This is a genomic window from Streptomyces cyaneochromogenes, from assembly GCF_003963535.1.
Classification (GTDB): Bacteria; Actinomycetota; Actinomycetes; order Streptomycetales; family Streptomycetaceae; genus Streptomyces; species Streptomyces shaanxiensis.
Map to the genome: position 1 here is coordinate 6,890,585 of NZ_CP034539.1, position 115,020 is coordinate 7,005,604.

Below are 115,020 nucleotides of genomic sequence, written 5' to 3' on the forward strand. Positions count from 1 at the left end.
TACGAGGCGCCGCATCCCGCGCTCACGGCGCTCACACAGGTGGCCGCGAGGAAGTGACAACACCGGGCGCACCCGGGCTCCCCGGCCTACATTGGACGTACGTCACCGTCGACGCCCCGGAGCCCACCATGACGGTCACCCATGCCATCGAGGCCGACATCCTGCGCCGCCAGGACCCGCAGGTCGCCGACATCCTGCTCGGGGAGCTCGACCGGCAGTCGACGACGCTCCAGCTCATCGCCGCCGAGAACTTCACGTCGCCGGCCGTGCTGGCGGCTCTCGGGTCGCCGCTCGCCAACAAGTACGCGGAGGGGTATCCGGGCGCCCGGTACCACGGCGGGTGCGAGATGGTCGACGTCGCCGAGCGGCTCGCCGTGGAGCGGGCCAAGGCGCTGTTCGGGGCCGAGCACGCCAACGTGCAGTCGCACTCGGGTTCGTCGGCCGTCCTCGCCGCGTACGCCGCCCTGCTGCGGCCCGGCGACACCGTCCTCGCCCTCGGGCTGCCGTACGGCGGCCACCTCACGCACGGCTCGCCCGCGAACTTCTCCGGCCGCTGGTTCGACTTCGTCCCCTACGGCGTCGACGCCGAGACCGGCCTCATCGACCACGACCAGGTACGCACCCTGGCCCTGAGCCACCGGCCCAAGGCGATCGTGTGCGGCTCCATCGCCTACCCCCGGCACATCGACTACGCCTTCTTCCGCGAGGTCGCCGACGAGGTGGGGGCGTATCTCATCGCCGACGCCGCCCACCCGATCGGGCTCGTCGCCGGGGGAGCCGCGCCGAATCCGGTGCCGTACGCCGATGTCGTGTGCGCGACCACCCACAAGGTGCTGCGCGGCCCGCGCGGCGGCATGGTCCTGTGCGGCTCGGACCTCGCCGAGCGCGTCGATCGCGCTGTCTTCCCGTTCACCCAGGGCGGCGCCCAGATGCACGCCGTCGCCGCGAAGGCCGTGGCGTTCGGCGAGGCGGCGACACCGGCCTTCACCGCGTACGCCCATCAGGTGGTCGCCAACGCGAGGCGGCTGGCGGCCGCGCTGGCCGAGGAGGGGCTCGTCGTCACGACGGGTGGCACCGACACCCACCTCATCACCGCCGACCCCGCCCCGCTCGGCGTCGACGGCCGCAGCGCGCGCGGACGGCTCGCGGCGGCCGGGATCGTGCTGGACTGCTGCGCGCTGCCGCACGGCGACGCCCGCGGCCTGCGCCTCGGCACGGCGGCGCTGACCACGCAGGGCATGGGGGAGAGCGAGATGACGCGCATCGCGGCGCTGCTCGTGGCGGCACTTCGCCAGGAACCCGGAATTCGTGAAGAGGTCCGGGAACTCACCCGCACATTCCCGCCGTATTCCTGAAGCCAGAAATCCCGGTCGGCAGCACACCTGCATCCTCGCGATGTAGGCACCCTTACCGCTCTCCACGGTCCGCGGGTTGCCGTCGTCGTCCGACTTCCAGTTGTCCCGGTCTTCCGGGTCGTTGCCGGTGCCGCCCGGCGTGGAGTCCAGGAGGCCCTGCCCGACGGAGCCCTGTCGATGGGGCTGATCGCGAGGAGAACCGGCGGTCGCGTGGACCTCCTCGGCTCGTGCGCGGCCCTGAGGGAGACCGGGCTGAGCGGCGACCGGGCGCCCGGTGCGAAGCACACCCGGCGGGCCGGTGCGGCCGTGGCCGACCCGGGGCTTCGTGCGCTTCTCGGCGCGATCGTCCCGCGAGTCCGGTGACAGGGCCCAGCTGCTGCTGGTGGGCGCGTGGAACAGGCGTCTTCCGGTGCCGGAGCTCAACGAGCACCGGGAACTGGCGATGAGGGGCGCGGCGGGCGTCGCCGTGACGGCTCTGGCCGTGGTGGTCGCATGGTGGGTCGCCGTACCCGTGAACAGCGTGGCTGTGGCGAGTCCCACTGAGATGGCGATCGTTCTCGGACCGGCGGCCCTGTTGCTCCTGAGTACACCTGTGTTCGGTCCCCGTAAGGCCCTTCCAGGGCTGCGCAGGCCTGAACCGCGAACCGGGGACGACCGCGCTACGGTCTAAGCTACTGGCTTGGTCGAGACCGAAACGCCAGGGAGCAGCCCGTGCGCGAATACCTGCTGACGCTCTGCATCACGGCCGCGGTGACGTATCTGCTGACAGGGCCGGTACGGAAGTTCGCGATCGTGGCCGGAGCGATGCCGGAGATCCGGGCACGCGACGTGCACCGGGAGCCCACTCCGCGGCTCGGCGGGATCGCGATGTTCTTCGGCCTGTGCGCGGGCCTGCTGGTCGCCGACCACCTGACAAACCTCAGTACGGTCTTCGAGAAGTCCAACGAGCCGCGGGCGCTGCTCTCCGGAGCGGCGCTCATCTGGTTGATCGGCGTGCTGGACGACAAGTTCGAGATCGACGCCCTGATCAAGTTGGGCGGCCAGATGATCGCCGCCGGCGTCATGGTCATGCAGGGTCTGACGATCCTGTGGCTGCCGATCCCGGGTGTCGGCACGGTCGCCATCACTCCATGGCAGGGCACCCTGCTGACGGTGGCGCTCGTCGTCATCACCATCAACGCGGTCAACTTCGTCGACGGACTCGACGGCCTCGCTGCGGGCATGGTGTGCATCGCGTCCCTGGCCTTCTTCATGTACGCGTACCGGGTCTGGTACGGCTACGGCATCGAGGAAGCCGCCCCCGCGACGCTCTTCGCGACGATTCTGATCGGCATGTGCGTGGGCTTCCTGCCCCACAACATGCACCCCGCGCGGATCTTCATGGGGGACTCCGGCTCGATGCTCATCGGCCTGGTGCTGGCCGCCTCGGCCATCTCCATCACCGGGCAGATCGACCCGGACAGGCTGAACCTGTTCTCCGGTTCGGAGCGCAACACCGTGCACCAGATGGTGCCCGCCTATATCCCGCTGCTGATGCCGCTGACGATCATCGCGGTGCCGGCCGCCGACCTGGTCCTGGCGATCGTGCGCCGCACCTGGCGCGGCCAGTCGCCGTTCGCCGCCGACCGGGGGCACCTGCACCACCGTCTGCTGGAGATCGGCCACTCCCACAGCCGCGCGGTGCTGATCATGTACTTCTGGTCGGCGCTGATCGCCTTCGGCGCGCTCGCCTACTCCGTGAACTCGGCGTCCATGTGGATCGTGCTGGGCGTGGTGTTCCTGAGCGCCATCGGGCTCGTGCTGCTTCTGCTGCCCCGCTTCACGCCGCGCACCCCGCGCTGGGCCGAGGCCTTCGTGCCGCCGCGCTACCGCCGCCGCAGGGCCGTCGCGGAGCCGGCGGCCACGACGCCGCAGTCGGCCTCCGCCGAAGCGCAGACCGACCTCACGGCGGACTCCTCGGCCGAGGAGGAGCCGCGCACCCCTGTGGCCGCCGGTGTGGCCGGCGTGAACGGCGCGACCGCCATCGGCGCCCGTTCGCGTTTCCTGGACCGGCGGAAGGCCGGATCGTCGCGCTGACGCGTCAAGGTAAGAGCGCGCCCAAGGTAAGAATCTGACTAGAGCATTGCCAAGTCATGGGGTAGCGAAGCATCCCAATACCAGACAAGTGGGCTGCGTTTCTGCACAGACGCGCACTGTCACTCTCATGTGTGACGGCCAGCACAGCTCCAGGTAAAGACCTCATCAAATAGTTTGTGATACGGTTCACGAGAACCCCCGGATAGAGCCGAAGGGCCGTAGTGCGACGGTCCATTGGCGTGAGGTTCTCTCTCAGCCCGGGACTACGCTCGTCCATGACGACACCCTGCCCCCACCGTGAAAGCGGAGTTGCCGCCATGCCGTCCAATGACGTCCGGACCTTGCTCCAGGCTGCTGTTCCCACAGCCGCCGTCGGCGCTGTTGCCGCCGTCGTCAGCGGTGTGGTTGCCGGTGGCGACGGGGCGGTCGGGGCGGTCGTCGCGACGCTGGTCGTGATCCTGTTCATGGGGATCGGTCTCTACGTTCTGCAGCGCACTGCCAAATCGCTTCCGCACCTGTTTCAGGCGATGGGCCTGATGCTCTACGCGGCCCAGATCCTGCTGCTGTTCGTCTTCCTCTCCATCTTCAAGAACACGACGCTGTTCAACCCCCGGGCCTTCGCGATCACGCTTGTGGTCGGCACCCTCGTGTGGATCGCCGCGCAGACGCGCGCCCACATGAAGGCCAAGATCCTCTACGTCGAACCCGATTCGGGCAGCTCGTCGAACGGCGACAAGCCCGAAAAGACGGGGCCCTCGTCGTGAGGGGTAGGGCCGGGATAAAGCCGCTCGAGAAGTCCTGCTATCGTCCGGTGCCAACTGCGGCATCGCGGGCGCGGGCATCTGAGCTGACGCCTGCTCAATCGCGAGGCGAGATGCCCCACAGCCGCCCCCAAATCCGAAACACCAGTCCCGTGCCGAACCGCGGCTGTCCGCCGCGCCGACACAACGAGGTTGCCGTACCTATGCGCCACGATGAAGGAGCCCGCGGTGAGTGCTGACCCGACGCAGGTGCTCGCCTTCGACACGAACTGCCACCTCTTCGACGGATGTGGCTTCGACACTGTCGCTCCGGGCCTGCACTCGTTCCTGTTCGAGCCGCTCATGGGCGACGCGGACGGCAACGCCTTCTACTTCAACAAGCCGATGCTGCTGGCTCTGCTCGGTTCGATCATCGTGGTGGGCGTCTTCTGGGCGGCGTTCCGCAAGCCGAGCGTCGTCCCGGGCAAGCTCCAGATGGTCGTCGAGTCCGGCTACGACTTCGTCCGCCGCGGCATCGTCTACGAGACGATCGGCAAGAAGGAGGGCGAGAAGTACGTCCCGCTCGCCGTCTCGCTGTTCTTCTTCATCTGGATGATGAACCTCTGGTCGATCGTCCCCGTCGCCGCCTTCCCGGTGACGTCGATCATCGCCTACCCGCTGGTCCTGGCCCTGATCGTCTACATCCTGTGGGTCTCGCTGACCTTCAAGCGGCACGGATTCGTCGGTGCCTTCAAGAACTTCAGCGGCTACGACAAGTCGCTGGGCGCGGTGCTCCCGCTGTCCATGACGATCGAGCTCGCCTCGAACCTGCTGGTCCGCCCGTTCACGCACGCGGTGCGACTCTTCGCGAACATGTTCGCCGGTCACACCCTGCTGCTGCTGTTCACGATCGCCAGCTGGTACATGCTGAACGGCGTCGGCATCGCCTACTCGGCCGTGTCGTTCACGATGGTCATCGTCATGACTGCCTTCGAGCTCTTCATCCAGGCCGTTCAGGCGTACGTCTTCGTCCTGCTGACCTGCACCTTCATCCAGGGCGCGCTCGCCGAGCACCACTGAGCACCCCCGCTTTCGAATCCCACAGCCGTCCGGTGGCCAACCCCCACCGGTCCGTAAAGAGAAGGAAGAACTCTCATGGCCTCCACCCTCGCTGCTGTCACCGGTGACCTCGGTTCCGTCGGTTACGGTCTCGCGGCCATCGGCCCCGGCGTCGGCGTCGGCATCATCTTCGGTAACGGCACCCAGGCCCTTGCCCGTCAGCCCGAGGCTGCCGGCCTGATCCGTGCCAACCAGATCCTCGGCTTCGCCTTCTGTGAGGCGCTCGCCCTCATCGGTCTGGTCATGCCGTTCGTCTACTAAGACGAGCCCTGACGACCGACCCTTTCGACGAAAGGCACTGACGTGAACGACGTCGCCATGATCCTGGCGCAGGAGGGGCACAAGGAGAACCCCCTCATTCCGCCGTGGCCGGAAGTTGTCATCGGCCTGATCGCCTTCGTCATCGTCTTCGGCTTCCTCGCCAAGAAGCTCCTCCCGAACATCAACAAGGTTCTGGAAGAGCGTCGCGAGGCCATCGAGGGCGGTATCGAGAAGGCCGAGGCCGCTCAGACCGAGGCCCAGAGCGTCCTTGAGCAGTACAAGGCCCAGCTCGCCGAGGCCCGGCACGAGGCCGCGCGTCTGCGCCAGGAGGCGCAGGAGCAGGGCGCCACGCTCATCGCCGAGATGCGCGCGGAAGGCCAGCGGCAGCGCGAGGAGATCGTCGCCGCCGGTCACGCCCAGATCGAGGCCGACCGCAAGGCCGCCGCGTCCGCGCTGCGCCAGGACGTCGGCAAGCTCGCCACCGACCTGGCGGGCAAGCTCGTCGGCGAGTCCCTCGAGGACCACGCCCGGCAGAGCCGTGTCATCGACCGCTTCCTCGACGAGCTCGAGGAGAAGGCCGAGGCCGGACGATGAACGGAGCGAGCCGCGAGGCCCTGGCAGCCGCACGCGAGCGACTCGACGCGCTGACGGACAACACGTCCGTGGACGCCGGACGGCTCGCCGACGAGCTGGCCGCCGTCACCGCGCTGCTCGACCGCGAGGTGTCGCTGCGTCGGGTCCTGACCGACCCGGCGCAGGCCGGTGAGGCCAAGGCCGAGCTGGCCCAGCGCCTGCTCGGCGGCCAGGTCGGCGGCGAGACCGCTGACCTGCTGGCCGGCATGGTGCGCTCCCGCTGGTCGCAGTCCCGCGACCTGGTGGACGCGCTGGAGGAGCTGGCGGACACCGCCGACCTCACCGCCGCCCAGAAGTCGGGCACGCTCGACGACGTCGAGGACGAGCTGTTCCGGTTCGGCCGGATCGTCGCCTCGAGCACCGGGCTGCGCGCCGCGCTGACCGACCGTGCCGCCACCACCTCGGCCAAGAGCGAGCTGCTGCGCAGCCTGCTCGGCGGTCGGGCCAAGGCGACCACCGAGCGTCTGGTGACGCGTCTTGTGACCGTGCCGCGTGGACGTAGCCTGGAGTCGGGACTGGAGTCCCTGTCCAAGCTCGCCGCCGAGCGCCGGGAGCGCCTGGTGGCCGTCGTGACCACGGCGGTGCCGCTGAGCGACAGGCAGAAGCAGCGCCTCGGCGCCGCTCTCGGGAAGCTCTACGGCCACACGATGCACCTCAACATCGACGTGGACCCCGAGGTCGTCGGCGGTATCCGGGTGCAGGTCGGCGACGAGGTCATCAACGGCTCCCTCGCGGACCGCATCGAGGACGCCGGCCGCCGACTGGCGAGCTAGCAGCAACTCAATACGCAGTACGTACTTACGACGGCCCAGTTGGGTCGTGCAGAGGATTCACCTCTTTCAGGGGGGAGTCCCCATCCCCCCCAAGTGAAACTTCGGGCCCAACAAGGAGAGCAGGGAACCCAGATGGCGGAGCTCACGATCCGGCCGGAGGAGATCCGGGACGCGCTGGAGAACTTTGTCCAGTCGTACAAGCCGGACGCGGCCTCGCGCGAGGAGGTCGGTACGGTCACCCTTGCCGGCGACGGCATCGCGAAGGTCGAGGGTCTTCCCTCGGCCATGGCCAACGAACTGCTGAAGTTCGAGGACGGCACCCTCGGCCTCGCCCTCAACCTCGAGGAGCGCGAGATCGGTGCCATCGTCCTCGGTGAGTTCAGCGGCATCGAGGAGGGGCAGCCGGTGCAGCGCACCGGTGAGGTTCTCTCCGTCGCGGTGGGCGAGGGCTACCTCGGCCGTGTCGTCGACCCGCTCGGCAACCCGATCGACGGCCTCGGCGAGATCGAGACCAGCGGTCGTCGTGCCCTTGAGCTGCAGGCCCCCACGGTCATGCAGCGCAAGTCGGTGCACGAGCCGATGGAGACCGGCTACAAGGCCGTCGACGCGATGACCCCGATCGGCCGTGGCCAGCGTCAGCTGATCATCGGTGACCGTCAGACCGGCAAGACCGCCCTGGCCGTCGACACGATCATCAACCAGCGCGACAACTGGCGCACCGGCGACCCGAAGAAGCAGGTCCGCTGCATCTACGTCGCCATCGGCCAGAAGGGCTCCACCATCGCGTCGGTTCGCCGCGCGCTGGAGGAGAACGGCGCGCTGGAGTACACGACCATCGTCGCCGCCCCGGCGTCCGACCCGGCCGGCTTCAAGTACCTGGCGCCGTACACCGGTTCGGCCATCGGTCAGCAGTGGATGTACGAGGGCAAGCACGTCCTCATCATCTTCGACGACCTCTCGAAGCAGGCCGACGCCTACCGCGCCGTGTCCCTGCTGCTGCGCCGCCCGCCGGGCCGTGAGGCCTACCCGGGTGACGTCTTCTACCTGCACTCCCGTCTGCTGGAGCGCTGCGCCAAGCTCTCCGACGACATGGGCGCCGGCTCGATGACCGGTCTGCCGATCGTCGAGACCAAGGCCAACGACGTCTCGGCGTTCATCCCGACCAACGTCATCTCCATCACCGACGGCCAGTGCTTCCTGGAGTCGGACCTGTTCAACGCCGGTCAGCGCCCCGCGCTGAACGTCGGTATCTCCGTCTCCCGAGTCGGTGGTTCCGCGCAGCACAAGGCGATGCGTCAGGTCTCCGGCCGTCTGCGCGTGGACCTCGCCCAGTTCCGTGAGCTGGAGGCGTTCGCCGCCTTCGGTTCCGACCTGGACGCCGCGTCCAAGGCGCAGCTGGAGCGCGGTCAGCGCATGGTCGAGCTGCTGAAGCAGGCCCAGTACGAGCCGATGGCCACCGAGGACCAGGTCGTCTCCGTGTGGGCCGGCACCACCGGCAAGATGGACGACGTTCCGGTCGCCGACATCCGCCGCTTCGAGAAGGAGCTCCTGGAGTACCTGCACCGCAAGGAGCAGGGCCTCATGACCTCCATCAAGGAGGGCGCCAAGATGTCGGACGACACCATCCAGGCTGTTGCCGACGCCGTCGCCGAGTTCAAGAAGCAGTTCGAGACCTCGGACGGCAAGCTTCTCGGCGAAGAGGCTCCGGCCGCCCCGAAGGCGACCAGCGCCTCCAAGTGACGTAAGGAAGGGACCTGACTCATGGGAGCCCAGCTCCGGGTCTACAAGCGTCGCATCCGATCCGTCACCGCGACCAAGAAGATCACGAAGGCGATGGAGATGATCGCCGCCTCGCGCGTCGTCAAGGCGCAGCGCAAGGTGGCGGCCTCCACGCCGTACGCGACCGAGCTCACCCGCGCGGTCACGGCGGTCGGCACCGGCTCGAACACCAAGCACCCGCTGACCACGCAGGCCGAGACGGTCACGCGGTCCGCGGTGCTGCTCCTGACGAGCGACCGCGGCCTGGCCGGCGCCTTCAACTCCAACGCCATCAAGGCGGCGGAGCAGCTGACCGAGCGCCTGGAGCGCGAGGGCAAGGAGGTCGACATCTACATCGTCGGCCGCCGTGGTGTGGCGCACTACAACTTCCGTGAGCGCAAGATCGCGGAGTCGTGGAGCGGTTTCACCGACGAGCCCACGTACGCGGACGCCAAGAAGGTCGCGGCTCCGCTGATCGAGGCCATCGAGACGGCGACGGCGGAGGGCGGCGTGGACGAGCTCCACATCGTCTACACCGAGTTCGTGTCGATGATGACGCAGCAGGCGCTGGATGCCCAGCTGCTGCCGCTCAGCCTCGAAGAGGTCGCGCAGGAGGCCCCGTCCAAGGGCGAGATCCTCCCGCTGTACGACTTCGAGCCCTCGGCGGAGGACGTCCTCGACGCCCTTCTGCCGCGCTATGTGGAGAGCCGTATCTACAACGCGCTGCTCCAGTCGGCCGCCTCCAAGCACGCCGCCACGCGGCGCGCGATGAAGTCGGCCACCGACAACGCCGGAGAGCTCATCGAGACGCTGTCCCGGCTTGCCAACGCGGCCCGCCAGGCCGAAATCACCCAGGAAATCAGCGAGATCGTCGGTGGCACCGCAGCCCTGGCCGACGCGACCGCGGGGAGTGACCGCTAATGACCACCACTGTTGAGACCGCGACGGCCACGGGCCGCGTCGCCCGGGTCATCGGCCCGGTCGTCGACGTGGAGTTCCCCGTCGACGCGATGCCGGAGATCTACAACGCCCTCCACGTCGAGGTCGCCGACCCGGCGAACGCGGGCGAGAAGAAGATCCTGACCCTGGAGGTCGCCCAGCACCTGGGTGACGGCCTGGTCCGCACCATCTCCATGCAGCCCACCGACGGTCTGGTCCGCCAGGCCCCGGTCACCGACACCGGCACGGGCATCACCGTCCCGGTCGGCGACTTCACCAAGGGCAAGGTGTTCAACACCCTCGGTGAGGTGCTGAACGTCGACGAGCAGTACGAGGGCGAGCGCTGGTCCATCCACCGCAAGGCCCCGAACTTCGACGAGCTCGAGTCGAAGACCGAGATGTTCGAGACCGGCGTCAAGTGCATCGACCTGCTGACCCCGTACGTCAAGGGCGGCAAGATCGGTCTGTTCGGCGGTGCCGGCGTCGGCAAGACGGTGCTCATCCAGGAGATGATCTACCGTGTCGCCAACAACCACGACGGTGTGTCGGTGTTCGCCGGTGTCGGTGAGCGCACCCGTGAGGGCAACGACCTCATCGACGAGATGAGCGAGTCCGGCGTCATCGACAAGACCGCGCTGGTCTTCGGTCAGATGGACGAGCCCCCGGGCACCCGTCTGCGCGTGGCCCTGGCCGGTCTGACCATGGCGGAGTACTTCCGCGATGTGCAGAAGCAGGACGTGCTGTTCTTCATCGACAACATCTTCCGCTTCACGCAGGCCGGTTCCGAGGTGTCGACCCTGCTCGGCCGTATGCCCTCCGCGGTGGGTTACCAGCCGAACCTGGCCGATGAGATGGGTCTCCTCCAGGAGCGCATCACCTCGACCCGTGGTCACTCGATCACCTCGATGCAGGCGATCTACGTCCCCGCGGACGACCTGACCGACCCGGCGCCGGCCACCACCTTCGCCCACCTCGACGCGACGACGGTTCTGTCCCGTCCGATCTCCGAGAAGGGCATCTACCCGGCGATCGACCCGCTGGACTCCACGTCCCGCATCCTGGACCCCCGCTACATCGCGGCGGACCACTACAACACCGCCATGCGTGTCAAGGGGATCCTGCAGAAGTACAAGGACCTCCAGGACATCATCGCGATCCTCGGTATCGACGAGCTCAGCGAGGAGGACAAGCTGGTCGTCCAGCGTGCCCGCCGCGTCGAGCGCTTCCTGTCGCAGAACACGCACGTCGCCAAGCAGTTCACCGGTGTGGACGGCTCCGACGTGCCCCTGGACGAGTCGATCACCGCGTTCAACGCGATCTGCGACGGTGAGTTCGACCACTTCCCGGAGCAGGCGTTCTTCATGTGCGGTGGTCTCGAGGACCTCAAGAAGAACGCGAAGGAACTGGGCGTCTCCTGACGCACCGGTCTTCGTGAGCCATTGAGCTCTTGGTGAGGGGGCGGGGCACGTCCCGCCCCCTCTTCCATGCCTATTAGACTTGTAACCAACACCCGGCCAAACAGCCGGGTGGTGACCCGAGGAGCCACCTTGGCTGCTGAGCTGCACGTCGCGCTGGTCGCCGCCGACCGTGAGGTCTGGTCGGGCCAGGCCACCCTGGTCGTCGCGCGCACCACGTCCGGCGACATCGGCGTCATGCCCGGTCACCAGCCGCTGCTCGGTGTGCTGGAGTCGGGCCCGGTGACCATCCGTACGAGTGAGGGTGGGACTGTCATCGCCGCGGTGCACGGCGGTTTCATCTCGTTCGCGGACAACAAGCTGTCGCTGCTGGCCGAGATCGCCGAGCTTTCGGACGAGATCGATGTCCAGCGCGCGGAGCGGGCACTGGAGCGCGCGAAGTCGGACGACGACGCGTCCGCAGGCCGCCGCGCGGAGGTCCGCCTGCAGGCGGCGACGGCGCGCTGACCCACGGGGTCACCTCCCGGGCCGTCTAGGCTCTGGGGGAGCGCACGCGATGACGTCACTCAGCCGCGGCTGGGACCGGAGCAATCCGGTGCCGGTCGCGGCTGAGGCAGATATGGAAGTTTTTTCCGTTCCGTTACCTAGGAGACGAGGAGGTCGGTGTCGATGGTCCTCGCTCTGACTGTGTGCGGAATCGTTGTCGCCCTGGTGGTGCTGGGGCTGTTCGTCTTCGGTCTGCGCCGCAGACTGATCCAGCGCTCCGGCGGCACCTTCGACTGTTCCCTGCGCTGGGACGTACCCGAGAAACCCGACACCAGCGGCAAGGGCTGGAGCTACGGCGTCGCCCGCTACAACGGCGACCGCATCGAGTGGTACCGGGTCTTCTCCTACGCCTACCGCCCGCGCCGCATCCTGGAGCGCTCCGCGATCGAGGTGGCCGGCCGCCGCGTCCCCGACGGTGAGGAGGAGCTGGCGCTGCTGTCCGACGCCGTGATCCTCGCCTGTCTGCACCGGGGCACGCGCCTGGAACTCGCCATGAGCGAAGACGCGCTGACCGGTTTCCTCGCGTGGCTCGAAGCAGCCCCGCCCGGACAGCGAGTGAATGTGGCGTAGCCACATTCACTCGCTGGGTGGGGGTCCCCCCGGACGAAGTCTGGGGGAGCGTCAATGTCGCCTAGGGGTCTTCAACCCCTGGAACTGGCCTTTGAATTTCCTTACGACAGCCCGCTGTTGATGGCGCTCACCAGCTCGCCGTTGCTGCTGTCACCGCTGAACTCCCAGAAGAACGCGCCGCCGAGACCCTGGTTCTTGGCCCAGCTCAACTTGCCGGCGATCGTCGACGGGGTGTCGTACGACCACCAGTTGCTGCCGCAGTGCGCGTACGCGGTGCCCGCGATCGTGCCGGTGGCCGGGCAGGAGTTCTTGAGGACCTTGTAGTCCTCGATGCCCGCCTCGTAGGTGCCGGTCGCCGGGCCGGTGGCGGTGCCGCCGGGAGCGGACTGGGTGACGCCGGTCCAGCCGCGGCCGTAGAAGCCGATGCCGAGCAGCAGCTTGGCGCCCGGGACGCCCTTCGCCTTGAGCTTGGCTATGGCGGCGGCGGAGTTGAAGCCCTCCTTCGGGATGCCGGAGTACGACGTGAGCGGCGAGTGCGGGGCGGTGGGGCCGGTCTTGTCCCAGGCGCCGAAGTAGTCGTACGTCATCACGTTGTACCAGTCGAGGTACTGGGCGGCGCCGCCGTAGTCGGCCGCGTCGATCTTGCCGCCGGCCGAGGCGTCGGCGGTGATGGCGGCGGTGACCAGGTAGTTCGAGCCGAACTCGGCACGCAGTGCCTGGGAGAGGTTCTTGAACGCCGCCGCGCCGGAGGTGTCGCAGGTCAGGCCGCAGGCGTTCGGGTACTCCCAGTCGATGTCGATGCCGTCGAAGACGTCGGCCCAGCGCGGGTCCTCGACCACAGCCTTGCAGGACTTGGCGAAGGCTGCGGCGTTGGCCGCGGCCTGGCCGAAGCCGCCGGAGTAGGTCCAGCCGCCGAAGGAGTACAGCACCTTGATGTGCGGGTACTTCGCCTTCAGCTGGCGGAGCTGGTTGAAGTTGCCGCGCAGCGGCTGGTCCCAGGTGTCGGCGGCGCCGCTGACGGACTGGTCGGCGGTGTAGGCCTTGTCATAGGCGGCGTAGGTGTCGTCGACGACGCACTTGCCGTCCTTGACGTTGCCGAACGCGTAGTTGATGTGCGTGATCTTCGAGGCGGAGCCGGACGTCACCAGGTTCTTGACGTGGTAGTTGCGGCCGTAGACGCCCCACTCGGTGAAGTAGCCGAGCTTGACCTTGTCACCGGTCGGGGGCGGCTCGGTGGTGCCGCCGGTGGTGCGGACCGCGCGGGCGCCGCTGACCGGGCCGGTCTGGTCGGCGGTGTCGCGGGCTTGGACGCTGTAGGAGTAGTCGGTGCCCGCGGTCAGGCCGGAGTCCGTGTACGAGGTGGTCGTCACGGTCGCGACCTTGGCGCCGTCGCGCAGGACGTCGTAGTTCTTGACGCCGTTGTCGTCGGTGGCGGCCGACCAGCTCAGCTTCACCGAGGTGTTGGTGATGTCGGAGGCGGTGGGGGTGCCGGGGGCGGAGGGCGCGTTGTCGCCGGGGACGGTGCCGCCGTCGCAGCTGCCGCCGTTCAGCTTGCAGTTGGCGGGGGAGCCGGAGCCGGTGCCGTTGAAGCCGAAGGTGACGGAGGCGCCGGGGGCGAGGCTGCCGTTCCAGGACTTGTTCTTGGCGGTCCAGTGGTTGCCGGAGGAGGTGACGTCGGCGTCCCAGGCGGAGGTGACGGAGGTGCCGGAGGGGAAGTCCCACTCGACGGTCCAGGAACTCAGGGCCGTGGTGCCGGTGTTCTTCACCGTCCACTTGCCCTCGAAGCCGGTGCCCCAGTCCTGGGGCTTGGAGTAGGTGGCGGTGGCGGACGTGGCGGCCTCGGCCGGGCTCGCGAGGCCGACAAGACCGGCCAGCGGGAGCAACAGGGTCGCGAACCCTGCGACGGCTCTGTGTCTGAAGCGCATGCTGCGCCTCCTCGTGGGGAGTCAGGGGGCATGACTGAGCCTCATGCCGCACTCATGGTGCGGTGAGAATAGAAAGGTCTGGACCACAGGTCAATAGGTCTGGACCAGTAGCCTTCTGCTCCCCGTTCCCCCCTGCTACATCCCCAACTCCTGTGCCAGTACGGCCGCTTGAACCCGGCTGCGCAGCTCCAGCTTCCCCAGCAACCGGCTGACGTGCGTCTTGACCGTGGCCTCGGCCATGCTGAGCCGGGTCGCGATGTCGGCGTTGGACAGGCCCTCCCCGAGGCAGGCCAGCACCTCGCGTTCGCGGCGGGTGAGGCAGTCCAGGACGGACGGGTCGGCCGCCGGCTGCCGGGCCGGTTTCGCGCCGAACTCGGCGATCAGGCGCCGGGTCACGGCCGGGGCGATCAGACCCTCCCCGCGCGCCACCGTCCGGACCGCCTCGATCAGGTCCTTCGCCTCCGTGTTCTTCAGCAGGAACCCCGCGGCCCCGGCCCGCAGCGCCCCGAACACGTACTCGTCGAGGTCGAAGGTGGTCAGCACGAGGACGTCGGCGAGCTGCTCGGCGACCACCTGACGCGTCGCCGACACCCCGTCGAGCCTCGGCATCTGAACGTCCATCAGTACCAGGTCGGGACGCAGTTCCCGGGCCATGGCCACGGCCTGCTCGCCGTCAGTCGCCTCACCGACCACGTCGATGTCGGGCGCGCTGCGCAGGATGAGGACGAGCCCGGCGCGCACGGCGGACTGGTCCTCGGCGACGAGGACGCGGATCATGCGGTCGCTCCTTCTTCCTGGGGCTCGGCGAGAGGCAGGGACGCGCGTACGGTCCAGTGATTCCCGTCCGGCCCCGCCTCGAACGTGCCGCCCAGCAGCGCCGCCCGCTCCCGCATCCCGACCAGCCCGGATCCCGAGCCGGGAGCGCGGGGACCGTCCCGGTCGCCGTAGGGACTGCTCACCGCGACGGTCAGCGAGCCGTCCCGCCGGGCCAGCCGCACCGTGACGCGACCGGGGCAGGCGTGCTTGAGGGCGTTGGTCAGCGACTCCTGCACGATCCGGTAGGCGGCGAGCTCGACCGGGGCGGGGGCGTCACCCTCGGCCCCGGTGTCCAGGCTGACATCGAGTCCGTTGGCGCGGGCGCCCTCGACGAGGGCGGTGAGGCCGTCGAGGGTGGGGACGGCGGAGGGTTCGCGGTCGCCGCCGCCGTCGCGCAGGATACCGATCAGTCGGCGCATCTCGGCGAGCCCCTCGACGCTGTTCTCCCGGATGACGGAGAGGGCCTCGCGGGAGGTCGCCGGCGTGTCGATCGACAGCGCGGCCGTGGAGTGGATGGCAATTGCCGAGAGATGGTTGGCGACCATGTCGTGCAGTTCCCGTGCCATGCGGGCCCGTTCGGCGATGACGGCCTGGGTGCGGTCCATCTCGGCGAGCAGGGCGGTCTGTTCGGCGCGCAAGCGCGCGGCCTCTGCGGCGTCACGGTGGTTGCGCACGATCCAGCCGGTGGCGGCGGGTGCGTACGCCACGATGCCGAAGGCCACGCCGATCAGCAGCGCCTCCGGGACGCGCCACAACGCGAACGGCACCAGTGTCCCGGCCACCGTGAGCAGACCGGTGATCCACTGGGTACGGCGGGCCGAGGCGAGCGGGCCGTACAGCACGGCCGCGTAGACGATGTCGGTGAACATCAGGATCGTGGCGAGGCTGCCCTGGGTCACGACGTCCGCGCAGATCGCGGGCGTGCCGATCAGCAGGGCCGCGCGGGGGGCCGTCCGGCGCAGCAGCTCGCAGCCGGCCATCACGGTGAGCGGCACCAGGATCGGCCAGGGGCCGTCGAAGAGCGTGATCGGGTCCTTCGCGGGCCGCGTGGCCAGGCCGATGCCCACCAGCAGCAGGCCGCCGAGCAGCCCGCCGACGGCGATGTACACATCGAAGCGGTGGGGGCGGGGGAGGGCCATGGCTCCATCCAACACGGTGTGCGCGACCGCCGCCTGATTCCGGGGAAGGGTCCTGGACTGCATCTTTCGATGTACGGCGAGTTCGTCACCGCCGACGACGAAAGGGGCCGTTGCCGACGGGAGCCTGAGAAGGTGACCGAAGGGAGCAAGTTGTGATCGTCGCCCTCATCATCGCCTGCGAGGTCGGCTTCTGGGTGCTGCTGGCCCTGGGCCTGGCCGTCCGCTACCTGCTGAAGTGGCGCCGGACGAGTGTCGTGCTGCTGCTCTGCGAGCCGGTGCTGGAGCTGGTCCTGTTCATCGCGACGGCGATCGACCTGAAGAACGGCGCCGAACCGGGCTGGGAGCACGGCGTGGCGGCGCTCTACATCGGCTACACCGTCGCCTACGGCCACTACACGATCCGCTGGCTGGACGGCCACGCCGCGCACCGCCTGGCCGGAGCGCCCAAGCCGGTCGGGCCACCCCGCTACGGCATGCCGCGCGCCCGTCACGAGGGCAGGCTGTGGCTCCGTACCCTCCTGGCGGCGGCCATCGCGTGCATGCTGCTCCAGGGGGCCGTCTGGTACGTCGGCGACGAAGGGGACATCTCTTCGCTGCGGTCCTTCCAGTGGGCGGCGCTCAGGGCCGCGGGCATCCACGGCCTGGTCGCCCTCGCCTACCTGATCTGGCCGAAGAAGGAGCCGGCCGCGCCCGCGCAGGAGCACCGGGTCACGGTGTCGAAGAACGGTTAGCGCTCCCCGCCCGGCACCCACAGCACGTCTCCGACCTCCTTGTTGGCCGTACGCGCCAGGATGAACAGGAGGTCGGACAGACGGTTCAGGTAGGTCGCCGTCAGTGGGTTCATCGCCTCACCGTGGGCTTCCAGGGCCGCCCAGGTGGAGCGCTCGGCCCGCCGTACGACCGTGCAGGCCTGGTGCAGCAGCGCCGCCCCCGGTGTACCGCCCGGGAGGATGAAGGACCGCAGCTTCTCCAGTTGCTCGTTGAAGCGGTCGCAGTCCGCCTCCAGCTTGTCGATGTAGAACTGCTCGACCCGCAGCGGCGGGAACTCCGGGTTCTCCACGACCGGCGTCGACAGGTCCGCGCCCACGTCGAACAGGTCGTTCTGCACACGGGTGAGCACCTTGACGATCTCCTCGTCCAGGTTCCCCAGCGCGATCGCCGTCCCGAGCACCGCGTTCGCCTCGTTGGCGTCCGCGTACGCCGAGATCCGCAGATCGGTCTTGGCGACCCGGCTCATGTCGCCGAGGGCGGTGGTGCCCTTGTCGCCGGTCCTGGTGTAGATGCGCGTCAGATTGACCATACGGCCAATCTAGACGCTGCCCTGAGGACCGCCGATCCGACCGCTTTCGTACGTTCATTCTTATGTCGCACCCGTGTCCTGGATGTCCGGGTCTCGTTGATGGGGAGAGGCGTCAATGGGCGTGGACGCGCAAGGCCTTGGCCATCGGACGGCGGGTCGTGACCGGCATCTCACGCCGCGAGACCGTGACTCGCGTTACTAACCGGTCACACAGTGCCTCACGGACGCTAAGGTCCGCCGAAGAGGCAATCGTAAACAGCGTGTAAGCGCACGCGCAGTCATGCTGCCGTGATTCAAAGGGGAGTCGTCAGTGGCACGGAAGCTTGCCGTCATCGGGGCCGGACTCATGGGTTCCGGCATCGCCCAGGTCTCCGCTCAGGCGGGCTGGGACGTGGTCCTGCGTGACGTCACCGATGAGGCGCTCAAGCGTGGCACCGACGGCATCAAGGCCTCGTACGACAAGTTCGTCAGCAAGGGCAAGCTCGAGGCGCACGACGCCGACGCCGCGCTCGCCCGTATCACCGCGACCACCGACCTGGACGCCGCCGCGGACGCGGACGTCGTCATCGAGGCCGTCTTCGAGAAGCTGGAGGTCAAGCACGAGATCTTCCGCGCGCTCGACAAGATCGTGCGCGAGGACACCGTGCTCGCCTCCAACACCTCCGCCATCCCGATCACCAAGATCGCGGCGGCCACCGAGCGCCCGGAGCGGGTCGTCGGCGTGCACTTCTTCTCGCCGGTGCCGATGATGCAGCTCGTCGAGCTCGTCCGCGGGTACAAGACGAGCGACGAAACCCTCGCCACCGCGCGGGAGTTCGCCGAGTCCGTCGGAAAGACCTGCATCGTCGTCAACCGGGACGTCGCCGGCTTCGTCACCACCCGGCTCATCTCGGCGCTCGTCGTCGAGGCCACCAAGCTCTACGAGTCGGGCGTCGCCACCGCCGAGGACATCGACCTTGCCTGCAAGCTGGGCTTCGGTCACGCCATGGGCCCGCTCGCCACGGCCGACCTCACCGGCGTCGACATCCTGCTCCACGCCACCAGCAACATCTACACCGAGTCCCAGGACGAGAAGTTCGCCCCGCCGGAGCTGATGCGCCGGATGGTGGACGCGGGTGACATCGGCCGCAAGAGCGGGCAAGGCTTCTACAGCTACTGAGCTTTCGTAAAGCACCGCACAGCCCCGTGACGCATCACGCGATGGGGTGAATTCGGTATCGGTTCGCTTACAGACGGCAACCTCTGACCGCTCAACGCAGTCAGAGGTTGCATCACCGGCCACAGCGAAGACTCATAGCAAACACAGCCACAGGCAGCCACGGGCACACAGACAACGCATCACGGAGTACGAACGCACGCTTGGGGAGCGCATATGTACATCAGGGGCGACCACGCCGAGCTGGTCGTCGGGGGCCGCCTCGACGTCCGCAGCGCGGCGGACGCCCGTACGGTCCTGCACTCGGCCGTCGACGACGGAGTCGGCGATCTGGTGCTCGACCTGTCCGAGCTGGAGTTCTGGGACGCCACCGGACTCGGGGTGATCATGGGAGCCCACCGGCGGGCCGGCCGCTGCGGCCGGCGCCTGGTGCTGCGCGGCGTACCGCCGCAGATGCAGCGCCTGCTGGTGGCCACCCGGCTGCACCGGATCCTGGCGATCGAGGGCGGCATCGGGGTGGAGTCACTGCCCCGGGTGTGACGCCCGGCACGGGTGGGACGGGACAGTAGGGCGTTCCGGCTGCGAAGCGCACGTCGCGCACAATCCTCACGAGACTGTGACGTCTCGGACGGCGCGGTACCCCGATCTGTCGTAGATACTGTGCGAAGGTTTAGGGTTCGGCTGCCCGCCGACTAGACAAACCCCTTCGAGCGGGTCCGGACCAGAAGCGACAGCGCGGTGTGCAAAGGCCGGGAGGGGCCCGGATCTGTCGCCGGAGACAGTTCGCCGGAGACAGAAAGCCACAGCACACGACGCTTTTGGGGGGCATGGACCTATGGACCCGAACAACCGGGGACCCGAGGAGTACGGCCATGACGCTGACGCCCAGTCGTCGCGCCAGCGCCCGCCCAGGGATCCCCTCACCACCGACTTCGGACAGCACTCGCCCGCACTCGCCCGCACCGTCCAACTGGTCTCGGGCGACTTCCTGCTCACCGTCAACCCCGTCGACGGCAGCGAGATCGAGGCCTGCCCGCCGGCGGAGCGGCCCGCGCGACCCGGGAAGCTGAGCCCGGCCGACCGCGCCGAGGCCGACCGCGCCGCCAGACCGCCCGTCCCGCCCGGCCCGACCCGTCCCGTACAGCCGCTGCTGGCCCGCCAGGACGAGCGCGAGCAGTTGGTACGGATGCTCGCCCGCGGCCGCTCCGTACGCCTCGTCGGCTCCCCGGGCGCCGGTCGCACCAGCCTCCTCGACCTCGTCGCCGAGGACTGCGCGGACCTCGCCCCCGACGGCGTGGTCCGCCTCACCGGCTTCCACCGCGCACCCGCCGACCTGCTGTACGACCTCTTCTACGCCGTCTACGGCGCGCCCCTGCACCGCCCGGACCGGGACGAACTGCTCACCTTCGTCCGTGAGATCGGAGCCGTCGTCGTCCTGGACGACATCGAGTTCGGCGGTGCCGCGCTCGACGAGTTGCTGGACGCCACCCCCGAGTGCGCCTTCCTGCTCGGTGCCACGCCCACCGTGCCCGCGCCGTCCGCCGACGCCGGTATCGAGGACGTCGTCCTCGGCGGTCTCGACCGTGCCGACAGCGTGGAGCTCCTGGAGCGCGGGGTCGGCCGGGTCCTCACCGAGGACGAGCTGAACTGGGCGGGCGACCTGTGGTTCGAGTCGGAGGGCCTGCCGCTGAGGTTCGTCCAGGCCGGGGCGCTGCTGCGGCAGCGGGACCGGCTGCGGGCCGGCGCGGACGCCGTCGACGAGTTCGGGGTCTTCGAGGACACACCGCCGGTCGACGCGCCCTTCGACGCGCCGTTCGGCGGTGAGCGGGACGAGGAGGTGCCGCTGCCGTCGCTCGGCGAGGCGGCCGGTCCCGCTCCGCTGCTCGCCTCGCGGCTCAGCGCCTCGGCCCGCGCCACCCTGAGGTTCGCCGTCGCGCTCGGCGGCGAAGTGCCGCACCAGGCCCATCTCCCCGCCCTCGTCGGTGACACCCACGCGGACGCCGCGCTGGGCGAGCTGGCCGACTGCGGGCTGGTCTCGCCGGTCGGCTCCCGCTACCGGCTCGCCGCCGGGGTACAGGCGCAGCTGGAGGCCGCCGGATACGGCGAGGACGTCGAGCCGAAGGCACTGGCCGCCGGCCGGCACTACGCCTGGTGGGCCGGGCACCCCTCGGTCACGCCGGAGCGCGTGTGCGCCGAGGCCGACGCCGTGCTCGCCGCGCTGGGCGTGCTCGTGCCGGGTACGACACCGCCCGCCGAGGGCGAGGAGAGCACGACCGTGCAGCTGGCCCGCACGGCCGCGCCCGCGTTCGCCGCGGGGCTGCACTGGAGCGCCTGGGAGCGGGCGCTGCGGGCCGGAGCCGAGGCCGCGCGCCTGGCCGGTGACGTCTCCGAGCAGGCGTACTTCCACCACGAGTTGGGCGTCTTCGCGCTCTGCGGCGGCCAGCTGGACCGGGCCCGCGCCGAGCTGGAGACCTCCATCGGGCTGCGCGGTGCCCTCGCCGACAAGCGCGGCACGGTCGCGGGCCGACGGGCCCTCGCGCTGGTCTCCGACCGCTCCGGTACGACACCGGGGGTGGCCGCCTTTGCCGCCACGGCGGGGGAGGAGGTGCCGGACGCGCGGTACGAGGAGTCGCAGTCGCCGCCGGGAGGGGTGCCCACCGCGTTCCCGCCGGGCGGGGACGCCACGACGCTGGTCACCCACCGGGCGTCCGCGCCGTCGTCCCCGGCGTCCTCGCACAAGGGCCGCGGCGGCGTCCGGAACTTCGCCCGGCGCAATCTCGTCGCGGCCGGCGCGGGCGCGCTGCTCGTGGCCGTGCTCGGCACGGTGGTGACGCTCGGGGCGACCTCCGACAACGACCCCAACGTCCCGGCCGACCAGGTCGGCGTCAACCCGTCCGCCAGCCAGGGCATCGGCGACGACAGCCTCGGCGCCGACAAGGCGGAGGGCGACGACGAGAAGCCCGGCGACACCGGCACGGCGACCAGCCGGCCTACGGATCCGGGCCCCGACGGCACGTACGGGACGTCCGACGACCCGACGCCGACCGATGGTCCTACGGAGCCGTCGGACGACCCGAGTGGTACGCAGGGGTCGGGCGGCGGTTCCACGAACTCGCCGTCGAAGCCGCCGTCGTCGCCCACGAAGCCGCCGTCCTCGTCGTCGAGGCCGCCGACGACTCCGACGACGCCTGGGTCCCCGACGCCGACGCAGACGCCGACGTCCCCGACGCCGACCACGTCCCAGTCGCCCGAGCCGTCGACCACACCGTCCACCTCCGACTCTGCCAGCGGCCCGGCGACCTCCAGCGCCCCCGCAAGCAGTTCGGCGAGCGCCCCGGACACGAGCGAGGCGGGCACGCCCAGCGGTTCGGACTCGGTGATCTGACGCACCGATCAAGACAAGAGGGCCGGGTCCGTCCAACGGACCCGGCCCTCACTGTCGTAGAAAGTCGAGAACGGCCAGGAAAAGCTGAGAACGGCCAAGAACCGTCGGTCAGAACAACCGCAGCTTGTCGTCCTCGATCCCCCGCATCGCGTCGTAGTCCAGCACCTGGCACCCGATACCCCGGTCCGTCGCCAGAACCCGGGCCTGCGGCTTGATCTCCTGGGCCGCGAAGATGCCGCGCACCGGCGCGAGATGGGGATCCCGGTTCAACAGGTCCAGGTAGCGCGTGAGTTGCTCCACGCCGTCGATCTCGCCCCGGCGCTTGATCTCGACCGCGACCGTCCCGCCCTCGGCGTCCCGGCACAGGATGTCGACCGGGCCGATGGCCGTCATGTACTCGCGGCGGATGAGCGTGTAGCCCTCGCCCAGCGTCTCGATGCGGTCGGCGAGGAGTTCCTGGAGGTGGGCTTCCACGCCGTCCTTGATCAGGCCAGGATCCACGCCGAGTTCGTGCGAGGAGTCGTGGAGGATCTCCTCCATCGTGATGATGAGCTTCTCGCCCCCCTTGTTGGTGACCGTCCAGACGTCCTGCTGCTCGCCGTCACCCTCCTTCAGGGTGCAGGGCGGCGACATCCAGTTCAGGGGCTTGTAGGCCCGGTCGTCCGCGTGGATCGAGACGCTGCCGTCCGCCTTGACCAGGATCAGACGGGGCGCCGAGGGCAGATGGGCGGTGAGCCGGCCCGCGTAGTCGACGGAGCATCGGGCAATGACGAGACGCATGGTCGGCAACGCTACTCGACGGGCCGTGGTGGACGCGATTCGCCCTGCGAGAGTCCGTATGACCCCGGACTGCCCCTGTTCATTTCTGGCCGATTGTGTGCCTAACGGGGACCGCCCATGTACGCATTCTCCTGGTGCCGTCACCGTCTGTTGCCTAACGTATTAAACGGGAGGTCGCGAGGCGTGTACACAGAGTGTCCGGTGTCGCGCACTCCCTTATCTGTCCGGCAACCCCTGCTGCTGTGGGGGTGCGAGAGGAGAACCCATGTCGCTCGACGTCTCACCGGCCCTACTCGAACAGGCCGAGCGAGGCGAGGTCGACGAAGCCGCATTCGTCGACTGCGTCCGGACCTCCCTGCCCTATGCATGGGAGATGATCAGCTCCCTGGTGGCTCAGCTGAAGGTCGACGGCGGCTCGTTCGCCGACAACCAGACGCCCCCGCCGGACGAGCAGGCACGTGGCCAGCTGCTGCGTGCGCTTGCGAGTGACGCGATACGCGGTGCGCTGCAGCGGCACTTCGGGGTGCGACTGGCCTTCCAGAACTGCCACCGGGTGGCGGTGTTCCCGCTTGACGCCTCGGTCGACGAGACGCTCGCGCGCTTCACCTCGGTCCGCAATCAGCTGCTGAACCAGTCTCCGGAGCTCAGGGACTGCTGACGCAGTGAGCCACTAGCTTGCCGCTCCTTACGCGGGAGGTGCTTGAGTACTGGGGCGGCAAGCCTCCCGGCGGAACGCGGTTCAGCCGAGGTGCGGCAGCACTTCGGAGCCCAGCCGTCGTACGTTCTCCTCGGTCGCCACCAGGTCGCCCGAGCCCTCGACGAGCAGGGCGAAGCGGGAGATGCCGGTCCGTTCGCTGGTCGCCGCCAGGCGGTCGGCGCACAGGCGAGGGGTGCCCACCGGGTGCAGCCCGCAGAGCAGTTCGGTGTAGGCCAGCGGGTCCCGCATCGCGCGATGACGGCCGTCCACGGTGACATGGGCCTCCAGGCCCTGCCGGAGCCAGCCAGGCATCGCCTTCGTGAGGGTCTCGACCGCGTCCGTGCGGCGGTCCGCGATCTGGCAGACGCCGGCCGACACATGGGCCACGCCGTGGATCTCGTCCGCCGGCCTCCCGGCCGCGCGGGCGTGCTCCCGCCACAGGGCGACCATCTCGGCCTTCTCCTCGTCGCCCACGTGCATCCCGAGCAGCATCGGCAGCCCGCGCTCGGCCGCGAGACGCACGCTCCGGGGTGACGTACAGGCGACGACGACCTCGGGCCCCTCCGCCTCCGTGAGGCACTCCGACGGCCGTGGTACGACGGCGACTTCACGGAAGCCGAACCGCTCGCCGGCGGCCGAGACCGACGGTTCGCGCAGCCAGCGCAGCAGCAGATCGAGTGATTCCGGGAACCCCTCCTCATACGCCTTGAGGCCCTGGCCGAACACCTCCAGGTCGACCCACGGCCCGCCGCGGCCCACGCCCAGCGAGAACCGCCCGCCGGAGGCGATGTGCAGCAGCGCGGCCTGTTCGCCGACGGCCACCGGGTGTGCCGTGGGCAGCACGCTGACCGCCGTGCCGACCCGCAGCCGCGTGGTGCGGCCCAGCAGTAACGCGGCCAGGGTGATCGCGGACGGGCAGGTGCCGTACGGCACGAAGTGGTGCTCGGCCAGCCAGACCGTGTCGAGCCCCGCTTCCTCGGCGACCTCCGCGGAGCGGACCGCGCGATGCAGCGCCTCCCCGTCGCCCTGCCCGGGGAACCGGGCCGCCAACACGAAACTTCCTACACGCATTGCCTTTTCCTGCTTCCTTGGCTCCGACGCGGAGCTCCCCCACCCGGCATAACCGTCTGACACGTGCCGAGGACACGGCCTGGCGAAGAGATTTGCGGATTGTCGGGAGAATCCATCGTCGAAGTGAGGGACTTGTGGGGGTTGGTGCCGTACGGCTACCCCTGTCCGTGCCGCGTAGGCTGGACATGACCCGTGCATCCTGTATAGCCCCGTGAGGTGTTCCGTGTCCCCGCGTCGCAACCGACCCAACGGCCCCAAGGGCGCCGCCTCGTCCGGACCTGGCTCCGAGGACGACCGCCCCGGCCGTTACGGCGGCTGGCAGTCCTCGGAGAGCTGGCAGGGCGAGGACTGGAACGTGCGGCATGTGGCGGGCGCGAGCGCACAGGGCAAGTCGTACCGCTGCCCGGGCTGCGACCAGATGATCCCGGACGGCGTCCCGCACATCGTCGCCTGGCCGGACCACTCGGGCGTCGACGAGCGCCGCCACTGGCACAAGGCGTGCTGGAACGCGAAGGACCGCCGCACCTCGAGGGTGCAGCGGTCCCGTAACGCGCCGAAGTTCTGAGCCGGTTCCCGAGGACTCGGTTCCCGAGGACTCGGTCCCTGAGGACCTACACGTCCCGCTTCTCAAGCAGCGCGTAGGCGCCGGCGAACGCGGCGGCCGTCACGCCGAGCATGATCCACAGCGGGTCCCAGCCGGACGGGCCGGACTCGGTGAGGGACTGGGAGTAGAAGACGCTGAGCTGGTTCGGGATCGAGTACTCGATCAGGGCCTGCTGGAGGTCCTCCAGCGACTGCGAGAACATGAACATCGCGATGACCAGCGGGGCCAGCACGACGCCGATCATGATGGTGATCGCGCCCGCCGAGTGCCGGATGATCGATCCGACGACGAGCGAGAGCAGGCCGAGCAGCGCGATGAAGAGCGAGATGCCGACCGTGCCCTTCAGCCACTCCTCGCCGGACGGATCCCGCGCGCCCTCCAGCAGGGCCACGTCCGCGAGGGCGACCAGGACCGCCGACGACAGCGTCACCACGAACGCGACCGCGAAGAACACGATCGCCTTCGCCGTCAGCACCCGGCCGCGGGTCGGGCACGCGGTCATGGTGGTGCGGATCATGCCGGTGCCGTACTCCGAGGCCGTGGTCAGCACGCCCAGCGTGATGATGCACATGGTGCCGAGCAGCAGCCCGAAGGAACCGAACGCCAGCGGGTTCTCGCTGCGCAGGCTGGCCTCATCGGAGTTGGCGGCGACCAGCGAGGCGGCCCCGAGGCCGATGCCGACGACGAGCAGCACGAACACGCCGAGCGTCCACATCGTGGAGCGCACCGACCGGATCTTCGTCCACTCGGAGGAGAGCGCGTGCCCGAGGTGCGTGCGCACGACGGGGATCGGCGAGGTGTAGGTGGGGAACGACGAGCCGGGTGCCGCCTGCCAGTTCGGTGCGGCGGTCTGCGGCATCGGGGGCTGGGGCGTGCTCATCGGGCGTCCTCGGGCTTGGTCGGGGCGGCAGGGGCGGAGGGAGCGGCGGCCGGCGCGGGCGGCTGTGCGGGCGCCTGCTGGGGCGCGGGCGCGGCGGCGGCCTGTGGCGCGGCGGGGTGTCCCGGAGCCTGGCTGGGCGGCGTCTGGGGCACCTGCTGGGCGTACGGGTTGGCCGGGCCGGCGTCCGGAGAGGAACCGGGCGCCGCGGGAGCGCCGTAGGCACCGGCGGGCGGCCGGCCCGGCGCGCCCTGCGGCGGGGCGAACGGCTGCCCGCCCTGCTGGGGCGGCGGCGGGGCGTACCAGCCGGGCTGGCCCTGGCCCGCGACCGGCATCGGCGGCTGCGCGCCCGGCGGCAGCGGCTGCTGGAGCCCTTCCTTCTGGTCGACCGTGGAGCGGTAGTCGACCGCGCCCTGCGTCATCCGCATGTACGCCTCCTCCAGCGAGGCCTGGTGCGGCGACAGCTCCCACAGCCGTACGTCGGTGTCGTGCGCGACGTCGCTGATGCGGGGGAGCGGCAGCCCGGTCACCCGGAGCGCGCCGTCCTGCTCGGGCAGCACATGGCCGCCCGCCTCGGTGAGCGCGCCGGCCAGCTTCTCGCGCAGCTGCGGCTCGGTGTCGGGCGTGCGCACCCGGGCGAAGCCGGCGGAGTTCGCCGCGATGAAGTCCTTGACGCTCATGTCGGCGAGCAGCTGCCCGCGTCCGATCACGATCAGGTGGTCGGCGGTCAGCGCCATCTCGCTCATGAGGTGCGAGGAGACGAAGACGGTACGGCCCTCGGCCGCCAGCGACTTCATCAGGTTGCGCACCCAGAGGATGCCCTCGGGGTCGAGGCCGTTGACCGGCTCGTCGAACAGCAGCACCTGCGGGTCGCCGAGCAGCGCGGCGGCGATGCCGAGCCGCTGGCCCATGCCGAGCGAGAAGCCCTTGGAGCGCTTCCTGGCCACGTCCTGGAGGCCGACCACGCCCAGCACCTCGTCCACGCGGCGGGCCGGGATGCCGGACAGCTGGGCCAGGGACAGCAGGTGGTTGCGGGCCGCCCGGCCGCCGTGCACCGCCTTGGCGTCGAGCAGGGCGCCGACCTGGCGGGGGGCGTTGGGCAGCTTGCGGTAGGGATAGCCGCCGATGGAGACATGGCCCGCGGTCGGGTTGTCCAGGCCGAGGATCATCCGCATCGTCGTCGACTTGCCCGAGCCGTTGGGGCCCAGGAAGCCGGTGACGGCACCGGGCCGCACCTGGAAGGACAAGTTGTACACAGCGGTCTTGTCGCCGTAGCGCTTGGTCAGGCCGACTGCTTCGATCATGCTCCGCACCCATCGAAAGGATCAGGACAGCGGGGCACACGCCCCCCGTAAGGGTTAGGAGCATATCGGGGCGCTGACGGTTCCCTCCGGGGACGGAGTGGTTGGCGTCGGTCTGGAGGGGCCGCGCCTGGACTCGGCCCCGCGCTCCTAAAAGCCTGGGGCGGGCACCGGCAGCGAGTCCCCCAGCGGTGGCAGGTCGTCGTACAGCCGCAGCACGGGCGAGTCGTCCACATACGGCAGGAACTCGGTCTGCGGCAGCACCCAGCCCTCCTCGCCGAAGAGGAGCGTGCCGCGCTCACGCAGTTCCTGGTCGGCGCCCGCGCGCTCCACCCAGGTCGCCGGATCGGGGCCGAGCAGCTCGCGCAGCCGAGGTGAGGCATCGAGCAGGGAAGCGAGCAGTGCGGCCTGGTCGCCGCCGCCGTGGCGCGGCCGCGCGGTGTCCGGGTCCGCGAGGACGCCGTGCGAGCTGAAATAGATGTACGCCCCGCCGAGGCGCTCCCCGGACGGCATGGTCATCGGGAACGCGTCACCCGGCAGTATCGCCCGCCGGTAGTCCGGGAACTCGGTGTCGTCGACCGCCTTGAGCTGCGTCGAGTCCAGCCAGGTCACCACCAGCGTGGTCTCGGCGCCCCTGTCGACGTACGGCGTCCCCGCCACGTACCCCGCGGGGCTGATGTGCCCGGAGCAGCCCACCGCGATGCCGCGCACCCGCACCGGCACCATGGGCACGGTCGCGGGGATGCCGAGCCGGGTCAGCTTGTGGGCGACCTGGCCGGGGGAGGCGTTGGAGCCGACCGAGACGACAGGGTGGCGGCGGCCGGTGACGGCCTGGCCGAGCTCCCTGAGTGTCTCGTCCAACTGCCGCTGCTCGTCCACGTACCACTCGCCGAGCCTGAGCCGCCGCACGCCGAGCTCCAGCAACTCGTCGCCGGTGAGCAGTGAGGGCTCCGGAGTCGGCCGTCCCGGATAGGTCAGCGGCTGCTTGGCGGGCACGTCGTCCAGGCCCAGCGCCGCGAGGCTTCGATCCGTCGTCATGGTGACGCCCTTCCGGGGTGATCGCGCGATACGGTCACAGCCTGCCACGCGAGGTGTACCCGGGGTGGAGACTGCCATACCCACTCTCGCGGGGTTGGCCGACACGGACACCGGGAATGATGCCGTCCTATTGTACGGGCAGGCATGAACTCGGTTACGGGGCAGATGAGTTGAGCCGACGGTTACGAACGGGACCTCTTGGGCGACGCGGTGAACACCCTCGCTTTCGAACTTCTGTTCGCTGGTGGGTCGCCGGACGCACCGTTCATGCGCTGTTGTTGATGACTCTGGGCGCGCTGGCGGGGCTCGCCGTCGTCGTCGCGGCCGTGTGGACGCTGACCGAGGACTCACCGCGCTCGCTTCGGGAGCGGTTCACGGACGGGGAGCGGCTCGTCGGGCTCAGCCTCACGGTGCTGCGCGCCTGCGTCGGCACCGGCAGCCTGGAGCCTGAACGGGACAGCTCCTGGCACCAGTTCCTCGCCACCCTCGTCTCCGTCACGGGCGCGCTGGTGCCCGCCGTACTGCTCGGCGTCGTCCTCGTCAAACTGTTCGCGCTTCGCCCGTTCGTCTGGCGGCAGCGGGCCAGCATCTCGCAGGCCTGGACCGCGGACTTCCCCGGCTATGCGCGGCTGCACGCCGACAGCGACGACGCGATCATCGCCGTCCGTTTCTACAGCCGTTTCGACAACCTCTCGGTGGTCGATCTGACGGCTCGGGCCCATCTGCGCTATCTGGAGCGCTCCCCGCACGACGGCAGTCTGGTCATCTACAAGCAGTGGCTCAAAGTGCTGGACGCCAAGGGGGACCTCGCCGACGAGCGGGCCTGGCTCGCGGTGGAGCGCGGGGCACCCTTCACCGTGTGGATACCGCTTGAGGCGCCCGTGCCCGAACTGCCGTTCCGGCGGATACAGGGCAAGGACCTGTCCCAGTCGCACGGCGTGAAGCTGCTCGTCCGAGTGTCGGCACGGACCGTGGGGCTGGGGACCGAGGTCACGGACGAGCGCTGGTTCGACTTGGAGGCGGGTGACTTCGAACTCGGCCGCTTCGTACCGTTGGAGCCGGACCTCGGCGTGGATGTCTGGCAATGGCAGGGCTGGCGGGACTTCGACGGACTGATGGACCCGAGGCCGAACGGCGAGGACCCGACGCGTCCCGCTGCGTGAGTCCGTGCGTTCCGCTCCGCCGGGGCCATGCGTCCCGCGCATCAGCTAGGCATCCCGTTTCCTCAGCGTCACATAGCCGCCCACGATCGCCGCGATCACCCAGAGCACCATGATCCCGAGCCCGCCCCAGGGGCCGTACGGCTTGTCGTCGTCGATCGGGGTGACCACCTGCATGATCCGGCTGCCGGCCTGGTCCGGCAGATACCGGCCGATCTTCTCGGTGGCCGAGACGTTGCCGAGGATGTTGGAGACCAGGAAGAAGAACGGCATCAGGATGCCCAGCGACAGCATCGGCGAGCGCAGCATCGCGGCGACGCCCATCGAGAACATCGCGATCAGGGTCATGTAGAGGCCGCCGCCGATCACCGCCCGCAGCACGCCCGGGTCGCCGATCTGCGCCCTGTGCTCGCCGAGCATCGCCTGCCCGAGGAAGAAGGCGACGAAGCTGGTGGCGAGGCCGACGACGAGGGAGAGACCGGTCGCCACCGCGATCTTGCTGAACAGGAAGGTGCCGCGCTGCGGCACGGCGGCCAGCGAGCTGCGGATCATGCCGGTGCTGTACTCGTTAGAGACGACGAGCACGCCGAACACGATCATCGCGAGCTGACCGAGGCTCATCCCGGCGAAGCTGATGAAGGTCGGGTCGAAGGACAGCTGGTCCCGCCGGTCCATGTTGTCGAACTCGTTCTTCGACAGGGCCGAGATCAGCATGCCGAGCGCGATGGTGACCACCACGGCGAGCGAGAGCGTCCACACGGTGGAGGCGACGGACCTGATCTTGGTCCACTCGGAGCGAATGACCTGGGTGGCTGCCATGTTCAGCTCCTCCTCCAGCCTTCGCCCCACGGCTGTTGCTCGTCGCGTGGCTGCGGCGCCGCCGTGGAGTGCGCGTGATACTCCACCGACTCCGCGGTCAGCTGCATGAACGCCTCCTCCAGCGAAGCCTGTTGCGGGCTCAGCTCATGCAGCACCACCCCGTGCCGCGCCGCCAGCTCCCCGATCTGCTCGGCCTTGCCGCCGTCGACCTCCAGCGAGCCGTTGCCCGTCTCCACGGCCGTGATCCCGGCGGCGTGCAGAACGTCGAGCAGCAGCTCCCGCTGCGGGGTACGTATCCGGACGTACGACTTCGAGTTCCGCTGGATGAAGTCCGCCATGGTCGTGTCGGCGAGCAGCCGCCCCTGCCCGATGACGACGAGGTGCTCGGCGGTCAGCGCCATCTCGCTCATCAGATGCGAGGAGACGAAGACCGTACGGCCCTGCGCGGCAAGGGATTTCATCAGGTTGCGGATCCAGTGGATGCCCTCGGGGTCGAGCCCGTTGACCGGCTCGTCGAACATCAGGATCCGCGGGTCGCCGAGCAGCGCGGCGGCGATGCCGAGCCGCTGGCCCATGCCCATCGAGAAGCCCTTGGTCTTCTTCCGCGCGACCGCCGTGAGCCCCACCGTCTCCAGCACCTCGCGCACCCGCTGCCGCGGAATGCCGTTGCTCTGCGCCAGGCACAGCAGATGGTTGTGGGCGCTGCGCCCGCCGTGCCAGGCCTTGGCCTCCAGCAGGGCGCCGATGTACGTCAGCGGGTCCTTGAGCCGGTCGTAGTGCTTGCCGTCGATACGGACGTAGCCGGCGGTGGGGTGATCGAGGCCGAGGATCATCCGCATCGTCGTGGACTTCCCGGCGCCGTTCGGGCCGAGGAAGCCCGTGACCATGCCCGGTCTGACGGTGAAGGTCAGGTTGTTGACCGCCACCTTCTCGCCGTACCGCTTGGTCAGCCCCTCTAGCTCGATCATGCCGCCCACGCTAAAACGGGACAAAGCCCTCTGCCACCCCAGTGGCAGAGGGCTTTGCCAAAGTTCAGCAGACGTGTGCCGGTTCGTTACCGGGTCTGCTGGGCGGGAACCCCGCGGGAGATGGGCTCGTCCTCGGCCGGGGTGCCGGCGGCGGCCACCGCGGCGCCCGTGAGGGTCGCCAGCATCTCGCGGACGTTCGTCAGCTGAGCGTTGATGCTGTCGCGGCGGTTGGTGAGAGCCGCGAGCTCGCGCTCGGATTCCGAACGGATCCGGTCGGCCTTGGCGTTGGCGTCGGCCACGATGTCCTCGGCCTGGCGCTGGGCCGTCTCCACCGTCTGGCGGGCACGGCGCTCGGCGTCGGTGCGCAGCTTCTCGGCCTCCAGGCGCAGCTGCTCGGCGCGGTGCTCGATCTCGGCGAGGCGCTTCTCGGCCTTGGCCTGACGGGAGGCCAGGTCGCGCTCGGACTGCTCGCGGCGCTTGGCGAGGTTCGTCTCGAAGTCGGCGGCGGCCTGCGCGGCCTTGGCGCGGGTCTCCTCGAAGAGGGCGTCGGCCTCCTCGCGCTTGGACTGCGCGTCCTTCTGCGCCTCGGCACGCAGCTGGGAGGCGTCGCTCTTGGCCTTCTCGACGATCCGGACGCCTTCGTCCTCGGCCTTGGCCTTGCGCTCCGCAGCGAACGATTCTGCGTCGTTGCGGACCTGCTGGGCCGCCGACTCGGCGAGCTCGCGGTGCTGCTCGGCGGCGCGGCGGGCCTCCTCGCGCAGATCCTTGGCCTCTTCCTCGGCGAGGCGGAGGATCTTCTCGACACGCGCGCCGAGGCCGGCGTACGACGGCTCAGCGTCGGTTACCTGTGCCTGGGCGTTCTGCGTCTCGAGGTGGAGCTCCTCGATGCGCTTTTCCAGAGCGGTGATGCGGGCGAGAGCGCTGTCACGGTCGGAGACGAGCTTGGAGATCCGTTCGTCCACCTGAGCGCGGTCGTACCCACGCCGCACTAGCTCGAAGCCGTAGGGGGAAGTGTCGCTCATGGGGTTCCTGTCGAAAGAGACCGGTGAGGTGATAGGTGGAATCCTAGGGGCCGAAGCGGTGTGTCATCGAGCGGATGCGTGTTTGATCTGGAGAATGACACCCCTTTTGGGTGGCTAACCGCAGGACTGCTTGCCAAAGATCTGGTCAAAGGCCCCAGAAAACACCGGACTCCCGTCTCTTGGCTAGCTCTCCGGCGACTTGCCACCCGATCGGGGGGCGCCCACTGTCGCACCGGCCTTGACCCCGCCATCCTTGCCCCCGGACGGTGCCTCGAAGGACTCCAGCGCCTCCAGGACGTCCTGGACCCGGGAGATCTCGGCGTTGATGTCCTCGCGCCGCCGGACCAGGACCTCCAGCTCGCGCTTGCCCTCCTCGACCGTGCGCTTGGCCTCGCGGATCGCCTCGGCCTTGAGCTCCTCGGCCTCCCTGATCAGCGAGGACCGCTTCTGCTCGGCCTCCTTCAGCAGGCCCTCGGCCTTCTTGACGGCGGCGATACGGACCTTGCCGGCCTCGGAGTTGGCCTCCGACACCAGCTCCTTGGCCTTCGCCTGCGCCTTGGCCATCTGCTCCTCGGCGGCCTTGATGAGCGCGTCGCAGCGGTCGCCGGTCGACTTCATCGTCTCGGCGATCTCCCGGCGGGCCCGGTCGTGCAGCGCCTCGACCTCGCTGGTGACACGGTCGCGGTGCTCCTCCGCGCGCTCCCTGATCGAGGTGGAGTCCCGGCGGGCGCCGACGAGCAGCTCGTCCGCGTCCGTGCGGGCCTTCTCCACCAGCGAGTTGCCCTCGACCGTGGCTTCCGCGACGAGGCGGTCGGCCTCCGTGCGGGCGGCTCCCACCATGGTGTCGGCCTGCGCCTCGGCGTCCGCGGTCGTCTTGTGGGCCTGCGCTTGCGCCTCGGTGAGCAGCTTGTCGGCCTCGGCCGTGGTCTCGGTGATGAGCTTGTCGACCTGCTCGGCCACGTCCTGTCGGCGCTTGGCCGCGTCCTTGCGGGCCTCGTCGAGGGTGCGCTCGGCCTCCTCGCGCGCCGCCGTCACGAGCCGCTCGGCCTCCGCTGCCGCCTCGGCCTTGACGCGCTCGGACTCGCTGCGGGTCCGCTCCGCGTGCTGCTGCGCCGACCCCACCGTCTCCGCGGCCTCGGCGCGCAGCCGCTCCGCGTCCGACGTGGCGTCCCCGACCAGCTTGTCGGCCTTGGTATGTGCCTCGGCACGGACCCGGTCCGCCTCCGCGATCGTCTCCGACTGCAGCCGCTCCGCCTCGGAACGCGCCTCGGTGATGAGGGTGTCGGCCTGCGTCGCCGCGTCCGAACGGATCCGGTTGGCGTCCTCGCGGGCGTCCGCCCGGGTGCGGGACGCGGCCTGCTCGGCCTCGGCGATGGCGTTCGACGCCTCCGTACGCACCCGCTGGGCGTGCTCGGACGCCTCCGAGCGCAGCCGCTCCGCCTCGGCGATCGCCTCCGCGACGGTGCGCTCGGCGAGCGATTTGGCGGCCTGGGACTCCTCGCTCGCCTCGCGCCGGATACGGCCCGCGTCCTCGCTGGCCCGCTCCCGCTCGGCATAGGCGTCGGAGCGGACCCGGTCCGCCTCCTCCTGGGCCTCCCGGCGGGTACGGTCCGCCGCGTGCTCGGCGGCGTTGCGCAGCCCGGAGATCTCCTCCTGGGCCTGCTCGTGCAGCCCGGAGACGGAGTCACGGACCTGCTGGGCGTGCTGCTCGGCCGCCGACACCATCTCGGTGGCGCGACGGTCGGCCTCCTCGACCAGCCGCACCGCCTCGGCCTGCGCCTCCTCCACCCGGGTACGGGCGGAGGCCAGCAGCTCCTCGCTCTGCTCGCGGGCCCGCTCGCGCTCCTGGTCGGCCTCCTGGCGGGCGGAGCCGAGGGTCTCCTCGGCCTCGCGGCGGCGCCGGGTGGCCTCCTCCTGGGCGGCGGCCAGCGTCTCGGACGCCTCGGTGGCGAGCCGCTCGGCGGCGGCCTGCGCCTCCGCCCGGACCCGGTCGGCGGTGTCCTGCGCCTCCGACTTCAGCCGCTCGGCCTCGGCCGCGGCCTCGGACCTGAGGCGTACGGCGACGGCCTCGCCCTCGGCACGGGACGCCGACGCGTCCGACGCGGCCTCGTCGCGCAGCCGGTCGGCCTCCTCCTCGGCCTGCTGCTGGAGCGTGCGGATCCGCTCGGCGGCCTCCGCGCGCAGCCGGTCGGTCTCCTCGGCGGCCTCGCGCCGGATGCGGGCGGCCTCCTCGCGGGCGTCGGACAGCGCCTGCTCGGCCGCCGCGAGCCGCTGCTCGGCCTCGCTCTGCAGCCGGGCCAGCTCCTCGGCGGCCTCCGCACGGCGGGCCTCGATGCCGCGCTCGGTCTCCTCGCGCAGTTCCTGGGCGGCCCGCTCGGCGTCGGCCTTGATGCCCTCGGCCTGCTCGACGACCTCGTCGCGGTGCCGCTCGGCCTCCTGGCGGGTGCGCTGGAGGGTCTCCTCGGCCTGGCGGCGCAGCGTCGTCGCCCGCTCGATGGCCTCGGTGCGGACCTTCTCGCTGTCCGTCGAGGCCTTCTGGCGCAGCTCGTCCGCGTCCTGCCGGGTCTTCGCCAGCAGCTCCTCGGCGGTCTTGGCCGCCTCCTCGATCTGCTGGACGGCCTCCTTGCGGGCCTCCGCGCGGATCTTCTCGCCCTCGGCGACCGCGTCGGAGCGCAGCTGCTCGGCCTCGCCGCGCAGCCTGCGGGCCTCCTCCTGCAGCTCGACCGTCTTGGCGCGGTACTCCTTGGTGTCGTCCTTCGCCGAGCCCTTGAGCTGCTCGGCGATGTCGTGCGCCTCGGCACGCAGCCGGTCCGCCTCGGCCTCGGCCTCCTTGCGGATCCGCTCGGCCTCCTCGGCCGCGGCCTTGGTGGTGTTCTGGGCGTCCTCCTGCGCCTTGTTGAGGACGTCCTCGGCCGTCTTGGCCGCCTTGGACAGCTGGGTCGCGCTCTCCTCGGCGGTGATCGTGCGGGCCTTCTCGGCGGCCTCGGCGACGATCTTCTCGGCCTCGGCGCGGGCGTCGGCGACGACCTGCTCGGCGTCCGCCTTGGTGGTCTCGGCCTCCTTGGTGGCCTCGCTGACCAGCCGGGCGACCTGCTCCTTCGCCGTACGCATGCGCTGTTCGTTGGCCGACTCGGCACTGCTGAGCGCCTTCTCGGCGGCCGTCGTGGCCTCGGCGACCAGCTTCTCGGCCTCGGACTGCGCCTTGCGCAGCGCCTCCTCGGCCTCCGCCATGCGCTGCTCGGCGGCCCGGCTGAGCTCGGTGGCCTGCCGGCGGGCGCTGTCGGACTCCGTGGCGGTGGAGCTGCGCAGCTGCTCGGCGTGGTCGGTGGCCTCCTGGGCCTGCGTGGAGGCGGCGTTCAGCAGCCGCTCGGCGTCCGTACGGGCCCGGAGCAGGATCTGCTCGGCCTCCGCACGGGCCTCCTCGGCCGCGCCCGTGAGGCGCTGGCGGGCCTCGCCGGTGAGCCGCTCGGCCTCGGCGCGCGCGGCCGCCATGGCCTGGTCGGCCTCGGCGCGCGACTCGTCGAGGAGCCGGCGGGCCTGCTGCTCGGTGCGGGCGCGCAGCTGCTCCGCCCACGCCACGTTCTCGTTGACGTGCGACTCGACGGTCTGCCGCCGCTCGGCCAGCTCCTGGTCCAGTTGCTGGCGGCGGGTCACCGCCTCCTGGTGCAGCTCGGCCTGCAGCCGGGCCGCGTTCTCCGCGTGCTCCTGCAGGATGCGCTGGGTCTGCGCGCGGGCCTGGCTCAGCTCCCGCTCCGCGTCCTGGCGGAGCTGGTCCGCCTGGATCTGGGCGTTGCGCAGCAACTGTTCGGCCTGATAGCCGATGTCACCGCCGTCGAAGGCCGGCCGGGACATGATGGTGCGCCGCGCCTCGTGCAACTTGGCGCGCAGCACCTCGACCTGGTAGCCGAGGTCCTCGGCGTGCTGGATCGCCTTTTCCCGCTCGGTCTTCAGCCGATCCATCTCGGCCTCGAACCGAGAGAGGTGGTCGACGTCAGCCGCCGGCTCTCGCTCCTGGCGTTCGTAGCCCCGCACTGCGCGGTCCCATCCGTCCCCTGGTCGCAAGTCTCTCCATACGGGCACCGTCCATCCGCCGAACGGGGCCCCCGGGGAATGGTGTCAGATCAACGGCGGAGCACGGGCTGTTGCCCCACCCTCGTCCCCCGAAACCCGGACCCCGGAAATGGCGGCCACCCTGGACTGAGCGGCGACCGCCCCCAACCCTACCGGCCCATATGTACGAGGGTCAGTGCTCAGGTGACTCAACAGGCGCCGAAGTGACCAGTTCTGTCAGTACGCCGTGGCAATCCTTGGGGTGCAGGAAGGTGATTCGTGACCCCATGGAGCCGCGCCGGGGCTCTTCGTACAGAACGCGTACGCCTTTGTCGCGGATGTCCCCGGCATCTCCATCGACATCTGCCGTACCGAAAGCGATGTGGTGGACACCCTCGCCGTTCTTGTCGAGCCACTTCGCGACGGTCGAGTCCGGCCGCGTCGGCTCAAGAAGCTGCAGGTAGGAGGCACCGCCGTCGGAGGTTTCGTTGATCTTGAGCATGGCCTCGCGGACGCCCTGCTCCTCGTTGACCTCGGAGTGGAACACCTCGAAGCCATACGTGGCCCGGTAGAACTCGACGGTCTTGTCGAGATCGAAACAGGCGATTCCGATGTGGTCGATTCGCGTCAGCATGTTGTTCAGTGGAGCGCTCCCCGGGTGGTTACGCAACGTGCGCGCGATCACACTGACGGCCCGGTGACGGCACGGAGTGCCACTCAGTACATTCGAAGTAAACCCTCGTTCACTCCTCGGCTGTCCAAGCTGGAAGGGGATCGCACCTCATGTCTTCTGGAAACGGCACGACGTCCGTGATCGTCGCGGGTGCCCGCACCCCGATGGGGCGGCTGCTCGGCTCACTGAAGTCCTTCTCCGGAGCCGACCTCGGCGGCTTCGCGATCAAGGCCGCCCTCGACCGTGCGGGGATCGGTGGCGACCAGGTGCAGTACGTGATCATGGGCCAGGTGCTGCAGGCCGGGGCGGGGCAGATCCCGGCGCGCCAGGCCGCGGTCAAGGCCGGCATCCCGATGAACGTCCCGGCGCTCACCATCAACAAGGTCTGTCTGTCCGGCCTCGACGCCATCGCCCTCGCGGACCAGCTGATCCGCGCCGGCGAGTTCGACGTGATCGTCGCGGGCGGCCAGGAGTCCATGACCAACGCCCCGCACCTGCTGCCGAAGTCCCGTGAGGGCTACAAGTACGGCGCGGTGCAGATGGTCGACGCGATGGCGTACGACGGTCTGACCGACGCCTTCGAGAACATCGCCATGGGCGAGTCCACGGAGAAGCACAACACCCGCCTCGGCATCCTGCGCCCCGAGCAGGACGAGATCGCGGCCCTGTCCCACCAGCGGGCCGCCGCCGCGCAGAAGAACGCCATCTTCGAGGCCGAGATCACCCCGGTGGAGATCCCGCAGCGCAAGGGCGACCCGATCCTCTTCAGCAAGGACGAGGGCATCCGCGGCGACACCACCGCCGAGTCGCTGGGCAAGCTGCGCCCGGCGTTCTCGAAGGAGGGCACCATCACGGCGGGCTCGTCCTCCCAGATCTCGGACGGTGCCGCCGCGGTCGTCGTCATGAGCAAGGCCAAGGCCCAGGAGCTCGGCCTGGACTGGATCGCCGAGATCGGCGCCCACGGCAACGTGGCGGGTCCGGACAACAGCCTCCAGTCCCAGCCCTCCAACGCCATCCTGCACGCCCTGAAGAAGGAGGGCCTGGAGGTCTCGGACCTCGACCTGATCGAGATCAACGAGGCCTTCGCCGCCGTCGCGGTGCAGTCAATGAAGGACCTCGGGGTGTCCTCCGAAAAGGTGAACGTCAACGGTGGAGCCATCGCCCTGGGGCACCCGATCGGTATGTCGGGTGCGCGCCTCGTCCTGCACCTGGCCCTGGAGCTGAAGCGTCGGGGCGGCGGGGTCGGCGCGGCCGCGCTGTGCGGTGGCGGCGGGCAGGGTGACGCGCTGATCGTGCGGGTACCCAAGGCCTGAGTTCTCCTTTGTAGGACCTCTTTCGTGAACGGAGCTGTGATGCAGGACGTCTCCACACTGGTGACCCAGGCCAGGGAAGGTCGGCCCAGGGCGGTGGCCCGGCTGATCTCGCTGGTGGAGGGGGCGTCCCCGCAGCTGCGGGAGGTCATGGCGGCGCTTGCCCCGCTGACGGGCAACGCGTACGTCGTGGGCCTGACGGGATCGCCGGGCGTGGGCAAGTCGACGTCCACGTCCGCGCTCGTGACGGCCTACCGAAAGCAGGGCAAGCGGGTCGGTGTCCTGGCCGTCGACCCGTCCTCGCCCTTCTCGGGCGGCGCCCTGCTCGGCGACCGCGTCCGGATGTCGGACCACGCCTCCGACCCCGGCGTCTACATCCGCTCGATGGCGACGCGCGGCCACCTCGGCGGCCTCGCGTGGGCCGCCCCGCAGGCCATCCGCGTCCTGGACGCGGCGGGCTGCGACGTGATCCTGGTCGAGACGGTCGGCGTCGGCCAGTCGGAGGTGGAGATCGCCTCCCAGGCCGACACGTCGGTGGTGTTGCTGGCCCCGGGAATGGGTGACGGCATCCAGGCGGCGAAGGCCGGAATCCTGGAGATCGGCGACGTGTACGTCGTCAACAAGGCCGACCGCGACGGCGCCGACGCCACCGCCCGCGAGCTCAACCACATGCTCGGCCTCGGCGAGTCCCGCGGCCCCGGCGACTGGCGCCCGCCCATCGTCAAGACGGTGGCCGCACGCGCCGAGGGCGTCGACGAAGTGCTGGAAGCCCTGGAGAAGCACCGCGCCTGGATGGAGGAGCGCGGAGTCCTGGCCGAACGCCGCCGCGCCCGCGCCGCCCGCGAGGTGGAGACCATCGCCGTCACGGCCCTGCGCGAACGCATCGCCGACCTCCACGGCGACCGCCGGCTCGGCGCGCTGGCGGAGAAGATCGTCGCCGGGGAGCTGGATCCCTACCGGGCGGCGGACGAGCTGGTGGCGGGGCTGACGAAGAGCTGACGCGACCGGGGGAGTCGGGGGACTCGGGGCCGCGCCTCGCGCTGCCGGCTCCGGGCCGACAGCTCGCGGGCAGGCCGCGTCCGCTCGCGTGGCTGGGTGTGGGCCGTTGGCCTGCATGGTCCGCCGCATGGGCAACTCCCCGTCCACGCTGGTAAGTTGATCCGCATGTACCTCCTCTTGGCATAGGGCACGCCCTGCCCGCGCACGGTGAACGGCCGGTCGGCCGTGATCGTCGCGGTGCTGACGCGTCCCCTTTTCCGCCTCGAGTCGAGGAACTCCCGTGTCTTCCACATCTGTGGTGCGGCCGTCGTATGCCGCCGTTCTCCGGATCCCGTATGCCCGCCGCACCTTCGCCGCCGCCCTGCTCGGCAGGCTGTCGTACGGCGTCGTCCCGCTGTCCGTGATGCTTGCCGTGACCCGCGCGTCCGGGTCGTACGCGGTGGCGGGCGTCGTGATGGCGCTGTTCTCCGGGACCAGTGTCTTTCTGTCGCCCGCGCGGGCGGCTCTCATCGACCGGTACGGGCCGTGCCGGGCGCTCGTTCCGATGGTCGCGGCCTACGTCACGCTGCTCGGGGTGCTGACGGTGGCCGTCTGGCGGCCGGGCGGTGCCTCGTCGGTCGTCCTGGGCGCTGTCACCGCCGTGGCGGGGGCCTGTACTCCGCCGCTGGGGCCGACCATGCGCGCCGTGTGGGGGCGGATCGCCCCGGAGCGGGCGCTGTTGCAGCGGGCCTACAGCCTCGACGGTGTCGCCGAGGAACTGCTGTTCGTCTCGGGCCCGTTGCTGGTCGGCGTGCTGGTGGGGCTGGCTCCGCCGGCGGCCGGCATCGTCGTCGGGGCGGTGCTGATGGCGGCCGGGGCGGCCGCGTTCGTGTCGTCGCCGGTGGTGCGGGAGGTGCCGCCCGGCGGGCGGAAACGGGGGAGTGGGCCCGCCGGGCGGCTGTTGGTGCGCGAGCTCGGACGGCCCGTGGGGGCCGCCCTGGGGGTGGGGCTCGCGCTGGGAGTGGTCGATCTGCTGGTCGTGGCGTTCGCCGAGGGGCGGGGCCAGAGCCACGGCGGCGCGGGCGTGGCCTGGGTGCTGGCCGCCATGTCGGCCGGAAGCGCCGTCGGCGGGCTGCTCAACGGGGCCGTCGCGTGGCGGAGTCCGGCCGGGGCGCGGCTGCCTGTGATGGTCGTCGGCCTGGGGCTGGCGCTCGTCGGTGCGGGTCTGGCCCCGGGCCTGGGCACTCTCGCCGCGGCTGCCGCGGTCGCCGGGTTCTTCGTGGCGCCGGCGCTCACCACCGCGTATCTCATCGCCGACGACACCGCCGCGCCCGAGGCCCGGGTGCAGGCCGGGGCCTGGGTCAACACGGCCGTCAACGCGGGGAGCACGGCGGGTACGGCGGCCGCCGGGGCGCTGGTCGGGTGGCTGCCGGTGGGGGTGTGCTTCGCGGTGACCGGTGGGGTGACGCTGCTGACGGCGGCGGCTGTGGCGCGGGGCGCGCGTCGCGCGAGGGGCACGGCGGTTTCCGTGCCCCTCGCGTAGCGGTGTTCGTCAGTCGTCGTCGCCGGACGTGTCGTCCTGGTCGTCGTCCTGGACCTGGGTGACCTTGCCGGTCTTGAGGTCGACCTCGTACTCGCCCTTCGCGGTGTCCACGCTCCAGGCGGCGGGGCCGTCGTCGTCCAGGTCGACGTCGGTGACCGTGCCCTTCGCCGCGGCCGCCTGCGCGGCCTCGCGGGCGTCCACGCTCGCGCCCTTCAGGGCGGCGAGGTCCTCGCGGCCGTCGTTGTCGTCGTCGTTGTCGCGCTGGGCGCCGAGGACCTTGCCGTCGGCCGCGGAGACCCGGACGTCGTAGTCGGTGCCGTCGCCCTTCACGACGTTCACCTCCCAGACGTTCGCGCGGTCGTCGTCGATGTCGGCGGCGACGGCCGTGCCCGGCGTGTGCTTCAACGCGGCCGCGATCGCGTCGGCGGCGGTGACCTGCGCGGCGGTGCGGGCCTTCGCGCGGGCCTCGGCGGCGTCGCCCCGGTCGTCGGCGGTGTCGTCCGCGGTGATCTCCGCCGAGTCCTCGGCCGAGTCCTGCGCCGCCGTGTCGTCCCGGTCGTCGGTGAGCCGTACGCTCGACTGCCGCTGCGTGGGCGCGCTCTCGTCGCCACCGACCGCATAGGCCGCGACGGTGCCGCCTCCGATCAGGGCCGCGGCGGCGACGGTGGCGATGACGATGTTGCGCTTCATTACGGTTCCTCCCGAGTCATTCGGATTCGCGTCGTTTCGCTGTGTTCGCTTCGACGGGAATCAATCTGCCGAACCGACGCTGAGAGGAACCTGAAGCCCCCTGAAGAGATCTTCAGCTTCGCTTTGCGAACCTTTACGCATGCGCCCGCCCGTCACCCACCACCACCCTGCTCGAGACGCTTCGCGTCGCCCCTTTCGATTCTTGATCGTGGAGGACGAGAAGCGGCTGGCCCTGTCGCTCGCCAAGGGCCTGACCGCCGAGGGATACGCCGTGGACGTCGTCCACGACGGCCGGGAGGGGCTGTACCGGGCCTCGGAGGGGTCGTACGACCTCGTGATCCTCGACATCATGCTGCCCGGCCTGAACGGCTACCGCGTCTGCGCCGCCCTGCGTGCCGCCGGCCACGAGGTGCCGATCCTGATGCTCACCGCCAAGGACGGCGAGTACGACGAGGCCGAGGGGCTGGACACCGGCGCCGACGACTACCTCACCAAGCCGTTCTCGTACGTCGTCCTCGTCGCCCGCGTCAAGGCGCTGCTGCGGCGCGGCGGCCAGGGCGCCGGGGCCTCTCCCGTGCACGTCCAGGGCGACCTGAAGGTCGACACCGCGGCCCGCCGGGTCTTCCTCGGCGAGGACGAAGTGACCCTCACCGCCAAGGAGTTCGCGGTCCTGGAGCAACTCGTGGTGCGGGCCGGCGAGGTGGTGTCCAAGTCCGAGATCCTGGAGCACGTCTGGGACTTCGCGTACGAGGGCGATCCGAACATCGTCGAGGTGTACGTCAGCACTCTGCGGCGCAAGCTGCGCGCCGGGCTCATCCGGACGGTGCGGGGTGCCGGGTACCGGCTGGAGAAGGAAAGATGAGAAGGCTCTTCGGCTCGGTCCGCTCGCGGGCCACGCTCGGCGCCGCCCTCGTCGTCGCCGTGGCGCTGGTCGCGGCGGGGGCGGCGGTCCTGCTGTCGCTGCGGTCCACCCTGATCGACCAGGCGGGCAACGACGCCGAACGCGCGGCGCAGAGCGTCGTCGCCCAGCTCGCCGGGGGAAGGGCCTACGACCAGCTGGACATGGACGACGACAGTCCGGTCCAGGTCGTCGACGCGGACAACACCCTGGTCGCGGCGAGCGAGGACCTGGAGCGGATCAGCGGCACGGCCACCGACGCGGTGAAGCCGCAGCCGCAGCCGGGCGGTACGGGTAAGGGCGAGAAGGGTACGGGCGGCGAGGACGCCGACGACGACGCGGACGACCACCCGGCCGAGGACGCCGGCGAGATCGGCGAGGGGACGAAGTTCACCGACGGTTCCGCGACGATCGACGGTGAGAGCGCCGACTACCGCTTCGCCGCCGTCGAGGGGAAGGCCGGCGACAGGCCGGTCACCGTCTACGCCGGCGGCTCGCTGGACGCCGAACAGAGCGCCGTGAACACCGCGCTGACCGTCATGCTGATCGGCTTCCCGCTGCTGCTCGGTGTCGTCGCGGCCGTGACCTGGCTGGTCACCCGGCGTGCCCTGCGCCCCGTCGAGGGCATCCGGCGCGAGATGGCCGCGATCACCGCGTCGCAGGACCTCGCCCGGCGCGTGCCGGAGCCGGACACCCATGACGAGGTGGCCAGGCTCGCCCGCACCACCAACGAGACGCTGGCCGCGCTGGAGACCTCCGTGGAACAGCAGCGCCGGTTCGTCGCCGATGCCTCGCACGAGCTGCGCAGCCCCATCGCCAGCCTGCGCACCCAGCTGGAGGTGGGCGCCGCCCACCCGGAGCTGCTGGACGTGCCGGGCGCGGTGGAGGACACCGTACGACTGCAGCGCCTCGCCGCGGACCTGCTGCTGCTCGCCCGCCTGGACGCGGGGGAGGCGACGGGCGCCAAACGGTTCGACCTCGGCGAGGTCGCGCGGCGGGAGGCCCGGGGGCGCAAGAACGTGACGGTCCGGGCGGAGGTCGTGGACGTGGCCGGGTCCCGGAGCCAGGTGGAGCGGGTGATCGGCAATCTGCTCGACAACGCGCAGCGGCACGCCCGTTCGGCGGTCACCGTGACCGTCCGCACGGACGGGGCGTGGGCCGTCGCGGCCGTCGCCGACGACGGGGACGGGGTTGCCGAGGCAGACCGGGAGCGGATCTTCGAGCGGTTCGTCCGGCTCGACGAGGCCCGCAGCCGCGACGACGGCGGCGCCGGGCTGGGCCTGGCCATCGCCCGCGATGTCGCCGTACGGCACGGGGGGACGCTCACCGTGGGCCGGGCACCGGCGGGCGGAGCTCTGTTCGAACTCCGCCTGCCGCAGGATCGGACCTAGGCGCCGAGTCTGCCGCGGGGGCCCGGGTTACGGGCGTCCGCGCTGGCCGCGCAGGTGCTCCGCGATGGGCTTGAGGCCCTTGTCGAGTTCTGTCAGGGCCTCGGGGGACAGCAGGTCGATGAAGTGCCTCCGCACGGACGCCACGTGATGCGGCGCGACCTTCTTCATCGTCTCCATACCGTGTTCGGTGAGGACGGCGTAGAGCCCGCGGCGGTCGGACTCGCAGTTCTCACGGCGGACCAGGTTCGCGTTCTCCATCCGGGTGATCTGGTGGGAGAGGCGGCTTTTGGACTGCAGGGTGGCGGACGCGAGGTCGCTCATCCGCATCCGTACGTCCTCCGACTCGGAGAGATTCACCAGGATCTCGTAGTCGTTCATTGTCAGGCCGAACGGCTGCAGGTCCCTTTCGAGCTGGTACGTCAACAGCCTGTTGACCTCCAGGTGGGTGCGCCAGGCGCACTGCTCCGCATCGGTCAGCCAGCGCGTGGCCGTCTCGGTCTCCATGAATGAAGTCTACCTAAGAAGTTGAAAGGCGAACTAGTGAGGGTTTCTGTGACACGCTGCGTGAACCCTGTGTGCTCACACGTTCGATGTCACACTCCGCAGACTACCGCTCACAGCCCGAAGCGACGCTGGAGGTCTCCCAGCTGTCCGGGAAGGCGCGGTGCTCCAGCCACTTGTGAAGGGCCTGTGTGCGGCGCACCGGAACCGGGCACTCCGGCGTCCGGCGGAACCGCCCCCGTGGCGTGCTCGGCCATGAGGGTCTCGGTCGACTGGAGCAGTACCGTGCCGGCTCCGACGAACTCGAACTGATGCTCCTCTCCGGAGGCCCCGCCGAGCCCTGTCAGTGCACGTAGACCGCCCATTACGCCGGTCATGTAGCCATGGTCGTAGTGGTGGCACGGCGACGGGCAGTCGGCCCAGCCGACGAGCGCCTGCGGGTCCACCCGGATCGGGGGTTCCATGAACACCACCGGACCGTTAGATGCGGCCACGAACTTTCCGGTTCCGATGAGGGTCAGAAAACCCGGCACGATCGATTGCTTGAGCGCGAGACTTGGCTGAAAAGCGAGCAGGTTGCCCGAGCGAATGGTCAGATTGCCGTCCTCGAGGTCGTACGAGTTCACGTCGAATGCCCGGTCGGCCAGCAGCATCTTGCCCGAGCCCTGCGCCACGACCCAGTCGCTCGCGTGCAGAGGCGAATGAAAGGACGTACGGACAAGGCGGTCGAGTCCGCCGTGCCCGACGCCGTTGAACTCCATCGAGCCGTAGTAGGCGATCATCTTCCCCTTCTGCAGGAACCACTGGCTTCCCTTGAGTTCCACGCAGAAGGTGTAGGCGTTGACGTTGTCGTCGGAGGGCAGGGTCATGGGGTCGTACACGGTGGGGCCCGCGCCCGGGTAGTGGCTCACAGCTTCTCCTCCGACGCCTGGACGTACACCGCACCGCTGCCGCTGAGCTCCAGCTGGAAGGCCTCGCCGGAGCCGCGGCCCACCATGTCGCGCCAGCCGAGCGCGGTGGACAGCTTGTTGCGCACGTCGCCGTGGTGGGCGACGTAGGCCTGGGGGTCGACGTGGACGGGGCGCTGCGGGGTGATGGGGATCTCGAAGACGCCGCCGTGCGCCATGACCGCCACGGCCCCGTGGCCCTTGAGGGTGGTCGTGAACAGCCCCTGCCCGCTGATCTGCCCCCGGACCATGCCCATGACCCCGCCCTGCGAGCCGAGGAACATCGTGCCCTGCTGGAGGGTGCCCTCGAAGGCGAGCAGGCGGTCCGCCTCGACGCACAGGGTGTCGCCGGAGAGGTTGATCACCTGGATGTGGTGGCCGCCGTGCCCGAAGAGCACCGTGCCGCTGCCCTCGACGGTCATCAGCGGGGTGTCCTCGTTGGCCACCCGGCGCCCGATCATGGACATGATCCCGCCCTGGCCGCCGGCCGTGTTGGGGGTGAAGGACACCTCGCCCTTGTAGGCGAGCATCGCGCCGCGCTGGCTGAACAGCCGCTGGCCGGGCACGACCGTCGCCTCGACCATCTTGGAGTTGATCTCGCGGAAGCCCATGTCACACGTCCCCCGCGATCGTGTTCCGCTCGCTCGGCTGGACGTACACCAGACCGTCCCCCTCGAAGCGGATCTGGAAGGCCTCGCCGCCGCCCTCGCCCATGAGTGTGCGGAACGTCACACCGGACTGGAAGGACTGCCGCAGGTTCCCCTGATGGGCCACATATGCCCCCGGGTCGACGGTCAGCGGGTACTGCGCGCTGACCCGCAGCACCACGGCCGGCCCGTCCGACATGATCGCCGCCTGTCCGTGCCCCTCGACGGTGGTCGTGAACAGCCCGTTGCCCTGCGAGGCGCCGCGCATGCCGGTGAAGGACGTGCCGGTGCGCAGGCCCCCGTCGGTGGCGAGCAGGTTGCTCGACTCGACGTAGAGCTTGTCGCCCTGGAGGCTGACGAGGTTGATCTCGGAGGCGCGGTCCGCGAACCAGCACGTCCCGTGCCCCTTCACCTCCATCAACGTCATCTGCTCGCCGGTGAGGCGCCGGGTCACCATGCCCCTGAGGCCCTCACCGCCGCCGCTCATCTTCTTGAAGGCCATCTGCCCGTCGTACGCGACCATCGAGCCGTTCTTCGCCTTCACGGCGTCCCCGGTCATGTCGACGGCGAGCACCTTGCTGCCCTGAAGTCGGAACATCGCCACGCAGCGAAGGTAGCCGCCGACGCCTGCCGCCAACAGATCCCAAAGGTGGACTTCACCCCTGACGGGACCCCGAGCCCCACCCCCGGCCCGGTGTTTGCCACAATGGGCGAGCGTTTGTGCTTGCGTTCACAAGCTTGATCCGAACCGACCGACGTCACTCCCCCCCCGAACCCCACCGAAGGTGACCCGTGGACATCAAGACCGCCACCGCCCTCCGCCGCCTCCGTCTCGTCTCGGCCCCCGAGGCGGTGTCGTTCCTGCTCCTGCTCACCTGCTCCGTGCTGAAGCGGACCGTGGGCTTCGACGCGGTGTTCCCGATGGGCCTGACCCACGGCGTTCTCTTCATCCTGTACGTGATCTTCTGGGCGGACGCCTGGAACCGCACCAAGTGGTCCAAGAAGACGGCGGCGATCTACTTCGTCCTCTCCGTCCTGCCGACCGGCGGCTTCTTCGCCGACCGCAAGCTCAAGCGCGAGGCCGAGAACGCGGTGATCGCCTCCCGCGCCCGCAAGGAAGGCATCGTCAACGCATGATCGTCGCCTTCTCCGTGACGCCGCTCGGTGTCGGCGAGGACGTGGGGGAGTACGTCGCCGACGCCGTCCGGGTCGTCCGCGAGTCGGGTCTGCCCAACCGCACCGACGCGATGTTCACCTCGATCGAGGGCGACTGGGACGAGGTCATGGACGTCGTCAAGCGTGCCGTCGCCGTCGTCGAGGAGCGGGCGCCGCGGGTGTCGCTGGTGCTCAAGGCGGACATCAGGCCCGGCGTGAGTGACGGTCTCACCTCCAAGGTGGAAACCGTGGAGCGGCATCTGGCCGAATAGGCAGTGGCGCGCCGGGGCGGACGTACGGGATCCGTACGTCCGCCCCGGCGCTTTGTCGTTTCCAACTCCGGTCGGCGAACGGGCACTTCGGCCGACACCGCGGCCGGGCCCCGGCGTCCGGCCCCGCCGCGAGGGCGCGTCAAGTCGCCGCCCGTGTACGCGCATTCCGGCGCGCCCAATCGGCGGTTCCCTCAATTGGCCCCCGTGGCTCGCGGACCCCCTGGCCCTGACCCACGATGAAGGCTCAGGGCCGCAACCCGCGTTCGCGCTGGTGAAACGGCCGCCGCTTGCTCCCGCGAAGGAAGGGTCTGCCGGATGACCACTTCGCCCTACACATCCCAGTCGGCGTTCGACGGCTCCAGGATGCGCGTCACCCTGCTCGTCGATCTCCACGAAGGCGCCCAGCAAGAGTTCCTCGACGCCTACGAGCAGATGCGCGACCGAGTCGCGTCGGTCCCCGGTCACCTCGGTGACCAGCTGTGCCAGTCCCTGGAGAACCCGTCCCAGTGGCTCATCACGAGCGAATGGGCGACCGCCCCGCCGTACCTCGCCTGGGTGAACAGTGACGAGCACTTCGAGACGGTCAGGCCCCTGACGAACTGCGTCCGTGAACTGCGCTCGATGCGCTACGGCATCGTCCGCGAGACCGGCGGCGGCGCCCGCCCGGGCATCGGCGGACTCCAGGCGGCCGCACGGGTCGGCGACGGGGTCACGCGCCACGCCCTGACCTTCACCGTCAAGCCCGGCTCCGAGTCCAAGGTCGCGGAGATCCTCGCCGGCTACGCGCCGCCCCAGGCCCGCGTCGACGACACCACGCGGCTGCGCCGCACCACCCTGTTCATGCACGGCAACCGGGTCGTACGCACCGTCGAGGTGGAGGGCGACCTGATGGCGGCCCTGCGCCACGTCTCGCGCCAGCCCGAGGTGCGGGCCGTCGAGGAGGCCCTCAACCCGCATCTGGAGCAGCACCGGGATCTGTCCGACCCCGAGTCCGCGAAGGCCTTCTTCGCCCGCGCCGCGATGCCGGCCGTCCATCACGTGGCACGCGGTGGACCGGAACCGGACGACATCACCCGCCACGCCCTGTACTACCCGGCCCGTCCGGGCTGCGGCATGGCCCTGGCCAAGCTGCTCTCCCGGCAGGACGAGACCGCGGCGGCCGACCCGGCCGGCCCCGTGCACCGCAGCACCGTCTTCCAGCGCGAGGACATCGTCGTCCGTCTCATCGACGTACGGGGTGACCCCGAGACCGATCCGGTCCTGGCGCTCGGCATCCATGGCCCGAGAAAGCCCGCCGTGCTGGCCCGTCTGCTCGACGGCGCCGCGCTCGGCATGGCCGGACCGCTCACCGGCGAGCGGGAGGCGACCCGCCTCCTGGCGCATGCCGACATGAGCCTGATCACCGACCGCAGGGCTGCGCAGTCCTGACCGCCGGGGCCTGTCCGGCGGATCAGGCCCCGAGGGACCCACACCCCATCGACCGACCTGGAGACAGACCATGGAGAAGATGCGCCCGCGCGTCGTGGACATCAAAGACATCGAGCCCAACCGCAAGCGCGGCGGCGACCTGCGCACGCTGCTCACCCCTGTCACGGTGGGCGCCACGAGCGGGTTCATGGGCCTGGCCATCATCCGGCCCGGCGAACGCATCAGCGAGCACTACCACCCGTACTCCGAGGAGTTCGTGTACGTCGTCGAGGGCAGGCTGGAGGTCGACCTGGATGGCGAAACGTTTTCCCTCCGCTCCGACCAGGGCCTGATGATCCCCATCGACATGCGCCACCGCTTCCGCAACGTCGGTGACGAGGAAGCCCGGATGGTCTTCCACCTGGGCCCCCTCGCACCGAACCCGAAGCTCGGCCACGTCGACACCGAGGCCCCGGAGATCAGCGACGACCGCGTGGCGTACCCCCTCATCCAGGAGGAGGGCGGGCAGCCCGAGCGGCCGGGAGTCCTCTCGTGACCCGGCGGGTGGCGGTCACCGGCATAGGCGTCGTCGCCCCCGGCGGGATCGGGGTGCCGGCGTTCTGGGACCTGCTGTCGAACGGCCGTACCGCGACGCGCGGCATCACCCTGTTCGACCCCGAGGGACTGCGCTCCCGCATAGCCGCCGAGTGCGACTTCGACCCGCTCGCCCACGGACTCGACCCCGAGCAGGTCGAACGCGCCGACCGGTACATACAGTTCGCCCTGGTCGCCGCGCAGGAGGCCGTGACCGACAGCGGTGTCGACTTCGCCGCGGAAAACCCCTGGCGCGTGGCCGTGTCCCTGGGCAGCGCGGTGGGCGGCACGACCCGGCTGGAGCACGACTACGTCCTGGTCAGCGAACGAGGACAGCGCTGGGACGTCGACCACCGTGCCGCCGAGCCGCAGTTGCACCGGGCGTTCTCGCCCAGCACGCTCGCGGCGGACGTCGCCGAGCGGTTCGGCGCGCAGGGGCCGGTGCAGACCGTGTCCACCGGCTGCACCTCCGGGCTCGACGCGGTGGGCTACGCCTTCCACACCGTGGAGGAGGGCCGCGCCGACATCTGCATAGCCGGGGCGTCGGACTCGCCGATCTCCCCGATCACCATGGCCTGCTTCGACGCCATCAAGGCCACGTCGCCCAACAACGACGACCCCGCGCACGCCTCCCGCCCCTTCGACGCCAACCGCGACGGGTTCGTCATGGGCGAGGGCGCCGCCGTCCTCGTACTCGAGGAACTGGAACACGCGCGGGCGCGCGGCGCGCACGTCTACTGCGAGATCGGCGGCTACGCCACCTTCGGCAACGCGTACCACATGACCGGTCTGACCAGCGAGGGACTGGAGATGGCCCGGGCCATCGACGTGACGCTCGACCACGCGCGCGTGAACCCCACGGACATCGACTACGTCAACGCGCACGGCTCGGGCACCCGGCAGAACGACCGGCACGAGACCGCCGCGGTCAAGAAGTCCCTGGGCGCCCACGCCTACGACACGCCCATGAGCTCGATCAAGTCCATGGTGGGCCACTCGCTCGGCGCGATCGGCGCGATCGAGGTCGTCGCCTGCGTCCTCGCCCTGGCCCGCCAGGTGGTCCCGCCGACGGCGAACTACGAGACCCCCGACCCCGAGTGCGACCTGGACTACGTACCGCGCACCGCACGCTCCCGCCGGCTCGACAACGTGCTCTCCGTGGGCAGCGGCTTCGGCGGGTTCCAGTCCGCGGTGCTTCTGACGGGGCCGGCTGGGAGGAAACGATGAGTGGTAGTGGCATAGGCAGTGACATAGGAACCCGGCGCACCGCCGTCACGGGGATCGGTGTGATCGCGCCCAACGGCCTTCATACGGACACCTACTGGAAGTCCGTCAAGGAAGGCGCGAGCGTCCTGGACCGAGTGACCAGGGAAGGCTGCGAGCACCTCCCGCTCCGCGTCGCCGGCGAGGTCCGCGGATTCGACCCGTCGGCGCTCATCGAGGAGACCTTCCTCGTCCAGACCGACAAGTTCACCCACTTCGCGCTGGCCGCCGCAGACGCCGCCCTCCAGGACGCGGGGCTGAGCAGCAGCGCCGCCGACTCGCCGTACTCCGTCGGCGTGGTCACGGCGGCCGGGTCCGGCGGCGGCGAGTTCGGCCAGCGGGAACTGCAGAAGCTGTGGGGGCAGGGTTCCCGGTTCGTCGGGCCCTACCAGTCCATCGCCTGGTTCTACGCGGCCAGCACCGGCCAGATATCCATCCGCAAGGGCTTCAAGGGCCCCTGTGGGGTGGTGGCCAGCGACGAGGCCGGCGGCCTGGATGCCATCGCGCACGCCGCCCAGGCCGTGCAGCGGGGCACGGAGGTGGTCGTCGTCGGGGCGGCCGAGGCGCCGCTCGCCCCCTACTCGGGGGTCTGCCAGCTCGGGTACCGCGAACTCAGCACCGTCGAGGACCCGGCCCGCGCCTACCGCCCCTTCACCTCGGCCGCCTGCGGCTTCGTGCCCGCGGAGGGCGGTGCCGTCCTCGTCGTGGAGGACCTGGACCGGGCCCGGCGCCGGGGGGCGACCGTCCGGGCCACCGTGGCGGGACACGCCGCCACCTTCACCGGCGCCTCGCGCTGGGACCGCTCGCGGGACGGGCTCGCGCACGCCATCAGGGGCGCGCTCGACGAGGCCGGCTGTGCGCCGGAGGAGATAGACGTCGTCTTCGCCGACGCGATGGGGGTACCGGAGGCGGACCGCGCCGAGGCACTCGCCCTCGCCGACGCCCTGGGCCCGTACGGCACCAAGGTCCCCGTCACGGCCCCCAAGACCGGCATCGGACGGTCCTATTGCGGGGCACCGCTGCTGGACGTCGCGGCCGCCGTGCTCGCCATGGAACACGGGCAGATCCCCCCGACGCCGGGCGTCTTCGACATCTGCCACGACATCGACCTGGTGACCTCCACGGCCCGCCCGGCCGAACTCCGCACGGCCCTGGTCCTCAGCCGGGGGCTGATGGGCTCCAACTCGGCGCTCGTGCTGCGCGGCGCTGCGCCGGAAGGGCGGTGATGAGCCCCGCGGGCCGGTGAGGGGTGGTCGCGCCCACGCGGCGGAGCCGCACTTCGACAGGGCCCCGCGCCGCTGACCGGGCGCGGTACCGCCCCGGATTTCACCGGAGCCGCTCAGATCCTCCGCAACCAGTACGACAAGGAGAACCCGTATGACCACCCAAGTGACCCAAGTGACCGTCGAGGAACTGGCCACGCTGATGAAGAAGGGCGCCGGTGTGACCGTCGACCCGCGCGACCTCGCGAGCCGGGCCGACGCCCCCTTCGCCGAGTTCGGGCTGGACTCGCTCGGCCTCCTCGGAATCGTGGGCGAGCTGGAGAACCGGCACGGCCAGGCGCTGCCCACCGACGCGGAGCGCTGCAAGAGCCCCCGCGCCTTCCTCGACCTCGTCAACGGCGCACTCACGACAGGAGCCTGACGTGGCAGGACACACCGAGAACGAGATCACCATCGCCGCACCCCTCGACCTCGTCTGGGACATGACGAACGACCTGGACAGATGGCCCAAGCTGTTCAGCGAGTACGCCTCCTGCGAGGTGCTCTCCCGCGAGGGCGACACGGTGACCTTCCGACTGACCATGCACCCCGACGAGAACGGCAAGGTGTGGAGCTGGGTCTCGGAACGGGTCGCCGACCGCGAGAACCTCGTCGTCCGTGCCCGCAGGATCGAGACCGGGCCCTTCGAGTACATGAACATCGTCTGGGAGTACGAGGAGACTCCCGCCGGCACCCGGATGCACTGGACCCAGGACTTCGCCATGAAGCCCGACGCCCCGGTCGACGACGCCTGGATGACGGACAACATCAACCGCAACTCGCCCATCCAGCTCGCCCTCATCCGTGACCGCATCGAGGAGGTCTCGTGCACCACGCCCTGATCGTCGCCAGGATGGCCCCGCAGTCGGCCAAGGACATCGCCGACGTCTTCGCGGACTCCGACCGCGGCGAACTCCCGCACCTCGTCGGGGTGACCAAGCGCTCCCTGTTCCAGTTCGGCGATGTGTACATGCACTTCATCGAGGCCGAGCAGGACCCTGGCCCCGCCATCGCGAAGGTGGCCGGACACCCCGAGTTCGTCGACATCAGCAGGCGGCTCGAAGCGTTCGTGAGCCCGTACGACCCGCAGACCTGGCGGAGTCCGAAGGACGCGATGGCGCGCTGCTTCTACCAGTGGGAGCGCTGACGCGGGAACGAAGAAGGCCGCCGCCCGCGCTGACCGAGCGCGGGCGGCGGCCTTTCTCGTGCGACGACGGCCCTTTCTGTACGGCCTTTCTGTACGACCTTTCTGTACGGCCGGCCTGTACGGCCTGTCACGAACGTGCGAGCGCCGGCAGCAGCCGCAGCGCGTTCTCCCGGTTGATGCCCTGGAGTTGCTGCTCCGAGAGGAAGGGATCGCTGTCCAGCGCCGGCGTCACGCTGTCGGCGATGACATGGGCGGGGGTGGGCGGCCAGTCCGTGCCGAACAGGATGCGGGCCGGGTCCACCGTCGCCAGCAGCGTGGGCGTGGCAGAGGGGGACATGGGGCCCGCCGTGTCGAAGTAGAACCGGTGCAGGTAGTCGCGGACCCGGCCCGGCTCGATCCCTGGGGTGATCCGTCCGCCGAAGAGTTCGAGCCGGGTGGCCATGTAGGGGAGGAAGCCGCCGCCGTGCGGGAGGATGAAGCTGAGGTTCGGGTAGCGGTCCAGGGTGCCGTTCCTGATGAGGTTGATGGCCGCCCGGGTGGTGTCCATCAGGAAGTCGCACACGAAGGGCGGCATGCCCGGCAGCCCCGCGCCGTCCTTCGCGGCCGGCACCTCCATGGGGTGCGTGCTGATGACCGCGGACCGCTCGTCCAGCTCCCGCAGGAGGTGGTCGTGCGACTCGTCGCCGAGGACCGCGCCGTCCACGCTCGTTCTGGTGCTCACGCCGACGGCACCGAGCTCGTCGAGGCCGTACCGGACGCTCCAGGAGGACAGTTCCAGATCGTCCAGGAACACGGGCGTGAAGAAGGCGAAGCGCTGGGGGTGGCTCTTGACGACGTCGGCCGCCGCCCGCAGCGCGATACCTGCGCTCTCCTGGCGCTGGGCTCGCTCACGGAACCGGCCGAGCATCGCGACGGTCATGACGGAGGTGCCGATGCCCGTCTTGTCCATGACCTCCAGTGCCGAGTCCAGGTCCCAGCGGGTCCACCAGGGCAGCTTCTCGCGGTTGACCACGCCTTCTTGCTCGGCCCAGTCCAGCCAGGAGGGCGCGGTGAAGTGGTGGTGGACGTCGACGCGTCCGGCAAGGCTCATAACAACGTCCTAAGGGTGGGTCGGTCAGCGGGATCCGGCGAAGGGCTCTCGCCGAGGGTCAGCGAGAGGAGGGCTCGTCGGGGTTCGGCGAGGGGCTCGGCGGCGTTCGGTGCGAGCCCCGCCGGGTTCAGTCGCGGCAGAGCAGCGTCTGCAGCACGTTCGTCAGGACACGGTCGGCGTCCGGCATCGCGGCGTCCGCGCGCCAGGCGACGAAACCGTCCGGGCGCACCAGGACGGCACCGTCCTCGGCCGTGCCGTGCAGCTCCGCCCAGTCGGCGTCCAGGTCGGGGACGAGGTCGTGATCGGCACCCGTGCCCACGAGATACGCCTCGATGGGGAAGCCCAGGTTCCGGGAGGCCTTCTCCACGGCGCTCCGCCACTTCTGCCCGCCGGACCCGGCGAGCAGCACGAAGGAACGCTCGTACAGATCCAGCGTGGAGATCCGGTCGGCCCCCCGCATGACCCACATGTGGGGCGCACGGCTCCCCGGCTCGCCGCCCAGCTGGAAGGCGTCCGGGACGATCGGCTGCTCCGGCGCCGCACCCACCACGGCGTTCGACGCGTACCGGTAGCACAGGGCGACGGTCATCAGGTCGGCCGGGTCGTTGTTGCGCCCCGCGGCGGGACTGAATCCCGGGTGCTGCTCGTCGGCGGCCTGGACGCACGCGCGCGTGCCGGTCGCGAGGGCGACGGGCCGGCGCTCGCTCTCGTAGGAGTCGAGCAGTGACAGGCCGGCCCGGCCGTGGAGCACCGAGGCCAGCTTCCAGGCGAGGTTGTGGGCGTCCTGGATGCCGGTGTTGGAGCCGAACGCCCCGGTGGGCGGCATCTCGTGGGCCGAGTCGCCGGCCAGGAAGACCCGGCCCACGCCGTAGCTGTCCGCGACCCGCTTCGAGGCGTGCCAGGGAGCCTTGCCGGTGATCTCGACGTCGATGTCCGCGACACCGACGGCGGCGCGGATGTGGGCCGTGAGCCGCTCGTCGGTGAAGTCCTCCAGGGCCTCACCCCGGTCGGGATACCAGGGAACGTGGATCACCCAGCGTTCCTTGTTGTCCACCGGCAGCAGGGCGCCCTCGCCCCCGGGGTGGGTGGCGTAACAGACGACGAATCGTTTCTCTCCCACGTGCTTCTGGAGCGCCCTGCTCCGGAACGTGACGCTGACGTTGTGGAACAGCTCGCCCGGCCCCGACTGTCCGATCCCGAGCTGGGTGCGGATGGGGCTGCGGGGGCCGTCGGCGGCCACCAGGAAGTCGGCGTTCACGGTGTAGGTCTCACCGGTGTCGCGGCGCATGACCTGGGCCTGTACGCCGTCCGCGGTCTGCGTGAAGGAGAGCAGCTCCGAGCCGAAGCGGATGTCGGCGCCCTGCTCGCGGGCGTAGCGCAGCAGGACGGGTTCGAGGTCGTTCTGGCTGCACAGACACCAGTCGGAGGAGCTGACCCGGGAGACGTCCATGCCGCCGGAGATGTCCCCGATGATCCAGCGGCGCTCCTTCCCGGTGAGGGTGTCCACCTGGAGAATGCCGTCGTTTCCGGCGAGAACGCGGGCCGCCGCCCGAATACGGGATTCCAGGCCGGCGGTCCGGAAAATCTCCATGGTGCGTAGATTGTTGCCGCGGCCGCGCGGGTGCGTCGACGTCCCGGCATGCCGCTCCACCAGCATGTGCTCAATTCCGAGGCGCCCCAGGAAAACCGAAGTGGAAAGACCCACCAGGGATCCGCCGACGATGAGAACTGGTACAGATTCCGCTTCGTGTCCACTCACGTCGACGATGTTTACCAGTTCGGACTCCCGTCCACACGTCCTGCGGCGACCCGACCCATATGGCGCAGTGCCGTTTGCGGCACGGCATGGCCCGGGAAACTGTGGCACTGACCGACGGAATCCGACCGCCGGAATCCACGCCTACCCGGGGACAGCCATGACGCAAGCGTTCGCATCCGAGGAATCCGAGGCACTGTCGCCCGAAGAAGCCGCGGCCGCGGCCTCGTCGTGCAGCCGGGAGTTCCGCGCCAACCCGCATCCCGTGTACGCCGCGCTCCGGGAGAACGCGCCGGTGTGCCCGCTGTCGCCGCCGCACGGCGTCGAGACGTACCTGATCACGCGGTACGACGACGGCCGCGCCGCGCTGGCCGACCCCCGGCTGAGCAAGGACATGTACGGCGCCATCGACGCCTACCACCGCATTTTCGGTGACTCGTCGATCGCGCTGGACGACAACATGCTGTTCTCGGACCCGCCGAAGCACACGAGGCTGCGCAGGATCGTCGGCAGCACGTTCACTCCGAAAAGGGTGGAATCGCTGCGCACGCGGGTTCAGGAGATCACCGACGAGCTGCTGGACCAATGCCCGACGTCGGGTCCGGTCAATCTCCTCCCGGAGTTCTGTTTCCCGCTTCCGCTCCATGTGATCTGTGAACTCCTGGGTGTCCCGGAAAACGAGCGCAAACAGGCCCAGGAATGGTCCGCAACCGTCGCACAGACCGGTTTCGGACCGGAGGCGAGAAAGGCGCTGGAAATCGCCGAGGGCAATCTGCGCGAGTATCTCGTGGAACTGTGCGCGCGGAAGCGGAGGGAGCCGGACTCGGGCCTGCTCAGTGCGCTGGTCACGGCCAAGGACCAGGAGGGCGCGCTCACCGACCACGAACTCGTGTCGACGGCGTGGGTGCTTCTCTTCGCGGGCCACAAGTCGACGGCGTACCAGATCGGCAACGCCGTCTACCACCTGCTCAGCCGCCCGGAGCAGAAGCGGCTGGCCCTCCGGGACGACGCCGCCATGGCCGCGGCCATCGAGGAGATCTTCCGGTTCGAGACCTCCGTCGAGAACTCCACCTTCCGCTGGGCGAAGGAGGACATCGTGATCCGCGACCAGCTCATCCCCAAGGGTGCGCTCGTCCAGATCTCGATCACCGGGGCCAACCGTGACCCGGAGATGTTCACCGACCCGGACGAGCTGGACGTCCAGCGCCCGAACGTCCAGGCCGCGCATCTCGCCTTCGGCTACGGACCGCACTACTGCGTCGGCGCGCCGCTGGCCCGGCTGGAGATGCAGATCGCGCTCGGCACGCTGTTCGGGCGGCACCCGGACATGGCCCTGGCCGGGGCCCCGGAGGACGCGCGCTGGATGACCGTACCGTTCCCCGCCTTCCGCGGGCTGGCGGAACTGCCGGTCGTCCTCGACCCCTCCTGACGGGATCGGGATCGGGATCGGGATCGGGAACGAGAACGGGAGCGCCATGGAACGCGTGCGCGTCATCCGACTGCTGAACGTCCGAGAGGGGCGGGAGGCGGACTTCGTGGAGTCCTACCAGGGCGTGCGCGATCGCGCCCTGCGGTTCCCCGGCCACCTCGGCGAACAGCTGTGCCGCTCGATCGACAATCCCGCCCAATGGCTGCTCACCAGCGAGTGGGAGAGCCTGGAGTCGGTCAAGCGGTGGCGGTCCGACCCCGACCACGAGGTCCTGGTCGAACCGATGAACGCCTGTCTGCACGACGACCGGTGGACGGCGGTCTTCCAGGTCAGGGAAACAGCGGACAAGTAGGGGAGAGGAAGGGGAGCGGCCCGGGCGAGGCAGAGGGGAGACCGAAAGGCGAGACAGGGCTGACCGGCATGTGACCGGCCGGTAAGGTCGGTCCCGTGCCGAAGCCGCTCAGTCTTCCCTTCGACCCCATCGCCCGCGCCGACGAACTCTGGAAGCAGCGCTGGGGCAACGTGCCGTCCATGGCCGCCATCACCTCGATCATGCGCGCACAGCAGATCCTGCTCGCCGAGGTCGACTCGGTGGTCAAGCCGTACGGGCTGACGTTCGCGCGGTACGAGGCCCTGGTGCTGCTCAACTTCTCCAAGGCCGGCGAGCTGCCGATGTCCAAGATCGGCGAGCGGCTCATGGTCCATCCGACGTCGGTGACCAACACCGTCGACCGGCTGGTGAAGTCCGGCCTGGTGGACAAGCGGCCCAACCCCAACGACGGTCGCGGCACGCTCGCCTCCATCACCGACAAGGGCCGCGAGGTCGTCGACGCGGCGACTCGCGACCTGATGGCGATGGACTTCGGGCTCGGGGTCTACGACGCCGAGGAGTGCGCGGAGATCTTCGCGATGCTGCGGCCCCTGCGGGTGGCGGCGCACGACTTCGAGGAGAGCTGACCCAGGGGGCGGCCGACCCGGTCCGGGGACGGCCGCCCCGGGGCAAGATCTGCCGGAACGGATGGTTACGCTCTTACGCATGAAGAAGAGCGTCCTGACCCGCTACCGGGTGATGGCCTACGTCACCGCCGTCATGCTGCTCGTGCTGTGCACCTGCATGGTGTTCAAGTACGGCTTCGACAAGGGCGAGGACGTCACCTTCGCCGTCTCCCAGGTCCACGGCTTCCTCTACATCATCTACCTGGTCTTCGCCTTCGACCTCGGCTCCAAGGCCAAGTGGTCGTTCGGCAAGCTGCTGTGGGTGCTGCTCTCCGGGACGATTCCCTTCGCCGCCTTCTTCGTCGAGCGCAAGGTCACCGCCCAGGTGGAACCCCTGGTCAGCGGGCCGGAACCGGCTGTCGCCAAGGCCTGACGCAACCGCCGTACCGAGTGTGCGGCGGTTCTCCCATCGACATTTACTAGGACGTCCTAGTAAATTCGAGGGTATGGACGCTGACGCCATCGAGGAGGGCCGCCGCCGCTGGCAGGCCCGGTACGACACCGCACGCAAGCGCACCGCGGACTTCACCACGCTCTCCGGCGATCCCGTGGAGCCGGTGTACGGGCCCCGACCAGGGGACAGGTACGAGGGCTTCGAGCGGATCGGCTGGCCGGGGGAGTACCCCTACACGCGCGGGCTGTATCCGACGGGCTACCGAGGGCGGACGTGGACCATCCGGCAGTTCGCCGGGTTCGGGAACGCCGAGCAGACCAACGAGCGCTACAAGATGATCCTCGGCAACGGCGGAGGCGGTCTCTCGGTCGCCTTCGACATGCCGACGCTCATGGGGCGCGACTCCGACGACCCGCGCTCGCTCGGCGAGGTCGGGCACTGCGGTGTCGCCATCGACTCGGCCGCCGACATGGAGGTCCTGTTCAAGGACATCCCGCTGGGCGACGTGACGACGTCCATGACGATCAGCGGTCCGGCCGTGCCGGTCTTCTGCATGTACCTGGTCGCCGCGGAGCGCCAGGGCGTGGACCCGTCCGTGCTCAACGGCACGCTGCAGACCGACATCTTCAAGGAGTACATCGCCCAGAAGGAGTGGCTCTTCCAGCCCGAGCCGCACCTTCGCCTCATCGGCGACCTCATGGAGTACTGCGCGGCCGGCATCCCCGCCTACAAGCCGCTGTCCGTCTCCGGCTACCACATCCGCGAGGCCGGCTCGACGGCCGCGCAGGAGCTGGCGTACACGCTGGCGGACGGGTTCGGCTACGTCGAGCTGGGCCTCTCGCGCGGACTGGACGTCGACGTCTTCGCCCCCGGCCTGTCCTTCTTCTTCGACGCGCACGTCGATTTCTTCGAGGAGATCGCCAAGTTCCGCGCCGCCCGCCGCATCTGGGCGCGCTGGATGCGGGACGTCTACGGCGCGCAGACCGACAAGGCCCAGTGGCTGCGCTTCCACACGCAGACCGCCGGTGTCTCGCTGACCGCGCAGCAGCCGTACAACAACGTCGTCCGTACGGCGGTGGAGGCACTCGCGGCCGTGCTCGGCGGCACCAACTCGCTGCACACCAACGCCCTGGACGAGACCCTCGCGCTGCCCTCCGAGCAGGCCGCCGAGATCGCCCTGCGTACGCAGCAGGTCCTCATGGAGGAGACCGGCGTCGCCAACGTGGCCGACCCGCTGGGCGGTTCCTGGTACGTCGAGCAGCTGACCGACCGGATCGAGGCCGACGCCGAGAAGATCTTCGAGCAGATAAAGGAGCGGGGCCTGAGGGCGCACCCCGACGGGCAGCACCCGATCGGGCCGATCACCTCCGGCATCCTGCGCGGGATCGAGGACGGCTGGTTCACCGGGGAGATCGCGGAGTCGGCGTTCCGGTACCAGCGGTCGCTGGAGAAGGGCGACAAGAGGGTCGTGGGCGTCAACGCCCACACCGGTTCCGTCACCGGTGACCTGGAGATCCTGCGGGTGAGTCACGAGGTGGAGCGCGAGCAGGTGCGGGTGCTGGGTGCCCGTAAGGGCGCGCGGGACGACGGCGCCGTGCGGGCGGCGCTCGACGCGATGCTCGTGGCCGCGCGGGAGGGCTCCAACATGATCGAGCCGATGCTGGACGCGGTGCGGGCGGAGGCGACGCTGGGGGAGATCTGCGGGGTGCTGCGGGACGAGTGGGGGGTGTACACGGAGCCCGCCGGGTTCTGAGGAGTTCGAGGTGAGGCGGGGCGGGGAGCCTTCGAGGGTTCCCCGCCCCGCCGCCGTCTTCACGCTTTCCCCATAAGTGCACGCCGAATTTCCTTGCCGCGGACCCGCCATGTGTATATATGGTGATCGCCGCGCTTGACGGAGCCGACCACTTCGTCGTCGCGCGTGACCACAGGCGACCGGGGGGACACCGTCGCCACGGGGAGGGACACATCGTTGTGCCGGGTGACCGGCCCTTCACGCATGCCCTGCCGTATGGGTGCCCCGTTTGCCCACCATGCGATGAAGGGATGCTTTCGTGCGCCCCATACGAGGGTTCATCAGACCCCGCCGACGTAGACCCGGACGACGCGGATCACGACTTCTCACACCCGTCCTGACGTCCGCTGTCGCGGTCGCCCTGCTCGGTGGCCTGGCGGTTCAGCCGGAACTGCTGCAGCGCTACGACCTCGACGACGCCGTCCCGGTGGCCGACAGTTACGACGGTTTCGACGCCAAGGCCGCCGAACAGCTCCGCAAGGACCAGTGCCTGCTGGGCGAGGTGCTGCGGATGGGCGGCCCCGCGATGTACGCCGTCGCGCAGAACGGGCTCAACCAGCCGCCGGACAAACTGCACGAGGCGGCCAACCCGGAGTACTGGGAGAAGACGCCGCTGGCCACCGCGTTCGAGCAGGACAAGGACGCCGCGAACAAGGAAGGCACGGCGCTCCACGAGCACCTCAGGGACTTCCAGATCAGCGGCCTGCCCCAGCCCGGTGGCTTCCAGTCGAAGGTCGACTTCGAGTGGCCGCCGGGGACCAGCACGGACCCCCGCCCGACCTTCTTCGAGCAGACCGGACTGTCCAAGTGGATCTGGGAGCAGTTCTGGAAGTCCGAGGGCGACCTGTACCGCGACCTGACCCCGCAGGCCGACGCGGCCACGCTCAAGGCGGTCAAGGACCTCGGCACCCCGCTGTACGGCGCTGACCCCGACCCGAAGGCGCCCAACTGGTCGCAGGCGTACGAGGAGCACCAGGCGTGGGAGCACCTGGTGAACTGGAGCCTGGAGCCGACCGGCGCGGACAACGCCCGACTCTTCCTCTCCTCCGGCGGCTTCCCGCGCACCGCGCCCGAGCCGGGCAGCGTCGAGTACCGCATCGCGGTGGAGGATCTGAAGACCCGGTTCGCCTCCTGCGCCTGGCGCACCCCCGTCGACCCGAACAAGGTCCTCGGCAAGGAGGTCGCCACCGCGTCCGCCGAGTGGCAGCAGGAGATCGCGGCCCAGGGCGCTCAGCGCGACCGGATCCTGACCGCGAACCGCTCCGCCATCAAGGCCCTCACCACCGGCTCCAAGGCGCTGAGCGAGATGCTGGGCCATTCCTGGCGGGCCGACCACCTGGTCCGCTGGCAGGACTACTGGTCGGCCGGCGGCCCCGGCTGGATCGGGGACAGCCCGTTCGTCGTGCACGCCAACGGGGCCTCCGACAAGTGCCTCGACGTGGCGGGCGGCAAGAAGGACAACGGCACGCCCGTGCAGATCTACACCTGCAACGGCGGCGCCGCGCAGAAGTGGCAGATCAGCGGTGACACCCTGGTCAACACCAACTCGGGCAAGTGCCTGACCGTCAAGGGCGGCGCGAACGCCAACGGGACGACCGTGGTGATCATGCCCTGCACCAGTGGCGCCTCCCAGAAGTGGGAGTACGGCACCCACGGCACCACCCGCCTGTACAACCCGGCGACCAAGAACTGCCTCGACCTGGCGACGTACACCAACAGCCAGGACGGCCGGATGTGGGACTGCACCGGCAAGGCCCCGCAGAAGTTCGACATCGTCCCGTCCGGTCACAACGGCACCGACGACCTCGACTACCCGACCAAGGCCCAGTTCGACCGCGTGAAGGCGGACATCGCCAAGGCCCAGACCGAGTCGAAGAAGCAGCTCGACCTGCTCAAGGCGCAGGTCACGACGGCGAAGGCGGCCGCCGCCACGACGGACACCGCCATGCAGGCCGCGTACGCCGTCGCCGACAAGGCGGGCGCCCCACGGGGCCGCGGTCTGCTGGTCGGTCAGCAGAAGGCGCAGGTCACCAAGGCGTCCACGGCCGCCCTCGAGGCGCTGTCGAAGGCCGGTGACACCGCGTACGCCGCGACCCGCGCCGCCGCCGGCGACAGCGAGACCATCGCAGCCCGGGCCCTGACCCAGGCCGCCCAGTCGAAGGCCGCCTTCCGCACCGCCGCCGCGAACGAGGCCCGCGCCCAGGCGAAGGCCGCTGCCGAGGCCGCCGCCGTACAGGCACAGAACGCCAAGGCGGCCCGTGACGTCGCCAAGGCCAAGCTGGCCGAGACGCAGAAGGCGGAGGCCGACGCGAAGGCGGCGGCCGCCGACGCGAAGGCCAAGCGGCTCGCGGCGGAGGCGGAGGAGGCCAGGGCGAAGGCGGAGAAGGAGACCGCCGCCGCCAAGCAGGCCGAGGCCGCCCAGCACAAGGAGAACGCCCAGGGGTACGCCGGCCAGGCCAAGGACGCCAAGGAAAAGGCCGAGGCCTCCGAGTCCACCGCCCGCAGCAAGCGGCAGGACGCCGAGGCCGCCCGTGACCGGGCGAAGGACAAGCGGGACAGCGCCTGGGACGCCGCGAACAAGGCGAACGCCGCCCGCGCCAAGGCCGACGCCAAGGACGCCTACGCGCAGGCCCACGAGTCGGACGCCGACGCCAAGGAGTCCCGTGCGGCCGCCGACGCGGCGGACAGCCACGCCGACGACGCCGAGGCCGCCGCGACGTCGGCCCGTAATGAGGCGGACCTGGCGACTCAGGCGGCGGCCGACGCGGACGCCGCCGCCACTCGCGCGGAGTCGGCTGCCAAGCGGGCTCGCTCGCACGCCGACGCGGCGCAGGCCGCCAAGCTGCGGGCCGACGCCGCGGTGAAGACGGCGACCAGCGCGGCGGCGGACGCCATCAAGGCATCCCAGGACTCCGCCGCTGCCGCCCGCTCGGCGGTCGAGCTGGCCGACGAGGCCGAGAAGCACGCGGCCGACGCCAAGGCACAGGCCGACGCGTCGAAGGCCGAGGCGGCCAAGGCGGTCGCGGGTGCGGCAGAAGCGGCGGGGCACGCCTACACCACCGCGCAGGCCGCGCAGGACGCCGGAAACGCGGCACAGCAGGTGGCGGCCCCGGCGAACGACGCCGTCCAGCTCGGCGCGCCGTACGTCACCACCGACTCCGCCGCCGGTCTCGCCGTCCTGGCGGGCCAGTCGTCGAAGACCATCGCCGAACAGCAGCAGGCCGTGGCCGAGGCGCACGCCGCCAACGCCCAGAAGAACGCGGAGCAGGCGCAGAGCCTCGCCAACGCGGCGACGGGTGACTCGAAGGCGGCGTACACGCTGGCCGCCGAGGCCGCCGGGTTCGCGGCGGACGCCCGCGAGTCGGCGAAGCAGGCGCTGGGTTACGCGGCCGAGGCCGCCAAGTACGCGGCGGACGCGCAGGCTTCACTGGCGCGCACCATCGAGTACGACCGTCAGGCGACCGCGGACGCCGAGGCCGCCGACCGGGCGGCGGGCCGCGCCGAGAACTACGCGACGCAGGCCCGCTCCTCGGCCGACCAGGCGGCCCTGGACGCCTCGGCCGCCCGTACGGCCGCCGCGGAGGCCGAACAGGCCGCGAAGGACGCCCGCGCGGCGGCCGATCGCGCCGACGCCGAGGCCACCCGGGCCGAAGAGGCGGCGAAGGACGCCCAGAAGTACGCGGAGTCCGCTCAGCAGGCGGCGGACGAGGCCGAGCGCAAGGAGGCCAACCAGGTCGTCCAGGACGGTGCCGGAACCGGTGTCGGCGGTGTCTTCTACATCATCGACAAGATCACCGAGGCAGGGCCGACCAAGCAGCTCAACAAGTGCGGCGACTACGTGCCCAACGGGTGCACGGTGACGTACGAGCTGCACGTCAACATCACGGTCAGCTACTACTTCTGCGTCAACCCCGAGGTGCCCGCCACCGAGACCGGCTGCCCGAAGTCGGACACGGTCTTCCTCAAGTCGGAGACGCTCCCGAACCAGAAGAGGGAGTGGACCCACCACTTCAGCCTGGGCGAGATCACCCGGATCGGCTGGCAGACCCTCTTCGGGGAGACGCTCGGCGCGGTCCTGTACGAGATCGTGCTGGGCGACGCGGTCCGCTGCTACCACGGTGACAAGTCGAGCTGCGCCTGGTTCGCGTCCAACTTCATCCCGGGCAAGGTCTTCACGAAGGTCGCCGACGCGATCCGCGCGCTCGACGTCGCGATGAAGACCGGGATCGGGGTGGCGGACGCGTTCAAGGCGCTGAAGGCCCTGGACGTGGATCCGGCCACCATCGCCAAGGTCGAGGCCGGTGTGAACGCCTACGAGGACGTGATCACGACCTGCAAGGTCAACAGCTTCCCGGGCGACACCCTGGTGCTGATGGCCGACGGCAGCCGCAGGGCGATCCGTGACGTGCGGGAGGGCGACCGGGTCATGGCCGCCGACCCGACCACCGGAGCGCTGCGGGCCGAGCCCGTCACGGACACCTTCCGGCACGACACCGAACGGCTGGTGACCATCGCTCTGGCCGGCGGCAGCAGCCTGGACACCACCGCCGGACACAAGATCCGCACGGACGAGCGCGGCTGGGTCCTCGCCTCGGACCTGCGCCCGGGAGACCGGCTGATCGGCGCGGACGGCACGCTCCGCGCCGTGACCGACGTCCGCGATCGGCCGGGTCTCGCCCCGCGCCGGGTGTACGACCTCACCGTCGACGGCCTGCACACGTTCTACGTGCGCACCGAGGGCGCCGCAGCGGCGGACGTGATGGTCCACAACTGCATGAACCTGTCGGACGAGGACCTCGCGAGTCTGCCGCAGCGGTACCGGGACGTGATGCACACGCTGAAGGACCACGTCAGGAAGACTCCGCAGGAGGCTCTTGCCCTGGCCCGGCAGAAGAACGAGCCCAAGACGATCTGGACCAGCCAGGACATCGCCCAGCAGGCCATCGACCGGGTGGTGGGCGACTTCTTCAGCAAGCGGCTCGCGGACGGCACGAAGGTCCTCGACAAGGAGAAGTGGAAGAAGTTCGAGCAGTGGGCCGCGAAGGCCGGCGACATGGAGCAGTACCGGACGATCACCGGCAAGTGGGACGCCTACCCGTCCCTGGGTAAGACGTACCATCCGAACGGGAGGATCGAGGACGCCGGCAACACGGTCACGGTGATCTTGATGAAGGTCAGGAGCCACACGGGCAAGGGGCGCGGAGGATACGTCATCAAGACCGCGTATCCCACGGGCACCGCGTAGGACAGGATCCATGCCACAAAACCGTACGACGTACGTCGCACTGGGCTACTCCGAGGACTTCGGCCTCACCGGTCTGGCGGAGCGGCTGTGCTCCCCGGACCGGACCGGCGCCGGTCCCGCCGTCGACCTCCCGGCCGCGCTCGCGGCGGCGGCCGGGCTGGCGGACGGGTCCGACGGCGAGGAGGCCGTGGAACTGGAGGAGGACGCCCGTCGGCTGCTGGACGGTCCGTTGTCGGAGGAGGTCCTCCACGCGGTGTGGCTGGCCGCGGTCGGCCGGATGTTCGATCCGGCCGACCACGGCACGGATACGCGCGGCTGGCTGCGGGCGGTCTCGGAACTGGCCACGGCCCGCCTCCGGCAGAACAAACGCTCCTACGTCCCGCCGCCGGTACGGCCGGTGCGGGACGAGGAGCTGTGCGCGGCGGTCGTGGCGGAGATCCGGGCCCTGGCCCCGGCGCTGACCGACGCGGCCGGGCTCCCGGAGCTCGCCCCGGCCCTGGAGCGGGTGGCCGGACACACCGACGCCGACCTCGGCCTCCGGCTCTTCCTGCGCGCCCTGAAGGCGTACGCCGTCCAGGTCCCGAAGGAGCGGTACGACAGGTTCCTCCAGCTCGGCGAGCGGCTCGGGTACCCGGTCGCGCTCGTCCGCGACGGCCTCGACGTCGACTGGCCGCCCATCGACACGGAACACCGTGCCACCGACTGGGACTTCGGACTCTCGAAGCTCGCCGGGAACGCCCACCAGGACTGGCAGCCGAGCACCGCCCGCCGGGAGATCGAGCTGGTGGCGTACGCCGACGAGCCCGGCCAGTCCCCCGGCATGTCGGCGGCCCTCCTCCTGGAGGACGCGCTTCGTCTCCTGCACTCCCCGCTGTCCGACGACACGCTCACCACCCTGTGGGTGGCCGTCTCGGACGCGGCCCTGCGCACCGACGGCCGCGCGTGGCTGCGCCTGGTCGCAGACGTGTGCGAGGAGCGGCTGAGGAAGGCCGCCCCGACCTACACCCCCGAAGTTCCGCCCGCTCGCGTGGAGTTGGCGGACCCGGTGTCGCGGGAGCTGCGGGAGACCGCGCTCGCCGTGGCAGACAGGGCCGTCAGCCCTCACTGGCAGCCCCTCCCGGCCGTAAAGGCCATGGCCGCGGTGGAACAGGTCGTGGTCCAGGTCGATCCGGACCTGGGATTCAGGCTGTACCTCCGCGTCCTGCGGGCGCTGTCCGTACCGCTCACGCGGGGACAGTACGAGCGGTACCGGACCATCGGTGAACGGTTCGGGTACGGCAAGTACCACGTCGACGAGATCGAGGACCTTGTTCAGTGGGCGACGGCCGAGGAGCCCTAGCTGTGTTGTCCCGGCCTCGTACGGCGGCCGGGCGGGACAGGGGCGTCAGACCGGCGCGTCTCCCGCCAGGCCGTACAGCAGGAGCCCGGCGAAGCTGCGCACCCACTCCGCGTCGACGGGCTCCGCGCTCACCAGAGTGCGGTGGACCACCGCACCCGCCACCACATCGAAGATCAGGTCCGCCGTGCGCGCCGCTTCCCCCGGATCCGTCTCCGCGGGAAGCTCCCCGCGTTTCTGGGCCCGGGAACGGCCCTGGACGACCAGGCGTTTCTGGCGCTCGACGATCGACTCGCGAATGCGCTCCCGCAAAGCGTCGTCCCGAGTCGACTCCGCCACCACCGCCATCAGCCCGCTCCTCGCCTCCGGGCGGTCCAGGATCGCCGCGAACTGAAGGACCACGCCCTCGATGTCGGCGGCCAGGGAGCCGCGGTCGGGGAGTTCCAGTTCGTCGAAGAGTTCCGCCACCGCGTCGACGACCAGCTCGTTCTTGCCTGACCAGCGGCGATAGAGGGTTGTCTTCGCAACCCCGGCGCGCGTCGCCACGTCTCCCAGGGTGAGCTTGGACCAGCCCACCTCGACCAGCGCCTCCCGCGTCGCGGCCAGGATCGCCGTGGCAGCGGCGGTGCTGCGGGGGCGTCCGAGACGGGCGGGGCTGCGACTGTGCATCCCACGACCATAGCCCCGCGATATCGGCGGATTCTGTGATGTCGTGAGGGAGATCACCGGGGCATGGTGTTCTGGAGGCACTCGGTGCCATTACGCTACGACTCGTAGCGAAAGCTCGTGACGGACGTACGCGAGCGCGAGACATCACGCACGGCGTGGGGTGGGGACCCGGCGTCGAACGGTGGAGCCCGACCCGCTTTCACCGTGCTTTTCACGTGTGCGCGGGGAACGGGGGAGGATAGACGCATGCAGCCACGGAACATGTCCATGAGCGGAGTCGTCGACCTCGCCGCGGTGAAGGCGGCCCAGGAGGCCAAGGCGAAGGCGGAGCAGGCGCGTGCCGACGCCGCCCGGCAGGGCGGGGGAGGGGCCGTGTCGCCCGCGGACCTCGTCATCGATGTGGATGAGGCCGGGTTCGAGCGGGACGTCCTTCAGCGGTCCGCCGAGGTGCCCGTCGTCATCGACTTCTGGGCCGAGTGGTGTCAGCCCTGCAAGCAGCTGAGCCCGGTGCTGGAGCGGCTCGCCGTCGAGTACAACGGCCGCTTCCTTCTCGCCAAGATCGACGTCGACGCCAACCAGATGCTGATGCAGCAGTTCGGCGTACAGGGGATTCCCGCCGTGTTCGCCGTCGTCGCCGGGCAGGCGCTGCCGCTCTTCCAGGGGGCGGCCGGCGAGGCGCAGATCCGCGAGACGCTCGACCAGCTCGTCGCCGTAGCCGAGCAGCGATTCGGCCTGACCGGCCTGACGGTCGACCCGGACGCCGAGCCGGGCGGCGCGCAGGCAGCCGCTCCCACCACGCCGGCCGGTCCGTACGACGCCCTGCTCGAGGCCGCCGTACAGGCCCTGGACGCGGGCGATTTGGGCGGCGCCGTGCAGGCGTACAAGAACGTGCTGAGCGAGGACCCGACGAACTCGGAGGCCAAACTCGGGCTCGCCCAGGCCGAGTTGCTCCAGCGGGTGCAGGGCGCGGACCCGCAGCAGGTGCGCAAGGAGGCCGCCGACAAGCCCGCCGACGTCACCGCGCAGATCGCCGCCGCCGACCTGGATCTGGTGGGCGGTCATGTCGAGGACGCCTTCGGGCGGCTCATCGAGACCGTGCAGCGCACGGTGGGTGACGACCGGGACACCGTACGACTTCGGCTGCTGGAGCTGTTCGAAGTCGTGGGCGGCGAGGATCCGCGGGTGGCGGCGGCGCGCAGGGCGCTGGCGCGCGCCCTGTTCTGACCGGGGCCACGAGCGGGGCGTCGGCCCCGTTCTGACCAGTCACTAAACGCACGGGCCCGTGTTGCCCGAGTGAAAGATTTGCCGACAGAACATCACTGCGGCCGCGCTTTACCAAATCTTGGTAATCGCGGCCGCAGTTACTGCAGGTAAGTCCAGGGCTGCTTTCTGTCAGTTTCTGTCCGTTGATTCCTGGATTTGTCCGGTCGCTTGGCGCCACCCTGAGTCGCTGTCCGAGACCAACGGGTCGTTGTTCGGTTATCCGGCCGTTACTCCTGAGTAACGAAGCCCCTTGTGCGGGCGGCGAGAATGCACCACGATCGGCCACGCTCGGTCCATTTCCGCACCCCGACAGCCGGTCGGGTCACGGGAGTTCCTGGGTCCCCACCGAGCAGAGTCGGCGGCAGTGGCGCCGGCTCTTGGACAGGGGGGTCTTCGCCCACCCGGCGAAGCCTGTCCAGCAAGGTTGTGCGTGATGCGTGTCAGGCGCGACCAGTGGTTGTCGCTCGGGGGTGATCGCCGGTGATTCGGGCGCGGTTCGCGCCTTTCGAGTACGGGCGCTCTCCTTCCCGAGGACGTAGCACTTCTCCCATCCCTGCCCGGTTGAGCCCCTTTTGGGGGTGGGTCGGGTCAGGCGATGTACGTCCGAGAAGGAGGAAATATGGAGTCCCAGGTGCGTGGCGGGACGAGATGGAAGCGGTTCGCTGTGGTCATGGTGCCCAGCGTCGCCGCGGCCGCGGCGGTGGGTGTCGGGCTTGCGCAGGGTGCGCTGGCTGCTTCGTTCAGCGTCTCCGGCCAGCAGTTCAAGGTGAGTGCCGAACACCTGCACGGTGAGGGCTTCGCTCAGTACGGCGGCATCGACACCGTCTACACCAAGACCGACGGCAAGGAAAAGACTCAGGTTCCGGTCGCGATCTCGTCGTTCGATGACGCGACCATCACCAAGATGTGCCAGTCGGTCAAGACGGAGATCCCCCTCATAGGGAAGACCTTCTACCTCCGTCTTGACGCGGGCGGCAAGGGGACTCCGGTCACGGCCGAGGACCTCTACATCGACGTCGCCCAGCTCGACGCCGATGCGAAGTTCTCGCAGATCGACATCGGTGTTGCGGTCAAGGACAAGACGCGTGGCCCCGACGTCAAGGAGCGCGAGAGCGTGCTGCCGGGCGGTTTCGCCCAGCAGGCGAAGTCGGCGGACCTCTACAAGGTGAAGCAGACGGCGTGGGCGACCACGGCCGGCACCTTCACGCTCAGCGGTCTGTCGATGAAGCTCGGCACGAACCCCGACATGGAGTGCTACTGACAGCCTCCGTCCCCGGGGCGTCCTGGGGCGGCTGAGCTGCCCCAGGGGGCGGGGAGGCCCTCGCTTCTCCGCCCCGCCGGCCCGGCCCCTCGTGGGCCGGGCCCCCTCAGAGACTCAGAGTTCCGGCTTCATAGACGCCTACGGCCGAGCCGGTACGTACTTCCACCGGACCCAGGGAGCTGTTTTCCATGAGTGCCGAGACACCGGTCCAGAGCGCCGGGACGTTCACCCGGTTGCGTCTGCGATTCCGTGACTGGCGGGGCAGCCGGCCGTTCTGGGCGGGCGTGTTCACCCTGCTCGGCGGGGTGCCGATCGCCTATTTCCCGTACGCCACCCTCAAGCTGGGCACCATGTCGCTCACCATGGCGACCACCGCGGGTGCCGGCTCCCTCATCATCGGCGTCCTTCTGGTCACGCTGGGGCTGACCATGTGGTTCCAGCACGCTACGCGGGTGTTCGCCGGCGTCGCGGCGATCATCCTCGCGCTGGTGTCCTTGGTGGTCTCCAACATCGGTGGCTTCGTCGTCGGCTTCCTGCTGGCCATGATCGGAGGCGCGCTCGCCATCTCCTGGATGCCGGGCAAGGACCGGCCCGAGGCGAGCAAGTCGCATGACGAGGGCGGGCCCGCCGACGAGGACGCCGCGCAGCCGGGCGCCCAGGGCGGTTTCGAGCCCGGGCAGCCGTTCCCGCCGCACGGGACCTCGGACGGCGGCTCCACCCACGGGGATGGGCAGCACGGTTACCGGGCAGAGGACCGTGTCGGGGGTGACCGTGTCGGCTGACGAGGCCCGCGACAAGAGCTTTGCGGCCCCGGCACGGGAGAGAACGGGACCGCGCCATGCGGCACCCAAGAAGCCGCTGTTCACCAGGTTGCACATGCCGGCCGGCAAGGCGATAGCGATGGCCGCGATGCCGACGGCGGTCCTGATGGGCATGGGCTTCACGCCCACGCTGGCGCTGGCCGACGACGGGGCGCCGACGACTTCGAACAGCTTGACGGCCGACGAGTACAAGGAGTGCGTGGCGGCCCTGGCGGAGGACGCGGACGGTGCGTCCGCATCGGCGACGCCGGACGCCGGCGAGTCGACCGACTCCGCCGACGAGAACGAGGCGAAGCCGACTCCTTCGGCGTCGCCCTCCGAGAACTCCTCGGACTCCTCGGGCTCTTCCGGCTCTTCGGGCGACTCCTCCTCGTCGGATTCAGGTTCCGACGACGCGGCCGAGCCCACGCCGACACCCTCCCCGAGCAAGTCGAGCGAGGCCCAGTCCGGCGACACGTCCACGGCGTCCCCGTCGCCGTCCGAGAGCGGCGGCAACCTGCTGGAGGACATCGGCGACGCGATCTCCGGCATCTTCACCGGCGGCGACCAGGAGTCGGCGAGCCCGAGTCCGACGCCGTCCGCCTCGGCGAGCGCGAGTGAGGGCGCGACCGACGGGTCGGCGTCCGAGGACAGCGACAAGGACACGTCCGACCCCGTCAAGGAGACCACCGAGAAGGTCACCGACACGGTGGAGGACACCGTGAAGGACACGACCGACACGGCGTCCGAGGCGGCCGAGGACGCCACCGAGGCGGCCGAGGAGGCCACGGCCACCCCGAGCCCGTCCGCGAGCGCCACGGAACTCCCCGAGGACTGCGAGGCCGCCACGGAGGACGAGGGCGGGGTCGACAACAAGATCCTGGTGCCCGACGACCCGTGGTACCTGGAGGCCAGTTCGCTGACCCTGAAGGGCGCGGACTACCAGGGCATCGTCGAGGTCAAGACCGCCAGCGGCAAGACCAAGAAGGTGCTGAAGTACGTCATCTCCGACGGCACCGACATCGGCGACCTGCACCAGCTCGTCAAGGACAAGCAGTCCGGCAAGACGCACCACGTGCAGGCGGCCAAGGGCTCCAAGTCCACGATCACCGACGGCAAGACGGTGATGTACACCGAGAGCATCTCCGGGAACCTGCTGGGCCTGATCCCGGTCACGTTCGACCCGGAGCACCCGCCGCCGCTGAACATCCCATACATCTACTTCACCAAGGTGAAGGTCACGCAGGCCGGTCAGTTCGGCGGCACGCTGACCGTTCCGGGGCTGCATCAGTACGTCACCGACTGAGCGCAGCCGTCCGAAGTCCTTCCGGGAGCCGCACAGGACTGTGCCCCGTCGGGTCAACGCCCGGCGGGGCACAGTCATGTGAGACTCCCGACCGAACCTCAGTACGATTCAAGGGTTCCGCAAAGGCTTTCTCACTGCCATGATGATCGCGTCCCCTGGGGAGGGGGCGCGGGGGGCGCGTGTTGACCGCACGCGGAACAGACGGGGATCTCTTCTCTTCCTGGCTTTACTCGCTGACGCTTCGGCGTGCCTTCTTCCTGTGCGGACGCATCCGACCATCCGGACTGACCATCCAGGTAGGCATCGACGTGCGAACACGAAGAAGATCACCGAGACGACTCCGACCGGGGCGCGCACAGGGGGGTTTCGCGGCCGTAGCGCTCGCGACCGCGGCGGCCGTACTCGGCGGACTCGTCTCCGCGGCCCCCGCGGCCGCCGACGAACCGGGCGACAACCCGGCCAACCCGTATGAGCGCAGCCTGCGCATCAGCCTGGGCTCCCAGGCCCGCGAGGACCGCTGCCAGATAGCGAGGGCCGTGCACTTCGGCGGACCCGAGATGAAGGCCTACGCTGCGACTCGGCTCGCGGGCACCGACGCCGATCTGCGTACGGCCGTCGCTGGCTTGACCTTCGGTGAACTCGGCGACGCCAGCCGACGGGACAGGGACGCGGGCATAGCCGACCTCAGGGCCCACGAAGCCCGCCAGAACAAGCTGAACACCGCCAACGAGCCCTACCGGTCGGTGAATTCCTCGGGCGGCCGGGACTTCTGGGCGCCCGACTTCGGCAAGGAAATCGTCACTTTCACCCTCGGCACCCAGCAGGACCTGTACGACAAGTCCTGGGAGGATCCGACGCCGAGGCCCGGCAAGGCCTCGCTGGACCAGGCCAAGAAGGTGTTCGACGCCTTCGACACCGGCGACGACGAATGGGCCGGCGCGTACAAGCAGCGCGCCGGGGACGAACTGCTCAGCACCAACAACATGGGCCCCTCCTCGGCCAACGACGTCGCGACCTTCCTGCGCTTCGGCGGCTTCCCGACCAAGGCCCCCGAGCCGGACTCGCTGGAGTTCCGCACCGAGGTCGAGGCGCTGAAGACGGCCTGGGCTGCCTGTGACAGCGCCAACCCGATCGACCACTACCGGGTGCTGACCGGGCCGGTCGTACAGGCGTACCAGGAGTGGGAGGCGGAGTACGCCGGCCAGGCCGAGCAGCGCAAGGCGATCGTCACCGCCGAGGCCACCGCGGCGAAGGAGACGCGGACCGCCACGGCCGCGATGATCGAGGCGGTTCGGCAGGCCTGGCAGGCGGACCAGATCTTGTACTGGCAGAAGCACTGGGCGGCGAACAAGGACTCGATCTTTTACCCGGCGAAGTCCGAATTCACCAAGGCCACGTCCGACCTGAACAACGCGAGGACCAAGGCCGCCGCGCAGGTGGCCGTCGCAGATGCGGCGGCAGCCCGGGCCAAGACGGCCGCGGCGACCGCGAGCACCCAGCAGACGAAGGCGTGGACGATCGCCGACGCCGCGAAGCTGCCGCGCGGCCGGGGGCTGCTGTACGCCCAGCAGTCCGTGCAGGTCACCAAGGCCTCGTCCGCTGCCGCCCAGGCGGCGGCCAAGGCCACGCTGACCGCGTCGAACGCGGCGAAGGCCACGGTGGCCGACTCCCAGACGCTGCTGGCGCTGGCGAAGACGCAGACGCACGCGCTGAACACGGAGTTCCGCAAGACGGCGGCCCTGGAGGCCAAGGCGCAGGCCAAGGCCGCCGCCGATTCCGCGGCCAAGCTGGCCGCCGAGGCCGCGGCCGACGCCAACACCGCGAAGAAGGCCCGTGAGACCGCCGAGAAGGCGGAGCAGACGGCCAAGACCCAGGCCGCGGAGGCGAAGCGGCAGCGCGGCATCGCCGAGGCCGAGAAGGCCACCGCCGAGCGTGAGCGGGACATCGCCGCGAGCGAGCGGACGAAGGCCGGCGCGGCCGAGGAACGGGCGCGGGGCGAGCAGGACAAGGCCCGCCAGGCCCGTACGGCCGCGGAGTCGGCGGGCGCGACGGCGACGCAGAAGCTGGCGGCGGCGCAGGGTGCCGAACTGCGTGCCTACAAGGCCCGCAACGCGGCGGTGAAGGCCGAGCACGAGAAGAACGCCACCGCCTCCCGCGCGGCGGCCCTGGAGTCCGCGGCAGCCGCTGCCGAGGGCACCGCGGCCGCGGCCGAGACCCGGCAGGCGGCCACCGAGGCACGTGGCGCCGCCAACGACGCGGCGGGCGCGGCGACGCGGGCCCGTACGGCGGCGAACGAGGCGACCACGGCGGCGGTCAACGCCCGAGCGGCGGCGACCCGTGCGCAGGGTGCGGCCGAGCGTTCCCGGTCCGCCGCGGAAGCGGCCCAGTCGGCGTACGCGAAGACGCACGCGGCCGCCGAGACCGCGCACGCGGCGGCGGCCGAGGCGATCGACGCGGCCGCCTCCGCGAAGCAGAAGGCCAAGCAGGCGGACGCCGAGGCCAAGAAGGCCCAGGCCGCGGCGATCACCGCGCGCAAGGAGGCCACCGCTGCGGTGGCCGAGGCCGCGAAGACGGCCGCGTGGGCGGCGAAGACCGCCGGTTACGCCGCCGCCACGGCCCAGTACGCGCAGGGCGCCCGTGATGCCGCGACCGCGACCACCAAGGCGGCCGACGAGGCGATCACCATCGGCTCCCCGTACCGCGAGACCGACGCCTCGGCGGCGTACGCGGTGCTGATCGGGCAGACCTCCAAGACGCTGGCCGAGCAGCAGGCCACCGCGGCCAAGGCCAAGTCGGACGAGGCGAAGAAGGCGGCGGCGCAGGCCAAGGCGCTCGCGGACAAGGCCGCCGGCGACGCCAAGATCGCCCTGCAGGCAGCAGCCGACGCCGCGAACTACGCCGTGCAGGCGGTCGAGTCCGCCGCCGCGGCGAACGCTTCCGCCAAGGCCGCCGCGACGGACGCCGCCGCGGCGAAGAAGGCCGACGCGAACGCCCAGAAGTACGACCAGCAGGCGGGCACCGACGCCTTCTACGCCAACTCCGCGGCCAACGATGCCGAATCGGCGGCCGCCCAGGCCGACCGCGACGCCACGGAGGCCGAGAAGGACGCGGCCGGAGCCCGTTCCGCCGCTTCCGCCGCCGAGTCCGACGCCGCCGTCGCGGATCAGGTCGCCACGCACGCCGAGTCGGACGCGGTCAAGGCCGAGAAGGCGGCCTCCAACGCCGACAGCGCGGCGAAGGAGGCGGACGCCGCCGCCACCCGCGCCGAGGAGGCGGAGCGCAAGCGCCTGGAGGAACTCCGCAAGGAGAAGGCCGACCAGGCGGCCAACCCCGGCCCGGCCCTGTCCTCCGAGGAAGAGGCCGCGCTGCTGCGCATGTGCGGGCAGGAGTGCGTGGACCAGTACCGGTCCGCCCTCGCTCTGGCGTCCCTGAGCCTGCTGGACTGGGTCAAGCAGAACGGCGGGCAGATCCTCCTCGACGAGATCGGCTGGACCGACCTCAAGAACTGCCTGACCAAGGGCGATGTCGAGGCCTGCCTGTGGACGCTGGTCAAGGCCGTCCCGGCCAACAAGATCGTCGGGGTGGGCAAGGCGATCGTCCGGATCGCGTCGGGTGTCATCGGGTTCTTCGAGAAGTCGGCGAAGGCCAAGAGGACCCTCGACAAGCTCCGCAAGCTGGCCGAGAAGGCGAAGAAGGATCCGGAACTTCCGGCCTGCAAGAAGAAGTCCGCGAAGAGCGCCGCCTCCGTGAAGGGCGCCGGGACCGTGCGGACGGCCGGGTTCGCGACGGCGTCGTCGGCCGCCGCGGCCTCGTCGGACGACGACGAGCCCATCGACCTGGACGCCTGCAACATCGACCTGGCAGAGGACCTGCCCGACGAGATCCTGGAGGACATCGAGAAGAAGTACGGCTCCGACGTGGCGGACGGCGTCGAGTACCAGTGGATGCGGATGGGCGACACCTCCAACCCCCGCAATGCAGCGGCCCACGACCTTCCGGGCGTCGGCCGCAACCTGAAGGACATGGCCGACTACTTCCAGAAGTGGCGGGGCAAGGCGACCCACATCGACACGGAGACGAAGCACGAGGTCGCCTACGATGAGGACAAGGGCTTGATCGTCATCATCCAGGACTACCGCATCCACGCCTACAAGCTGCGCTGGGAGAAGTTCGCCAACGGCGGCCGCTACGAGCCCAAGAGCTGACGCGCAAAGGAGGCACGGTTGAGAACACAGTTGAAGCTGACCCGCGACGGCGACGCGTTCATCGCCAGGCTCGCGCCCTCCCAGGCGTCAGCGATGTACGAGGCGCTGAGTCATCTGAGCGAGCAGGACTACGGTGACACGGAGCTGACCCTGTTGGTCGGCTCGGGCCGGGAGGCTGTCGACGCACTCGTGGAACGCCTGGCCGGCCGGCACACGGAGGTACGCGACTTCCGCCTCACCATCGAGGAACTCCACATGGTGCACAGCGCGCTGACCGCCGCGCCCACCATGTTCCTGGTGCGTGGCGGCGTCTTCGCGGAGGAGCCGTTCCACATCCGCCTGGGCTTCTACCGGGAGAACTTCGACGTCCTGGCGCATGCCGTCGTCCAGGCGGTGGCCGAGGCGTGACACCCGGCGGGAGCCACTGAGCACGCAAAAGGGCGCCCCCTGCTACAGGGGGCGCCCTCAGCGCTGTACGGGAGCCTTGTGGCGGCCTCCGGGTCAGTCCCGTGCGCCCCCGCCCAGGTGGTGAACCCGGACCATGTTCGTCGTCCCCGGAACCCCGGGCGGCGAGCCGGCCGTGATAACGACAATGTCACCCTCGTTGAACAGCCCCAGCTTGACGATCTCCTGGTCCACCAGGTCGACCATCTCGTCGGTGCTGTTGACGAACGGCACCACGTGCGGCTCGACGCCCCAGCTGAGCGTCATCTGGTTGCGGGTGCCCTCGTCCGTGGTGAAGGCGATGATCTGCTGGGCGGCGCGATAGCGGCACAGGCGGCGGGCGGTGTCGCCGGACTGGGTGAAGGCGACCAGGCCCTTGCCGCCGAGGAAGTCGGCGATCTCGCAGGCGGCACGGGCCACCGAACCACCCTGCGTACGAGGCTTCTTGCCCGGCACGAGCGGCTGCAGGCCCTTGGCGAGCAGCTCCTGCTCGGCGGCGGCGACGATCTTCGACATCGTCTTGACGGTCTCGATCGGGTAGGCGCCGACCGAGGACTCCGCGGACAGCATGACCGCGTCGGCGCCGTCGAGGATCGCGTTGGCCACGTCGGAGGCCTCGGCGCGGGTCGGGCGGGAGTTGGTGATCATCGACTCCATCATCTGGGTCGCCACGATCACCGGCTTGGCGTTGCGCCGGCACAGCTCGATGAGGCGCTTCTGCACCATCGGGACCTTCTCGAGCGGGTACTCGACGGCCAGGTCGCCGCGCGCGACCATCACGCCGTCGAACGCCAGCACGACGTCCTCCATGTTGGCGACCGCCTGCGGCTTCTCCACCTTGGCGATGACCGGGACGCGGCGGCCGACCTCGTCCATGACCTTGTGCACGTCCTGCACGTCGTTGGCGTCCCGCACGAAGGACAGCGCGACGAGGTCGCAGCCCATGCGGAGGGCGAAGCGGAGGTCCTCGATGTCCTTCTCGCTCAGCGCCGGCACGTTCACGGCAGCGCCCGGCAGGTTGATGCCCTTGTGGTCGGAGACGACGCCGCCCTCGATGACGATCGTCTTCACCCGGGGGCCGTCGACCTCGGTGACCTTCAGTTCGACGTTGCCGTCGTTGATGAGGACCTGGTCGCCCTTGGCCACGTCACCGGGCAGGCCCTTGTAGGTGGTCCCGCAGATGGACTTGTCGCCCGGGACGTCCTCGGTCGTGATGACGAACTCGTCACCGCGCTCCAGCTCGACCGGGCCCTCGGCGAACGTCTCCAGACGGATCTTCGGGCCCTGGAGGTCGGCGAGCACACCGATGGGCCGCCCGGTCTCCGCGGCGGCGGCCCTCAGGCGCTCGTACCGCCCCTGGTGGTCTGCGTGGGTGCCGTGGCTGAAGTTGAAGCGGGCCACATTCATGCCCGCCTCGATCAGCGAGACGAGCTGTTCATGGGAGTCGACCGCGGGGCCGAGAGTACAAACGATTTTCGAACGGCGCATGGTGACGATCCTATCGGTTTGTTTCGCCGCGGAATATTCCGTCTGGTGGAAGATACAAATGAGCTGGGCTTTGCTCAGCCGTGTTACTCAGGCGTTGTCCACGCGGCGGAGCCGCATATCAAATACGCCCGACCAGCGCATAGGTCTGTGTCGCTATTTCCAGTTCTTCATCCGTCGGCACCACAGCCACGGCCACGCGCGCGTGCCCCGGCGAGATCAGCCGCGGCTCGTCACTCCGTACGGCGTTCAGCTCGCCGTCCACCACCATGCCCAGCTCCTCCAGGCCCGCGACCGCGGCCTCGCGCACCGGCGCCGCGTTCTCGCCGACCCCGGCGGTGAAGGCGATCGCGTCCACCTTGCCGAGCACCGCGTAATAAGCGCCGATGTACTTCTTCAGACGGTGAATGTAGATGTCGAACGCGAGAGCGGCCCGCTGATCACCCTCGTCGATCCGGCGGCGGATCTCCCGCATGTCGTTGTCGCCGCACAGACCGATCAGCCCGCTCTTCTTGTTGAGAAGAGTGTCGATCTCGTCCGTGGACATTTCGCCAACACGCATCAAATGGAAGATGACGGCCGGGTCCATGTCCCCGGAGCGCGTACCCATCACGAGCCCCTCCAAAGGCGTCAGCCCCATGGACGTGTCCACGCACCTCCCGCCCCGAACGGCTGACGCGGACGCGCCGTTGCCGAGGTGCAGCACGATGACGTTCACGTCCTCGGGCGCCCTGCCCAGCAGCTTCGCGGTGGCCCGGGAGACGTACGCGTGCGAGGTGCCGTGGAAGCCGTACCGGCGTATCCGGTGCCGGTCGGCGGTCTCGACGTCGATCGCGTAGCGGGCGGCCGACTCCGGCATCGTCGTGTGGAACGCGGTGTCGAAGACGGCGACCTGCGGCAGGTCGGGCCGCAGACTCCGCGCGGTGCGGATGCCGGTGAGGTTGGCCGGGTTGTGCAGCGGGGCGACCGGGATCAGCCGCTCGATCTCGGCGAGCACGGCGTCGTCGATGACGGTCGGCTCGGTGAAGTGCCGGCCGCCGTGCACCACCCGGTGGCCGATCGCGGCCAGTTCCGGCGAGTCGAGCCCGAGCCCGTCCTTGGCGAGCTCGGCCGACACGGCCTTCAGGGCGGCCTCGTGGTCCGCCATCGGCCCGGTCCACTCACGGCTCGCCCCGCCGCTCGCGAGCGGCGTGTGCTTGAGCCGGGAGGACTCCTCGCCGATGCGCTCGACGAGCCCCATGGCCAGCCGGCTGCTGTCACGCATGTCGAGCAGCTGGTACTTCACCGACGAGGAGCCGGAGTTGAGGACGAGGACGCGGGACGAGCTCACTGGGCGGTTGCCTTCTCGCTGGGGGACTGGGCGGGGGACTGGGCCTGGATCGCGGTGATGGCGACGGTGTTGACGATGTCCTGGACGAGGGCGCCCCGGGACAGGTCGTTGACGGGCTTGCGCAGACCCTGCAGCACCGGACCGACGGCGATCGCGCCGGCCGAACGCTGCACGGCCTTGTAGGTGTTGTTACCTGTATTGAGGTCCGGGAAGATCAGAACCGTTGCCTGCCCGGCCACTTCCGACCCCGGCAACTTGGTCTGAGCGACCGACGGCTCCACGGCGGCGTCGTACTGGATCGGCCCCTCGGTCTTCAGATCGGGCCGCCGCTGGCGCACCAGCTCGGTCGCCTCGCGCACCTTGTCGACGTCGGCGCCCGACCCGGACGTACCCGTCGAGTACGACAGCATCGCGATCCGCGGCTCCACGCCGAACTGCTCGGCGGTGCCCGCCGACTGGATGGCGATGTCGGCCAGCTGCTCGGCGTTCGGGTCGGGGTTCACGGCGCAGTCGCCGTAGACGAGGACCTTGTCGGCCAGGCACATGAAGAAGACGGACGAGACGATGCCGGCGTCCGGCCGGGTCTTGATGATCTCGAAGGCGGGCCGGATGGTCGCGGCCGTCGAGTGGACGGACCCCGACACCATGCCGTCGGCCAGACCCTCCTGCACCATCAGGGTTCCGAAGTAGTTCACATCGCTGACGACGTCGTACGCCAACTCGACCGTGACCCCCTTGTGGGCGCGGAGCTGGGCGTACTTCTCGGCGAAGGAGTCGCGCAGCTCGCTGGTCGCCGGGTCGATCAGCTCACAGCCGGCCAGGTCGATGCCCTGGTCGGCGGCCGTCTTGCGGATCCGGTCGACCGGCCCCAGGAGCGTGAGGTCGCAGACGTTGCGCCGCAGCAGCACCTCGGCGGCCTGCAGGACGCGCGGCTCGGTGCCCTCGGGCAGCACGATGCGCCGCATGTTCGAGCGGGCCTGCTCCAGCAGCTTGTGCTCGAACATCATCGGCGTGACCCGGTCGCTGTTCGGCGCCGAGACCCGCTTCAGCAGCTCGCCGGTGTCGACGTACCGCTCGAACAGGCCGAGCGCGGTCTCCGCCTTGCGCGGGGTGGCCGCGTTCAACTTCCCCTCCAGGGAGAAGAGCTGTTCGGCGGTGGGGAAGCTGTAGCCGGGCACCGAGAGCACCGGCGTGCCCGGGGCGAGGCGGGCGGCGAGGGTGAGGACCTCGTCGCCGGGGCGCTCGTCCAGGGTGAGCAGCACACCGGCGATCGGCGGGGTGCCGGCGCTGTGCGCGGCCAGCGAGCCGACGACCAGGTCGGCGCGGTCGCCCGGGGTGACGACCAGACAGCCCGGGGTCAGGGCGGTGAGGAAGTTCGGCAGCATGGCGCCGCCGAAGACGAAGCCGAGGGCGTCGCGCGCGAGCCCCGAGTCGTCGCCGAGCAGGACCTTCGCGTCCAGGGACTGGGCGATCTGCGCGACCGTCGGCGCGGACAGCGCCGGCTCGTCCGGGACGACGTAACAGGGCACCGCCAGCCGCGAGTCGAGCCGCTGGGCGATCTCGTCCCGGTCCTCCCGGGCGACCCGGTTCGTGACCATGGCCAGCACGTCGCAGCCCAGGCTCTCGTACGCCCGGTAGGCGTTGCGCGTCTCGGCGAGCACGGACTCCGCGGTCTGCTTGCGTCCGCCCACCACCGGTATCACGGACGCGCCGAACTCGTTGGCGAGCCGGGCGTTGAGGGACAGCTCGTCCGGGAGCTGGGTGTCGGCGTAGTCGGTGCCGAGGACGAGGACGACGTCGTAGTCGCGGGCGACGACGTGGAACCGGTCGACGAGCGTGGACACCAGCTCGTCCGTGCCGCGCTCGGCCTGCAGGGCGGACGCCTCGTGGTAGTCCATGCCGTAGACCGTGGCCGGGTCCTGGGACAGGCGGTACCGGGCGCGCAGCAGCTCGAACAGGCGGTCGGGGCTGTGATGGACCAGCGGCCGGAACACCCCCACCCGGTCGACCTGTCGGGTCAGAAGCTCCATGACCCCCAGTTCGACGACCTGGCGGCCGTCGCCGCGGTCGATGCCGGTCACGTACACGCTGCGCGTCACGCGTGCTCTCCGTTTCGTCTGTCAGCTGTCAGCGGCTTGGGTCGCAAAATCGCCCAGTGGGGTGAGCGAAACCCTCTTGACAATACCCTTGCCGGTAGATAAGGCGCCCGTCAGGATCAGGGGCCCACACCGTTGTCCGGGACGTGAAACAATCGGACTGGCTCACCGGTATCAACAGCGAGCAGGAGACACAGCACGATGCGTATCGGAGTTCTCACCGCAGGCGGCGACTGCCCCGGACTGAACGCCGTGATCCGGTCGGTCGTGCACCGGGCCGTCGCGCAGTACGGCGACGAGGTGATCGGCTTCGAGGACGGATACGCGGGCCTGCTGGACGGTCACTACCGCAGCCTCGACCTGGAGGCGGTCAGCGGCATCCTGGCCCGCGGCGGCACGATCCTCGGCTCGTCGAGGCTGGAGCGCGACCGGTTGCGCGAGGCGTGCGAGAGCGCGCCCGACATCGCCCGCGACTTCGGCATCGACGCGCTGATCCCGATCGGCGGCGAGGGGACCCTGACGGCGGCGCGGATGCTGTCCGACGCCGGGCTGCCCGTGGTGGGCGTACCGAAGACGATCGACAACGACATCTCCTCGACGGACCGCACCTTCGGCTTCGACACGGCGGTCGGTGTCGCCACCGAGGCCATGGACCGCCTGAAGACGACCGCCGAGTCCCACCAGCGGGTGATGGTCGTCGAGGTCATGGGCCGGCACGCGGGCTGGATCGCGCTGGAGTCCGGCATGGCGGCGGGTGCGCACGGCATCTGCCTCCCGGAGCGCCCGTTCGACCCCGCCGACCTGGTGAAGATGGTCGAGGAGCGCTTCGCACGCGGCAAAAAGTTCGCGGTCATCTGCGTCGCCGAGGGCGCCCACCCCGCCGACGGCACCATGGACTACGGCAAGGGCGACATCGACCAGTACGGCCACGAGCGCTTCCAGGGCATCGGCACGGCCCTCGCGTTCGAGCTGGAGCGCCGCCTCGGCAAGGAGGCCAAGCCGGTCATCCTCGGCCACGTCCAGCGCGGCGGCGTGCCCACGGCGTACGACCGCGTCCTGGCCACCCGCTTCGGCTGGCACGCGGTGGAGGCCGCGCACCGGGGCGAGTTCGGCAGGATGACCGCGCTGCGCGGGACCGACGTGGTGATGGTGCCGCTGGCGGAGGCGGTCACCGAGCTGAAGACGGTGCCGAAGGACCGGATGGACGAGGCGGAGTCGGTCTTCTAGCACCGGTCGGGTCCGGCGGCCGGGCACAGACTTCCGGCCGGTCGCAGGTTGCGCCCAGGCGCGCTTCAGGTCCGGCATGGACTTTGGTGCCCATGCACGGACGCGGGCGACCATGACCGGGATGACCGGGATGATCGGTGTCCGGGATGACCCGTTGCTCCACCGGCTCCTCCGGGCCATTGAGCTCGGCGTCGGCCGCCTTGGGCGCCCCGAGCGGGATGCCGTCCGGCGGGCCGGGAGGCGGCGGGGTCATGGGCCCGGGCGCCTCCGAGGTCAACGACCACGGGGTGGATCTGCTGAAGCCGCACCTGGAGAACGACCACTGAGGGCTCAGGGGCCGCTCCTTTGGACCGTCGCCCAGAAGCGCTCCACGATCCGGTCCAGGAACTCCCGGCCGGCCGCACTGGAGTCACCGCTGCCGCCGCCCCAGCTGAGGGTGGCGGTCATCTGCCCCTGGTAGTCCTTGTGCAGCTCCTGGAGGGTGTCCTCCAGGACACGCCGGTCCAGGGGCACCATCTTGTGGACCGGGCGCACATACGCCTGCCAGCGCGTCGTCACGGCACTGCGCAACAGGTCGGCGAGCTTGGCGTCGCGGCCCGTGACGGTGATGAAGTCCGGCAGCGACAGACCGAGGACGTCGGCGAGGGCGGCGGACTGGCGGTCGGTGCCCTGCCAGTCGTCGTTCTCCTCCATGCGGAGATACGCGAGGACCTCGTGCCCGACGGTACGGGCCACGTCCTCGGGCGCCAGGCCACGGGCGATGCGGTGCTCGCGCAGCGTCCGCGGCCTGCCGAGCAGCTCACCGGGCGAGCACCACAGCACGCCCGCCAGAGCGGTGAGCTCGTGGCTGGTGGGGGCGGCGAGCTCGCGTTCCCACGCGATGACCAGGTCCTCGGTGACGTAGGGCAGCCCGTAGGAGGCCCGCATGCCGTAGGCGACATGCTCGGGGCCCATGTTGAGGGCGGCCCGGAGGCTGCGGGCGGCGGGGGCGTTGAAGGGGGGAGTGGGCGGGGTACGGAGGCTGGAGCGGTTGGGGTGGTTCGGCTGGCTGGGCTGGTTCGGCTGGGCTGGGGGTCGGCGCACGGGGCACAACGTAGGACGGCCGGGGTGGGGTGACTACGGTCTGTTCGGCCAGGATTACGGATTGTAGGAAGCTACGGCTACTGGCGGGTTCGTTCCCGGGGGAGATCGTCCGGAAGGGCTGGGAGGACGGCGGGGCAGGTTCGGCCCGGACGGCGGGGGACCGGTCCGCCGGACGGTGACGGTCGGTGAACGGCAAGGTCAAAAGGCATATTCGCGGACGCTTTCGGGTGTCGATCTCCTGGCGGCCCTCGGCAGGGATGCCGCAGCCGTGGATCGTGTGAGCGGGCATCGAAGAGGAGTACGCCACGGCCGACGCGGTGAGGGAGGCCGTGGAGACGGGCCGGGAGCGGCTCGATTCCAGCGGTCGGGCGGCTGGAGCGGCACCCGGCACACCTCCGCCAAGTCACCCGGGACAAAGGAGGGTTGGGGCCTGTGGCCCGGCGTACCGTAGACATGGCAAGTGTTCGACGCGCTTCGGGGGATGCGGTGACTGAGGGCTCGTACGGCGATCATCTCGACTTCAGCGGGGGCCAGTTCCACGGCCCCGTGACGGCCAAGGTCGAGGTCCTCGAGTACGGTCCGGCCCCCACCGCGCTGGACTCCCTGCCCGCCCCGACCGTCGGGTTCACCGGCCGGGACGAGGAACTGCGCACCCTGCTCGACGCCCTGGCGCCGACCGCGTCCGGCGGCCCCGAGGCGGTGCTCGTCACCGCCCTGTCCGGGCTCGGCGGCATCGGCAAGACGGCGCTCGCGGTGGAGGCGGCGCACAGGGCATGCGGGCGGGGCTGGTTCCCCGGCGGTGTGCTCTTCGTCGACCTGCACGGATACGAAGACGATCCGGTCAGCCCCGACCAGGCGCTGGAGGCCCTGCTGCGCGCCCTGGGCATCGCCTCCCAGCACATCCCGACCCAGGAGGACGACCGGGCGGCGCTCTACCGTTCGACCCTCGTCCAGCGGGCGCGGGAGCGGGGGCCGATGCTGATCCTCGCCGACAACGCCTCGCTGCCGGAACAGGTGCGCCTGCTGCGGCCCGGCGGCGGCGCCAACCACCGTCTCCTGGTCACCTCCCGCGAACGCCTGCCCACACTGGCCGCCAGACTCCTGCGGTTGGACGAGCTGACCCCGAGCGCGTCGTACGAACTCCTCGACCGTGCCCTGCGGCTGGCCGACCCGCACGACAACCGGATCCGCCACGAGACCCGGGCGGCCGCGGACATCGCCGCCCGATGCGGACACCTGCCGCTCGCCCTGCAGATCGCGGCCGCCCGCCTCGTCCTCGACCCCGGCAAGCCCGTCGAGGAACTCGCCACCGAACTCGGCGAGTTACGCGACCGCCTCGTCCACCTCGACGACGGCGAACGCAGCGTCCGCGCCGCCCTCGACCTCTCCTTCCGCAGACAGCCGGACGAACAGCGCCGCCTGCTCGGTCTGCTCGCCCTCGCCCCCGGCCCCGAGGTCGGCACCCAGGTGATCACCGCCCTGACCGGCTCCGACACCCCGCCGGTCCGGGCCCTGGACGCGCTGTCCCGCGCGCACCTCATCGAGCCGGGGACCGCGCGTGGCCGGTGGCGGCTGCACGACCTCGTCCGTGACTTCGGGATGCTCGCCGTACGCGAGGACGCGGCCCTCGCGCGGGAGGGCGAAGCGGCGCGGACGCGCGTGCTCGCGTACTTCTGCCGCCACGCAGCGGCCGCGGACGCCCGGCTGCGATGGCTCCCCGGGATGCCCGAGCCGCAACTGTTCGGCGACCGGGCCGCGGCCCTGGCGTGGCTGGACGCGGAGCGGACCGGCCTGGTCGCGGCCGTGCAGTGGGCACAGGAGGAACCGCACGCGGCCGCCGGGGTACGGCTCGCCCAACTGCTGGCCGTGTACCTGGACTGGCGCCGCTACTTCGACGACCTGATCGTGGTGAGCAGCGCCGCCCAGCAGGCCGCCCGGCGCGTCCTCGACCAGCGCGGCGAGGCCGCCGTCTGCACGAACCTCGGCAACGCCCTGGCGAGCGTGAACCAGGTGCGGGACGCGGTCACGGTGCTCGTGGGCGCCCACGAGCTCTACCGCCAGGTCGGGGACGAGCACGGTGAGGCGATCGCCCTGAGCAGCCTCGGGGCACACCTGCGCGACGAGGGCCGGGTGGACGAGGCGATCGACGCCCTGCGCCGGGCCATCGAGCTGTACGCGACCGCCGGGGACCGGCACCGCGAGGCGATCACCTGGACCACGCTCGGCCTGGCGCTGGCCCAGGCCGACCACATCCAGCAGGCCGTGGACGCCCAGACCCGCAGCCGGGACCTGTTCCGTGAGGTCGGGGACCGGCAGCGCGAGGCCATCGCGCTCAACAACCTCGGCAGCGCGCTGGACCAGGACGGCCGGACGGCGGCGGCGATCGACTCGTACGTGAGCGCGGTGGCGATCCACCAGGAGTTCGAGGACTGGTACCGGGCGGCCGGAACCTACGAGAACCTCGCTCGCGCCCACCAGGCCGCCGGGGCACTCGAACGCGCCCGCGACCACTGGCTCCGGGCCGCCGGTCTCTTCGACGGCGCCGACGCCCGCGTACGCGCGGCCCTGGCCCGCGACAACGCGGAGGCCGTCGGAAGGCGACTGGTGAGCCCACCGAGCACGGGCACTCCGTCGGCGGCGACCGGCTGGGGACGTGGCAGGCGCATCACCCCTTGACCGCCCCGCCCAGCGCGAAACCGCCGCCCAGCCGCCGGGCGATCAGTACGTACAGCAGGATCACCGGAGTCGAGTACACGATGGAGAACGCCGCGAGCTGGCCGTACGCCACCATCCCGCGGTTGCCGAAGAACTCGTTGATGCTCACCGAGGCCGGCATCTGGTCGGGGGTGAGCAGGAGCATGAACGGGACGAAGAAGTTCCCCCACATCATCACGAACGAGAACACCGTCACCACGGCGACTCCGGGCCCCATGAGGGGCAGCACGATCCGCACCAGCGACTGCAGTGACGACGCCCCGTCGGTCCAGGCCGCCTCCTCCAGCTCCTTGGGTACCCCGTCCATGAAGTTCTTCATCAGCCAGATGGCGAACGGCAGTTGGGAGGCGGCGAAGAAGAAGATCGTCCCCTGCATGGTGTCGATCAGGTTCACCCGCACGAACAGGGCGTACACCGGCACCATGATCGCCGTGATGGGCAGACACGTCGCGAACAGGACCGTCAGCAGGAACGGACGGTTGAAGCGCGACCGGAACCGTGACAGCGGATAGGCGGCGAGCGCCGCGCACGCCACCGTCAGCGCCGTCCCGCCGCCGCACAGGAGCAGGCTGTTGAGCAGCGGGGTGAAGGTGATGTCCGGGGTCAGCACGGCGTCGAAGTTGTCCAGGGTCACGCCGTCAGGGAGTTTCACCTGGAGGTTCGCGTTCGTGTCCAGCGAGGAGAGGATCACCCAGGCCAGCGGGAGCACGAAGGCAGCGGCCACCACCAGGAGACCGGCGTCGGCGGCCAGGCGGTGGGTGGTGCGTCGGGACGAGAGCGTACGGGCCATACGGCGTCAGACCTCCGTTCGCAGCAGACGCAGGTAGACCACCGAGAACAGCGAGCCCACCAGGAGGAGCAGGAGGGCGACCGCCGTGCCGTAGCCGATCATGCTCTTCTGGAACGCCTCCTCGTACATGAACAGCGGCAGCGTCTGGCTCCTGCCGCCCGGGCCGCCCCTCGTCATCACCCAGATCAGCCCGAAGACGGACAGGGTCTGGAGGGTGATGAGCATGAGGTTCGTGCCGATGGAGCGGCGGATCATCGGGAGCGTGATGTGCCACAGCCGGCGTCGGCCGCCTGCGCCGTCGACCTCGGCCGCCTCGGTGATCTCCTTCGGGATCTCGCCCAGGGCGGCAGAGTAGACGAGCATCGAGAAGGCCGTACCCCGCCATACGTTCGCGAACGACACCGCGAGGATCGGGAGCGTGAACAGCCAGTTCTGGGAGGGGAGTTGGAGCCAGTCCAGGATGGCGTTCAGGGTGCCTTCGCGACGGAAGAAGGCGTACAGGAGAAACCCGGCGACGACCTCCGGCAGTACCCACGCCGTGATGACGATGGCGCCGGTGAGGGTACGGACGGGCTTCGAGGCACGCTGCATCAGCAGGGCCAGGCCCAGGCCCAGGGTGTTCTGGCCGATCAGGGCCGAGATGACGGTGAAGACGAGGGTGAGCCAGACCGCGTTGAGGAACGCCTCGTCACCGAAGGCCGTACGGAAGTTGTCGAAGCCGACGAAGGAGTCCTCTGCCTGGCCGGTGAGCTGGAGGTCGGTGAAGGCGATGTAGGCGCAGTAGGCGATGGGGCCGGCGAGGAAGAGGAGCAGCAGGACGACGGCGGGGGAGAGGGGGAGGGCGCGAGTAAGGGAGCGGTGGCGTGGCTGGGAACGATGCGTTGTGGGACGGGGAGTGGTTGGTTCCCGTCCCGGGCCCGGTGCAGGCCTTTTCGTGACGACCGTCATGAGCAGGGGCTCATTTCTCGATCACCTGGTCGTCCGTCGCCGACTTCAGCTCCTCGTCGTAGCCCTTCGCCGCCTCGTCCACCGACATGTCACCCGTCGTCACACCCTCCATCGCCTCCTGCACGGCGGTGGAGACCTTCGGATACGCGGGGTAGGCGGGACGGTAGTGCGTGCTGGCCACGAGGTCCGTGAAGAACTTGATGCCGGGTTGGGCGTCGATGTAGGAGGGGTCGTCCGCGACGTCCTGCCGTACCGCGATACCGGAGTTGGCGACGTACCACTTCTGGGCGTTCGCCTTAGTCTGCATCGTCTTGATGAACTCGAAGGCCAGGTCAGGGTTGCCCGCCTTGGCCGGGATGGACCAGGTCCAGCCGCCGGACATGCTCACCTTGCCGGGGGCCTGGCCGTTCTGGGTGGGCATGGCGGCGAGGCCGAGTTCGTCGGACCACTCGGGCCATTCGTGGCCGCTGCCGGGCAGCCAGTCCTGCGGGAGCCAGGAGCCGTCGAGGGCGATGCCGAGCTTGCCCTGCGGCAGCCACTCGCCGCGGACGCGGGTCATGACGTTGGGGTCGAGGGCGTCGGAGACGTCCGGGCCGAGTTTCTCCTTGTAGACGGTCTCGACGAACGTGAGGGCGTCCTTGAAGCCCTGGCTGCCGGCGACCCATTTCTTGGCCGACTTGTCGTAGAGGGGGTCGGCGGTGCCGTCGTTCGTGCCTGTGCCATCCGTCCCGTAGAGCAGCATCTCGAAGGTCTGCATGGTGGCGGCCTCACCGACGGGCTTGCCGGTGTAGACGTTCAGGGGGATGGCGTCGGGGGCCTTCTGCTTGATCGTGCGGGCGGCGTCGAGGACGTCGTCCCAGGTCTTCGGCTGCCAGCCGGCGGGCAGGCCGGCCTTCTTGAAGATGTCCTTGCTGAACCACAGCCCTCGGGTGTCGGTCCCGTCCGGCACGCCGTACGTCTTGCCGTCCTCGCCCTTGGCCGCCGCCTTCGCCGTGTCGATGAACTGTCCCCAGTCCTTCCACTTGGCGAGGTAGGGATCGAGCGGCTTCAAGTACCCGCTGGTGATGTCCGAGTTGATGAGGAAGGTGTCCTCGTAGACCAGGTCGGGGGCGGTCTTGGGGGAGCGGAGCATCTGCTGGAGCTTGGTGTAGTACTCCGAGTCCGGGGCCTTGATCGGGACGAACTCGACCTTCTTGCCGGGGTTCGCCTTCTCGAACTGCTTCTTGATGTCCGCGAGGTAGGTGTCCATCACCTTGATGGAGTTGTCCGTGGACTGCTTGAAGGAGACCTTGACGGTGTCCGGGTCGCTGCCGGAGCCGCTGCCGCAGGCGGCGAGGGTGCCTGCGGCGGCGAGGGTGAGGGCGAGGAGTGTGGGGAGGGCCGGGCGAGCGAGGCGGGCGGGGCGGGTGGCGGTGGGGCGCACGGGCATGACCTCCTGCGGGCGCACTTCGTTGTGGCGCGGGGATGGCTGCCTGGTGAACGTAGGTTGAGTGGTCTAGTCAGGTCAATGTGTATGCGGCGGATTGGGTGACGGCGTGGGCGAGGAGGGCGTCGGCTGCAGGAGGTGGTCGGCCTTGCCTGACTTGATGTCGCGGATGAGGATGCGGAGGGCTTCGCGGGTGTCGGTGAGGTAGTGGTCCGAGCGGAGGGCGGGGCAACCAACTGAGTTCATTGCTGGGTCAGTTGGCCTGCCCTGTCGATGAACTCCGGGCCGTGGGTGCTGTCGAGTTCTACGGAGTCGAGATGAGGGACAGCCGCCTCGGCGTAGACGACGGACTGCCCCGCCCCGGGACGCCGCCTGCCTTGAACGGGAGGCGTTGCGAGTGCTGGGGTGTGTGGTGCGGACGTGTGCCGGGGAGTGGGGGTTTGGGGAGGCGCGGGGGCCTGGGGGGTGGGACGCGGATGTGGGCTGTTGTGCCTCAGCCGGGGGCCCGGGGGTATGTGGGGGGCGGGGTGAGGTCGGGTCATTCCGGGGGCTCGGCTGCCGCGCGTGCTTGGGCGGCTTCGGTGGGGGCGTTGGCGCGGGTGTAGGCGTCGGCGGACTGGAAGTGAGCGGCGCGGGCCTCGGTGGGTCGGTGGGCGGCCTCATAGGCGAGGGCCAGGGCGTGGAGGGCCCGGCCCTCGCCGTACCAGTCCTCGAACTCCCGGTATGCCTCCAGTGACTCGCCGTACGCCTCGATCGCCTCCTCCGCGCGACCCGCCTCCTGCAGGCCGTTGCCGAGGCTGTGCCACGCCTTGGCCTCACGGTGGCGGTCTCCGGTGGCCTGGAACAGGTCGCGGGCTTGGGTGTGGGCGTCGATCGCTTCCTCTGTGCGGCCCGCCTCCTGCTGGGCGTTGCCGAGGTTGTGCCATGCTCCGGCCTCGTGGTGGCGGTCTTCCGCCTCCTGGCACAGGTCGCGGGCTCGGGTGTGGGCGTCGATCGCTTCCTCTGTGCGGCCCGCCTCCCGCAGAGCGATGCCGAGGTTGTCCCAGGCCATGGCCTCGCTCTCGTGGTCTCCGGTGGCCCGGTACAGGTCGCGGGCTCGGGTGTGGGCGTCGATCGCTTCCTCCGCCCGGCCCGCCTCCCGCAGGGCGACTCCGAGGTGGTCCCACGCGATGGCCTCACCCAGCCGGTCCCCGGCAAGTTGGGTGGCCTCCCGCGCGGCCGCCGCGACCGCGATCCAGTCGTCGAAATACCGCCGCGAGTACAGGTACTCCCCTAGACACTGGGCCAGCCGCACCGCCGAGCCCGCGAACCGCTCCTCCCGCCCCCACGCCACCGCCGCCACCAGACCCGCCCGCTCCCCGTCCAGCCACGCCAAGGCCTGCCCCCGATCCGCGAACCGCTCCGGCTCCTCCATCCCCGGCAGCCACCGCAACCGGTCATCGGCCGCATCCGCCCACCGCCAATAGAAATCCAGCACCCGGTCCCGCGCCGCCTCCCCCTCCTCCCGCAGCCTCGCATCCGCTGCGACCACACCCGACCCGAACCCGCGCACCAGGTCATGCACCCGCCACCGCATGGCGGGAGCCGTCCCGTCGACGCACCGCACCGGCGTGACGAGATGAGTGGCGGCCAACTCCTCCAGCAGGCGCAGCGTGGCCGCCAAGCCGAAGTCGGCCAGAGCGGCGATCGCCTCCACACCGGTCTCCGCACCCGGAGCAACGCAGAGCAGCCGCAGCAACCGGGCCTGTTCGGGCGGCAGCCGGCGATAGGAGGTCTCCAACACGGGACGCAGGACGAGCGAGCGGCCGTACAGGTCCGTGCCGGGGCTGCCTTGGTCGAGAACCGTGGTCGGGTCCCGGGCGTCCCGGATCTCGGTCACCAGAGAGGCGATGTTCCGATGTCGTCGTCGGCGCAGTATCCCCGTGGCGATCTGGAGGGCGAGGGGCAAATTGCCGCAGAGGTCGGACAGTTCGCGAAGCGCCTCGGTCTCGCGCTCAGGGCGTTCGTCGCGTTCGTCGGTGTCGAGCAGGGCGCGGGTCACCAAGGCGACCGAGTCGTCAGGGGCGAGTGATTCCAGGTCGATGAGGCGTACCGGAAGGGCGTCAGGACGGTCCCGCGAAGTGATGATCACCCGGTGATGGTCCGTGCCGGGCAGCAGTGGCAGGAACTGGGACGGCTCGGACGCGTTGTCCAAGATCAGCAGCATCTGGTCCTGCCGCTCGGCGAGGAGCGCGCGATATGTGTCGTACTGCCGCTCCGCCGTCGCCGGCAGATCCCGGTCCCGCACCCCAAGCGCATCGAGCAGCGCCAGCACCGCCTGATCAGCCGTGACCGGGTCGTCGTCGTACCCGCGCAGGTCCACGAAGAGCGTCCCGCCCGGGAACCAGCCCCGCGCACGGGCCCGGTGCGCCGCCTCCACCGCCAGCGCGGTCTTCCCGATGCCACCCATACCGGTGACGGCGAAGATGAGAAGCGGCCGCGCGGCCGTGTCGTCCTCGTCGGGTGAGAGATGCGGCAGCAGGCGTTCCAGCTCCGCCGATCGGCCGGTGAAGCCCAGGGGACGGGGCGGCAGCGTGGCAGTCGCTCGCGGGACCGGGCCGTGGGCGGTGCCCCTGCTGCCCCTACCGTCGCCCGTCGGTCTTGCCGGTGACCGGGCCGTAGAAGGTGCCGCCCCGAAAGTCGATGTGGTCTCCACCGTACGTCGCTCCGCCGTCCCCGCGCCGATGGGGACCCTCCTCGGAGTCGGAGGAACCCTTGCGGGGCTGGTGCTTGCGCAGCACCCCCACCGTGACCGCGGCCGCCTGCTTGGCGGCGAGTTCCTGTGAACCCGAGGCGTCGGCCCTGCTCTTGCCCTCGTCGGCCCGGTCGCTGATGCCCCGGATCACCAGGGCGTCCAACCGGCCGTTCAGGTGGGCCGCCTGGAGCGCACCGGAGCCCTCCATCTCGATCGCGCCCGCGTCGTTGTAGCTCCGGCGGATGAACCGGGCGATCTTCGACTGGGCGTCCGCCAGGACCACGTCGCCCGTGGCGATCGGCAGGAAGTGCGCCCGCACGTCGGGCATGTCCCGCACGGCGGAACGGGCGGCCTGTTCGAGCGCATGCGAGCCCGGCAGGGCTTTCGGCCGGACCAGGAAACCCTCCGGCGTCTGCTTGCCGCCGTGGATCTCGTAGACCTGCGTGCCCACGACGACGTCGCCGATCCCGACGTCGTCCTTCAGGCTGCCGGCGACGCCGACGAAGAACACGGCCTCGGGACGCAGCCAGTTGATGAGCTGGCTGGTGAGAGCGGCGGCCCGTTCGGCGCCCATACCCAGCTCGGCGATGGCTGCATGCCAGGGTGTGCCGGACAGCCGGCCGATCTCGACTCGTGTTCCGTCGGGGTGGACCCGTTCGTCCCGCTCCTCGATGTGCGCGCGGATCGCGGCGTATTCGAGGGGGAGCGCGGTCAGGACCAGAACGGTGTGTGGTGTCTCCGGCACACTCATAAGGTACGCCGGGGGAAGGGAAGAGAGTGCCGGAACAGGACGTCACCGTAGGGCAGTTGCTGCTCGCCGAGTACCAGACCGTGAAGGACGAGCAGAAGGCGAGGATCGGGTTCCGGGACAACCTGCTGTACGTGACCCTCGCCGTCGTGGCCGCCGTCATCGCCGCCGCGGCCCAGGCCAAGCAGGCGTCGATGCTGCTCGCGCTGCCGCCGGTCTGTGTCGTGCTCGGGTGGACCTACCTCGTGAACGACCAGAAGATCTCGGCGATCGGAGCGTACGTCCGCGAGGAACTCGGACCCCGGCTCGAGGCCCTCGCCGAACCCGGCGGCGGATTCCAGGCGTTCGGCTGGGAGACCGCGCACCGGGGGGACGCGCGGCGCCGCTCCCGTAAGGTCGTGCAGCTCCTGGTGGACCTGCTGGCCTTCTGCGCGGTGCCGTTGGCGGCTCTGGTGCTGTTCTGGGCGGACGGTGGGTCCGGGGCGCTGCTCGTCGTGCTGTCGGCGCTGGAGGCGCTGGCGGTGGGCGGGCTGGGCTGGCAGGTCGTGCGGTACGCGAAGGGGGAGTGAACTCCCGTCGTGAGCCCTACCGTTGAAGGGCGTGACCGACCGGCACCGGGGGGCGGAACGGGCACATGAAGGCGGAGTTGCCGGCGGCCCTGGCCGAGGGCGGTGGGCCGGTGCAGGAGGCGATCGATGCCCATACTCAGGCCCGCACCTTGTCAGCTCTTGCGATCTTCCGCCCACGCTCCGGACGATGCCGCCCGAGCCCGCACCCGAGCCACCACCCTCCCCAAGACCCCCACCTAGCGCCCCTTCTCCACCCCCCTCACCCACCGATAAACGAACTCCGGCCTCCCCACCTGCCCATAGACCGGCTTACGCTCAGCCCTCCCCGCCTCCACCAAATGCTCCAGATACCGCCGAGCCGTAATCCGCGAAATCCCCACAGCCTCGGCGACCCCGGCCGCGGTCAGGCCCTCCTCGGCCTCCCGCACAGCCCCCGTCACCCGCTCCAACGTCGGCGCACTCAACCCTTTGGGCAGCGCCGCAGGCGAGGGTGCCCGCAGCGTCGCCAGGGCCCGGTCCACCTCGTCCTGGCCGCTCGCCTCGCCCACCGACGCGTGGAACTCGGCGTACCGCACCAGCCGGTCCCGCAGCGTGGCGAACGTGAAAGGCTTCAGTACGTACTGCACGACCCCCAGCGACACCCCCTCCCGCACCACCGCCAGATCCCGCGCCGACGTCACCGCGATCACATCCGCGTGATGCCCGGCCGCCCGCAACGACCGCGCCAGCTGAAGCCCGTGCACATCCGGTAGGTGCAGGTCCAGCAGCAGCAGATCGACCGGCGTCCGCTCCAGCGCGCGCCGCGCCTCCGCCCCCGTGTGCGCCTTGCCGACCGCCACGAACCCCGGCACCCGGCCGACGTACATCATGTGCGCGTCCGCCGCGACCGGGTCGTCCTCCACGACCAGGACGCGAATCGCCTGCTCGTCCGAAGCCGTCATACGTCACCTCTCGAAACCACCGCGCCTTCGGAGGCCCCCCCGTCCGCCGACGCGGCCCCGTCCTCGCAATCCGCCCCCTCCGCCGAGGCGTCCTCGCCCGGGGCACCGGGCCCCTCCGCCGAAGCGCCCTCGCCCGGGGCACCGGCACCGGGCCCCACCCCCGAAGGCCCCCCATTGGCCCCTCCCCCCACCAACGGCAACCGCACCTCGAACACCGCCCCACCCCCATCGGCCTCCGTCACCGACAGCGCCCCGTGGTGCCGGCTCACGGCCTGCCGCACCAGTGCCAGCCCCAGCCCCCGGCCCCCCGGCCCGGCCGGCTTCGTGGAGAACCCGCGCTGGAACACCGCCTCGGCGTGCTCGGGGTCCACCCCGGTGCCGGTGTCCGTCACCCGGAGCACCAGTTCGCCGCGCTCGGCGTACGCCGTCACCGTCACCCGTGCCCCCACGCTTCCCTGCGCCGCGTCGACCGCGTTGTCGATCAGGTTGCCCAGTATCGTCACGAGGTCCCGGGCGGGCAGGGCGTCGGGCAGCAGGCCGTCGTCCAGGCGGCTGTCCTCCGTCACCACCAGCTCCACGCCCCGCTCGTTGGCCTGCGCGGTCTTCCCCAGCAGCAACGCCGCCAGCACGGGCTCGCTCACCGCCGCCACGACCTGGTCCGTCAGCGCCTGGGCCAGTTCCAGCTCGGCCGTCGCGAACTCGACCGCCTCCTCGGCCCGGCCCAGCTCGATGAGCGAGACCACCGTGTGCAGCCGGTTCGCCGCCTCGTGGGCCTGGGAGCGCAGCGCATGGGTGAAGCCCCGCTCGGAGTCCAACTCGCCCATCAGGGACTGGAGTTCGGTGACGTCCCGGAGTGTCACCACCGTGCCGCGCCGCTCGCCGCCGGACACCGGCGAGGTGTTCACCACGAGCACCCGTTCCGCCGTCAGGAGCACCTCGTCGACCCTCGGCTCCGACGCCAGCAGCGCCCCGGTCAGCGGCGCGGGCAGCCCGAGGTCCGCCACCGAGCGCCCCACCACATCGCCGGCCACTCCGAGCAGTTCCCGCCCGCCGTCGTTGATCAGCGCCACCCTGTACTGCCCGTCCAGCATCAGCAGCCCCTCACGCACCGCGTGCAACGCGGCCTGGTGGTAGTCGTGCATCCGGCTCAGCTCGGCCGCGTTCATGCCATGGGTGTGCCGGCGCAGCCGCGCGTTGATGACGTACGTACCGACCGCGCCCAGCGCCAGCGCACCCCCCGCCACCCCGATCAGGGCCGTCAGCTGGTCCTGCACCCGCTTGCTGATCGCCTCGACCCTGATACCCGCGCTGACCAGCCCGACGATGTCCTTCGGCGTACGCCCCCCGTCGTAGATCGGTACGACCGCCCGCACGGACGCGCCCAGCGTGCCGGTGTACGTCTCGGTGAACGGCTCCCCGCGCAGGGCGCGCTCCGTGTGGCCGCGGAAGTGCTGGCCGATCTGCTCCTCGTCCGGGTGCGTCCAGCGAATGCCCTCGCGGTTCATGATCGTGACGAAGTCGACGTCGGCGTCGTGCTGGACCCGCAGCGCGTACGGCTGGAGTGCGGCCGTGGGGTCGGCGGTGCGGATCGCCGCCGGTACGGACGGGGCGTCGGCGATCGACTGGGCGACCGCCATCGCCTGCCGGCCCGCCGCGTCCTCGGCCTGGCCGCGGTCGCTGACGTAGGTGAACACCGCGTACCCGGCGACGAGCACCGCTATCAGCACGGCCTGCATGGCGAAGAGCTGGCCTGCCAGGCTGCGGGGCGTCGGAATGGCGGGGATGCGCATGTCGTCAGTCTGCCTCCCTGGCTGATTGTGAACTAAATGAACGGAAGGGTGACCGCCCTCACACAGCAGGAGATAGTCACCGCATCGCTGAATAAGACACCCCCGTCCCCAAGGCGGCGTGACCCCCTCCCCGGGGCGCGGCACCTGATCAGCGAGACCCCCACCCCGGACGTGAGCCGCACGCCGGTGATGCCGACGAAGACGTCAAGGAGGGCAGCCGTGGCCGCCGCCAGTTCCCCCGATACGGCACCTGCCGCACCCGTCGCCAAGCGGGACCGCACGCACTACCTCTACATCGCGGTGATCATCGCGGTCGCCCTCGGTATCGCCGTGGGTCTCATCGCGCCCGACTTCGCGGTCGAGCTGAAGCCCATCGGAACGGGCTTCGTGAACCTGATCAAGATGATGATCTCGCCGATCATCTTCTGCACGATCGTGCTGGGCATCGGCTCGGTACGGAAGGCCGCGAAGGTCGGCAAGGTCGGCGGTATCGCGCTGGCCTACTTCCTCGCGATGTCGCTGGTCGCGCTCGGTATCGGCCTGGTCGTCGGCAACATCCTGGAGCCGGGCACCGGGCTCGCCATCACCGACGCCGTCAAGGACGCCGGTCACGCGCAGGTCGACGCGGAGGCCAAGGACACCACCGAGTTCCTGCTCGGCATCATCCCGACCACGATGCTCTCCGCCTTCACCGTCCAAGAGGTCCTCCAGACCCTGCTCATCGCCCTCCTCGTCGGATTCGCGCTGCAGGGCATGGGGTCTGCCGGAGAGCCGATCCTGCGCGGTGTGCAGCACATCCAGAAGCTCGTCTTCCGCATCCTCGCCATGGTGATGTGGGCCGCGCCGATCGGTGCCTTCGGCGCCATCGCCGCCGTCACCGGGTCCGCCGGTCTCGACGCGCTCAAGGAACTGGCCATCCTGATGGTCGGCTTCTACGTCACCTGCTTCCTCTTCGTCTTCATCGTGCTCGGCGCGCTGCTGCGGCTGGTCGCCGGCCTGAACATCTTCACGCTCTTCAAGTACCTGGGCCGTGAGTTCCTGCTGATCCTGTCGACCTCCTCCTCCGAGTCCGCGCTGCCGCGCCTCATCGCGAAGATGGAGCACCTCGGTGTCAGCAAGCCGGTGGTCGGCATCACCGTCCCGACCGGCTACTCCTTCAACCTCGACGGCACCATGATCTACATGACCATGGCGTCCCTGTTCATCGCCGACGCCATGGGTACGCCGATGGCGATCGGTGAGCAGATCCCGCTGCTGCTCTTCCTGCTGGTCGCCTCCAAGGGCGCCGCCGGTGTCACGGGCGCCGGTCTCGCGACCCTGGCCGGTGGCCTCCAGTCGCACAAGCCCGCCCTGGTGGACGGCATCGGCCTCATCGTCGGCATCGACCGCTTCATGAGCGAGGCCCGCGCCCTGACGAACTTCGCGGGCAACGCGGTCGCCACGGTCCTGATCGGCACCTGGACCAAGGAGATCGACAAGGGCCGGGTCAACGAGGTGCTCGCCGGTCAGATCCCGTTCGACGAGAAGACCCTCGTGGACGACCACGGCCACGACGGCGCCCCGGCCGCGGAGGCGCCGGAACAGGGCGGCGAGAAGGAACTCGCCAAGACCTGACCGACTCCGGCCCGGTCCGGCCCGGTCCATGCTCCTGGCCTCGGCCCGGTCCATGCTCCTGACCTCCGACCGGTCCGGGCCCGTGCTCCGGACGTCCGGCCCCGCCTGAACCGGGGCCGGGCGTCCGGCCATCACACTCCGGGTGGCTGAGTAGCTCCCCCGTCGCTCAGCCGCCCGGTCCACATCGCTGGTCCCGACTCAGGCGTACGGCAACTGCCGTACGCCTGACGGCATTACGGGAGCGGAAGGGGCGGACGAGCAGAGGAGCGGAAGGGACGGGCGGGCCGGCCGGGGTGCCGACGGGCCTAGGCCCACGGATCCGTGACCTCCCGCAACAGCGTCAACGCCTCCCGCAACTGCTTCATCCGCCGCTTCCCGAGGTGCTCCTCCCACTCCTTCTCCACCTCGGCGACCACCGCGTCGGCGACATCCTTGGCCGCCCGGGCCTTCTCCGCCAGGCACACCAGCCGGGCGCGCTTGTCCGTCGGGTCCGGCACCCGGCGTACATAGCCCGCCTTCTCCAGCTGGTCGACCAGGAAGCCGGCCGTCTGCTTGGTGACCTGGGCCTGTTCCGCCAGCTCGGTCAGGCGTGTGCCCTGCGGGCCGATGCGCTGCATGACCCGGGCCTGGGCGGGCGTGAAGTCGTCGAAGCCGGCCTCCGCGAGGGCGGCGAAGACGCGGTTCTCCAGGGCCCGGTAGGGGAGGAACAGGAGCACGCCCGTGTTGAGCTCGCTCTCCACCACCATGTACGGGGCCTCCTCGAATAGCTGTACCGCCGACTGCACTTGGCTTGACTTTGGTCAGAGCCTCTGACTAATTTGGTCAGAGAAGCTTACCACTTTGGGTGGGGTGATTCCCATGGGTGTCGTGCTGGGCGTGGATGAGCGCTGGGCGATCGTCGACCGGGAGCGGGCGAGCCTGGCCGACCTGCTGGACGGGCTGAGCCCCGACGAGTGGGAGACACCCACACGGTGTGGTGACTGGCGGGTGCGTGACGTGGCCGCTCATCTGACCATGGCGGCGCGCTTCACCTACCGGGACGGCGTACGGGAGATGATCCGTGCCCGCGGGAACTGGAACCGGATGATCCACGACTCGGCGGTCCGCGAGGCCCACGCGCCCGTCACCGAGATCGTCGCCAACCTCCGCTCGATCATCGGCTCCCGCGCCCTCGCCCCCACCACCACGCCCCGCGAACCCCTGCTCGACATCCTCGTCCACGGCCAGGACATCGCCCTCGCGCTCGGCCGCGAACGTGCGATGCCCGTGGCCGCCGCCCGCGACGCCGCCGATCGTGTGTGGACCATGCGGTTCCCGCCCCGCCCCTGGCCGCTCCCGCGCGCACGCCTGGTCGCCACCGACATCGAGTGGACGTGCGGGGAGGGCGAGGAGGTCCGCGGCCCGATCGCCGGGCTCCTCCTGATGCTCACGGGGCGCCCCGAGGCAGCCAGGGAGTGGTTCGGGCGCACAGCCACCGCACCGGGGGAGTGAAGGGGCGGGCTCGGGAAGGGCCCACCCCTTCGCGGCCGTTCACGCCCGCCCGCCCGAAATCCTTTGACCCGCCGCCCGTCCGGCCCCAGGCTGGAAGGCCCTGACCGAGGCCGTCCACCAGGAGGCGGGCATGGCGGAAGACGCGTCACCCAACCGACCTCACCAGGAGGCGCCGGCCGTCTCGCTGGAGCAAGTGAACGAACCGTTCTACGAGTTCCTGACGGCGGTCGCCCGCGCACCCCGCAAGGACCAGGAGGACGGCCGCAACCTCAGCGCCCGGCTCATGGCCCACCTCGGGTCCACTCCGGCCGACCGCCCCGTCGTCAAGGCGGCCTACGCGCCGTACGACCTGCCCAACGTCCACCTCGCCCTGGAACGCTGGTTCGCCGCCGACCCCGCCCGCTCCTACGAACTGGTCGGCCTGCGCGGTGCCCAGCACCACGGCGACCTCACCCTCGGCGACATCCTCGACGCGGCCGACCGCTACGACCGCTTCGTGATCGGCGCCGTCGACTACGCCCACCTCCCCGTCGCCCCGGACACCGAGCTGGCCTGCGTCTCCTGCGGGTTCTACCTCGGCCGGGACGGCGACGAACGGTTCGCGGTACTGCTGCGCGGACCGCAGGACGAGTACGGGCGCTACAAGGTCGAGGTCGAGGTCCTCGCGCGGGACAAGGAGTTCGCGGACCGCCTGCTCGCCGGGCTCGACACCCTCGTACGCGAACACAACGTCTTCCGCGGACAGGTGCTCTCCTTCGAGGGCTCGGAGTTCCGGCGCGGCCTCGGCCCCTTCCGCTTCCACCGCCGCCCCCACCTCACCCGCGACGACATCGTGCTCCCCGCCGGCCTCCTCGAACGCCTGGAACGCCAGGTCGTGGGCGTCGCCCGGCGCCGCGAGCAGCTGCGCGCGGCGGGCCAGCACCTGCGCCGCGGACTGCTGCTGTACGGCCCGCCCGGCACCGGGAAGACCCACACGATCCGCTATCTGCTCTCCCACCTCCCGCAGTTCACGGTGGTGGTCCTCGCCGGCACCAGCATCTCCGCCATCGGCCCCGCCTGCGCCCTGGCCCGGATGCTCCAGCCGGCGCTCGTCGTCCTGGAGGACTGCGACCTGATCGCCGAGGCCCGCGACCACGGCGGTGGTGACCAGCCCCTGCTCTTCCAGGTCCTCAACGAGATGGACGGCCTCGGCGACGACGCCGACGTCGCCTTCCTCCTCACCACCAACCGTGCCGACCTGCTGGAACCGGCCCTGGTCCAGCGCCCCGGCCGCATCGACCTCGCCGTGGAGATCCCGCTGCCCGACGCCGAGGGCCGCGCCCGCCTCCTCGGCCTCTACGGCGACGGACTCGGCCTCGGCAAGGACGTCGCGGACGAGGTGGTGGCGCGCACGGAGGGCACCACGGCCTCCTTCACCAAGGAGCTGGTACGGCGCTCCGTACTCATCGCGGCCGAGCGCGAATCCCCGCACACCCGACCGGACGACGTCCGCGCCGCCCTCGACGAACTCCTCTCCGACCAGGACCACCTCACCCGCCGCCTCCTCGGAGTCCAGGGGGCGCAGGCGGACCCGGACATGGCGGACAAGGACGGTGAGGGGGAGTGGGCTCCCACGCCCTCCGGCTGATCCGCGAGCCTCAACCGACCGGCACGATCGACCGGTTCAGCCGCGCCAGCTCCTGCGCCCCGAGCACCAGGTCCGCCGCGCCCGCGGAGTCCCGTACCGACTCCGGACGGCTCGCCCCCGGAATCGGGATCACGGCCGGGGACCGCGCCAGCAACCAGGCCAGGCACACCCGCTGCGGGCTGACGCCATGGGCGGCGGCCACCTCGTGGAAGGCGCCGAAGCGCGCCTCGCCCTCCGTCCGTGACGGCCCGTCCAGCGAGCTGCGCGCGATGCCGCCCAGCGGACTCCACGGCAGGAACGCCAGTCCCAGCTCCGCGCACAGCCGCAGCTCGGCCTCGCCGTCCCGTACGGCGGGCGAGTACTGGTTCTGCACCGAGACCAGACGGTCGCCGAGGATCCGGTGGGCCGTGCGGATCCGGTCCGCGTCCGCGTTGGAGACGCCGGCCAGGCGGATCTTGCCCTCGTCGAGGAGTTCGCGCAGCGCGCCCACCGACTCCTCGAAGGGGACGGCCGGGTCGGGCTTGTGCAGCTGGTAGAGCCCGATCGCCTCGACCCCGAGCCGCCGGAGCGAGGCCTCGGCGGCCGCCTTGAGGTGGCGGGGGTCGCCGTTCACCGTCCAGCCGCCGTCGGCCGGCCTGCCCCGGCCGCCCTTGGTGGCCACCAGTACGTCGTCGGTGTCGCCCCCGTACGTGGCCAGCGCGCGGGCGACGAGGAGTTCGTTGTGACCGGGTTCGGCGCCCGGCAGATGGTACGAGTCGGCCGTGTCCAGCAGTGTCACCCCCGCTTCCAGGGCGGCGTGCACGGTGGCCAGGGCGCGCCGCTCGTCGGGGCGGCCTTCGAGGGACAGCGGCATAGCGCCGAGGCCGATCGCGCTGACGCGGTGGGGGCCGAGAGTGCGGTACCGCATGTCAGACGCCCTTTCCGAGGGTCTCGGCGACGGCCTTCGGGAGCCAGTCCCGGGCGCGAGTGAAGCGGAAACCGAGCCGTGTGGCGCGGGAGTTGTCCATGCCGTAGGCGCGGGTGAAGGCGAACGGGGAGACCTCGCCGACCTCGACGGGCCGGAAGACGGTCCGGCCGTCCGGCAGGTGCGCGGCGATCGCGTCGCACAGCTCCTCGGTGGTCAGCACGCCGTGGGAGGCGGCGTTGACCGGGCCGGTGAAGTCCTCGCCCACCGCCCAGAGGAGGAAGTCGGCGATCTCCTCGACGTGGATGTACGTCGCCGGGTGGTTCACCACCGGCACGGCGATCGGCTCGCCGGAGCGGATGCGGGTCGCGTAATGGGCCATACGGCCCGTGAAGTCGTCGTCCCCGCCCAGCACATGGGCGACCCGCACCGCCACGTACGGGAAGGCCGGGTCGGCGGCGAGGACGGCCTCCGCCTGCCGCTTGCCCTCGCCGTAGTGCGCGTCGAGGAACTCCCCGTCCTCCCAGGGGAGTCCGAGGTCCACAGGCACGTCCAGCGGATCCACGTCGGGCTCGCGCACGGGGGCGATCGAGTCCTCGTACTCGTACACCTCCACCGTCGACGTCAGCACATAACGGCGGGTGCGGCCGGTGAAGACCCGGCGGGCGATCTCCGCCTGCCGAGGGGTGTAGCAGACCTGGTCGACCACGACGTCGAACGTCCGCGAACCCAGCGCCGCCGTCAGGGACTTCTCGTCGCCCCGGTCGGCGACCAGATGGACCACGCCCGGCGGCGGGGCGGCCGACCCCCGATTGAGAACCGTCACACGATCCCCCACGGCCAGCAGCCGCGCGATCAGCCGCTTGCCGAAATAGCGGTTCCCGCCGATGACCAGTACCTCTCGTCCCTTTCGCATGACCATAATTCTCCCGGCCTCACACCACGCTCTGAAGGGGAAGACATGGGAGATCCGGTCAGCACGCCGAAAGAACCACGGCATCTGCGCCCGGCCGCCAACGAAACGCCGGTGGCCTTCGACACCCTGGACCGGCAGATCCTGGAACTCCTCCAGACCGACGGCCGCATCAAGCTGAGCGAACTCGGCCGCCGTGTGCGGCTCAGCCCCGCGGCCGTCACCGAGCGGGTACGGCGGCTGGAGGCGGCGGGCGTGATCACGGGATACGGCGCCCAGGTCGCCCCCGCCCGGCTCGGCTACGGCATCCAGGCCTTCATCCGGGTCAACCCGCACGGCGGCTACACCCTCCGCCACCCCCGCACCCTGGAACTGATCGACCGACCGGAGATCGTCGAGGTCCACCACGTCGTCGGCGAGGACTGCTGGATCCTCAAGGTCGCCGTCGAGGACACGATCCATCTGGAGGAGATCCTGGAGGCGGTCTCCGCGCTGGGCCGTACGACGACGTCCATCGTGCTGTCCTCCCCGGTCCGCACGAAGCCGCTGCTGCCACGCTTGCCCTGACGTCGGCGTCAAGGCTTACGTTCGTACCCATGCGAATCGGCGAGCTGGCCACGCGGGCCGGGACCACGACGCGCACCTTGCGCTACTACGAGTCGCGGGGGCTGCTGCCCGCGCGGCGCGGCGACAACGGGTATCGGACGTACGACGAGAGCGACCTGTTGCTGCTGCGGCAGATCAGGACGCTGCAGGACTTCGGGTTCGACCTGGAGGAGACCCGGCCCTTCGTGGAGTGCCTGCGGGCCGGGCACCCGGAGGGCGACACGTGTCCCGCCTCGCTCGCGGTCTACCGGCGCAAGCTGGACGAGCTGGACGCGCTGATCGGCGAGTTGCAGGCCGTGCGGGCCAAGATCGGCCTGCGGCTGGCGATGGCCGAGGGGGAACCACCGTTGTGCGAACTGGGAGGGCAGGAACTGTGATCAAGGCGGCTGGCGTGGCCGAGGTGACGGACGCGGACTTCGAGGCGGAGGTGATCGGGTCGGAGCTGCCGGTGCTGGTGGAGTTCACCGCCGACTGGTGCCCGCCGTGCCGGCAGATGGGCCCGGTGCTCGGCGCGCTCGCGGCGGAGGAGGGGGAGCGGCTGAAGGTGGTGCAGCTGGACGTGGACACCAACCCGCTGACCACGAACGCCTACAAGGTGCTCTCCATGCCGACGTTCATGGTCTTCCGGGGCGGCGAGCCCGTGCGGTCGATGGTGGGGGCGCGGCCCAAGCGGCGGCTGCTGGAGGAGCTGGCCGACGTGCTGTGATTTCCGTCCGGGACTCTGTCCGGAACACAAGAAATCCCCCGAGCAATTGCGCTCGGGGGATTTCTTTGCGTATATTCAATGGTTCGCGACTTCGGTTGGAATTGGTCGCGAAGAAGTTCAGTGAGCACAGTATATCCGGGCGGGAGCAGAATTGTCAAACACCGAATTTCAAGACGGTGAAATGCGCCGCGAGCAGGAATTCATCGACGACCTGTACGCGCGCGTGGACGCGCTGCGCGGTGACACCGAGGTCTCCGTCACGGACGCGCTCGCCCAGGGCAACACGCCCATGCAGGCCCGGCTGGAGCGGGACATCCTGGTCGCCGAGCGCTCGGGGCTGCTCGCCGCGCTGAACGCCGTGGACGGCTCGCTGTGCTTCGGCCGGATCGACCTCGCCACCGGCGTCACCCATCACATCGGGCGCATCGGCCTGCGCACCGACGACGCCGAGCACACCCCGATCCTCGTCGACTGGCGCGCCGACGTCGCCCGCCCCTTCTACCTGGCCACCGGCCACACCCCGATGGGGATCAGGCGCAGGCGGCACATCAGCACCGACGGCCGTACCGTCACCGCCCTGCACGACGAGATCCTCGACCTCGGAGACCAGGAGCGGACCGGCCACGAGGACCCGACCGGTGACGCCGTGCTGCTCGCCGCCCTCGATGCCGCGCGCACCGGCCGTATGCACGACATCGTGCAGACCATCCAGGCCGAGCAGGACGAGATCATCCGGGCGCCCCACCGCGGCGTACTGGTCGTGGAAGGCGGCCCGGGTACGGGCAAGACGGCCGTGGCCCTGCACCGCGCCGCGTATCTCCTCTACGAACACCGCGAGCTGCTCGCCCGGCGCGCGGTCCTGATCGTCGGCCCCAACCCCGCCTTCCTCGGCTACATCGGCGAGGTGCTGCCCTCCCTCGGCGAGACCGGTGTGCTGCTCGCCACCGTCGGCGAGCTGTTTCCCGGCGTACGGGCGTCGGCGACCGACACGCGCGCGGCGGCCGCGGTCAAGGGGCGGGCCGACATGGCGGACGTGCTCGCCGAGGTCGTACGCGACTGGCAGGCGCTGCCCGACCCGGTGATCGCGATCGAGCACGACCGCGAGATCCTGATGCTCGACGACGACCTGGTGCGGGTCGCCCGCGAGCGCACCCGGGCCGCGAAGCTCCAGCACAACGCGGCGCGCGAGTACTTCGAGGGGCACATCCTCAACACGCTCACCGAGCTGTACGCCGAGCGGGTCGGCACCGACCCCTACGACGGCAGCAGCCTCCTCGACGCGACCGACATCACCCAGATCCGCGACGAGCTCGCCGAGAACCCCGAAGTGTGGGCGGCCGTCGACCAGTTGTGGCCGCGCCTGACCCCGCAGCGCCTGGTCGCCGACTTCCTCGCCGACCCCGTCGGCTACCTCCCCGACGAGGACGCGGCCGCGATCCGCCGTCCGGTGACGCGGGCCTGGACCGTGGCGGACGTACCGCTGCTGGACGAGGCGGCCGAACTGCTCGGCGAGGACGAACGGGTGGCGCGGGCGCTCGCCGAGCGGGAGCGGCAGACGCAGGTCGCGTACGCGCAGGGCGTGCTGGACGTGTCGTACGCGTCGCGGACGTACGAGTTCGACGACAAGGAGGACGAGGACTCGGAGGTGTTGTCGGCGCACGACATCATCGACGCCGAGCGCTTCGCCGAACGCCAGGAGGAGGACGACCACCGCAGCGCGGCCGAGCGCGCGGCGGCCGACCGGACCTGGGCGTTCGGGCACATCATCGTCGACGAGGCGCAGGAGCTGTCGCCGATGGCCTGGCGGCTGCTCATGCGGCGCAGCCCGACCCGGTCGATGACGCTGGTGGGCGATCCGGCCCAGACGGCGGAGGCGGCGGGCGTCGGCTCGTGGCGGAAGATCCTTCAGCCGTACGTCGAGGACCGCTGGGAGCACACCCGGCTCGGCGTCAACTACCGCACGCCGGCCGAGATCATGGACCTGGCGGCGGCGGTCGTACGCGCCGAGGACCCCGACTTCGAGCCGCCGAGCTCGGTCCGGTCGACCGGGGTACGGCCCTGGGTACGCGCCACCGACGACCTGCCCGGCGCGGTGGCGAAGGCCGTCGAGGAGCTCAAGCCGGCCGAGGGCCGACTGGCGGTCATCGCGCCGCGGCATCTGCACCGGAAGCTGGCGGCGGGGCTGGACGGGGTGACGGCGGGTTCGGAGCCCGACCTGACGCGCGGCGTCGTCCTTCTCGACCCGCGGCAGTCGAAGGGCCTCGAGTTCGACTCGGTGTTGGTGGTGGAGCCGGGGTTGTACGGCACGAGCGATCTGTACGTGGCGCTGACCCGGGCGACACAGCGGTTGGGGGTGCTCCACACGGGTCGCCTGCCGAAGGCGTTGACCACCGCCTGAGACGGAATTCGCGGGCTCGGCCCCAGACCCCGCTCCTCAAACGCCGGACCAGGCATTTCAGCCCGTCCGGCGTTTGAGGACGAGGCCCTTCGGGCCCAAGCGGGGGTCTGGGGGCGGCAGCCCCCAGGGACGGGACGGGTAGGGGCGGCGGGGGCGAGAAAACTAGGCCGGGCGCAGCCAGACCGTCGCCAGGGGTGGCAGCGTCAGCTGGATGCTGGCCGTGCGGCCGTGCCAGGGCTGGGGTTCCGGCTTCAGCGGGTCCGGGTTGGTGACGTCGCCGCCGCCGTACCTCGCCGCGTCGGTGTTCAACGACTCGTGCCAGGCCGGAACGTCGTCGGGGACACCGAGGCGGTAGTCGTGCCGGACCACCGGCGAGAGATTCGAGACCGCCAGCAGCGGAGCCCCTTCGGCGTCATAGCGCAGGAACGCGAACACGTTGTCGTCCGCCGCGTCCCCCACCACCCACTGGAACCCGGCCGGATCGGCGTCCCGCTGCCACAGGGCCGGCGTGTGCCGGTAGACCGTGTTCAGGTCACGGACCAGGTCCCGCACCCCGCGATGGTCGGGCTCCGCCCCGTACGCCGGGTCCAGCAGCCACCAGTCCGGCCCGTGCGCCTCGGACCACTCGGCGCCCTGCGCGAACTCCTGCCCCATGAACAGGAGCTGCTTGCCGGGGTGGGCCCACATGAAGCCCAGGTACGCGCGGTGGTTGGCGCGCTGCTGCCACCAGTCGCCCGGCATCTTCGACACCAGCGACCGCTTGCCGTGCACGACCTCGTCGTGGGAGATGGGCAGGACGTAGTTCTCGCTGTACGCGTACACCATCGAGAACGTCATCTCGTTGTGGTGGTACTTGCGATGCACCGGCTCCTTGGCCATGTACTCCAGCGAGTCGTGCATCCAGCCCATGTTCCACTTCAGCCCGAAGCCGAGGCCCCCGAAGCCGCCAGGCCCCGCCACGTGCGTCGGACGCGTCACGCCGTCCCAGGCCGTCGACTCCTCCGCGATGGTCACCACCCCCGGCACCCGCCGGTACACCGTCGCGTTCATCTCCTGCAGGAACGCCACCGCGTCCAGGTTCTCCCGCCCGCCGTGCTCGTTCGGCACCCACTGCCCCGGCTCACGCGAGTAGTCCAGGTAGAGCATCGACGCCACCGCGTCCACCCGCAGCCCGTCGATGTGGAACTCCTCGCACCAGTAAAGGGCGTTGGCGACAAGGAAGTTGCGCACCTCGCGCCGCCCGAAGTCGAACTCCAGCGTGCCCCAGTCGGGGTGCGCGGACTTGAGCGGATCCTCGTGCTCGTACAGCGGACGCCCGTCGAACTCGGCCAGCGCCCAGTCGTCGCGCGGGAAGTGCGCAGGCACCCAGTCCATCAGGACCCCGATGCCGGCCTGGTGCAGGGCGTCCACCAGGTACTTGAAGTCGTCGGGGGTGCCGAGGCGGGCCGTGGGCGCGTAGAAGCCGGTGACCTGGTAGCCCCAGGAGCCGCCGAAGGGATGCTCGGCGACCGGCATCAGCTCGACGTGGGTGAAGCCGAGGTCCTTGACGTACGCGGGGAGCTGATCGGCGAGTTGGCGATACGTCAGTCCGGGCCGCCAGGACGCCAGATGCACCTCGTACACCGAGAACGGCGCCTCGTGCGTCGGGACCTCCCCGCGCCGCGCCAGCCACGCCGCGTCGCCCCACTCGTGGTGCGAGGCGTGCACGACGGACGACGTGTTGGGCGGGGCCTCGGTCCGGCGGGCGAGCGGGTCCGCGCGCAGCGTCTTCGAGCCGTCCGGCCGGGTGATCTCGAACTTGTACAGCTCACCCTCGCCGATGCCGGGCACGAACAGCTCCCAGACCCCGGAACCGCCGAGCGAGCGCATCGGATAGCCGGTGCCGTCCCAGAAGTTGAAGGTGCCGGCCAGGGACAGGCCCCGCGCGTTCGGCGCCCACACCGTGAAGCGGGTGCCGGTCACGCCCTGGTGCGTCATCGGCTCGGCACCGAGCGCCCGCCACAGCTCCTCGTGCCGTCCTTCGCCGATCAGATGCAGATCGAGCTCGCCCAGCGCGGGCAGGAAACGGTACGCGTCCTCGGTCTCCTGCACCGTCCCCTCGTACGCCACGAGGAGCCTGTACTCCTCCGGCACCTCCCGCAGTGGCACAAGCCCCGAGAAGAAGCCCTCCCCGTCGTCGTGCAGCTCGGCCCGGACGGTGCCGACGACGACGGTCACCGACAGGGCGTACGGCTTGAAGGCCCGGAAGGCGACACCGCCGGGCACGGCGTGTGCGCCGAGGACGGAGTGCGGGTCGTGGTGGGTGCCGGCGAGGAGCCGGTCGCGGTCGGCCGCGTCGAGGGCCGGGGAGACGGCGACCTCCACGGGATCGGCCGGCTTCGGGATCGCCTTCTGGGCCGGGATCTTCTTCTGCGCCGCCTTCTGCGCGGGGATCCTCTTGGCGGCGTCCTTCTTTCCGGGGGTGCTCTTCGACGCCGTGGTCTTCGCCGAAGTGCTCTTCGCGGCGGTCGTCTTCGCCGCCGTGGCCTTCTTCGTCACAGCTTTCTTCGTCACGGCCTTCTTTGTCACGGCCTTCTTCGCCACCGCTTTCTCGGCGGCGGCCTTCTTCGCCGTGGCTTTCTTGGCCGGGGCCTTCTCCGCGGGGGTCTTCTTGGCGGCGGCCTTCTTCGTCGCCTTCTTCGCCGCCCCCTTCTTCATGGCCTCCGCGGCCTTCTCTACGGCCTTCGCCGTTTTCGCGGCGCGCGTCACCTGCTCGGGCGGCTTCTCGGCCGTCTTCTTCGGGTCCGAATCGCTGGAGGGAGTGGTGCGGGGGGTCACGGGCGGGGCCTCCTGGGCGAAGGTGGGGATGGGAGAGGGGAGGGGGACGGGGTGCCGCTGTCCGTGGCGAGGCGGCGTATGGCCGACAGCGGTACCGGGAGCCAGTCGGGGCGGTGGCGGGCCTCGTAGACGACCTCGTAGATCGCCTTGTCGGTCTCGTACGCGCGCATCAGCACCGGATCGGTCCGCGGGTCGACGCCGCTGACCTGTGCGTACCCGGAGCAGTACGCGGCCCGGCAGGCGTCGGCCCAGCCGGGTATCGGCGGGTCGGCCGAGTGGGCCGCGTAGTCGAAGGAGCGCAGCATCCCCGCCACGTCCCGCACCGGCGGCTGCGGCATCCGCCGCTCGGCCAGCGACTTCGACGGCTCGCCCTCGAAGTCGATGAGCCACCACTGCCCGGCGGGCGAGCGCAGGCACTGCCCGAGGTGCAGGTCGCCGTGGATGCGCTGGGCGGTCCAGGTGTACCCCTCGGCGGCCAGGCCGGCCAGCGCCTCGAAGGCCGAGCGCAGACCGGGCGCGTACGGCCGGAGCGCGGGCACCGCCTGCGCGGCCGCCTCCAGCCGCTCGACCATGCCGTCGACCAGCTGCTGCACCTGCGTATGGCCCAGGGTCACGGTCGGCAGCGTACGGGCCAGCGCCGTGTGCACCTCGGCGGTGGCGCGCCCGAGCGCCCGTGCCGCGGTGGCGAAGTCCTCGCCCTTGGCGAGCTCGCGCAGCGCCAGCTCCCAGCCGTCGGCCGCGCCCTGCACGAAGGGCTGGAGCACGCCGAGGACGTACGGTTCACCGGCCAGCTCGGCGCGGATCCACGCCGTCGGCGCGGGCACCCGGTCGCAGCCCTCGCGGGCCAGGGCCAGCGGGAGCTCCAGGTCGGGATTGACGCCGGGCACGACCCGGCGCAACAGCTTCAGGATGAACGTATCGCCGTAGACGACCGAGGAGTTCGACTGCTCGGAGGTGACCAGGCGCGGCACCAGGCCGGAGCGGATCTCCCGGCTCTCGTCCCGTTCGAAGCGCAGTCCGCCGATCCGGGCCCCGGTGCGCAGTGCCTCCAGGAGCAGCTCGGCGGGGCGGGTGTCGTACAGGGCGTCGTACACGGTGCGTCCGGCGAGCGGGCCCTCGGCCACATGCCCGATCAGCGCGGGCGCCAGCCGGGGTGGTAGCGCCTCGCGCTCCCCTATGAGGAGTTGATAGCAGTCCGCGGGCTGCTCCGGGGAGCCCGGCACGGGCGCCAGGGGCTGATGGGCGCGCACCAGCAGGTGGTACAGGCCCAGTTTGCCGCCGGGCGGCAGCAGCTCGGTGGCCGCCACCAGCGAGAACCCGGTGACCGGACGCCCCTTGCCCGCGAACCAGCGCTGCCGCGGCAGCCACTCCCTGAGCAGTGGATCCAGCGACGCAAGGAGACCCGGCGAGGTCGTAAAGGTACGGGTGACGGCTTCCGACATGGCGTCGCGTCCTTTCCCCGGGAGGTCGGGGTGTTACTCATGCGTGCCCCGGGCGGGGCGGGAGAAACCGCCCCGCCCGGGCTCTCAGGCGGCGTCCTTGCGCAGCCGGAACCAGTAGAAGCCGTGACCACCGAGCGTCAGCAAGTACGGCAGCTCACCGATGGCCGGGAATCGCACCCCGCCGAACAGCTCCACCGGATGTCGTCCGTTGAACCTGCGCAGGTCCAACTCCGTCGGCTGGGCGAACCGGGAGAAGTTGTTCACGCACAGGACGAGATCGTCCTCGTATTCCCGCAGGAAGGCGATCACGGCCGGATTCGACGACTGGAGTTCCGTGTAGGTGCCGAGTCCGAAAGCGGGGTTCTGCTTGCGGATCTCGATCATCCGGCGCGTCCAGTGCAGGAGCGAGGACGGGGAGGCCATCGACGCCTCGACGTTGGTCACCTGGTAGCCGTAGACCGGGTCCATGATCGCCGGCAGGAACAGCCGCCCCGGGTCACTGGACGAGAAGCCCGCGTTGCGGTCCGGGGTCCACTGCATGGGCGTGCGGACGGCGTCGCGGTCGCCGAGCCAGATGTTGTCGCCCATGCCGATCTCGTCGCCGTAGTAGAGGATCGGCGAGCCGGGGAGCGACAGCAGCAGGGCGGTGAACAGCTCGATCTGGTTGCGGTCGTTGTCGAGGAGCGGGGCGAGGCGCCTGCGGATACCGATGTTGGCGCGCATACGCGGGTCCTTCGCGTACTCCGCGTACATGTAGTCGCGTTCCTCGTCGGTGACCATTTCGAGGGTCAGCTCGTCGTGGTTGCGCAGGAAGATGCCCCATTGGCAGCCGGAGGGGATGGCCGGGGTCTTGGCGAGGATTTCCGAGACCGGGTAGCGGGATTCCCGCCGTACGGCCATGAAGATCCGCGGCATCACCGGGAAGTGGAAGGCCATGTGGCACTCGTCGCCGCCGCTGCGGAAGTCGCCGAAATAGTCGACGACGTCCTCCGGCCACTGGTTGGCCTCCGCCAGCAGCACCGTGTCCGGGTAGTGGGCGTCGATCTCCTTGCGGACCCGCTTGAGGAACTCATGGGTCGCCGGCAGGTTCTCGCAGTTGGTGCCCTCCTGCGCATACAGATACGGCACGGCATCGAGCCGGAAGCCGTCGATTCCCAGGTCCAGCCAGAACCGCAGGGCGGAGATGATCTCCTCCTGCACGGTCGGGTTCTCGTAGTTGAGATCCGGCTGGTGGGAGAAGAAGCGGTGGAAGAAGTACTGCTTGCGGACCGGGTCGAAGGTCCAGTTGGAGGCCTCGGTGTCGACGAAGATGATGCGCGCGTCGCCGTATGCCTTGTCGTCGTCGGCCCACACGTAGTAGTCGCCGTAGGGGCCGTCGGGGTCTTTCCTCGACTCCTGGAACCACGGGTGCTGGTCGCTGGTGTGGTTCATGACGAAGTCGATGATGACCCGCATTCCGCGCTGGTGGGCGGAGTCCACGAATTCCACGAAGTCGGCGAGGTCGCCGAATTCGGGGAGTACGGAGGTGTAGTCGGAGACGTCGTAGCCGCCGTCCCTCAGCGGTGACTTGAAGAAGGGCGGCAGCCACAGGCAGTCGACGCCGAGCCATTGCAGGTAGTCGAGTTTGGCCGTCAGGCCTTTGAGGTCGCCGACGCCGTCGCCGTTGCTGTCCTGGAAGGAGCGGACCAGGACCTCGTAGAAGACGGCGCGCTTGAACCAATCCGGGTCACGATCCTTGGCAGGCGTGTCCTCGAAGGTGTCCTGAACGGGCTCGTTGACGATCATTTTGTGGGTGACCCTCCGATCTGCGGGGTGGACGGTCGCAGAACACGAAAGATGTGCGCGGGCTCGCGGCCCGGCTCAAGGCGCACATAGTTGGTCCTGCCCCAGTGATAGGTCTCGCCGGTGAGCTCGTCGCGCACCGGCACCGACTCGTGCCAGTCCAGGCCGAGTTGCGGCATGTCCAACGAGACCGTGGCCTCCTGGGTGTGGTGGGGGTCGAGGTTGGCGACCACCAGAACCGTGTTCGATCCCTGCCGTTTGGAGTAGGCGATGAGGGCGTCGTTGTCCACGTGATGGAAGTGCAGATCGCGCAGCTGCCGCAGGGCGGGGTTCGCGCGCCGGACGGCGTTGAGCTTGGTGAGGAGCGGCGTGATCGTACGTCCCTCCCGTTCGGCGGTTTCCCAGTCGCGGGGGCGCAGCTGGTATTTCTCCGAGTGGAGGTACTCCTCGCTGCCGTTGCGCAGGGGGGTGTTCTCGCACAGTTCGTAGCCGCTGTAGATGCCCCAGGTGGGGGAGAGGGTGGCGGCGAGGACGGCGCGGACCTCGAAGGCGGGGCGGCCGCCGTTCTGGAGGTAGGCGTGCAGGATGTCGGGGGTGTTGACGAAGAAGTTCGGCCGCATGTAGGCCGCCGCCTCACCCGACAGCTCCGTCAGGTACTCGGTGAGTTCCTGTTTGGTGTTGCGCCAGGTGAAGTAGGTGTAGGACTGCTGGAAGCCGATCTGGGCCAGGGTGTGCATCATCGCCGGGCGGGTGAAGGCCTCGGCGAGGAAGATGACGTCGGGGTCGGTGCGGTTGATGTCGGCGATCACCCGCTGCCAGAAGACGACCGGTTTGGTGTGCGGATTGTCCACGCGGAAGATCCGCACCCCGTGGTCCATCCAGTGCCGCAGGACGCGCAGCGTCTCTGCGGTCAGGCCGTCCATGTCGGCGTCGAAGGCGATGGGGTAGATGTCCTGGTACTTCTTCGGCGGGTTCTCGGCGTAGGCGATGGTGCCGTCGGGGCGGTGGTGGAACCACTCGGGGTGTTTGTGGACCCAGGGGTGGTCGGGCGAGCACTGCAGGGCGAAGTCGAGGGCGATCTCCAGGCCGAGTTCCCGCGCGGCGGCCACGAAGGCGTCGAAGTCCTCGAGGGTGCCGAGGTCGGGGTGGACGGCGTCGTGGCCGCCTTCGGGGGAGCCGATCGCCCAGGGCACACCGACGTCGTCGGGGCCCGCGGACAGGGTGTTGTCGGGGCCCTTGCGGAAGGTGGTGCCGATGGGGTGGATGGGCGGGAGGTAGACGACGTCGAAGCCCATCGCGGCGATCGCGGGCAGCCGGCGGGCGGCGGTGGTGAAGGTGCCGTGCGGCTGCTCGGGGGTGCCTTCGGAGCGGGGGAAGAACTCGTACCAGGAGCCGTACAGGGCCCGTTCGCGTTCGACCAGCAGGGGCAGCGGGTCCGACACGGTGACCAGGTCCCGCAGCGGATACCGCCCCAACACCGCGTCCACCTCGGGCGTCGACGCGGCCGCCAACCGCCAGGCGGCCGGGCGGCTCTCGTCCCGCAGCGCCTCCACGGCGGCGGCGATCACCTGCTCGCCCTGACCCTCGGGCACTCCGGCGGCCGCACGCTCGTACAGCCGCGCGCCCTCCTCCAGGACGAGGTCGGTGTCCATCCCGGCCGGGATCTTGATCTGCGCGTGGTGCCGCCAGGTGGCGACCGGATCGCCCCAGGCCTCGACCCGGTACGTCCAGTGGCCGGGCTCGCCGGCGGTGACGTCGGCGCCCCAGCGGTCGGTGCCCGGGGCGAGTTCGCGCATCGGCGTCCACGGGCCGGGGCGGCCGTCCGGGCCGGTCAGCACGACATTGGCGGCTACGGCGTCATGGCCCTCGCGGAACACGGTC

98 protein-coding genes (1 of these 98 running past the window's edge) are annotated in these 115,020 nt (G+C 70.3%); 58 read left to right on the forward strand and 40 right to left on the reverse strand.

Annotated elements, in window-relative coordinates; translation table 11 throughout:
* Positions 1-128: 128 nt before the first annotated feature.
* The 13 genes from EJ357_RS31555 to EJ357_RS31615 all read left to right on the forward strand — a co-directional run bounded on the left by EJ357_RS31555 (position 129) and on the right by EJ357_RS31615 (position 12,185).
* Positions 129-1,355, forward strand: a complete 1,227-nt coding sequence (locus tag EJ357_RS31555; protein WP_126395081.1) for a serine hydroxymethyltransferase — start codon at positions 129-131, stop codon at positions 1,353-1,355.
* A gap of 177 nt (positions 1,356-1,532) precedes the next feature.
* The gene (locus tag EJ357_RS31560; RefSeq protein ID WP_126395082.1) at positions 1,533-1,718 is read left to right on the forward strand and encodes a hypothetical protein; all 186 of its coding nucleotides are present in this window, start codon (positions 1,533-1,535) and stop codon (positions 1,716-1,718) included.
* A gap of 348 nt (positions 1,719-2,066) precedes the next feature.
* Complete coding sequence (locus EJ357_RS31565) at positions 2,067-3,431, forward strand: MraY family glycosyltransferase (RefSeq protein WP_126395083.1); 1,365 nt, start codon at positions 2,067-2,069, stop codon at positions 3,429-3,431.
* Between the two features lie 317 nt (positions 3,432-3,748).
* Positions 3,749-4,195, forward strand: coding sequence for a hypothetical protein (locus EJ357_RS31570; protein ID WP_126395084.1), 447 nt, complete (start codon positions 3,749-3,751; stop codon positions 4,193-4,195).
* Positions 4,196-4,405: 210 nt separating this feature from the next.
* A complete protein-coding gene (gene atpB / locus EJ357_RS31575) occupies positions 4,406-5,251 on the forward strand; it encodes a F0F1 ATP synthase subunit A (protein WP_126395085.1) in 846 nt (281 codons plus the stop codon).
* A 75-nt stretch (positions 5,252-5,326) separates the two neighbouring features.
* Positions 5,327-5,551, forward strand: coding sequence for an ATP synthase F0 subunit C (gene atpE, locus EJ357_RS31580; RefSeq protein WP_126395086.1), 225 nt, complete (start codon positions 5,327-5,329; stop codon positions 5,549-5,551).
* A gap of 57 nt (positions 5,552-5,608) precedes the next feature.
* A complete protein-coding gene (locus tag EJ357_RS31585) occupies positions 5,609-6,145 on the forward strand; it encodes a F0F1 ATP synthase subunit B (RefSeq protein WP_126400307.1) in 537 nt (178 codons plus the stop codon).
* Positions 6,142-6,957: a F0F1 ATP synthase subunit delta gene (locus EJ357_RS31590; protein ID WP_126395087.1), complete on the forward strand. Its 816-nt coding sequence runs from the start codon at positions 6,142-6,144 to the stop codon at positions 6,955-6,957. The genes EJ357_RS31585 and EJ357_RS31590 overlap by 4 nt, the downstream gene beginning before the upstream one ends.
* Before the next feature lie 132 nt (positions 6,958-7,089).
* Complete coding sequence (gene atpA / locus EJ357_RS31595; protein WP_126395088.1) at positions 7,090-8,697, forward strand: F0F1 ATP synthase subunit alpha; 1,608 nt, start codon at positions 7,090-7,092, stop codon at positions 8,695-8,697.
* Positions 8,698-8,718: 21 nt separating this feature from the next.
* Complete coding sequence (locus tag EJ357_RS31600; protein WP_126395089.1) at positions 8,719-9,636, forward strand: F0F1 ATP synthase subunit gamma; 918 nt, start codon at positions 8,719-8,721, stop codon at positions 9,634-9,636.
* Positions 9,636-11,072, forward strand: a complete 1,437-nt coding sequence (gene atpD, locus EJ357_RS31605) for a F0F1 ATP synthase subunit beta (protein WP_126395090.1) — start codon at positions 9,636-9,638, stop codon at positions 11,070-11,072. Before EJ357_RS31600 ends, atpD begins: the two co-directional genes overlap by 1 nt.
* A gap of 129 nt (positions 11,073-11,201) precedes the next feature.
* Positions 11,202-11,576, forward strand: a complete 375-nt coding sequence (locus EJ357_RS31610; protein ID WP_126395091.1) for a F0F1 ATP synthase subunit epsilon — start codon at positions 11,202-11,204, stop codon at positions 11,574-11,576.
* Positions 11,577-11,738: 162 nt separating this feature from the next.
* Positions 11,739-12,185 (forward strand): DUF2550 domain-containing protein, encoded by a 447-nt coding sequence (locus tag EJ357_RS31615; protein ID WP_126395092.1) that lies wholly within the window; start codon positions 11,739-11,741, stop codon positions 12,183-12,185.
* A 101-nt stretch (positions 12,186-12,286) separates the two neighbouring features.
* Here EJ357_RS31615 and EJ357_RS31620 read toward each other — a convergent pair whose 3' ends face one another.
* From EJ357_RS31620 to EJ357_RS31630, 3 genes are all read right to left on the reverse strand, one after another.
* Complete coding sequence (locus EJ357_RS31620; protein ID WP_126395093.1) at positions 12,287-14,110, reverse strand: glycoside hydrolase family 18 chitinase; 1,824 nt, start codon at positions 14,108-14,110, stop codon at positions 12,287-12,289.
* Between the two features lie 135 nt (positions 14,111-14,245).
* The gene (locus EJ357_RS31625; protein WP_126395094.1) at positions 14,246-14,887 is read right to left on the reverse strand and encodes a response regulator; all 642 of its coding nucleotides are present in this window, start codon (positions 14,885-14,887) and stop codon (positions 14,246-14,248) included.
* Complete coding sequence (locus EJ357_RS31630; RefSeq protein WP_228472666.1) at positions 14,884-16,065, reverse strand: sensor histidine kinase; 1,182 nt, start codon at positions 16,063-16,065, stop codon at positions 14,884-14,886. The genes EJ357_RS31625 and EJ357_RS31630 overlap by 4 nt, the downstream gene beginning before the upstream one ends.
* Before the next feature lie 152 nt (positions 16,066-16,217).
* Here EJ357_RS31630 and EJ357_RS31635 point away from each other — a divergent pair, with 152 nt between their 5' ends.
* Positions 16,218-16,796: a hypothetical protein gene (locus tag EJ357_RS31635; RefSeq protein ID WP_126395096.1), complete on the forward strand. Its 579-nt coding sequence runs from the start codon at positions 16,218-16,220 to the stop codon at positions 16,794-16,796.
* Here EJ357_RS31635 and EJ357_RS31640 read toward each other — a convergent pair.
* On the reverse strand, positions 16,793-17,365 hold the full coding sequence (locus tag EJ357_RS31640; protein ID WP_126395097.1) for a cob(I)yrinic acid a,c-diamide adenosyltransferase: 573 nt from the start codon (positions 17,363-17,365) through the stop codon (positions 16,793-16,795). The two genes, EJ357_RS31635 and EJ357_RS31640, sit on opposite strands and share 4 nt — an antisense overlap.
* Positions 17,366-17,675: 310 nt before the next feature.
* Between EJ357_RS31640 and EJ357_RS31645 the strand changes: the two genes are divergently transcribed.
* The 3 genes from EJ357_RS31645 (at position 17,676) to EJ357_RS31655 (ending at position 21,906) form a co-directional block, all read left to right on the forward strand.
* A complete protein-coding gene (locus EJ357_RS31645; RefSeq protein WP_126395098.1) occupies positions 17,676-18,524 on the forward strand; it encodes a 3-hydroxyacyl-CoA dehydrogenase family protein in 849 nt (282 codons plus the stop codon).
* Between the two features lie 213 nt (positions 18,525-18,737).
* The gene (locus EJ357_RS31650; protein WP_093906575.1) at positions 18,738-19,061 is read left to right on the forward strand and encodes an STAS domain-containing protein; all 324 of its coding nucleotides are present in this window, start codon (positions 18,738-18,740) and stop codon (positions 19,059-19,061) included.
* A 295-nt stretch (positions 19,062-19,356) separates the two neighbouring features.
* Positions 19,357-21,906, forward strand: coding sequence for an ATP-binding protein (locus EJ357_RS31655; protein ID WP_126395099.1), 2,550 nt, complete (start codon positions 19,357-19,359; stop codon positions 21,904-21,906).
* 108 nt (positions 21,907-22,014) lie between these two features.
* Here EJ357_RS31655 and nucS read toward each other — a convergent pair whose 3' ends face one another.
* Entirely contained in the window at positions 22,015-22,686 is a 672-nt protein-coding gene (gene nucS, locus EJ357_RS31660) for an endonuclease NucS (RefSeq protein ID WP_175647594.1), read from the reverse strand.
* 265 nt (positions 22,687-22,951) lie between these two features.
* Here nucS and EJ357_RS31665 point away from each other — a divergent pair, with 265 nt between their 5' ends.
* Positions 22,952-23,344, forward strand: coding sequence for an SCO5389 family protein (locus tag EJ357_RS31665; protein WP_126395100.1), 393 nt, complete (start codon positions 22,952-22,954; stop codon positions 23,342-23,344).
* 81 nt (positions 23,345-23,425) lie between these two features.
* On the opposite strand, the gene EJ357_RS31670 is transcribed toward EJ357_RS31665, so the two are convergent.
* Entirely contained in the window at positions 23,426-24,454 is a 1,029-nt protein-coding gene (locus EJ357_RS31670) for an LLM class flavin-dependent oxidoreductase (RefSeq protein ID WP_126395101.1), read from the reverse strand.
* 223 nt (positions 24,455-24,677) lie between these two features.
* Here EJ357_RS31670 and EJ357_RS31675 point away from each other — a divergent pair, with 223 nt between their 5' ends.
* The gene (locus EJ357_RS31675) at positions 24,678-25,019 is read left to right on the forward strand and encodes an ATP/GTP-binding protein (RefSeq protein WP_126395102.1); all 342 of its coding nucleotides are present in this window, start codon (positions 24,678-24,680) and stop codon (positions 25,017-25,019) included.
* Between the two features lie 46 nt (positions 25,020-25,065).
* Here the strand turns inward: EJ357_RS31675 and EJ357_RS31680 are convergent, their stop codons facing one another.
* The 3 genes from EJ357_RS31680 to EJ357_RS31690 form a co-directional block, all read right to left on the reverse strand.
* Complete coding sequence (locus EJ357_RS31680) at positions 25,066-25,938, reverse strand: ABC transporter permease subunit (protein WP_126395103.1); 873 nt, start codon at positions 25,936-25,938, stop codon at positions 25,066-25,068.
* Positions 25,935-27,239: an ABC transporter ATP-binding protein gene (locus EJ357_RS31685; protein WP_126395104.1), complete on the reverse strand. Its 1,305-nt coding sequence runs from the start codon at positions 27,237-27,239 to the stop codon at positions 25,935-25,937. The genes EJ357_RS31680 and EJ357_RS31685 overlap by 4 nt, the downstream gene beginning before the upstream one ends.
* A gap of 147 nt (positions 27,240-27,386) precedes the next feature.
* The gene (locus EJ357_RS31690; RefSeq protein WP_228472667.1) at positions 27,387-28,274 is read right to left on the reverse strand and encodes a hypothetical protein; all 888 of its coding nucleotides are present in this window, start codon (positions 28,272-28,274) and stop codon (positions 27,387-27,389) included.
* 281 nt (positions 28,275-28,555) lie between these two features.
* On the opposite strand from EJ357_RS31690, the gene EJ357_RS31695 reads away from it, so the two are divergent.
* A complete protein-coding gene (locus tag EJ357_RS31695) occupies positions 28,556-29,437 on the forward strand; it encodes a hypothetical protein (protein WP_126395105.1) in 882 nt (293 codons plus the stop codon).
* Between the two features lie 45 nt (positions 29,438-29,482).
* Here the strand turns inward: EJ357_RS31695 and EJ357_RS31700 are convergent, their stop codons facing one another.
* The 5 genes from EJ357_RS31700 to mce form a co-directional block, all read right to left on the reverse strand.
* Positions 29,483-30,253 carry an ABC transporter permease gene (locus tag EJ357_RS31700; protein ID WP_126395106.1) on the reverse strand — a complete coding sequence of 257 codons (771 nt, stop codon included), beginning with the start codon at positions 30,251-30,253 and terminating at the stop codon, positions 29,483-29,485.
* A 2-nt stretch (positions 30,254-30,255) separates the two neighbouring features.
* The gene (locus tag EJ357_RS31705) at positions 30,256-31,221 is read right to left on the reverse strand and encodes an ABC transporter ATP-binding protein (RefSeq protein WP_126395107.1); all 966 of its coding nucleotides are present in this window, start codon (positions 31,219-31,221) and stop codon (positions 30,256-30,258) included.
* An 86-nt stretch (positions 31,222-31,307) separates the two neighbouring features.
* Complete coding sequence (locus EJ357_RS31710) at positions 31,308-32,243, reverse strand: coiled-coil domain-containing protein (protein ID WP_126395108.1); 936 nt, start codon at positions 32,241-32,243, stop codon at positions 31,308-31,310.
* Between the two features lie 183 nt (positions 32,244-32,426).
* Positions 32,427-36,275 (reverse strand): polarized growth protein Scy, encoded by a 3,849-nt coding sequence (gene scy, locus EJ357_RS31715; protein WP_126395109.1) that lies wholly within the window; start codon positions 36,273-36,275, stop codon positions 32,427-32,429.
* 211 nt (positions 36,276-36,486) lie between these two features.
* Complete coding sequence (gene mce, locus EJ357_RS31720; protein ID WP_126395110.1) at positions 36,487-36,927, reverse strand: methylmalonyl-CoA epimerase; 441 nt, start codon at positions 36,925-36,927, stop codon at positions 36,487-36,489.
* A 149-nt stretch (positions 36,928-37,076) separates the two neighbouring features.
* Between mce and EJ357_RS31725 the strand changes: the two genes are divergently transcribed.
* The 3 genes from EJ357_RS31725 (at position 37,077) to EJ357_RS31735 (ending at position 40,797) form a co-directional block, all read left to right on the forward strand.
* Positions 37,077-38,279 (forward strand): acetyl-CoA C-acetyltransferase, encoded by a 1,203-nt coding sequence (locus tag EJ357_RS31725; RefSeq protein ID WP_126395111.1) that lies wholly within the window; start codon positions 37,077-37,079, stop codon positions 38,277-38,279.
* A gap of 39 nt (positions 38,280-38,318) precedes the next feature.
* Positions 38,319-39,275, forward strand: coding sequence for a methylmalonyl Co-A mutase-associated GTPase MeaB (gene meaB / locus EJ357_RS31730; protein ID WP_126400313.1), 957 nt, complete (start codon positions 38,319-38,321; stop codon positions 39,273-39,275).
* Positions 39,276-39,555: 280 nt separating this feature from the next.
* Entirely contained in the window at positions 39,556-40,797 is a 1,242-nt protein-coding gene (locus EJ357_RS31735; protein WP_126395112.1) for an MFS transporter, read from the forward strand.
* 9 nt (positions 40,798-40,806) lie between these two features.
* Here the strand turns inward: EJ357_RS31735 and EJ357_RS31740 are convergent, their stop codons facing one another.
* Positions 40,807-41,487: a PepSY domain-containing protein gene (locus EJ357_RS31740; protein WP_126395113.1), complete on the reverse strand. Its 681-nt coding sequence runs from the start codon at positions 41,485-41,487 to the stop codon at positions 40,807-40,809.
* A 139-nt stretch (positions 41,488-41,626) separates the two neighbouring features.
* Between EJ357_RS31740 and EJ357_RS31745 the strand changes: the two genes are divergently transcribed.
* Both EJ357_RS31745 and EJ357_RS31750 read left to right on the forward strand, forming a co-directional pair.
* Positions 41,627-42,349, forward strand: a complete 723-nt coding sequence (locus EJ357_RS31745) for a response regulator transcription factor (RefSeq protein WP_407698428.1) — start codon at positions 41,627-41,629, stop codon at positions 42,347-42,349.
* Entirely contained in the window at positions 42,346-43,776 is a 1,431-nt protein-coding gene (locus EJ357_RS31750; protein WP_126395115.1) for a sensor histidine kinase, read from the forward strand. The genes EJ357_RS31745 and EJ357_RS31750 overlap by 4 nt, the downstream gene beginning before the upstream one ends.
* Positions 43,777-43,803: 27 nt before the next feature.
* On the opposite strand, the gene EJ357_RS31755 is transcribed toward EJ357_RS31750, so the two are convergent.
* The 4 genes from EJ357_RS31755 to EJ357_RS31770 form a co-directional block, all read right to left on the reverse strand.
* A complete protein-coding gene (locus EJ357_RS31755) occupies positions 43,804-44,280 on the reverse strand; it encodes a MarR family winged helix-turn-helix transcriptional regulator (RefSeq protein ID WP_126395116.1) in 477 nt (158 codons plus the stop codon).
* A 110-nt stretch (positions 44,281-44,390) separates the two neighbouring features.
* A complete protein-coding gene (locus tag EJ357_RS31760) occupies positions 44,391-45,188 on the reverse strand; it encodes an AIM24 family protein (protein WP_126395117.1) in 798 nt (265 codons plus the stop codon).
* On the reverse strand, positions 45,185-45,835 hold the full coding sequence (locus tag EJ357_RS31765) for an AIM24 family protein (RefSeq protein ID WP_126395118.1): 651 nt from the start codon (positions 45,833-45,835) through the stop codon (positions 45,185-45,187). The genes EJ357_RS31760 and EJ357_RS31765 overlap by 4 nt, the downstream gene beginning before the upstream one ends.
* A 1-nt stretch (position 45,836) precedes the next feature.
* The gene (locus tag EJ357_RS31770; RefSeq protein WP_126400315.1) at positions 45,837-46,469 is read right to left on the reverse strand and encodes an AIM24 family protein; all 633 of its coding nucleotides are present in this window, start codon (positions 46,467-46,469) and stop codon (positions 45,837-45,839) included.
* A 194-nt stretch (positions 46,470-46,663) separates the two neighbouring features.
* Between EJ357_RS31770 and EJ357_RS31775 the strand changes: the two genes are divergently transcribed.
* The 9 genes from EJ357_RS31775 (at position 46,664) to EJ357_RS31815 (ending at position 52,971) form a co-directional block, all read left to right on the forward strand.
* On the forward strand, positions 46,664-47,008 hold the full coding sequence (locus tag EJ357_RS31775) for a DUF3817 domain-containing protein (protein WP_126395119.1): 345 nt from the start codon (positions 46,664-46,666) through the stop codon (positions 47,006-47,008).
* A complete protein-coding gene (locus EJ357_RS31780; RefSeq protein ID WP_126395120.1) occupies positions 47,005-47,298 on the forward strand; it encodes an MTH1187 family thiamine-binding protein in 294 nt (97 codons plus the stop codon). Before EJ357_RS31775 ends, EJ357_RS31780 begins: the two co-directional genes overlap by 4 nt.
* A gap of 315 nt (positions 47,299-47,613) precedes the next feature.
* Complete coding sequence (locus EJ357_RS31785) at positions 47,614-48,726, forward strand: SchA/CurD-like domain-containing protein (protein ID WP_126395121.1); 1,113 nt, start codon at positions 47,614-47,616, stop codon at positions 48,724-48,726.
* A gap of 70 nt (positions 48,727-48,796) precedes the next feature.
* A complete protein-coding gene (locus EJ357_RS31790; protein WP_126395122.1) occupies positions 48,797-49,261 on the forward strand; it encodes a cupin domain-containing protein in 465 nt (154 codons plus the stop codon).
* Positions 49,258-50,526: a beta-ketoacyl-[acyl-carrier-protein] synthase family protein gene (locus EJ357_RS31795; protein ID WP_126395123.1), complete on the forward strand. Its 1,269-nt coding sequence runs from the start codon at positions 49,258-49,260 to the stop codon at positions 50,524-50,526. The genes EJ357_RS31790 and EJ357_RS31795 overlap by 4 nt, the downstream gene beginning before the upstream one ends.
* Positions 50,523-51,788 (forward strand): ketosynthase chain-length factor, encoded by a 1,266-nt coding sequence (locus tag EJ357_RS31800; RefSeq protein WP_126395124.1) that lies wholly within the window; start codon positions 50,523-50,525, stop codon positions 51,786-51,788. The genes EJ357_RS31795 and EJ357_RS31800 overlap by 4 nt, the downstream gene beginning before the upstream one ends.
* Before the next feature lie 151 nt (positions 51,789-51,939).
* The gene (locus EJ357_RS31805; protein WP_126395125.1) at positions 51,940-52,206 is read left to right on the forward strand and encodes an acyl carrier protein; all 267 of its coding nucleotides are present in this window, start codon (positions 51,940-51,942) and stop codon (positions 52,204-52,206) included.
* Between the two features lies 1 nt (position 52,207).
* Complete coding sequence (locus tag EJ357_RS31810; protein ID WP_126395126.1) at positions 52,208-52,666, forward strand: SRPBCC family protein; 459 nt, start codon at positions 52,208-52,210, stop codon at positions 52,664-52,666.
* Positions 52,651-52,971 (forward strand): TcmI family type II polyketide cyclase, encoded by a 321-nt coding sequence (locus EJ357_RS31815; RefSeq protein ID WP_126395127.1) that lies wholly within the window; start codon positions 52,651-52,653, stop codon positions 52,969-52,971. Before EJ357_RS31810 ends, EJ357_RS31815 begins: the two co-directional genes overlap by 16 nt.
* A 127-nt stretch (positions 52,972-53,098) precedes the next feature.
* Here EJ357_RS31815 and EJ357_RS31820 read toward each other — a convergent pair whose 3' ends face one another.
* Positions 53,099-54,061, reverse strand: a complete 963-nt coding sequence (locus EJ357_RS31820; protein ID WP_126395128.1) for an amidohydrolase family protein — start codon at positions 54,059-54,061, stop codon at positions 53,099-53,101.
* Between the two features lie 127 nt (positions 54,062-54,188).
* A complete protein-coding gene (locus tag EJ357_RS31825; protein ID WP_126395129.1) occupies positions 54,189-55,820 on the reverse strand; it encodes an FAD-dependent oxidoreductase in 1,632 nt (543 codons plus the stop codon).
* A 157-nt stretch (positions 55,821-55,977) separates the two neighbouring features.
* Here EJ357_RS31825 and EJ357_RS31830 point away from each other — a divergent pair, with 157 nt between their 5' ends.
* The 7 genes from EJ357_RS31830 to EJ357_RS31860 all read left to right on the forward strand — a co-directional run bounded on the left by EJ357_RS31830 (position 55,978) and on the right by EJ357_RS31860 (position 67,012).
* Positions 55,978-57,246, forward strand: coding sequence for a cytochrome P450 family protein (locus EJ357_RS31830; RefSeq protein WP_126395130.1), 1,269 nt, complete (start codon positions 55,978-55,980; stop codon positions 57,244-57,246).
* 46 nt (positions 57,247-57,292) lie between these two features.
* Positions 57,293-57,598: an antibiotic biosynthesis monooxygenase family protein gene (locus tag EJ357_RS31835; RefSeq protein ID WP_126395131.1), complete on the forward strand. Its 306-nt coding sequence runs from the start codon at positions 57,293-57,295 to the stop codon at positions 57,596-57,598.
* A gap of 95 nt (positions 57,599-57,693) precedes the next feature.
* Positions 57,694-58,203: a MarR family winged helix-turn-helix transcriptional regulator gene (locus EJ357_RS31840; RefSeq protein ID WP_126395132.1), complete on the forward strand. Its 510-nt coding sequence runs from the start codon at positions 57,694-57,696 to the stop codon at positions 58,201-58,203.
* A gap of 79 nt (positions 58,204-58,282) precedes the next feature.
* Positions 58,283-58,615, forward strand: coding sequence for a DUF3817 domain-containing protein (locus tag EJ357_RS31845; RefSeq protein ID WP_126395133.1), 333 nt, complete (start codon positions 58,283-58,285; stop codon positions 58,613-58,615).
* Between the two features lie 73 nt (positions 58,616-58,688).
* Complete coding sequence (locus EJ357_RS31850; RefSeq protein ID WP_126395134.1) at positions 58,689-60,389, forward strand: acyl-CoA mutase large subunit family protein; 1,701 nt, start codon at positions 58,689-58,691, stop codon at positions 60,387-60,389.
* Positions 60,390-60,687: 298 nt separating this feature from the next.
* The gene (locus EJ357_RS31855; protein WP_228472671.1) at positions 60,688-65,673 is read left to right on the forward strand and encodes a ricin-type beta-trefoil lectin domain protein; all 4,986 of its coding nucleotides are present in this window, start codon (positions 60,688-60,690) and stop codon (positions 65,671-65,673) included.
* A gap of 10 nt (positions 65,674-65,683) precedes the next feature.
* A complete protein-coding gene (locus EJ357_RS31860) occupies positions 65,684-67,012 on the forward strand; it encodes a hypothetical protein (RefSeq protein WP_126395135.1) in 1,329 nt (442 codons plus the stop codon).
* A gap of 45 nt (positions 67,013-67,057) precedes the next feature.
* Here EJ357_RS31860 and EJ357_RS31865 read toward each other — a convergent pair whose 3' ends face one another.
* Positions 67,058-67,678, reverse strand: a complete 621-nt coding sequence (locus tag EJ357_RS31865; RefSeq protein ID WP_126395136.1) for a TetR/AcrR family transcriptional regulator — start codon at positions 67,676-67,678, stop codon at positions 67,058-67,060.
* A 246-nt stretch (positions 67,679-67,924) separates the two neighbouring features.
* Between EJ357_RS31865 and EJ357_RS31870 the strand changes: the two genes are divergently transcribed.
* The 6 genes from EJ357_RS31870 to EJ357_RS31900 all read left to right on the forward strand — a co-directional run bounded on the left by EJ357_RS31870 (position 67,925) and on the right by EJ357_RS31900 (position 76,921).
* Positions 67,925-68,902 (forward strand): tetratricopeptide repeat protein, encoded by a 978-nt coding sequence (locus EJ357_RS31870; protein WP_126395137.1) that lies wholly within the window; start codon positions 67,925-67,927, stop codon positions 68,900-68,902.
* Between the two features lie 658 nt (positions 68,903-69,560).
* Positions 69,561-70,202 (forward strand): DUF6230 family protein, encoded by a 642-nt coding sequence (locus EJ357_RS31880; protein WP_126395138.1) that lies wholly within the window; start codon positions 69,561-69,563, stop codon positions 70,200-70,202.
* A 188-nt stretch (positions 70,203-70,390) separates the two neighbouring features.
* The gene (locus tag EJ357_RS31885) at positions 70,391-70,984 is read left to right on the forward strand and encodes a DUF6114 domain-containing protein (protein WP_126395139.1); all 594 of its coding nucleotides are present in this window, start codon (positions 70,391-70,393) and stop codon (positions 70,982-70,984) included.
* Entirely contained in the window at positions 70,974-72,308 is a 1,335-nt protein-coding gene (locus tag EJ357_RS31890; protein ID WP_126400319.1) for a hypothetical protein, read from the forward strand. Before EJ357_RS31885 ends, EJ357_RS31890 begins: the two co-directional genes overlap by 11 nt.
* Before the next feature lie 308 nt (positions 72,309-72,616).
* Positions 72,617-76,513, forward strand: coding sequence for a hypothetical protein (locus EJ357_RS48515; protein WP_175647595.1), 3,897 nt, complete (start codon positions 72,617-72,619; stop codon positions 76,511-76,513).
* An 18-nt stretch (positions 76,514-76,531) separates the two neighbouring features.
* Complete coding sequence (locus EJ357_RS31900) at positions 76,532-76,921, forward strand: hypothetical protein (RefSeq protein ID WP_126395140.1); 390 nt, start codon at positions 76,532-76,534, stop codon at positions 76,919-76,921.
* A 93-nt stretch (positions 76,922-77,014) separates the two neighbouring features.
* Here the strand turns inward: EJ357_RS31900 and pyk are convergent, their stop codons facing one another.
* From pyk to pta, 3 genes are all read right to left on the reverse strand, one after another.
* A complete protein-coding gene (gene pyk, locus EJ357_RS31905) occupies positions 77,015-78,445 on the reverse strand; it encodes a pyruvate kinase (RefSeq protein WP_126395141.1) in 1,431 nt (476 codons plus the stop codon).
* Between the two features lie 118 nt (positions 78,446-78,563).
* Positions 78,564-79,772: an acetate kinase gene (locus EJ357_RS31910; protein WP_126395142.1), complete on the reverse strand. Its 1,209-nt coding sequence runs from the start codon at positions 79,770-79,772 to the stop codon at positions 78,564-78,566.
* A complete protein-coding gene (pta, locus tag EJ357_RS31915) occupies positions 79,769-81,871 on the reverse strand; it encodes a phosphate acetyltransferase (RefSeq protein ID WP_126395143.1) in 2,103 nt (700 codons plus the stop codon). The genes EJ357_RS31910 and pta overlap by 4 nt, the downstream gene beginning before the upstream one ends.
* 198 nt (positions 81,872-82,069) lie before the next feature.
* On the opposite strand from pta, the gene EJ357_RS31920 reads away from it, so the two are divergent.
* On the forward strand, positions 82,070-83,095 hold the full coding sequence (locus tag EJ357_RS31920) for an ATP-dependent 6-phosphofructokinase (protein WP_126395144.1): 1,026 nt from the start codon (positions 82,070-82,072) through the stop codon (positions 83,093-83,095).
* Between the two features lie 146 nt (positions 83,096-83,241).
* Positions 83,242-83,421 carry a hypothetical protein gene (locus EJ357_RS31925; protein WP_126395145.1) on the forward strand — a complete coding sequence of 60 codons (180 nt, stop codon included), beginning with the start codon at positions 83,242-83,244 and terminating at the stop codon, positions 83,419-83,421.
* A gap of 4 nt (positions 83,422-83,425) precedes the next feature.
* Here the strand turns inward: EJ357_RS31925 and EJ357_RS31930 are convergent, their stop codons facing one another.
* Positions 83,426-84,178 (reverse strand): helix-turn-helix domain-containing protein, encoded by a 753-nt coding sequence (locus EJ357_RS31930; RefSeq protein WP_407698429.1) that lies wholly within the window; start codon positions 84,176-84,178, stop codon positions 83,426-83,428.
* A 486-nt stretch (positions 84,179-84,664) separates the two neighbouring features.
* On the opposite strand from EJ357_RS31930, the gene EJ357_RS31935 reads away from it, so the two are divergent.
* Positions 84,665-86,854 carry an ATP-binding protein gene (locus EJ357_RS31935; RefSeq protein ID WP_228472672.1) on the forward strand — a complete coding sequence of 730 codons (2,190 nt, stop codon included), beginning with the start codon at positions 84,665-84,667 and terminating at the stop codon, positions 86,852-86,854.
* On the opposite strand, the gene EJ357_RS31940 is transcribed toward EJ357_RS31935, so the two are convergent.
* From EJ357_RS31940 to EJ357_RS31970, 5 genes are all read right to left on the reverse strand, one after another.
* Entirely contained in the window at positions 86,844-87,683 is an 840-nt protein-coding gene (locus EJ357_RS31940; protein ID WP_126395148.1) for a carbohydrate ABC transporter permease, read from the reverse strand. The two genes, EJ357_RS31935 and EJ357_RS31940, sit on opposite strands and share 11 nt — an antisense overlap.
* 6 nt (positions 87,684-87,689) lie before the next feature.
* Positions 87,690-88,631 (reverse strand): carbohydrate ABC transporter permease, encoded by a 942-nt coding sequence (locus EJ357_RS31945; RefSeq protein WP_126395149.1) that lies wholly within the window; start codon positions 88,629-88,631, stop codon positions 87,690-87,692.
* A gap of 10 nt (positions 88,632-88,641) precedes the next feature.
* Positions 88,642-90,060 (reverse strand): extracellular solute-binding protein, encoded by a 1,419-nt coding sequence (locus tag EJ357_RS31950; protein ID WP_126395150.1) that lies wholly within the window; start codon positions 90,058-90,060, stop codon positions 88,642-88,644.
* Between the two features lie 535 nt (positions 90,061-90,595).
* Positions 90,596-92,578 (reverse strand): ATP-binding protein, encoded by a 1,983-nt coding sequence (locus tag EJ357_RS31965; RefSeq protein WP_126400325.1) that lies wholly within the window; start codon positions 92,576-92,578, stop codon positions 90,596-90,598.
* A 100-nt stretch (positions 92,579-92,678) separates the two neighbouring features.
* Entirely contained in the window at positions 92,679-93,542 is an 864-nt protein-coding gene (locus EJ357_RS31970) for a 5'-methylthioadenosine/S-adenosylhomocysteine nucleosidase family protein (protein ID WP_126395151.1), read from the reverse strand.
* A 26-nt stretch (positions 93,543-93,568) separates the two neighbouring features.
* Here EJ357_RS31970 and EJ357_RS31975 point away from each other — a divergent pair, with 26 nt between their 5' ends.
* Complete coding sequence (locus EJ357_RS31975) at positions 93,569-94,108, forward strand: hypothetical protein (protein WP_126395152.1); 540 nt, start codon at positions 93,569-93,571, stop codon at positions 94,106-94,108.
* Between the two features lie 236 nt (positions 94,109-94,344).
* On the opposite strand, the gene EJ357_RS31980 is transcribed toward EJ357_RS31975, so the two are convergent.
* Both EJ357_RS31980 and EJ357_RS31985 read right to left on the reverse strand, forming a co-directional pair.
* The gene (locus EJ357_RS31980) at positions 94,345-95,049 is read right to left on the reverse strand and encodes a DUF977 family protein (RefSeq protein ID WP_126395153.1); all 705 of its coding nucleotides are present in this window, start codon (positions 95,047-95,049) and stop codon (positions 94,345-94,347) included.
* The gene (locus EJ357_RS31985) at positions 95,046-96,839 is read right to left on the reverse strand and encodes a sensor histidine kinase (RefSeq protein WP_126395154.1); all 1,794 of its coding nucleotides are present in this window, start codon (positions 96,837-96,839) and stop codon (positions 95,046-95,048) included. Before EJ357_RS31985 ends, EJ357_RS31980 begins: the two co-directional genes overlap by 4 nt.
* A 189-nt stretch (positions 96,840-97,028) precedes the next feature.
* Here EJ357_RS31985 and EJ357_RS31990 point away from each other — a divergent pair, with 189 nt between their 5' ends.
* The gene (locus tag EJ357_RS31990; protein WP_126400328.1) at positions 97,029-98,453 is read left to right on the forward strand and encodes a cation:dicarboxylate symporter family transporter; all 1,425 of its coding nucleotides are present in this window, start codon (positions 97,029-97,031) and stop codon (positions 98,451-98,453) included.
* A 305-nt stretch (positions 98,454-98,758) separates the two neighbouring features.
* Here the strand turns inward: EJ357_RS31990 and EJ357_RS31995 are convergent, their stop codons facing one another.
* Positions 98,759-99,199 carry a MarR family winged helix-turn-helix transcriptional regulator gene (locus EJ357_RS31995; RefSeq protein ID WP_126395155.1) on the reverse strand — a complete coding sequence of 147 codons (441 nt, stop codon included), beginning with the start codon at positions 99,197-99,199 and terminating at the stop codon, positions 98,759-98,761.
* Positions 99,200-99,311: 112 nt separating this feature from the next.
* On the opposite strand from EJ357_RS31995, the gene EJ357_RS32000 reads away from it, so the two are divergent.
* Positions 99,312-99,944, forward strand: coding sequence for a maleylpyruvate isomerase family mycothiol-dependent enzyme (locus EJ357_RS32000; RefSeq protein ID WP_126395156.1), 633 nt, complete (start codon positions 99,312-99,314; stop codon positions 99,942-99,944).
* 130 nt (positions 99,945-100,074) lie between these two features.
* Positions 100,075-101,571, forward strand: a complete 1,497-nt coding sequence (locus EJ357_RS32005; protein ID WP_126395157.1) for an AAA family ATPase — start codon at positions 100,075-100,077, stop codon at positions 101,569-101,571.
* Positions 101,572-101,581: 10 nt separating this feature from the next.
* Here EJ357_RS32005 and EJ357_RS32010 read toward each other — a convergent pair whose 3' ends face one another.
* Both EJ357_RS32010 and EJ357_RS32015 read right to left on the reverse strand, forming a co-directional pair.
* Positions 101,582-102,478, reverse strand: a complete 897-nt coding sequence (locus tag EJ357_RS32010; protein ID WP_126395158.1) for an aldo/keto reductase — start codon at positions 102,476-102,478, stop codon at positions 101,582-101,584.
* A 1-nt stretch (position 102,479) separates the two neighbouring features.
* Positions 102,480-103,391 carry an NAD-dependent epimerase/dehydratase family protein gene (locus tag EJ357_RS32015; RefSeq protein WP_228472673.1) on the reverse strand — a complete coding sequence of 304 codons (912 nt, stop codon included), beginning with the start codon at positions 103,389-103,391 and terminating at the stop codon, positions 102,480-102,482.
* A 45-nt stretch (positions 103,392-103,436) separates the two neighbouring features.
* On the opposite strand from EJ357_RS32015, the gene EJ357_RS32020 reads away from it, so the two are divergent.
* The 4 genes from EJ357_RS32020 to EJ357_RS32035 all read left to right on the forward strand — a co-directional run bounded on the left by EJ357_RS32020 (position 103,437) and on the right by EJ357_RS32035 (position 107,098).
* Positions 103,437-103,955: an Lrp/AsnC family transcriptional regulator gene (locus EJ357_RS32020; protein WP_175647596.1), complete on the forward strand. Its 519-nt coding sequence runs from the start codon at positions 103,437-103,439 to the stop codon at positions 103,953-103,955.
* Between the two features lie 29 nt (positions 103,956-103,984).
* Positions 103,985-104,371, forward strand: coding sequence for a MerR family transcriptional regulator (locus EJ357_RS32025; protein ID WP_126395160.1), 387 nt, complete (start codon positions 103,985-103,987; stop codon positions 104,369-104,371).
* Positions 104,372-104,385: 14 nt separating this feature from the next.
* Positions 104,386-104,700: a thioredoxin family protein gene (locus EJ357_RS32030; protein WP_126395161.1), complete on the forward strand. Its 315-nt coding sequence runs from the start codon at positions 104,386-104,388 to the stop codon at positions 104,698-104,700.
* Positions 104,701-104,881: 181 nt separating this feature from the next.
* A complete protein-coding gene (locus EJ357_RS32035; RefSeq protein ID WP_126395162.1) occupies positions 104,882-107,098 on the forward strand; it encodes a HelD family protein in 2,217 nt (738 codons plus the stop codon).
* A 162-nt stretch (positions 107,099-107,260) separates the two neighbouring features.
* Here EJ357_RS32035 and glgB read toward each other — a convergent pair whose 3' ends face one another.
* The 4 genes from glgB to EJ357_RS32055 all read right to left on the reverse strand — a co-directional run.
* Positions 107,261-109,915, reverse strand: coding sequence for a 1,4-alpha-glucan branching enzyme (glgB, locus tag EJ357_RS32040; protein ID WP_126395163.1), 2,655 nt, complete (start codon positions 109,913-109,915; stop codon positions 107,261-107,263).
* The gene (locus EJ357_RS32045; RefSeq protein ID WP_126395164.1) at positions 109,912-111,357 is read right to left on the reverse strand and encodes a maltokinase N-terminal cap-like domain-containing protein; all 1,446 of its coding nucleotides are present in this window, start codon (positions 111,355-111,357) and stop codon (positions 109,912-109,914) included. The genes glgB and EJ357_RS32045 overlap by 4 nt, the downstream gene beginning before the upstream one ends.
* A gap of 84 nt (positions 111,358-111,441) precedes the next feature.
* Positions 111,442-113,142: a maltose alpha-D-glucosyltransferase gene (gene treS / locus EJ357_RS32050; RefSeq protein ID WP_126395165.1), complete on the reverse strand. Its 1,701-nt coding sequence runs from the start codon at positions 113,140-113,142 to the stop codon at positions 111,442-111,444.
* Positions 113,139-115,020: the 3' portion of an alpha-1,4-glucan--maltose-1-phosphate maltosyltransferase gene (locus tag EJ357_RS32055; protein WP_126395166.1), read on the reverse strand. It continues 245 nt past the right edge of the window; only the last 1,882 of its 2,127 coding nucleotides appear in the window; the start codon falls outside the window, past its right edge; its stop codon occupies positions 113,139-113,141. The genes treS and EJ357_RS32055 overlap by 4 nt, the downstream gene beginning before the upstream one ends.

What these genes read in the sequence shown, in the direction of transcription:
- EJ357_RS31555 (WP_126395081.1), top strand. Translation starts at nt 129, where the DNA reads ATGACGGTCACCCATGCCATCGAGGCCGACATCCTGCGCCGCCAGGAC.
- EJ357_RS31560 (WP_126395082.1), top strand. Translation starts at nt 1,533, where the DNA reads ATGGGGCTGATCGCGAGGAGAACCGGCGGTCGCGTGGACCTCCTCGGC.
- EJ357_RS31570 (WP_126395084.1), top strand. Translation starts at nt 3,749, where the DNA reads ATGCCGTCCAATGACGTCCGGACCTTGCTCCAGGCTGCTGTTCCCACA.
- atpB (WP_126395085.1), top strand. Translation starts at nt 4,406, where the DNA reads ATGAAGGAGCCCGCGGTGAGTGCTGACCCGACGCAGGTGCTCGCCTTC.
- atpE (WP_126395086.1), top strand. Translation starts at nt 5,327, where the DNA reads ATGGCCTCCACCCTCGCTGCTGTCACCGGTGACCTCGGTTCCGTCGGT.
- EJ357_RS31585 (WP_126400307.1), top strand. Translation starts at nt 5,609, where the DNA reads ATGATCCTGGCGCAGGAGGGGCACAAGGAGAACCCCCTCATTCCGCCG.
- EJ357_RS31590 (WP_126395087.1), top strand. Translation starts at nt 6,142, where the DNA reads ATGAACGGAGCGAGCCGCGAGGCCCTGGCAGCCGCACGCGAGCGACTC.
- atpA (WP_126395088.1), top strand. Translation starts at nt 7,090, where the DNA reads ATGGCGGAGCTCACGATCCGGCCGGAGGAGATCCGGGACGCGCTGGAG.
- EJ357_RS31600 (WP_126395089.1), top strand. Translation starts at nt 8,719, where the DNA reads ATGGGAGCCCAGCTCCGGGTCTACAAGCGTCGCATCCGATCCGTCACC.
- atpD (WP_126395090.1), top strand. Translation starts at nt 9,636, where the DNA reads ATGACCACCACTGTTGAGACCGCGACGGCCACGGGCCGCGTCGCCCGG.
- EJ357_RS31615 (WP_126395092.1), top strand. Translation starts at nt 11,739, where the DNA reads ATGGTCCTCGCTCTGACTGTGTGCGGAATCGTTGTCGCCCTGGTGGTG.
- EJ357_RS31620 (WP_126395093.1), bottom strand. Translation starts at nt 14,110, where the DNA reads ATGCGCTTCAGACACAGAGCCGTCGCAGGGTTCGCGACCCTGTTGCTC.
- EJ357_RS31625 (WP_126395094.1), bottom strand. Translation starts at nt 14,887, where the DNA reads ATGATCCGCGTCCTCGTCGCCGAGGACCAGTCCGCCGTGCGCGCCGGG.
- EJ357_RS31630 (WP_228472666.1), bottom strand. Translation starts at nt 16,065, where the DNA reads ATGGCCCTCCCCCGCCCCCACCGCTTCGATGTGTACATCGCCGTCGGC.
- EJ357_RS31640 (WP_126395097.1), bottom strand. Translation starts at nt 17,365, where the DNA reads ATGGTCAATCTGACGCGCATCTACACCAGGACCGGCGACAAGGGCACC.
- EJ357_RS31650 (WP_093906575.1), top strand. Translation starts at nt 18,738, where the DNA reads ATGTACATCAGGGGCGACCACGCCGAGCTGGTCGTCGGGGGCCGCCTC.
- EJ357_RS31655 (WP_126395099.1), top strand. Translation starts at nt 19,357, where the DNA reads ATGGACCCGAACAACCGGGGACCCGAGGAGTACGGCCATGACGCTGAC.
- nucS (WP_175647594.1), bottom strand. Translation starts at nt 22,686, where the DNA reads ATGCGTCTCGTCATTGCCCGATGCTCCGTCGACTACGCGGGCCGGCTC.
- EJ357_RS31665 (WP_126395100.1), top strand. Translation starts at nt 22,952, where the DNA reads ATGTCGCTCGACGTCTCACCGGCCCTACTCGAACAGGCCGAGCGAGGC.
- EJ357_RS31670 (WP_126395101.1), bottom strand. Translation starts at nt 24,454, where the DNA reads ATGCGTGTAGGAAGTTTCGTGTTGGCGGCCCGGTTCCCCGGGCAGGGC.
- EJ357_RS31680 (WP_126395103.1), bottom strand. Translation starts at nt 25,938, where the DNA reads ATGAGCACGCCCCAGCCCCCGATGCCGCAGACCGCCGCACCGAACTGG.
- EJ357_RS31685 (WP_126395104.1), bottom strand. Translation starts at nt 27,239, where the DNA reads ATGATCGAAGCAGTCGGCCTGACCAAGCGCTACGGCGACAAGACCGCT.
- EJ357_RS31690 (WP_228472667.1), bottom strand. Translation starts at nt 28,274, where the DNA reads ATGACGACGGATCGAAGCCTCGCGGCGCTGGGCCTGGACGACGTGCCC.
- EJ357_RS31695 (WP_126395105.1), top strand. Translation starts at nt 28,556, where the DNA reads ATGACTCTGGGCGCGCTGGCGGGGCTCGCCGTCGTCGTCGCGGCCGTG.
- EJ357_RS31700 (WP_126395106.1), bottom strand. Translation starts at nt 30,253, where the DNA reads ATGGCAGCCACCCAGGTCATTCGCTCCGAGTGGACCAAGATCAGGTCC.
- EJ357_RS31705 (WP_126395107.1), bottom strand. Translation starts at nt 31,221, where the DNA reads ATGATCGAGCTAGAGGGGCTGACCAAGCGGTACGGCGAGAAGGTGGCG.
- EJ357_RS31710 (WP_126395108.1), bottom strand. Translation starts at nt 32,243, where the DNA reads ATGAGCGACACTTCCCCCTACGGCTTCGAGCTAGTGCGGCGTGGGTAC.
- mce (WP_126395110.1), bottom strand. Translation starts at nt 36,927, where the DNA reads ATGCTGACGCGAATCGACCACATCGGAATCGCCTGTTTCGATCTCGAC.
- EJ357_RS31725 (WP_126395111.1), top strand. Translation starts at nt 37,077, where the DNA reads ATGTCTTCTGGAAACGGCACGACGTCCGTGATCGTCGCGGGTGCCCGC.
- meaB (WP_126400313.1), top strand. Translation starts at nt 38,319, where the DNA reads ATGCAGGACGTCTCCACACTGGTGACCCAGGCCAGGGAAGGTCGGCCC.
- EJ357_RS31740 (WP_126395113.1), bottom strand. Translation starts at nt 41,487, where the DNA reads ATGAAGCGCAACATCGTCATCGCCACCGTCGCCGCCGCGGCCCTGATC.
- EJ357_RS31745 (WP_407698428.1), top strand. Translation starts at nt 41,627, where the DNA reads ATGCGCCCGCCCGTCACCCACCACCACCCTGCTCGAGACGCTTCGCGT.
- EJ357_RS31750 (WP_126395115.1), top strand. Translation starts at nt 42,346, where the DNA reads ATGAGAAGGCTCTTCGGCTCGGTCCGCTCGCGGGCCACGCTCGGCGCC.
- EJ357_RS31755 (WP_126395116.1), bottom strand. Translation starts at nt 44,280, where the DNA reads ATGGAGACCGAGACGGCCACGCGCTGGCTGACCGATGCGGAGCAGTGC.
- EJ357_RS31765 (WP_126395118.1), bottom strand. Translation starts at nt 45,835, where the DNA reads ATGGGCTTCCGCGAGATCAACTCCAAGATGGTCGAGGCGACGGTCGTG.
- EJ357_RS31770 (WP_126400315.1), bottom strand. Translation starts at nt 46,469, where the DNA reads ATGTTCCGACTTCAGGGCAGCAAGGTGCTCGCCGTCGACATGACCGGG.
- EJ357_RS31780 (WP_126395120.1), top strand. Translation starts at nt 47,005, where the DNA reads ATGATCGTCGCCTTCTCCGTGACGCCGCTCGGTGTCGGCGAGGACGTG.
- EJ357_RS31785 (WP_126395121.1), top strand. Translation starts at nt 47,614, where the DNA reads ATGACCACTTCGCCCTACACATCCCAGTCGGCGTTCGACGGCTCCAGG.
- EJ357_RS31790 (WP_126395122.1), top strand. Translation starts at nt 48,797, where the DNA reads ATGGAGAAGATGCGCCCGCGCGTCGTGGACATCAAAGACATCGAGCCC.
- EJ357_RS31800 (WP_126395124.1), top strand. Translation starts at nt 50,523, where the DNA reads ATGAGTGGTAGTGGCATAGGCAGTGACATAGGAACCCGGCGCACCGCC.
- EJ357_RS31805 (WP_126395125.1), top strand. Translation starts at nt 51,940, where the DNA reads ATGACCACCCAAGTGACCCAAGTGACCGTCGAGGAACTGGCCACGCTG.
- EJ357_RS31820 (WP_126395128.1), bottom strand. Translation starts at nt 54,061, where the DNA reads ATGAGCCTTGCCGGACGCGTCGACGTCCACCACCACTTCACCGCGCCC.
- EJ357_RS31830 (WP_126395130.1), top strand. Translation starts at nt 55,978, where the DNA reads ATGACGCAAGCGTTCGCATCCGAGGAATCCGAGGCACTGTCGCCCGAA.
- EJ357_RS31835 (WP_126395131.1), top strand. Translation starts at nt 57,293, where the DNA reads ATGGAACGCGTGCGCGTCATCCGACTGCTGAACGTCCGAGAGGGGCGG.
- EJ357_RS31845 (WP_126395133.1), top strand. Translation starts at nt 58,283, where the DNA reads ATGAAGAAGAGCGTCCTGACCCGCTACCGGGTGATGGCCTACGTCACC.
- EJ357_RS31850 (WP_126395134.1), top strand. Translation starts at nt 58,689, where the DNA reads ATGGACGCTGACGCCATCGAGGAGGGCCGCCGCCGCTGGCAGGCCCGG.
- EJ357_RS31860 (WP_126395135.1), top strand. Translation starts at nt 65,684, where the DNA reads ATGCCACAAAACCGTACGACGTACGTCGCACTGGGCTACTCCGAGGAC.
- EJ357_RS31865 (WP_126395136.1), bottom strand. Translation starts at nt 67,678, where the DNA reads ATGCACAGTCGCAGCCCCGCCCGTCTCGGACGCCCCCGCAGCACCGCC.
- EJ357_RS31870 (WP_126395137.1), top strand. Translation starts at nt 67,925, where the DNA reads ATGCAGCCACGGAACATGTCCATGAGCGGAGTCGTCGACCTCGCCGCG.
- EJ357_RS31880 (WP_126395138.1), top strand. Translation starts at nt 69,561, where the DNA reads ATGGAGTCCCAGGTGCGTGGCGGGACGAGATGGAAGCGGTTCGCTGTG.
- EJ357_RS31885 (WP_126395139.1), top strand. Translation starts at nt 70,391, where the DNA reads ATGAGTGCCGAGACACCGGTCCAGAGCGCCGGGACGTTCACCCGGTTG.
- pyk (WP_126395141.1), bottom strand. Translation starts at nt 78,445, where the DNA reads ATGCGCCGTTCGAAAATCGTTTGTACTCTCGGCCCCGCGGTCGACTCC.
- EJ357_RS31920 (WP_126395144.1), top strand. Translation starts at nt 82,070, where the DNA reads ATGCGTATCGGAGTTCTCACCGCAGGCGGCGACTGCCCCGGACTGAAC.
- EJ357_RS31925 (WP_126395145.1), top strand. Translation starts at nt 83,242, where the DNA reads ATGACCCGTTGCTCCACCGGCTCCTCCGGGCCATTGAGCTCGGCGTCG.
- EJ357_RS31940 (WP_126395148.1), bottom strand. Translation starts at nt 87,683, where the DNA reads ATGGCCCGTACGCTCTCGTCCCGACGCACCACCCACCGCCTGGCCGCC.
- EJ357_RS31945 (WP_126395149.1), bottom strand. Translation starts at nt 88,631, where the DNA reads ATGACGGTCGTCACGAAAAGGCCTGCACCGGGCCCGGGACGGGAACCA.
- EJ357_RS31950 (WP_126395150.1), bottom strand. Translation starts at nt 90,060, where the DNA reads ATGCCCGTGCGCCCCACCGCCACCCGCCCCGCCCGCCTCGCTCGCCCG.
- EJ357_RS31970 (WP_126395151.1), bottom strand. Translation starts at nt 93,542, where the DNA reads ATGAGTGTGCCGGAGACACCACACACCGTTCTGGTCCTGACCGCGCTC.
- EJ357_RS31980 (WP_126395153.1), bottom strand. Translation starts at nt 95,049, where the DNA reads ATGACGGCTTCGGACGAGCAGGCGATTCGCGTCCTGGTCGTGGAGGAC.
- EJ357_RS31985 (WP_126395154.1), bottom strand. Translation starts at nt 96,839, where the DNA reads ATGCGCATCCCCGCCATTCCGACGCCCCGCAGCCTGGCAGGCCAGCTC.
- EJ357_RS31990 (WP_126400328.1), top strand. Translation starts at nt 97,029, where the DNA reads ATGCCGACGAAGACGTCAAGGAGGGCAGCCGTGGCCGCCGCCAGTTCC.
- EJ357_RS31995 (WP_126395155.1), bottom strand. Translation starts at nt 99,199, where the DNA reads ATGGTGGTGGAGAGCGAGCTCAACACGGGCGTGCTCCTGTTCCTCCCC.
- EJ357_RS32000 (WP_126395156.1), top strand. Translation starts at nt 99,312, where the DNA reads ATGGGTGTCGTGCTGGGCGTGGATGAGCGCTGGGCGATCGTCGACCGG.
- EJ357_RS32005 (WP_126395157.1), top strand. Translation starts at nt 100,075, where the DNA reads ATGGCGGAAGACGCGTCACCCAACCGACCTCACCAGGAGGCGCCGGCC.
- EJ357_RS32010 (WP_126395158.1), bottom strand. Translation starts at nt 102,478, where the DNA reads ATGCGGTACCGCACTCTCGGCCCCCACCGCGTCAGCGCGATCGGCCTC.
- EJ357_RS32015 (WP_228472673.1), bottom strand. Translation starts at nt 103,391, where the DNA reads ATGCGAAAGGGACGAGAGGTACTGGTCATCGGCGGGAACCGCTATTTC.
- EJ357_RS32020 (WP_175647596.1), top strand. Translation starts at nt 103,437, where the DNA reads ATGGGAGATCCGGTCAGCACGCCGAAAGAACCACGGCATCTGCGCCCG.
- EJ357_RS32025 (WP_126395160.1), top strand. Translation starts at nt 103,985, where the DNA reads ATGCGAATCGGCGAGCTGGCCACGCGGGCCGGGACCACGACGCGCACC.
- EJ357_RS32035 (WP_126395162.1), top strand. Translation starts at nt 104,882, where the DNA reads ATGCGCCGCGAGCAGGAATTCATCGACGACCTGTACGCGCGCGTGGAC.
- EJ357_RS32045 (WP_126395164.1), bottom strand. Translation starts at nt 111,357, where the DNA reads ATGTCGGAAGCCGTCACCCGTACCTTTACGACCTCGCCGGGTCTCCTT.
- treS (WP_126395165.1), bottom strand. Translation starts at nt 113,142, where the DNA reads ATGATCGTCAACGAGCCCGTTCAGGACACCTTCGAGGACACGCCTGCC.